Consider the following 115,343-nt stretch of genomic DNA (forward strand, 5'->3'; position numbering starts at 1 on the left):
ACAGCAACGGCGGTGGTGCACCCCTTGCCCGACGGTTCCCGGCTGATCTTGGTTGCCGACACGACGCAGACCACCCAGGTGACCCGTCAGCTGCGTCAGCTGATGATCGCTGCCGGGCTGGCAACCCTGGCGGTGGCGGCAATGCTGCTGGTTGCGGTCAGCCGCACGGCGCTGCGCCCGTTGGACCGGCTCACCGCGCTTGCCAAGGACATCACCACCGGCGATCGCGGCCGTCGACTCCGTCCAGATCGCGCTGATACCGAATTGGGCAGGGCCGCAATTGCTTTCGATGGAATGCTGGACGCATTGGAAGCTTCTGAGCTGCAGGCCCGGCGCGCCGCGGAAGCGGCGCAGCGAGCCGAGAGCGCGACCCGGCAATTCCTCGTTGACGCCGCCCATGAGTTGCGCACCCCGATTGCCGGAATCCAGGCCGCCGCCGAACAACTGGCGACCAGCGCCGGCCAGCACGAGGCCGATTCCGTCGCGCGCGGTCAGTACCGCCGCGCGAGCCTATTGCTCACGGATGCCCGCCGGGCCGGCCGTCTGGTTGCCGACATGCTGGACCTGAGCCGTATCGATGCCGGGCTCTCGCTGGATGCGCACGACACCGACCTGGGTGCCATTGTCGACGCCGAAGTGCAACGGGCCGCCATGCTGGCCCCGAACCTCGCGGTGACCCGGGCGGGCCTGGCCGCAATGACGATTGCGGCGGACCCTACGCGGGTGGCGCAGATACTGTCTAATCTGCTTGACAATGCCCGAAAATATACCCCGGCGGGTGGCTCCATCACCGTCGACCTCAGCGTCGGTGACGGGGCAGCCGAGGTCACCGTCACAGACACCGGCCCCGGTATTCCCGGTGACGAGCGCTACCGGATCTTCGAACGCCTGGTACGGCTGGACGCCGGACGCGCCCGTGACCACGGGGGCGCTGGCCTGGGCTTGCCCATCGCCCGGGCGCTGGCCCGCGCGCACGGCGGTGATCTGGTCTGCCTGCCGCACGACGACGGCGCCCGGTTCCGGCTGACCTTGCCTACGGGATGATCTGCAATTCACAATGCCAATGCCGGCGGGCAAGCTTTCCCAAAATCGCTGCGCCGTACGGGTATCACGTCAGGCGCAAAGGCTGGTGCACCTCCGATCCGGCAGGAGACGGCTAATCGGCGCTGCTTGCCGGGAGCAGTTCGGTGATGAGTGCGTGGACGCGTGCGACGATGTCGTCGCGGATGGTCCGCACGACATCCAGGGACTGGCCGGCGGGATCGTCGAGTTTCCAGTCGCGGTAGGACACTGCGGCAAAGTGTGGACAGGTGTCGCCGCAGCCCATGGTGATGACAACATCGCTGCTATGCACAGCCTGCGGGGTGAGCACCGTGGGGGTTGCCGCGGTCAGGTCGATGCCCACTTCGGCCATCGCGGCGACGGCGACCGGATTGATCCGGTCGGCGGGTTCGGTTCCGGCCGAACGGACTTGGATGCGGCCCTCGGAGAGCTGGGTCAGTAGCGCGGCGGCCATCTGGGAGCGGCCGGCGTTGTGGACGCAAACGAACAGGACGCTAGGCATGGCGCTCATCCGGTCGGGCCGTGCGACGGACAAGTCTGCGGTGACGGGAAGAGGCGCGACCGCAGCGGCAGCGAGACGTAGACCAGGGAAACCAGGACCGGCACCTCAATTAGCGGCCCGACGACGCCAGCCAGCGCTTCACCGGACGTGGCGCCGTACGTGGCGATAGCCACAGCGATGGCAAGTTCGAAGTTGTTGCCGGCGGCGGTGAACGCCAGCGTGGTGGTCCGCGCATACCCGAGCCGCAGCGTCAGGCCCAAGGCGTAGCCGCCGGCCCACATGATGGCGAAGTAGCCCAACAGCGGCAGCGCGATACGCGTGACGTCCCAGGGCCGGCTGATGATCTGATCGCCTTGCAGGGCAAAGAGAATCACGATCGTGAACAGCAGCCCGTTAAGTCCCCACGGGCCGAGCCGTGGCAGCAGCCGGGTTTCGTACCAGCACCGGCCCTTGGCGCGTTCTCCAAGGCGTCGGGTCAGATACCCGGCGGCCAGCGGGATGCCGAGAAAGATCAGGACCGACTTGGCGATCTGCGACGCCGAGACCTCGATGCCCGATGTCGGCACCCCGAGCCAGCCGGGCAGCACCGATAGATAAAACCAGCCCAGGGCGGCGAACATGGCGACCTGGAACATCGAGTTCAGGGCGACGAGAACGGCGGCGGCTTCCCGGTCCCCGTGAGCCAGGTCGTTCCACACGATCACCATGGCGATGCAGCGGGCCAGCCCGACGATGATCAGGCCAGTGCGGTAATGGGGCAGGTCCGGCAGCAGCAGCCAAGCAAGGGCGAACATGATCGCGGGGCCGGCCACCCAGTTGAGCATCAGCGAACTCGTCAGCAGCCGGTGATCGGCCAGTACGGTGTCGAGCCGGTCGTAGCGAATCTTGGCCAGCACCGGATACATCATGATCAGAAGTCCCGCGGCAATGGGCAACGAGATCCCGTCGACCTGCACGGCGCTCAACAGCCCTCCCAGACCAGGGACCAACCGCCCCAGCGTCAGACCCGCGGTCATGGCCAACGCGATCCACACCGGCAAGAACCTGTCCAGCCGGGAAAGCGTGGAACGCCGCGCCACCGCCGGCGCGCCGGTCGTCGTTGCGGTCATCGGGCGGTCCCGGCCAACCCGGCGAGCAGCGTCGAAAGTTCGTCGAGCGCTTCGGGCACCACCGAGTAATAGACCCAGCTGCCGCGGCGGCTCGAGGTCACCAACCCGGATTCCCGCAGCACCTTGAGGTGATGCGAGATGGTTGGCTGACCGACCCCGAGAGCGCCCAGCCCGACGGTGATGTCACACACGCAGGCCTGCCCCCCGGCGTAGCTGGCCACCGCGGAGAGCAGCCGTAGCCGCACCGGGTCGGACAGGGCCTTGAACCGGGCCGCCGTCCCGGCCGCGGCCGGGCCGCTTAGCGGTTGCGACAGGAGCGGCCTTTCCTCGCAGCACCGCTCATCAAGATCGGTATCGAGGTGCTGATTCGACATTCATCGATATTGACAAATATCGAATCAGTGGGCAACACCTGGCGGTCGAATGCTCATCGAGCGGGCCGCAGGCGCGTGGGCCGCCCCAGTTTTGGAGGTGCACATCCGTTGCGGTCACTACAGGCAGGTCAGCAGCATGTTGCCGGCACGGTTGCCGATGACACGTCGGCGTCAGCGGTGGCTTGGGCGCCGCAGCAGGTAGCTTGCCCTTCGGCAGAGTCGGGGTGGACCGGACCGGCGCCGAAGGTATCGGAGTCGGCCAGCACGGTGTAGACCTCCCAGCGCTCACCGTTGGGGCCGGTGACCCAAACCTTGTCCTGGGTGGCGAAACAGCAGGTGGTGCCCATTTCCTCGGCGGTCAACATGCCCGCCTGGGTCAGTCGCGCGATCTCGGCACGCACCGTGTCGGTGGAATCGACCTCGACGCCTAGATGATTGAGACTGCCGGCGGCGCCGGGGTTTTCCAGCAGCACGAGTTTCAGCGGCGGGTCGGCGATCACGAAGTTGGCGTAGCCGGGCTTAACCTTAGCCGGTTGGACTCCAAAAAGCTTGGAATAAAACGTGATTGCGCTCTGCAAGCTATCGACGTTGAGCGCGAGCTGGACACGCGACATGGCAAGACCTCCAACTAGTGAGACATATATCAAAATCGATTTTCAGGATGCCACCTTTTTGATAAATGTCAAGAAATCTGGCACGGTGGGAGTCATGCCCAAAGCATTGCCCGTGATCGACATCTCCAACCCGGTGTGCTGTGCCCCGATTGCTGCCGGGCCGATGAGCGACGCCGACGCCCTGGCCGTCGCGTTGCGACTCAAGGCGCTAGCTGATCCCGCACGGGTCAAGATCATGTCGTATCTGTACAGCTCCGCCGCTGGCGAGGAGACCGGCGGCGAGCTGGCCGCGGTCCTGGACCTCTCGGACGGGACGGTCAGCCATCACCTGACCCAGTTGCGCAAAGCGGGCCTGGTCGTCTCGGATCGCCGCGGCATGCACGTCTTTCATCGCGCTCACCCGCAGGCCTTGCCGGCGTTGTGCGCGGTGCTGGATCCGCGCTGCTGTCAGTAACGGCGACGCGCTGGCGATCCGCTTATTGCTGCGACACCGCGGCCTCAGCGAGGGGCTCGCCGCATACTGGCGCAGCCCGGCGGTGCTGGCGTCGATAGTGGCGGATCTCGAAGATCAGGCCCGCCATGCCGAGCGTGCCCGTGCAGACCCAAACCAACGTCAGCAGAGGGCTGCCATCGCCGGCGAGCGCGTTGCCCAGGATCACCACCGCGGCGGTGCCGGGGAGCAGGCCGGCCAGTGTCGCCCACATGTAGGGCATGACCCGCACGGCTGAAGCGCCGGCGGCATAGTTGATCGCCGCGAAGGGCACCGCGGGAATCAACCGCAACGACAAAATGGACAGCCAACCGCGCTCTCGCAGACGCTCGTCTAGCCGGAAAATCGCGCGGCGGCGTACCAAGCGGTCGAGCCGCCATCCGGTCGCCCGTACCAGCAGCATCGCGATCACCGCACTGGCCGTGCTAGCGATCACCGCGATCAGCGCGCCGACCAGCGGCCCGAACAGCAGACCCGCGGCCACGGTGAACGCGGTACGCGGGAACGGCGGCACCGTGACGACGATGTGCGCCACCAGGAAGGCCAGCGGCAACCAGGGGCCTACCGATGTGGCCCAATCCCGCAGCTGCATCGCGGTGGGCAGCCGGACCAGCAGCGCTACCAGCACCAAGACTGTGATTCCCGCCGCCGTGCCCACCATCCGCGGCAGCGACAGCTGGCGTGCGGCCGCACCGAGCGCGATAGCAATACCGCGCACCGTATCGGTGGTTTTGCACATGGCGGGAGCCGTCACGCCTATCAAGGGTACGGGTCGAAGATGAATATCGGCGTTTCGCCAGCGTGGCGTTTCCTGTCGCTCACGCATGCATGCCGGCCTGGCGGGCCACCTCGCCACCGTTGTGACGGGCGTCATCAATTAGCCTTATTAGTTACGCGGCGGTCTCGGATCAACCACGTCAATTGCTGCGGAAATAGGAGCAGTCGGTGTCCATTGATGTACCCGGGCTCGCCGACCTAGAACAGGTTCGCGAGCGTTGGCGCAGCGCGGTTGCCGGTGTGCTTTCCAAATCCAGCCGCCGTGACGCCGCCGATTTGGCCGATCGTCCCGAGCGGCTACTGGACACCCCGACCTATGACGGGTTCGCAATCCGCGCCCTCTATACCGCGTTCGACGAGCTGCCCGAGCCGTCCCTGCCCGGCCAATGGCCCTATGTGCGCGGCGGCGACGCGCTGCGGGATGTGAATTCCGGCTGGAAGGTCGCCGAGTCCTTTCCGCCCCCACTCGCGACAACGCCCGATGATGCCAACGCCGCCCTCCTGGGTGCGCTCGGCGAGGGGGTGAGCGCGCTGCTGATCAGGGCGGGCGCCGGCGGCGTGGCCCCGCAGGAGCTCGGAAAACTGCTTGCCGGCGTGTACCTGCACCTGGCGCCGGTGATCCTGGATGCGGGGGCCGACTACCCGGCAGCCTGCGACGCCGTGCTTGCGCTGGTCGCCGAGCTGGACGCCGACCAGCGCGCCACGATGGCGATCGACCTGGGCGGCGACCCGCTGACAGCCTCGTTCAGCGGCCGCCCTGCCCCGGCAGTCGAGGATGTCGTTGCGGTCGCCACGCGGGTGGCCGCAACGAAGGGTGTGCGGGCCATCACTGTCGATGGACCAGCGTTTCACAACCGGGGCGCCACCGCGGCCTGGGAACTCGCGGGAACCGTCGCTGCCGCGGTCGCATACCTTCGACTGCTCACCGAATCCGGGCTCCCGGTCGGCAAGGCATTGCGGCAGATCAGCCTGCGGCTGGCCGCCGATGACGACCAGTTCATGACGCTGGCCAAGATGCGGGCCGTCCGTCAGCTGTGGGCCCGCGTCGCCGACGTCGCCGGAGACCCGGACGGCGGTGCGGTGACCGTGCACGCGGAGACGTCGCTGCCGATGATGACTCAGCGAGATCCGTGGGTGAACATGCTGCGCTGCACGCTGGCTGCCTTCGGGGCAGGTGTCGGCGGGGCAGACACGGTGCTGGTGCAGCCGTTCGATGTGGCGATCCCCGGCGGGTTTCCCGGCACCCCGCACAGCTTCGCGCGCCGCATCGCCCGCAATACCCAGCTGCTGCTGCTGGAGGAATCGCATGTGGGCCGGGTGCTGGATCCGGCCGGTGGGTCGTGGTTCGTCGAGGACCTCACCGAACAACTGGCCCAGCGGGCGTGGCAGCATTTCCAGTCCATCGAGGCGCACGGCGGTTTCGTCGCCGCGCATGACTATCTGGCCGGGCGCATCGCCGAGCTTGCCGCACGCCGCACCGACGACATTGCGCATCGCCGCCTGGCGATCACCGGCGTCAACGAATTTCCGAATCTTGAGGAACCCCCACTGCCACAGGGCGATTCGCTATGCGCCGCCGAAACCCTGGTGCGCTATGCGGCGGGGTTCGAAGCGCTGCGCGACCGCTCGGACAGATTTCTGGCCCGCACCGGCTCACGACCGCAGACGCTGTTGCTGCCGTTGGGTCCGCTGGCCGAGCACAACATCCGCACGACCTTCGCGGTCAACCTGCTGGCCTCCGGTGGCATCGAGGCGCTCAACCCCGGTACAGTCGACGCGGCCCGTGTGGCAAACGTGGTGGCAGAGGCGGGATCGCCGACAGTGGCGGTGATCTGCGGTACCGACAATCGCTACCGGGACGAGGCCGTCGAAGTGGCGCGGGCCGCAAGAGGCGCCGGGATAGGGCGCGTCTACCTGGCCGGATCCCAAACAGGGCTGCAAGACTCGCCGGCCGACGGTCCCGATGAGTTCTTGACCGCAAAAATCAATGCGCTGGAAGCGCTTTCGAACCTGCTCACTCGGTTGGGGGCCTAGCGATGACGATCACCGCGCCCGTTGTCGGCAGTTTCGCCGATGTCCCGCTTCACGGCGATCGTGCCGTGTCGCCGGCCACCGACAAGGGCGTCGACGAGCTCGTCGCCGCGGCCGCCGCAGCCCACTCCTATCAGTCCGAGCAGCTGCACTGGCACACCCCGGAAGGCGTTGACGTCAAACCCGTTTACATCGCCGCCGACCGCGGTGCCGCCGCGGCGCATGGCTACCCGTTGCACAGCTTCCCCGGCGAGCCACCCTATGTGCGCGGCCCCTATCCGACGATGTATGTCAACCAGCCGTGGACCATTCGGCAATACGCCGGCTTCTCCACCGCCGCCGACTCCAACGCGTTCTACCGCCGTAACCTGGCTGCCGGCCAGAAGGGTCTCTCGGTGGCCTTCGACCTGGCCACCCACCGCGGCTACGACTCGGACCATCCGCGGGTGCAGGGCGATGTCGGAATGGCCGGTGTGGCAATCGATTCCATTCTCGACATGCGGCAGCTTTTCGATGGAATCGACCTGTCGGCGGTCAGCGTGTCGATGACCATGAACGGGGCGGTGCTGCCGATCCTTGCGCTATTTGTGGTTGCGGCCGAGGAACAGGGGGTGCCGCCGGAAAAACTGGCCGGCACCATCCAGAACGACATCCTCAAAGAGTTTATGGTTCGCAACACCTACATCTATCCGCCCACGCCGTCCATGCGGATCATCTCCGATATTTTCGCCTACACCAGCGCGAAAATGCCGAAGTTCAACTCCATCTCGATTTCCGGCTACCACATCCAAGAAGCCGGTGCCACAGCGGATTTGGAGCTTGCCTACACGCTGGCCGACGGTGTGGACTACATCAAGGCGGGTTTGGACGCGGGCTTGGACATCGACAAGTTCGCCCCCCGGCTGTCCTTCTTCTGGGGCATCGGGATGAACTTCTTCATGGAGGTGGCCAAGCTGCGGGCCGGCCGGCTGCTGTGGAGTGAGCTGGTGGCGCAATTCGGACCCCAAGACCCCAAATCGCTGTCCCTGCGCACCCATTCGCAGACTTCGGGGTGGTCGCTCACAGCCCAGGACGTCTTCAACAACGTCGCCCGCACCTGCATCGAGGCGATGGCCGCGACCCAGGGACATACCCAGTCGTTGCATACCAACGCCCTCGACGAGGCGCTGGCGCTGCCCACCGACTTCTCCGCGCGCATCGCGCGCAACACCCAGTTGCTGCTGCAGCAGGAATCGGGCACCACCCGGCCGATCGACCCCTGGGGCGGTTCCTACTACGTCGAGTGGCTGACCCACCGGCTCGCAAAGCGGGCGCGAGCCCACATCGAGGAGGTCGCCGAGCACGGTGGCATGGCCGCGGCCATCAGCGACGGCATTCCCAAACTGCGCATCGAGGAAGCGGCCGCCCGCACGCAGGCCCGCATCGATTCCGGCCAGCAGCCGGTGATCGGGGTGAACAAGTACCGGGTCGACGAGGAGCAACAGATCGAGGTGCTCAAGGTCGACAACACCCGGGTGCGCGCTGAGCAGCTGGCCAAGCTGCAGGAGTTGCGGGCCGGTCGCAACCAGGCGGCGGTCGAGGGTGCGCTGGGCGAACTGACCCGCGCCGCGGCGGCTCACGGCCGCGCCGGGGTAGACGGGCTGGGTAACAACCTGCTGGCGCTGGCCATCAACGCCGCACGCGCCAAGGCCACCGTCGGCGAGATCTCCGACGCGCTGGAGAAGGTGTACGGGCGTCACCAGGCCGAGATCAGGACCATTGCCGGTGTCTACCGTGACGAAGTCGGAAAGGCCCCTAATATCGCTGCCGCAACGGAGCTAGTAGAGAAATTCGCCGAGGCCGACGGTCGCCGCCCCCGCATCCTGGTGGCAAAGATGGGCCAGGACGGCCACGACCGCGGTCAGAAAGTGATTGCCACCGCATTCGCTGACATCGGGTTCGACGTCGACGTCGGATCGCTGTTCTCCACCCCCGAGGAGGTGGCCCGTCAGGCGGCCGATAACGATGTCCATGTGATCGGTGTGTCCTCGCTGGCCGCCGGGCATCTCACGCTCGTTCCTGCGCTGCGCGACGCGCTGGCTGCGGTGGGCCGGCCCGACATCATGATCGTGGTCGGCGGTGTCATCCCGCCCGGTGACTTCAGCGAGCTGTACTCCGCGGGAGCCACTGCCATCTACCCGCCCGGGACGGTGATCGCCGATGCCGCCATCGGCCTGCTGCAGAAGCTGGCCGAGCGCCTGGGATACCCGCTGGACTAGTGGCCGGCACCATCCTTCCCGCGAGCGTAACGTCATGGCGAAATCGAGCTCGATTTCTCGCCGTGGCGTTACGTTCGGCGCCTGCGACGAGGCGCGCCCGGTGACCCCCGAGCAACTGGCGCAGGCCATCCGTACCGGTGACCGCGCCGCGCTGCCGCGCGCCATCACCCTGCTGGAGTCCACCCGCAAAGATCACCGGGAGCAGGCACAACAGCTGCTGCTGGCCGTGCTGCCGGATTCCGGCAAGGCACACCGCATCGGTATCACCGGCGTCCCCGGGGTAGGTAAGTCCACCGCTATCGAGGCGCTCGGGATGTATCTGATCGAGCAGGGGCACAGGGTGGCGGTGCTGGCCGTCGACCCGTCGTCGACGCGCACCGGCGGCTCGATTCTGGGCGACAAGACGCGGATGGCGCGACTGGCCATGCACCCGGACGCCTACATCCGGCCCTCGCCCACCTCGGGAACCTTGGGGGGAGTAGCAAAGGCCACCCGGGAAACGGTCGTCCTGCTGGAGGCAGCCGGTTTCGACGTGATCATGATCGAAACGGTCGGCGTCGGCCAGTCCGAAGTCGCGGTCGCCAACATGGTCGACACCTTCGTCCTGTTGACGCTGGCGCGTGCCGGCGACCAGTTGCAGGGCATCAAAAAAGGTGTGCTGGAGCTCGCCGACGTCGTGGTGGTCAACAAGGCCGACGGCCAACATCTGCGCGATGCACGGATAGCCGCCCGGGAGCTGTCCGCTGCGATGAGATTGATCCATCCTCGCGAAACACTATGGCTACCACCGGTTCTCACTATGAGCGCAGTCGAGGGCGCCGGATTGACCGCATTGTGGGAAACCATCGAGCGACATCGCCGGGTGCTCACCGAGGCCGGCGAGTTCGAAGCCCGCCGTCGTGAGCAGCAGGTCGACTGGACGTGGCAGCTGGTCCGCGACGCGGTGCTGGACCGGGTGTTGTCGCATCCGGAGGTGCGCAAGATCCGCTGTGATGTGGAGTGCCAGGTCCGGGCCGGCGAGCTGACCCCGGCGTTGGCGGCCCAGCAAATACTCCAGGCGGCATCGTCCTAACGGAACGGTAAATTTCATTGCGGTTTGACATTGGCCTCTGTGAAATCCAAGTAAATTCAAAGGTGTGACGGTAGACATCGGAGTCAATCGACGCGCGGTTCCTTTCCGCGATGACCCTGACGCAGGTCATCGCCTGTCCGGCGCGGCGGACTCCCATTTCGCATGCGTCGTTCGTTTCTTTTCCAGCATGTTTCCTTCCCGCCGGACCGGCGGTGGGGCACTGGCGGTGTATCTGGACGGGCAACCCGTCGTCGACGTCTGGAAAGGGTGGGCCGACCGGCGCGGCGAGGTGCCGTGGTCGGCCGACTCCGCCCCGATGGTCTTCTCGGCAACCAAAGGCATGGCCGGCACGGTTATCCACCGGCTGGCCGATCGAGGTCTGATCGACTACGAAGCTCCGGTGGCCGAGTATTGGCCGGAGTTCGCGGCCAACGGTAAGGCAAAGCTCACCGTCCGCGACGTGATGCGGCACCATGCCGGTTTGTCAGGCCTGCGCGGCGCCACCATGGACGATTTGATGGATCACGTCGTCATGGAAGATCGGCTGGCGGCTGCGGCTCCCGGGCGGCTGCTGGGCAAATCGGCATATCACGCGCTGACCTTTGGCTGGCTGATGTCGGGGCTCGCCAGGGCGGTCACCGGAAAGAGCATGCGCACCCTGTTCCGCGAGGAGCTCGCCGAGCCACTCGACTCGGACGGCTTCCACCTGGGTCGCCCGCCGGCTGGATCACCCACGCGCGCGGCGCAGATCATCATGCCGCAGGATGTCGCCGCCAACCCGGTGCTGACCTACGCGGTGCACAAGATCGCCAATCAGTTCTCCGGCGGATTCCGCTCGATGTACTTCCCCGGAGTGCTGGCCGCGGTCCAGGGCGACATTCCCATGCTCGACGCGGAGATCCCGGCGGCCAATGGGGTGGTGACGGCCCGGGCGCTGGCCAAGATGTACGGTGCGGTCGCCAATGGTGGCGAGATCGACGGCACCAGGTTCCTGTCGCGCGAGCTGGTCGCGGGACTGACCGGTGAGCGGCGGATTCGGCCCGACCGAAACCTGTTCGTGCCGATGGCCTTCCACCTGGGCTACCACAGTTTCCCGATCGGCAATCTGATGCCGGGTTTCGGACATGTCGGCATGGGCGGCTCGGTGGGGTGGACCGATCCGGCGACGGGGGTTGCGTTCGCCCTGGTACACAACCGATTGCTCACCCCGCTGGTAGCGACCGACCACGCCGGGTTCGTCGCTGTCTACGCCCTGATCCGGCAGGCTGCCGAGAGGGCGCGCAAGCACGGCTACCAGCCAGTGACCGGATTCGGAGCGCCGTATTCCCCCGAGCCTGGAGCCGTCGCAGGCTAGCAGCTACGAATCTTCTAGGCGGAAGCCAACTTTCATGGTCACCTGGAAATGGCCGACGGTGCCGTCGACCAAGTGGCCGCGCACCGACTCAACCTCGAACCAATCGAGGCTGCGCATTGTCTGCGCCGCTCGATCGAGGCCGTTGCGAATGGCCGCGTCGATTCCGTCGGGTGAACTTCCAACGATCTCGATAACGCGGTAGGTGTGATTGCTCATCGCGTCCCCTTGTGTTCGGTGGTTGACGGCGCCCCTGAATGCAGTGCAGGCCCGAAACATCATCTTGCTGCACTGCCGGCCGGGCGCGGTGCCGACGCGCCTGCCCGCTGAGGAGAACGGTCGAACTCGGCCGCCGACCGTGAGCAGGCTTGGACAGATGGTGATTACGGGCCGACGCGCATTTCGTAGAAGCGCAGGCGCGCGGTGGGGTTGTGCTGGCCCAATGAACGACTACGGCCAACGCTGATAGTGCGGGAGTGGATCTCGAGGTTGGTGGCATTGACCGAGCCGGGAGTGTTGACCAGAAACGGCTCGGCGGCGTTGCCGGCGATCAGGCGGTAACTGATGCCGTCGAGGGCCACCGTGTAGGCCGTCAGCGGAACGAGCGATCCCATGAAGAGCCGATCGACGATGGTCGGATCCAGATCGATGCCCACCAAGACCGCCATATGCGGACCACTGGGTGCGGGTACCGTAACCGAACTGCCATCGCGCACAACGACGTCCGAGATGGGCAGGAGCGGTCCGCAGCGGGGTTTGATGTGGGACAACAAGACCCAGTGGTTCTCGAGGCCTCTAACGGTGAAGTCGCACAGCAGTGCCCGCGAATACAACGGGTTTTCCTGCACGCCGAGCCGGCCATTGATGCCGGTGGCAGGTGCGGTCGGCGATTGCTGCGAAAGCACGAATTGTGGCCCGTCGGCCAGAGCGTCGCTGTTCAGTTTGTCCAGTGCAGGGGTGTAGGCCGAGTAGGTCTGAAAGACCGGTGCCGGGCGCCAGGCGAAGTCATACGCCCATACGGCCGAGGTCTCGCCGGGGTCGACGTGGACCGTCGCCGACCCGATGGTTTCGACGAACCGCTCGGGAATGCCGTAATGACGGCGCTGGCGCGCCTTGCTGTGCTGGATGTGTGTTGCCGCGCGTCCGGGGAAGGCCAATGTGACCAGGCGATCCAGCGCGCGCACCGGGGCCTGCAGCACCGCAACGGGTCGCTGCTCGATTGCCAGTGTCCCGACGAGGAACACGACGAGCACCACCGCCGCGGCGATCTCGAATCCCCGCCGGACAATTCCGTAGAGGGGGGTGATGGCCACCGTGATCACCATCAGACCCAACAACCCGGAAAAGTGATTGGTGTCGTAGCGCCCGAATGCGCTCTTGGCGATCAGGACTGAGGCGACCGCGACGAGCAGCACGTAGTTGCGCGGAATCACCGGACCGCCCCGCACGAACATTGCGCAGATCACCACGACCCATGCGATGGTCAGCAGAACCGCGCCGACCGCGTCGCGCGGGATGGGCACGGCCTGCCCCTCGATATAGCCGGAAACGATCTGGCCGCTGTATCCAAGCCAGACCGGCAGGTTGCCCAGCCGCTGACCCGCCAGCAGCCACCACATCGGGATGGATGCCGCGAAAACAATCACCGTCACGCAGTGGCGGCCCAGTGCCCGCCAGTCCCGCAAGATCGATGCCGCCAGCGCGATGGCCGCGATGACCGCCCCGGTGTTGAACTTCACCAGCAGCTCGAAGCCGCCGACCGCGGCCACCACGACACACGTGATGAACGCCGTCGACCGCTTCACGTCATCACGCAAGAGCAGTGGTGCGGACCATGCGAACGCGGCCAGAACAACCGTCTCGGGGTACATCGAACCCAACAGGATGGCGGTGATTCCGGTGGTCACGAATGCGCCGAGAAGCGCCGTCGTAGCCGGGTAGCACCGACGCATGGCCGCTGTGACGCCGAGGAACAACGCCGCGATGACGGCTACCTGGTAGAGCGTGGCGAGCACCGCCTGTTGGGTCGAGTAGTAGCCGGTGTTCTGCAGAAATGCCAGCGGTCCGTATGTAAAGACAATTTCGGGACCCCACTCGAGGTGGTGGATCCGGGCCAGCGCGACCGCGGCTTCCCAGGACGGATCGAGCCCACTATCGGCGTCGACTGAGGACTGCGGCCAAAACAGGACGGCAGTCACCAGCGCGGCGAGGCACCGTTGCCAACGAGTCGACCCCCAACCGGCCGTTGAACACCATGTCTTGACGCGACCCGCGCGCGTTGTCACCATGCCTGAAAGCTATCGATTCAGGTGCGGATTTCGCGGAACAGCCATCGATCCAGGATCAGGTAGCGGCCGATCCATACGAGGCCGAAGCCGAGCACTTGAACCAGGAACACCACGCTGCCGTGGACGGGTCTGCTGTAACCGGCCATCGCGTCGTCGACCAGGTAGGTGAAGTATGTGGCAAGTCCGACGGCCAACATCACCACCGTCCAAAACACCAGCACCTGATGATGGAGGTTCTCGCCCGACACCGCCCGCCAGACGAAGCGCTTGTTGGCGAAGAAATTCGGAATCGTGACTATGGCCGCCGCCAGCAGCGATGCGAGGGTGTAATTATCCAGCCACGGGCCCAAGACCTGGATGAGGCCTTGCCCGATGGGCAGAAACACCAGGGCTACGGCGAGATAGCGCAATTTCTTGCGCACTTCGTCGCTGGTGTAGGCCGTCAAGCCCCCCGCGAGCTCCATGGTCAGCCAAGATACTCGGAATCAGGACTTCTCTGGTGGGAACCAAAGAATCCGGGACCTTCAATCTGGGGCTTAGAACTTCGCGATTCAACGGACAAGCTCACCGCATGCGTGAAATGCTGGTGCGAAAGGCTGCCGCCGTCAACGGAGCCGCGGGGGGATCGGCCTTTGGGAATCGCGGGAAATGCCGCATTCGGTGGCGGTGATCTCGTAGGCTCCAACACCATCCGTATTGAGACGACGATCGGCTTGGTTATGGTCCAGCACTCCGGGCCCAACCGGGAACAGGAAGGCGAGGCGGCGGTTCACGTGGCAAGTCAACCCTCTGAACGTATTTGTATCGTCGGTGGCGCCGGACATGTCGGGCTACCGCTGGCATTGGTGTTGGCGGACGAGGGCTATACCGTCGACATCCTGGACACCAACGCCCAGGCGTTGCGGACCATCATGGCCGGCCGGATGCCCTTCATCGAGAGCGGTGCCGAGGATCTGCTCAAGCGGCTGTTGCCGACCGGTCGCATCTGTGCGAGCACCGACGCATGGGTAGTGCGCAATGCCGACATCGTGATCTGTGTCGTCGGCACGCCTGTCGATGAATACCTGACGCCGCAGGCGCACACGTTCTTTCGGATCATCGACGAGATCAGCCCCTACTTCCATGACGATCAGACGCTCGTCCTGCGCAGCACGGTGTATCCGGGACTGAGTCAACGCGTCCACGACATGTTCGCCGAGCGGGGGATCGGCGTTCACGTCACCTTCTGCCCCGAACGGATCGCTCAGGGTCACTCGATCCGCGAGCTGCGCATCATTCCTCAGGTCATCAGCGGCTTCGATACCGAGGGCCGCCGGGTGGTCCGCGAACTCTTCTCGCGAATCACCGGCGAGATCATCGAAGTCGAGCCGCAGGAAGCCGAACTGGCCAAGCTGTTCTGCAACAGCTACCGCTATATCCAGTTCGCTGTTGCCAACCAGTTCTATCTGCTCAGCCGGGAGGCCGGACTCGATTTCGACCGGGTCCACCATGCGGCAACGTACAAGAACTTCCGGGTCGACAGCCTGCCCCGGGCCGGGCTTGCGGCCGGCCCGTGTCTGCTGAAGGACACCATGCAGCTGGCGGCGTTCAGCAACAACAATTTCATGCTGGGACATGCGGCCATGCTCATCAACGAGGGTCAGCCGCAGTTCATCGTCAACATGCTCAAGCGCCGGGTTAACCTGCGCGACAAGACCGTTGGCATCCTCGGTATGACGTTCAAGGCCGATTGCGACGACACCCGCGACTCGCTCAGTTTCAAACTGCGGCACCTGCTGATACTGGAGGCCAAGGAAGTGCTGCTGCACGATCCGTTCTTGGAGGGCAAGGACTACTACCCGCTGGACACCGTGGTGGAGCGTGCCGACGTCATCGTGGTCGGTGTTCCGCACTCGGCTTACCGAGGTCTTTCGGTACCGCCTGGCAAGATCGTTGAGGATGTCTGGGGATGCCTGGATGTGAGCGAGATTGACGACGGCGCCCTCAATGGCGCCCAGCTGGCGACCCTGGGGCCGGAAGCGGTGGCCCGGTGAGGATTCTGGTAACCGGTAGCGCGGGATTCATCAACGGCTATGTCGTCGAGGAGCTGCTGCGCGCCGGCCACGAAGTCGTCGGGATCGACAATTACTCGAAGTACGGCCCCGTCAAGAAAAGCTACGACGACCACCCGCGGTACCACTTCGTCGAGGGTGACGTCAAAGACGTCGACCTGATGTTCCGGCTGGTCGAAGGCTGTGACCAGATGATAGCCAGCGCGGCCCGCATCGGCGGCATCACCTATTTCCACGAGTACGCCTACGACCTGCTGGCCGAGAATGAGCGAATCGCCGCCGCCCACTTCGATACCGCAATCTATGCGTACCGCAAGGGCTGGCTCAAGAAGATCAACGTGATCAGTTCGTCGATGGTATTCGAGAACGCTACCGTCTTCCCGACACCGGAAAAGCACATCACCGAATGCCCGCCTCCGACAAGCACTTACGGGTTCCAGAAGCTGGCCTGTGAGTATTTCGCCCATGGTGCCTACGAGCAGTACGGCCTGCCGTACACCATCATCCGCCCGTTCAACTGCGTTGGCACCGGCGAGCAGCGGGCGCTGGGTGGGCATGAAATCCCAAGTGGCAACGTCAAACTCGCGATGAGTCATGTTGTGCCGGACCTGATTCAAAAGGTGGCCAAGGGTCAGAACCCGCTGCACATCCTTGGAGACGGCACCCAGATCCGTCACTACACCTACGGTGGCGACCTGGCGCGTGGTATCCGCATCTGCATGGAGCACCCGGCCGCGCTCAACGACGACTTCAATTTGTCCACACCGGAGGCCACCACGGTGCTGGAACTGGCCGAGGTGATCTGGCGCAAAATGCGGCCCGACACCCCGTTTCGCTACGAAAGTGATCCACCGTTCCAGCACGATGTCCAGCTGCGGTCACCCGACGTCCACAAGGCTTCACAGACATTGGGCTTCGAGGCGACGACTACGCTGGATGCCATGCTCGACGAGGTCATACCCTGGGTTGCCGATGCCGTTGAGGCCGGGACCATCTGACGTGCGGTCGTACCCACAAGGGCGCCATGCGTATCGCGGGTGAGCCCGATCTTCAACAGCTCTACCGCAACCGGTTCGGCCACGCCCGGGAAGCGCGATCGGCCATTTGGGGCGTGCTGGTCCGCGACTTCTTCCAGGCGTGGATCAGGCGCAGCGACACCGTGGTGGATTTGGGTTGTGGTTACGGCGAATTCCTCAACCAGGTTGGTGCCGCTCGCCGCATCGGCGTCGACCTGAACCCCGACAGTGCCGGGATGCTCGAGCCCGGGGTGGAGTTCCACCACGGTCGTGCCGAGGACTTGGGCTTCCTCGAGGACGAGTCGGTGGACGTGGTGTTCACCAGCAATCTGCTCGAGCATCTGCCGAGCAAGGTTGAAGTCGAACACACCATCGCCGAGGCCCGCCGAGTGCTCAAACCGGGCGGGCACTTCATCGCGATGGGACCTAACATTCGCTTTGTCGGCGGGGATTATTGGGACTTCTGGGACCACACCGTGCCGATCAGCGACCGGTCGTTGATCGAGCTGCTGGAATCCAACCGGCTCAAGATCGTCGATGCTTATGACCGGTTCCTGCCGTATACGTCGAGGTCGCCGTGGCCGCAGGCGCCGCCCTTGGTGCGGCTGTACCTGCACTCCAAAATGGCGTGGCCATTTTTCGGTAAACAGTTTGTGATCCGCGCCCGCAAACCGCGAGCCAACGTTGATCGTCAGCGGTTGGTGAGTGTGGTCATCCCCGTCTACAACGAGGGCGAGAACATTCAAGTCTGTGTCCGCAGACTTGCCGAGGCGCTCGCCGACCAGCCGCATGAGCTGTTGGTCTGCTACGACTTCGACGAAGACACCACGCTGCCGGCGCTGGCGGCCATGCCCGACCAGCCGGCCACCGTCCGGCTGGTCCGCAACTCCATCGGCAAGGGTGTGGCCAACGCACTAATCGCCGGCTTTGCGGCCGCGCAGGGGGATGTCGTGGTGACCAGCATGGCCGACCTGTCGGACCCGCCAGCGGCAATTCCGTTGATGGCAGCAAAGATTCGGGACGAGGGCGCCGACATTGTCAGCGGATCGCGATACATGCCCGGCGGCTCGCAAACCGGCGGACCGCGCTTGAAGACACTAATGTCTCGCACGGCCGGGCTGAGTTTGCATTACGTCGGTGGTATGCCGACGCATGACGCGACCACCAACTTCCGCGCGTACAGCCGCCGGTTCCTCGACGACGTTCCCGTGGAAAGTCTGCGGGGGTTCGAGGTGGGTCTGGAACTTACGACGAAGGCGCATCTGCTCGGCTATCGGGTCGACGAGGTGCCCAGCAGCTGGACGGACCGCACCGCGGGGACCAGCAAGTTCGACCTGGTGGGCTGGTTGCCTTCCTATCTGCACTGGTACGGGCTGGCCATGCGGCGGCCGCTGTTGCGCTGGACGGGCGGCGGGCTGGCCGCGATCGCCGTCGCGGAGGTCGCGCGGCGCCATCGAGTGAGTGGCGCTGACCGAGTTCGGAGCGAAAGGCCCCGTAGCTAAAGCGAATTGGAGCTAACCCCCGAGGGTCTGTCAACGGCCCCGCCTACCGCCATGCCATCCGGACAAAGCCTCGTTTATCGCCAGCCAAATCGTCAACTGTTTTAGTGAAAACTGGCCATCCATCCAGTTGGCTCCGTCTACAATCCATCTGCATGAAGCTCCTTGCAGTGGTTGCTGGTGCACTACTGCTTGCAGCGTGCGGAAGCGGCACACACACCACGGCCTCGACAGTGACCGTCACGCAAACTGTCACCGTGGAGGCCGCCGCCCCGGAAACAGCGGGTGGTCTCAAGCCGCCGCCACCTACGGGTTCCAAGACCGTTATTGACCCCTTCGGCGCATACACCGGTGTGATCGACAGGGACGGCACGTATCTGGTCGGGGTGGATATCACGCCGGGGATGTATCGCACAGCCGGTGGGACGATGTGTAGTTGGGCGCGGCTGCGAAGCCTTGATACCAGCGACGTCATTGATAGCTGGAAGGGCAGCGGTCCGCAACGAATCCAGATCAAGGAGAGCGACACCGCGTTCTTGACGCAAAACTGCGGTACCTGGCAGATGGTGCATGTCCCGAGCGTCACGGGACTCGGGTGACGATCCATTCCAGGGTGAACGCGTCGCGCTGCGCCCCACGCAGCTGGGTATTTGCCGATGGCTGTTGATGCGGCCCGTGAGCCGGGCCGCACACACCCTGGTGAGCAGTGTGCTGATGGGTCGCCGCACAACGCGGAGATGAACCTCCCGAGAGGAAACGACGAACTCCTTGGTGATCGGCGCACCGACCGACCAAAGCCGCGAATTCTGTTGGATTCGTTGTTCGTTGGCCGCAGATGGGTGAGCAGGGCGTCGGGACGAGTTGGCACATGGTTCTCAGCGACAACATGGGGCGCGGCCTGGTGGCAACGAGTTCTGGTGGCTGTCATGGCTGCTGTGATTTTCTGGCCGCAGCCATCGGTCGATCCGAGCGTCGGGCTCGATCCTTCTTGGCAGGCTGGGCTTGCTCTGGCCCGCATTGACCACATTGCATGGGGTCGCGAGTTGGTGTTCACCTACGGGCCCCTTGGCTTCCTTCGGACCAGTGCCTACTACTCATTCGAGCAGTCGCTGCTGGCCACGATCTGCCAGTTGATCATCATCGCCGCACTCTTCCTCGGCATCGTGGCAGCCCTGCGGTTGCGCCACCCGCCGCTGGCATCGCTCGTCGGCGCGTTCGTGCTGACCGGTATCCTCACTGTCCTGCACCTCGGTCATGGTTTGGCTCTGCGGGGTTCTGCCGCCCTGGAAATGATGTACCCCGAGCTGGCCGTTCTCGCGGCGTTCGTGTGGGCAAGCGTGCCCCTCTTGCAGCGCGAGCCCAAGCGGTCGAGGGTGTTCACGACCTGCGTCATGCTCGGCGCGGTTGCGGGCTTTCAGCTGTTAATGAAATTCAACACCGGCCTTGCCATCATGGTCATCGCGTTGGCCACGTCGGTGCTGCTCGGCTGGAAAGCTGTCGGCCGGCATTGCGCAACGATAACCGCATTCGCGGTTTCCACCCTTGTTTGGTGGGTGCTCGCCGGTCAGCGACCGGGCAATCTTCCGGCGTGGCTTCGGGGCAGCGCCGCGATTGCATCGGGTTACACGGACGGAATGGCGACCGCGCCCCTCCCGCAATGGGCCTTACCCTCAGTCGTATTGAGCATCGCCTGGATGGGTTGGCTCTGCGTGGTGTTCGTCCGCGGAAGAGACAACATACCGCGCCGCTACCTGATACTCGTCGGCCTCGCGACCCTGATCGCGGGAAAGGCCGCGTTCGGACGTTTCGAACCGTGGCACTTCGCCATTCTGGTCGGGGTGATGGTCGTTGCGCTGGCCATCACCCCATGGCCCCGAGCACGCCGTCGCACGTTGGTGGTGGCTGCGCTGGCGGTGGCTTTGGTTTTCGTGGTCGACCTCGGGGGGATTCCCGCTCTGTCCGACCGCGGGGTGTTGGCGATGCGCGCACCGGTGCAAGCAGCGGATCGCATAGTCACTTTCGCCTTGCCGGGTCGTGTGCAGCAAAAAATCGAACAAGCCAAGGCACGCCAGCGTGCGCTTTACGGCATCCCGGACCACTTCATCCAGACCATCGGGTCGAGCACGGTCCATGTTGACCCTCACGAGATTTCGGCCGTGTGGGCCTACGATCTCGCGTGGCATCCGACACCGGTCTTCCAGACATATCAAGCTCTGACACCCATGCTCGACGCCCTGAACGGCGAATCACTAGCCAACGGGCCGCAATTCGTGCTGTCCCGGTTATCGCCGGCGTTGCCCGCCGTCGGTATCGACGGCCGGCTTGGCGTGCAAGAATCCCCGCTGTATTCGCGTGCCCTGCTATGCAACTACGCGCTGAGCGGCATCGAAAACCGCTGGGCGCTGTTCAAACACACCGCCCCGCACTGCGGGCCGCTCACCAAACTGTCTGAGGTCTCCGTGCGGGAAGAGCATCCGGTGTCGATTCCCGCCCCCAGCGCACCGGATAGGGCGGTGCTGGTTGCAATCGATCTCGATGAGACCTTTGCCGACCGGTACTTCCACGGAAAGATCGCTCCACTGAGCACCTTCACCCTCGCGGTCGATGGGGTCACCTACCGCCTTATCGCGAAGAACGCGGCCGAGCCATTTCTGGTCAATACCCCCGCGTCGGTAGCAGACACGAATCTGCAGATTCACGCCCACAGCATTGGTGTCGGCAGCACCGTGAACCTAAATGGATCTATGGTTACTGCCCGACTGCGCATCTATGAGATGCGCGTTGGATCCTAAAGCCGCCTTAAGCCGCGGTCCCGGCCTGCCCGCCGTGCAGAGTGGTTGGTTATCGGCACCGGAACGGCTGGGATTTCAGTGGATTGCGGTCGGCCGATGTCCTTTTCCTCGCTTGCGGGACAACGCGGCCACTATATTGTCTCCGGGGTAGGCGCGGCAGCTCGCTTTGCCGCGGTTTCGTCGGAACCGAGGGGAGAACGCGTGAGTCGACTTGTCGAGGTGCTGGGGGGCGCGGTCACTGCGACTCGAGAACAAGTCTCGGCGGTCATTCGCGAGTCCGAACGCACACTCCTGCTCGGCGCGGTTTTGCTGGGGTCGGCGGTGTCAGGCGTAATTGGCTTCGTTCTCGCCCAGTACTACGCCGTCGACGTACTTACCTCACTGTTTATGGCTGCCCAGGACTGCTGGCTTGATTGGGGCAGGCAAGTGGGCACGCACTGCTTCAGCGACTACGGAATGACCTTGGGCTTCGGAATGCGGCCCAATCCATGGGAGCCCTACCCGCTGCGGCTGCCCTGGAACAACTACGAGGCGGGAGGGGGCGCCGGTTACCCACCGGCGGGGCTGCTGCCGCAGATGCTGTTCGGAATTCTGGGCAAATGGATGCACGCCCCACGGCTGGGGTTCTGGGGCTACCAGCTCCTCTTGGCGGGTGCTGTCTTTACCCCCGCGGTCTGGGCAGCGCGCGGTGCTCGCGGCCTGGAGCGCGTGGTCGTCTTTGTGGCGTTGGGAGCCATGGCCATTCCGGTGTGGGGGGTGATCGATCGAGGTAACTCGGTGGGGTTCATAGCGCCGATCGGGCTGGTTTTTCTGGTGGCGCTGCGTCGGCAACGATGGGGACTGGTGGCGATCATGGTGGTTCTGGCCGCGCTGTTGAAACCACAGTTTGTACTACTCGCAGTGGCGTTGTTCGCAGCCCGACAATGGCGGATGGGTGGCATCGCCGCCGTTGGGGTTGTGATCTCGAATCTCGTCCCATATCTGCTGTGGCCACGCGACTTTCCGGAAACAATTGTGCAATCGGCCCGCAGCCTCCTCAATTACAGCAGTTCGGTCGACACGCTTGTGGGGCCGTATAACGTTTCATTCGCAAGAGGAATCTTCTTCATTCCGGATAAGCTCTACGACCCGCGGTGGGGCTATGTGTCGAACAGCTTTCTTGATATGACTCGATCGCTGATCGGTTATGTCCTGCTCTTGTTGGTCGTTGTCACCATGCTGGCTCTGGGGCGACGCATCCCGCCGGTTATGGGGGGCATCGCCCTGCTGACTACCGCTTGTCTGTTTCCCGGTCTGGTATTCAACTACTATCTGGTATTCGCTCTGCCGATCGCGGCGCTGGTGGTTCGTGACCCGGACGGGTCGTCGGAGTCGGGGATTTTCGACGGGTTCGCAAGCCTAGGTGACCGCCGCCGCGCGATCGGCATCTGCGTGAGCCTCGCTGCGGCACTGTCCATCGTCCGCATCCCGCTGCCCGGCCCGCCCATGATGTCGCCGCTCGCCGGCCAGCTGGGCGTTGTCGGCATCGTCGGCTACACACCGATCGTGCACACCACGGCCGAATTGGCGCCGCTCCTGTGGCTTATCGCATGCGCGGTGATTATCGTCTCGTACGCGCGAAGGCCGGCTGACGGTGCCCAGGTGAATATCCCGACTCCCACCTCGGCCGCAGACCAACCCATGCCGTCCGCCGTGTCGCCAGGGGACAGCCAATAAACCGAGCTCTCATGCCGCGCGTCTAGCAATGGCGACTTACTTGGCGCAGCAACGGGTATGGCCGGCGCCGCGAACCGTACGAGGTCGGCGGCGGCTGGAACGGCCGCGCGCTTCACGTGCGCGAAATTTCGTCGTGAGCGTCGATGCTGTGAGCTTCAGCTGCGCCGCGCCGGAAGGAAAAGTACCGGTGGCCGAGGTAGTTGAGCACCAGGATGGGTACAAAGATGATCGCTTGCGCCGGGATACGGTGCAGGCCTAACTCGACCAGCACAGTCAGGGCGATCGCGTTGACGGCAAAGGTGGTGAGGTAGACACTCTCGAACCGTACGAGGTCACGCAGCACGTGGCCGCGAACGCGGAAGACTAACCGACGATGCATTACGAATGCGAACAGCACGCTCAGTACGTGTGAGACGCCGACCGTCACCAGTGATCCGGCGACCGTGCCGAACCGGCCGTCAACCAGGTGGCCTAAGGTCTGCGAGCAGGCCACGAAGATACCGAATCCGACGACGGTGTTGACTCCTCCCACCACCAGGAAAGCCACACGCTGGTCGCGGACAAGCCGGATCAACGGCCCCGGCGGCGCCGATTCGGGCGCCAGGTCGAATTCAGTCATCCGACGCATTCGAATGGCGCGAGCGCTCGCGGCGCAACCTAGGCGCGTCGGCGTCGACATGCATGCGCCATCCCGGTCGATCACTCATGGAACGACATCGCCCGACCGAGCCGCTGTGCCAGCTGTGCACTCCCTAACCGCATCCGGTTCCCGGAGCGCTCTGCACAGACAAGCACGAGGTACGCCATCATCGCGACTTCACCGACCGGTCACCCGGGGACCCGCCCCGCGAAGACGGTCAGGGCACCTGTGCCGTCTCCAGCGACGTCGTACACTTCGGGCTCGAAGCCCGCCTTGCGTACGTATTCGACGATGTCACGACCGAACTCGGTGAACGCCAGCAAATCGGCCCCCACGGGAATGAAACGGTAAGCCCCGCTACCCTTGCCGTGGTAGAGGGGCGGCAGCAGGTGCATGATTTCGCCGTCATCATCTAACCGCGCCCGCGTTTCCGTGGTCGCGCGCGTCCAGACGACCGGCACGGTGAAAACATGGCGCCCCCCGGGCCGCAGCACCCGTCGTGTCTCGGCCAGTGCTGTGCGGAAGTCGGGGACATGCTCCAAAGTGTCAGACGACAAGACGAGGTCGAAGGCAGCATCGGGGTAGGTAAACCGGCACATGTCTTCGTTACGGACGCCGTCAATGATCTCGCCCAGACGCTGCGGCCCTTGATAAGCGGAGAACGAAAGCCGCGGTAGCTGGCGCAAGAAGGCATGCAGCGACCCGAGCGAGCCGATCGTGTTTACTTCGGCAACGTCCAGAGCCAGAAACGTCGGATCCTTGATCAGTTCGGCGAACGACCCACAACCGGATGGACCGTAAAGGGCGACGAGGACTTCGGCGATCCGCCGCACTCTCAGGTTGCTGCAGCAGAACCGGCAGAACATGCTCTCGCGCAGGGTATTAGCGCGCGACACGGTGGGATCGGACCAAAAGACGTGCACGTCGTCGGGGATGGTCCAGGAATTGAAGGCGAATCTCGTATTGGCGCCGCAGACCACGCAGCGGCCCGCCTCGTCGGCGCGGCGGTCACGCGGCGGGCGCAGGTTGAGCAACACTGGTCGCCCCACACGGGCCTTCATCGCGGCCGCCACACTCACAGGGTTCAAAGTGATCATGACTCGCTCTCCGGTGTTAGCAAGCGGTAATTGCGGTGTAGACAGATATTCGTTCTATGTTGGTCCACAATCGTGGGCGTGCCGCGCAATATGTGAGAAGCCTAGCGCCCGAGTAAGTTAGGAACTAAATTGCTGCCCATGACAGCGGTCCCTGCCCCGGCGCTTCCGGTAGTGGAGGATATGCCGCCGGGTTTCATTCCGCTGCCGCAACTGGTCGTCGGCAGGGCGATTTTCAGGTGCAGCTGGTTCACTCGTGGGCTGGGGTTCCGCCGTGCTTCCACAGAACGCCGTCTCGCCGAGCAGTTGGAGTCAACGTCGTGACGCCGTTGGTATCGGTGGTCGTTCCGGTGTACAACGGGATCGCGACAATTGATGCAACCATGCAGTCGCTGTTGGCGCAGACATTCCGCGACTTCGAACTGCTGGTTTCCGACAACATGTCCACCGACGGCACCTGGGAGGCACTGCAGCGTTACACCGTCGACCCCCGCGTCCGCTTGACCCGACACGCTTCCAACGTCGGACCAACGGTGAACTTCAAGACCGTCACCGACCTGGCCAGCGGCGAATTCATCAAGGCAGTCTGTGCCGATGACGTGTTGTATCCGGATAACCTCGAGGTGCAGGTGCAAGAGCTGGCAGCTCACCCGTCAGCGGTAGTGGCTGTCAGTTCCAGAGATGTTATCGATGCCACGGGCAGGATCGTGCTTCGCAATCGTGGATTGGCCGGACTTCGCGGTGAAATCAGTGGCCCTGAGGCTATCCGGCGCAGCGTTCTCGCCGGCACGAACATTTTCGGCGAACCGCCATCAGCCTTGTTCAGGCGCAGGGCCTTTGTTGACGCCGGTGGTTGGGATGTTCGCTTCCCGTTTCTCATGGATCTGGCGACCTACTGCGGGGTGCTACTTCATAGCAATGGCAGTCTCGTCGCAGTACCCCGGCCGCTCTGGGCATTTCGCATCAGCGGTGCTCAGGCGAGTGTCGGAACGCAGATACACTCCCAGGCCGGCGAGGTAATAGGGTTTTTTCGCGCGTTGGCCGCCGAGCACCCCGGGCTACTCGAGCAGCGGTATCTGGCCGTTGGCAGCGCGCGAGCCCGGATGAACGCTCTCGGAAGGCACGTGGTCTACCGCTGGCTAGGGCGGCGGATGCGCCCCGCGCCATCCGCTTCTGATATCCAGGATGACGCCACCAAGCGACGTTAAGGAACCTCGGATGGAGCCGAAAGGGTAGATCCTTCCGCGGTGACCGCCCTGAGATCGTGTCGACGGCTGGCTGCGAATCTAGAAGCGGAACAAGGGATTTCGTTTCTCGTGGGTAGCTCACACAACCTTCTGGCCGTTGTTCATGGGCAACCTGCGCCCGTGGCATGCTTGCAGCCGCCAGACATAGCGCCGGTGCCGCTGCGCGCGGATTATCGGCTGTGAAGCCGTGGGACAGCTATGGACGCGTTGGTCCCGTTCAACAGACGTGTATGGCGGCGTTTGAGTCTGCGGTTCGACTTATCGCCGCGTTCCGCTCGCGCCAGACCCCGCTGACCCCGACGCTCAGCGGTTTGGCTCGTAAGTTTGCCGGTTCGTGCAGCTCGCGGTCTTCGCGTAGTTGCAGCGGAACAACTCCATCGTTTTCGACAAGCGGGGGACCTGCCCCGAGCGAAACGCCGCGGCACCCAAGTCCGTCACGGCGGTCATGGGCACAGATCAACAACGCCGGTACCCTGATTAGGAGCTCATCCGGATTCAGAGTGCATGAATCAGTTGGGGTCGTGTCCGGAATCCGGTGTAAATAGGGAGCACGGGCGTAGGTTCCGCTTCACGACCTGCAAGTCTGCGAAGAAGGAGCAACGCCCGTGCCTGTTCGAGTATCAGCCACCGACCGTATCCGCATCAAGATCGACGCCTTGTTTGCTGAGGATCGGGAGTTGCCGGAAATCCTTGAAGAAGTCGCTCGCCTGGGCGCGCAGCTGTTGATGCAGGCGGCGCTGGAGGCTGAGGTCACCGAGTTCCTCGGCCGCGGCCGCTACCAACGCATCGCCGCCTGTCCCGACGCTAACGAGGGCTCACGCAACGGGTATCGGCCGGTGACGGTCAAAACCACCGCCGGGCCGGTGAAGTTGGAGCGGCCGAAGCTGCGCGGCACCACCGCAGCGTTCGCGTCGCGGTTGTTCGGCAAGCACGTGACGAAAACCAACGCCCTGGAGACGCTGGTGATTGCGGCGTTCGTGCGCGGCCTGTCCGTGCGGGATGTCGAGGCCACCCTTGCCGAAACACTCGGCGATCAGGCCGCGATCTCCAAGTCGACGGTCTCGGAAGTCTGCAAGGCGATCCGAGCCGAGTATCAGGGGTGGGCGCGCCGCCGACTCGACGAGATCGCGCTGGACTACCTGTTTTTGGACGCCTCATTCTTTCGGATGCATCCTGGGTCGCCGGCCGAGCCGGTGCTGGCCGCCTGGGGCATCACCACCGAGGGCAAACCCGTGTTCGTCGGATTGTCACCTGGGACCGGCGAGTCCACCGACGCGTGGGCCGACTTCCTGACCGATCTGCGCGAACGTGGCCTTGCCACTCCGCTGCTGATCGTCTCCGACGGCGCCAAGGGCCTGATCGCCGCCATCGAACAAATCTACCCAAAAGCGTTGCGCCAGAGGTGTCTTATTCATCGACTCCGAAACGTGCTCGCCAAGATTCCCACCGGGATGCAAGCCGAGGTCCGCGACGGCTACTGGGCGATTTTCGACACCACCGACCTGGGCGTCGAACCAGGACCCCAGCTGGTTGAGATCATCGACAACCGGATCGAGGCGTTCGCCGCCAAATACTGCGACCTCTACCCGGCGGCCATGCAGATCCTGCTCACCGACAAAGCAGGGCTGACGGCCTATCTGCGGTTCCCAGTCGAACACCATGGGCGCGTTCGACATTCGAACTTCATTGAACGATCGTTTGGGGAAACCAAGCGACGGACCAAGGTCATCGGCCGATTCCCCGGCGAGACCAGCGCCATCAGCCTGGTGTGGGCCGTGCTTGATCGCGCCTCGGCCGGTTGGCGCGGTCTGACCATGACCCCGGTCGGCACCCGGCTGCTGCAAGACCTACGCCGGTCACTGCTCGACCCACCCCAGCAACTGCGGCCGCCGCCGGCCACCACCAGTGGCGACACCAACCAGGCCGATCCCATCTGCGCCACCGCGTAGCGATCTCGGGTCGCGACGCCGGTACGTCCCCCAGGCAGGACAGTTGTCACCGCTGGTCCTGACGGCTGGCGGTGACGAGGTCGATCGGTGGGATGTAGCCGGTGATGCTGTTGATGCTGCGATGCAGGCCGTGGTGCAGCGCGTCGATGTCGCAGCGGGCCAACCCGCCAGCAGCGGCAATGACGTGTTCGATGGTGAACGCCAAATCGTTCATGGTGCCCAGGATGCGGCGGTCGGCGGTCTTGGCCACGGCAACCTGTTGGGGATCGAGTTCGCCGAGCGTATCGACGGGCAAGTGTTCGGCTTGCAGCGCGGACTGAATCGCCGAGACGACAGGCGGGCCGATCGGGCGCAACCCGGCGGCGGTGACGTTGGGCATGAACACCGAGAACAAGGTGCCGGCGTGGGTCACCAGCAGGCATTTGCGTCGATCGATCCAGACCAAGTGGGCATACCAGTCCTGCTGGCTGGCTGGCTTGGCCGATGGCCGGCCCAGACACCCGCAGCAGCGCCAACACCTTGGCGGTGCATCGCAGCATCACGAGTCATGATCGTAGGCAAAGCCACCGACGATCGGTACGCAAGAACGCCTTGGCTTGGCGCCGGTACAGTGTGGCGACGTGTTGGTCGCTGATCTGGCTCACTTCCTCGACATGCCGCACGACGCTTTGGGTCCCGCACGGCTCCTCGCGCAGCATTTGGGCGACATCGTCCGAGCGGCCACCGCCAGCGAGGTCGGTGATCGGTGGGTGTCGGCATTGCCGTGTCGGCACCGACCGGCCCATCGACGCTGCCCCGGGCGGATGACCATCGCCATCGTAGGGCCCCAGGCGTCCGCGGCCATCCGATGGCGGTGCAGCGTCTGTGACGACCAGGGAGTGATCAGCAACTGGGCAGACTCCCCATACGACCTGCGCCGTCGCCGGCTCAGCGTTGCCTGCGACGTCGACGAGGTCATCGTCAGCGACGAGACCGCCGCCGCGCTACGCGAGCTGATGTTGCTCGACCCCGACTGTGAGCGGCTGGTCTTTGGCATGCGCGCCCACCCCGACGGCGCTGCCTTACTGTCCAGTGCAGACGACCTGGAGGAACTGATCGGGTTCGTGGCCGCCGAAGCCAACCACGAACCCAACCGGCGCCGCCAACACCGCCTCGACGCCGCGTTTAACGCACTGACCGAAGCCGCCCAAACCCTCCACCGCTGAACAACTCTCGGCGTTACAGCAGTGTCGAAGCCGGCGATGAGGCGGCCAAAGCATCTTGAGCCTGCGGAACGGAAACCCGCCGCGTTATCCTCGACACCCATCAGGAGCAACTGTGGGCGGCGGGCCTGCCGCCTGAGTTCCTGAGCCCGTATGCTGACGGCGAAGCCGCGAACCGGCCGGTTGCAATGAGTCAACTTTCGGATGCCACCCGTGGTGGGCAGGAGCCCGATCCTTGCACTGATAGCTTCGTCTTCGTGAAATGCGAGTACAGGAATTTTAACCGGAAGGACATCACTAGCTGTGGGTGTGAGTAGACGATTGGGTAGCCGAAGATATGCGCTCGTGTTGGTTTCGCTGTTGCTGATTTCGGGTTGTGCTCATAATTCAGCAACCAATTCTGCGTCCACCCCTTCTGTAAGCACAAGGCCTGTCGAGCCCGAAGGTAAGCAGCTTGAAGAGCTTGAACACACATTCGATGGAAAGATCGGCGTGTATGCAATCAACACCAGCAATGGTGAGATAATCGCTCATCGCGAGGATGAGCGATTCCCGCTGCAGAGCACGATAAAGTTCATGGGTGTTGCTGCACTGCTGAAGCAGAGCGACACTGACAGTCATCTGTTACAGGAAATTGTGCACTATTCGCAAAATGATTTAATCGAGTGGAGTCCGATCACTCGAAAGAATATCACGGGCGGTATGACGCTTGAGGCGTTGTCGGAAGCGGCGATCAGCTACAGCGACAACGCTGCGATCAACATCATCATGAAGAGGTTGGGTGGACCGCCAGCGGTAGCGCAGTTCGCGCACTCTGTTGGTAACCAGACCTACAACGTCGAGCACTATGACGGGGCACTAAATTCCGATCCTACCAGCGGGGCCGATACGTCCACGCCGAGAGATATGGCGGCCAGCGTACAAAAATTGTCTCTTGGTGACGGGCTGACGCCAGCACAACAAACGCAACTCCTCGGATGGATGCGGAACAATACGGCCGGTTATCGGCGGATACGTGCCGGCGTCCCGGGCGGCTGGGTAGTTGCTGACAAGACAGGGTCTGGCGACTACGGTATCGCAAACGATATCGGCATCCTATGGTCACCGTATTGTAAGCCCATCGTACTAGCTATCTACACAGTGCAAAACCAGCGGGACGCCAAGAGGCGAGAAGATATTGTAGCGTCCGCTACAAGCATTGTGCTCGATCAGTTCGCAAAAAAAGACCACTGTTTCGAGGAATTGTCATCCTCGTGAACAGCTCAAGACATCGCGATTTGTTCGCACTACCGCATCGCGGAAAACGATGACATCACACTTGCCTATCTCGCCCGTACGCGTCACCGTCCGGGTACCTTCGTGCCTTCATTGCGGCAACGAGGATGAGTCGGAAGAAGCCCTGTCATGACCGTAGAGGTTCGCCCCATCACAGCCGATGAGGCCGTGGCGTTCTTGCGGATCGTGCCCGGGTTGGCGGGTACCCCGAGCTGGGAACCGGAGCCGGCTGCCTGGCATTCCGGTATCGGCATTGCCCCTGTGTTTGACAAGCCGGTCAGCGAAGAAGTCTGGGTACCGGCCGTCGCTGAGTGGAACGATGTCGATCGCACGCAGGCGGCGTTCGTGGATGGCCAGTTGGTGGGCACCTCGCAGATGCTGTCCCTGGAGGTCACCGTGCCGGGTAGCGGGCCGGTGCCGATGGGTGGGCTAACCGACGTCGGCGTGTTGCCGACCCACCGCCGGCGGGGGCTGTTGCGGGCCATGATGCGCGCTCTTCTCGACGACTGCCACCAGCGCAGCGAGGCGCTGGCCACGTTGAGTGCTTCCGAGGGCGGCATCTACGGCCGCTACGGCTTCGGCCCAGCCACTACCCAGACCCGCTGGGAACTGGAGAACACACAAGCACGCCGAGCACGCCCGCACCAGCCACAGGGTCGGATCGAGTTAGTTGAGGCGCACACCGCCAAAGAGCAGTGGCCGTTACTGCATGATCGGGTGCGCCGGACGCGGATCGGCGAGGTCAGCGCCCACCAATGGCAGTGGGACCACAAATCCCGAGACGCCTGGCAGTTTCTGCTGCATTATGACGACGCCGGGACCGTGGACGGCGCCGCCAACTACCGCACCCCATGGTCGCCGGACGCCGCGACCGCCGGCATTGTGGAGGTCGATTGGCTAGAAGCCACCACAGTCACGGCCTACAGCGACCTATGGATGTTGCTGACTGGCCTGGACCTAACCAGGCGGGTGATTGCTGCCAAACGACCCGTCGACGAGCCGCTGCGCTGGCAACTGGCTGACCCTCGTGCCCTGCGCATCACACGGCACAGCGACAACCTGTGGGTCCGGCTCGTCGATGTCCCCGCAGCATTGGCCAACCGCACCTACCAAGTCGAAGGATCGCTGGTACTCGACGTTGCTGATTCGTTTTGCCCATGGAACGAGGGCTGTTGGCACCTCGACGGCGGCCCGGATGGGGCCCACTGCCATCGCGCCGTATCAGGTCGTGCTCCCGACCTGACATTGGATGCCGCGACACTGGGCAGCATCTTCCTCGGCGGCACCGCGCTCGGGTCGCTGGCGGCCGCAGGCTTGATCGTCGAACACCGCCCAGGCGCCCTGAACCGGGCCACCGCCATGCTCACCGGGCTGCAAGCCCCGCACAATGCCGTCGGATTCTGACCCCTTGCCCCAACTCGATCCGCCACCACAGCGCATCGCGACGGAACTCATTACGAATGAACGGAGCCCAACACGTGCACCGAAGACGCCACGCAACGAAGGTAGAATCTTTGCTTTGCCGGTGCGACCGGTGCTGCCGCAGACCGCCACGTCCGAAGTAGTCCGGGTGAGTGCCGAGCTGTTTCCCGCGAGCCTGCCGATCGTGGCCACCCTCGGCGGCAGGGTCGACGGACGGGCATGGCTAGAAGAGCTGCCGCGTACTGTTGCCCGGTTGCAGTCCCGCTGGTGTCTGCGGCTGCACGCCCCGTTTCACGGCGGCAGCTGCTCGTGGGTGGCGCCCGCGCACTTGCCTGACGGGCAGTCGGTGGTCCTGAAGGTCAGCTGGCCTCATCGCGAAGCGGTTGGCGAAGCACGGGCGCTGCGGCTCTGGGACGGCAACGCCGCGGTGCGTCTGTTGCGCGAGGACCGCGAGCATCACGCGCTGCTGCTGGAACGCTGCAACCCAGGCCGTCCGCTGGGATCCTCCCACCACCTCAGCGTCACAGAACGACTGCTGGTGGGCGCACGGGTCCTGGGTGAACTGTGGCAAACGCCAGTGCCCGACCAGGCCGGCCTGGAGCTGCTGGGCGATGTCACCGCCGAGTGGGCTGATCTGGTTGAAAACCGCATGGCGCGGCTAGAGCCGGGTTTCGACGCTGGTCTGGTGGCCCACGGAGTACGCATGCTGCGCGAGTTGCCCGCCGGCGCCGCACGCACTGTGGTGATGCACGGCGATTTCAACCCGGGCAACGTGCTCTCATCGCTGCGAGGATGGCTGACTATCGACGCCAAACCGATGATCGGCGACCCCGGCTATGACCCGTGGCCGTTGGTTGAGCAAATCGACGACCCATTCGCGTATACCGACGTTCACTCTGTACTGACCGAGCGGTTCACGCTGATCACCGAGGCGCTGGGCGAGGACACAGCCAGACTTCAGGCGTGGGGCCTGGCCCGCTGCGTGGAAACAGCCCTAGATGCGGCGGCCGGCGGCGACATTGTGGACGCACAGACTGCCCTGAACAAGGCGAGGGCGCTGGCCGAACTGCTCGGGATCTGACCGGCGCTCTAGCAACTCACCTCGGCTGGCTCTTCGACCCCGAACGCAGTTGTTGCGATCATGCACGGTAAATCCCCACCGACACGCTGGGCTCGGTGATGGCCCAGCTCGGATACCCAGTTTGCGGCGCAAGCCGCGACCGATTTCACCGCCTTTCGGCAGTTTAGTAGCGAACAGGAACCGTAGATCCGCGCGCCGTTCATCGATGAGATCGTCGGCGTACAGCGTCGGCCACTCTACGCACCGAGTATGCCCGACGGCGTTCAGGTTGTCCGACCGATCCCGGTCTGCACCCATGGGCTGGTCGGGTATCTCGGCCGACCAGCTCGACCACCGCGACACTTTCCCACCCCACACGACAGGCCGCTTGAGGCGGAGGTGCGTAGCCTCACTCTTGGCGAATGTCAGCGGATTTCCGGTAGGGCGCACTCTGTGATGATCGTCATGCGCCAACCTCTCGGGGGTGAATATGCAGGCGGATCAGATGACCATGGCTAGCGTATGGGCCGTCGCCGTCGAACATGCCGGTGATGCACTCGATTGTGTTCTCGTCGACCTGCCGCACCGCAAACGACGTCTCGGCGACCTGGGCGAGCATTGGGATCGCATCGCGCACCGGTAGACCCTCGGCAGTCGCTTGCTCAGTTGGTGCGACGTCCACCGCGTAGACAGCGTCATTGAGCAGCCGGGCGCCAAGCAGTCGCCAAACGGAATCAGGCCGTTCACACCAACGCCGCAGGTGTGGCAGCAGGTGCTCTTCGGGATCCTCGGTCACCCACCCTTCCCGGGCTAGATGCTCAACCAACTGCTGGACGGCAGGTGCCAGCGCCTGGCCTGTACCGATGCCGCTGAACCGGTCGTCGATATCCCAGCGTCTAGGGTCCACAAACTCCTCGAACAGCTTCTCTGGGCGGTTGATCTTGACTGCCATGGCGTTCTTCCCTTCCAGTTCGATGATGGTGCGCGCCACGGTGTCGGCCATCCGGACCAGCCGGTTGCGCTGCCCGTGTAAACGGATGTGCTGGCGCTTGAGGGCGGCGAGCGTGTCCGGCTCGGAGTCGACCGACTCCCCGATTTCGCCCAGACTTAGGCCGAACTCACGCAGGACGAGGATCTGTTGCAGACGCAGGAGTTGCTCTTCCTCGTAATAGCGGTAGCCGTTGGTACCCACGTAGGCGGGCTTGAGCAGGCCGATGTCGTCGTAATGGCGCAGAGTACGGGCGGTGACGCCCGACATCCTCGCCACATCCGCAATCGACCAACTCATGGCGTTTCCCCATCCTTCCCGGGAGGCCAGTCCATCCGCCCTCCTCATCGACCCTAGAAATTGCCGCTACGTGAAGGTCAAGCGGGAATACACAGACTGGTCCACCAGACCATTCGTCGCGGCGGAAGGTCATCGAGTCGCGAACGGCTCGGCGGCTTGGCGCGCGCAAGCCCGTGCCCCGTCATCGCTGGTCTGGGCCTCGTGAACCCTATAGCGAGTTCGAACTCGATATGATCTCCCGGCTCGGCCTCAGGGTTGCCGTGCTTCATCAGCGCGTTGGTGTGGGGTTAGTTCACCGATTTCTATGTTGTCCCCGCTCATCGCGGCCGCGGTCTGAGGCGCCAGTTTTTGAACGCGCTGCACGCCCATGCCCGCAGCGTCGGGTTTGACACGCTGGTGGTGTGGCCGTCGCAACGCAGTGCACCGCTGTATCAGAGGGAGGGCTTTGCTCCGCCTGCTGAATTGTTGGAACTCTCTTCCCCCAACGGGAGTAGCTGGTGCAACGTTCAGTTCAGTGCTGGCCGGGCAGCAGATCGACGCCGAAGCGCTGCCGAAGCGCTGCCATGTCTGTGCGGTCGTCGTCGTCGAGCGGGTAGCCGGTGTGGCAGCGCACTTGGCCTTGGGGGGTCAAACAGCGCACGGTCTGACCCCTGATGGTTCCGGTGCCGGCGAACCAGGGTGCGGCGTAGACCCAGACCTCGCGGTTTTCCATCGTGTATTCGCCGTTGCCTTGCCGGTCGAACACCACCGGGTGCACGTCCACCGTCTTGCCCGCGTGGTCGCGTAACACGAAACACGACATCAGCTGACCCTCGGCCACCGCGTATCCCAATGCACCCAGGGCAGTGACGAGATCGAGGGCCTGGTCGACGCGAACAATGAGGTCGATGTCCTTATGCGGGCGCGTCTGCTGGCCGAGCAGGGCGTCGATGCCCCAACCGCCGTCGCCGAGCCAGACGTCCACCCCGGCTGCTTCCAGGGCTTTGATCACGGCCAACGCGTCGGCGGCGTTCATCATCACCAGGCCAGTATCGGCGTCGAAAGGATCTGGACCGGGGCGCCAACGGCGCTGGGGTTGCCAATCGAGGACGGCTCGGGCTCGGGCGCAGTCCAGCAATGCCCGGTAGGGGTCGAAATCGTAGGCGTTGCCGCCACGCCAGGCAACATTAGGCAGGAGTTTACTCACCAACTCGCGGCTGGCCAGACGAGCCGAGGAAATGTCGTCGGCGCACAAAAGCAGCCGGTGGTGCCCAGCAAGTGGGTTGGTGTGCACAGCGTGGCCGACGGCGTCGGCGAGGTCACAGACATCAAGGAAGGCGCCGTATTGCCACAGCGGTGACCATTCAATGTCGGGATTATCCACGCGGGCTTGCCCAATGATGCGGTAGGTGTCGGGGGTGAACACGCCGGGCGGGCGCAGGCACACGGTGGTGATGCCGGTGGCGGTGGTGAAGGCCTCGCAGAGATCCTCGGCCAGGAGCTTGGAGACCGCGTACGAGCTAGCCGGGCGGCAAGGGTGGTCGTCGTTGAGCGGCAGGTAGTCCGGGGCACGGCTGCCGTCGAAGACCCCGAGAACCTCCACCGTACTCATCAGCACTACCCGGGCATGCCCGGCCTGGCGGGCAGCCTCCAGCACGTTCGCCGCGCCGAGCACGTTGGTCTGCAAGACCGTCCACGCGTCCGCGGCGTTCGGCGCGGCCAGGCCTGGCAGCGCCTGTGGGTCCGGGTCATCGGCTGCCGCCAGGTGAACGATCACCTCGATGTCGCGGTCGGCCTTCGCCAGCTCAGCTGGATTGCGCACGTCCTGGCCGTCGGCGAGATCGAAACCCACAACGGTGTCACCTCGCTCGCACAACAGACGAGTAACTGCGGCACCGATCATGCCGCGATGACCGGTGACCAGAACATCCATGCCACATCCCCTCGGCTCTACGCTGTTTCAGCGACAAGGTACCGCCGCAGAAATCCGATTGCCTGATGGATTTTCGGTCGCGACAATCTCAGGGTGCGTGATCAGAGTCCGTCCGACGGCGCCCTGACCCTGTCCCCCTTATGCGTCGACGACGCAGAGGCGCATCTGGCAGGGGAGGACGAGCAGCTGATCCGCTGGTACTCAGGCGGGCCCGGAACCCCGGAAGGTGTCGAGGCCTACCTGCACCACTGCCAGCAGCAGTGGGCGACCGGCGGATTGCTGCGAGCCTTTGCCATCCGGGCAGGCACCGAGCAGATATTAGCTGGCACAGTCGATCTGCGGTTTGAGGGTGGGGAGCTTAGCGCCCGGGCAGGTCTTGGGCAGGTCGATGTCGCCTACGGGCTCTATCCGGCCTGGCGCGGGCGGGGGCTGGCGACTCGGGCTGTCGACTTGGTGTGCCACTACGCGGCCGAGCAGGGTGCGAGTACCGCGGTGGTGAAGGTGGAACCGGGCAACGCGGCGTCGGCCCGGGTCGCGCTGCGCACGGGTTTCACCTATGTCGGGCGGATCCAAGAAAGCGACGGCACGGTCTTCGACCGTTACCAACGAGTCCTCGTCAAGGGGCTGGTAGTCAGGACTGCCGAAGCAACTGATATCGATGCCGTCTTCGAGATCCGCACCAGCGTGACGGATAACCATCTGTCCTACCAGCAGCTCACTGAGCTCGGGATCACCAAAGAGACGGTGCGGGACGCACTGGAGGCGTCGCCTTGTGTGTGGATCGCCGAAGTCGAGGGGACGGCCGCCGGCTTCGCGATGGCCGACGCGCAGGCCGGCAGCATCTTCGCTTGTTTCATCCATCCCCAGTACCAGCGGCGCGGGCTGGGACCGCTACTGATGGGGCGCGCGGAAGCGTTCCTGTTCCAATGGCACGCGACGATCTGGCTGACCACCGACGCCGCCAGCCGCGCCCCCAGTTTCTACCGCAAGCTCGGCTGGACGGCGGTGCGCGATCTGCCCGACGGCAGTATCCGCTTCGAAAAGCACCGCGCCACAACCGCTGTCGCCACCAAGATGCACGACGACAAAGCGGACATCGACGAGCACCTGATGCGGCGCCTGCTGGGCGCCCAGTTCCTCAGTGGGCCAACCTGCCCCTGACCCCAGTCCGTTCTGCGGGGACGGACAACGCCATGTACCGCGCTCGGCGAGGACCTTGCCGCGCGACTCCCCAGGATCGGCTGAGCCATCCCCGACAACATCAGCGGCAGCTGCGGGCGGGCCCGTCGCCTGAGTTCCTCAGCCCGTATGCTGACGGCGAAGCCGCGAACCAACCGGTGCTTTTACACCAACTTTCGGACGCGACCCAGTTGAACGTAAGAGTCGATGACACGTATGACGCTTCATCTTCTAGGAACAATTGTTCGTGGGACAAGGCACTCACTCCTTCCTCTTGATGAGGCACCCAACTGCGTTTTTGACGGATCAACCTGCGCATCCGCGCAGCGCCATGCCGTCAACCATGATTGACAGTAATGCGTCAAGAGAAGCTCGTCAAGGTGGTCGAGTTCTGGGTGGCGCACGCTGAGATGACAGGCCAAAGCGATGTCGGCCGGCAAAGCGGTCGGCGACGTTTGCCGAGCACGTGAGCTGTCAGGATGAGTCGGTGGATCGGTTCGACGGCGATGGTCTGCTCGCAGCGGCCGAGCGACTTGGCTCACTGGGCTTTGGTGGCGAGGTCGGAGGCCCCCGATGCTGCTGCTGCTGCGGATGGACACCGGTCCTAAGCCCATTTCCCAAGCATCGCAATCGTTTTGCGCTAGAAAGTGGCCCACGACCTCCTCTGGCGGGGCGCTGGCAGGACGGTTGCATCCGATCCTTCTGCCACTAGACGAACCTGCTTGGAGCCCGCGTGGTATCGACGACTTCGAGCACGAACATGACCACCTACATCGTCACTCGACCCTCAGCTACCTTCCCCGGGCGCGTACGGCAGGCCGATTAAGCCGCACCCATCAAACCGGGTTTGCGAGATGAACTGAAATAACTACGGTTCACAACCGGGCTCGCACCCAGCCGGACCGGCTGTCGGGGCAAGCCGCGAGCCTAATAGCACATTGCTTGTTGCCTTAGCACAGCCTCGTACACGCGTTTGACCGTCACTGGAAAGGGCGTGATTGCCACCCTCTGGAACTCGCCGGGAAAGTTTGTGCAAAGCCTCAGGTCGCGAACGTGATACCGCGAAGACGGGCTGGTCCCGAGTGCGATGCGGACGGAGCGGTGTGCGACCTGTTGTACCGTCCTTACCACGGTACAGATGGACACCGGCCGTTGTGATGAGATGTTGCGCAGCAACGGCTGGGACGGCTGGTCGCGCACTACATTTTTGATCAGGGCGCAGACCATAGCAGCGGCATCATCGACGTACAAGTAGTCGCGGAGTGTCTCCATCGGCACGAACACATTCAATGACTGTCGCATGACTGCGGCACGACATAACTGACTGACCAGACCCTGCTGTTTCGCAAGGTTCTGACCAGGCCCAGCGAGATTTGAGAACCGCCCGACGATAAGTGGGATGCAGCCGTGAAGTCTCATCCGCAGGATCTCCTCCTGCGCGAGCTTCGTCTCGCCGTAGGGGCTCAGCGGCCGTGGCGTCGTCGACTCACTAAACGGTGGATGAGTTGATCCGGCATAGACGCCGCCTGCAGAGGACGAGAGGAAGAATGCGCCCCTACCGGCCGGCCGCATATCTCTCAGCCTCGCGACGAAATGAGACATGATGCGCGTTTCCGCGGCGAGCTTGTCGGCCGTAGAACCGACGACACCGCTGCCGGCGGCCCAGATGATCGACCAATCATCGCTGCCGACCGCTCGGACGAATCGCTCGAGTTCGTCATCGAGCACCTCGACCGCCGCATCGTGGTCCTCCCACGGCACCGAAAGGTGGCTGAATGTCGGGCACATCGCCCGCGACACGGCGCTGCCCAGAAGCCCGCCGCAGCCCACGACCCAGGTAAGCACCCGTCAGTCCGCCGGATTGTCGAAGATGTCACCGGGATCTCGCACGATGACGTATACGGGCTTGCCCATTGCCATGGTGGCTGAAGCGGCGATGTATTCGGCGATGATCCCCAGGGCGAACAAGGTGGCCCCGCCGACGACAAGCACCGCCACGAACACCGATGTCCATCCTTGCACGGTGATATCGCCGACGAGCTTCTGGATCATGCTGTAGATCGCCACACCAAAACCGAGAAGGGCGAACAAAATACCCATCATTGACACAAAGCGCAGCGGCCGGGTACCCGAAGAGATGACGAGCCGCCAAAAATGCGACACCAGCCGACGCAGGGTGTAGGCGCTTGCAGGTCGTCCTTCTTGGCGCATCATCACCGGACAGGTCGACGGGTTGGCGACAACCCACGAAAGAGCGACATCCAAGAACACGCCCGCGCCGGCGTAGGCTGCGACACTTCGTCCTGCCTCGCCCAGGATCAGTCGGTAACTGTTGAATGCGCTGGGTCCGTCAGACGACACCAGGACATGCACAAACAACCACTTCGTTAGCCACGACGCCGCGTTGCGCAAAAGCCCGTGCGGCGGCCGATTCATCGGCGAGGCATACACCAGCTGTGTGCGATCCCGGTATGCCGTATCAAGTAGGTCACCGATATATCCCGGGTCGTGCTGTCCGTCCTCGTCCATCGTGACGATCCAGTCCCCACCCGAAGAGGTCATGCCCGCAAGTGTCGCCGGATGTTGCCCGAAGTTGCGAGACAACCAGACCGGACGTACCCATCCGTCCTGTCCGGCCAACTCGCGAACGACTTCTTCGCTACCGCGAATGCCCCGGTCCCACACCAGGAGCACCTCATCGACGCGGAACTCACGACCGTCGCGGGTTTGTTGGGTCGAACGCTGCTGGGCAAGCTCCTTGACCACACCAGGCAAAGTCGCAGCGCCGTTGTAGACCGGGATCACAATGCTGACCGAATCCACACGGCTCAACTGACGGTCACCAGTCACGCGTTGCCTCCCCAACATACGGCTCCAGTGAAGTGACTGTACCGATGGAAAGCGGGTAGGTGATGCCAATTGTGGTTCTGACTTGCGGTACCGGCCGTCATCGGTGAGATGGCCGGAGTACACGCCGCGCGTCCCTCCCGATTACGGTCCCGGTGGGGGGCAGCAAGAGTAGACTCATGCGCTCGAAGGCGGCCTGGAGTGCGAGGCCGCGAAGTACCAACTGTTGGGGGTCTTTCTTTCCAATTCGTCATGTTACGGAGAAGCATTCAATCGCTCCTGCCGAAATATTGGGGTATATGACTGTCATAGTAGAAGGCAACTCGAGTTGCTCTCGTGGATTAATGTATCGGCCAAGAAGTTGGCTGGTTTGGTACCGTCCCAAACATGAACGAGTACGATGAAAGCCGTGATACTGGCGGGGGGCCTCGGTACTCGCCTGAGTGAGGAAACCACGATTCGCCCTAAGCCGATGGTGGAGATCGGCGGTCGACCGATCTTGTGGCATATCATGAAACTCTACTCGCATCACGGGATTCGTGACTTTGTCGTTTGCTGTGGCTACAAGGGTTACGTTATCAAGGAGTATTTCGCCAATTATTTCCTGCACATGTCGGACGTGACTTTCGATATGTCCCTCAACAAGATGGAAGTCCATCGACACCACGCAGAACCCTGGCGCGTAACGCTGGTTGATACTGGCGACGAAACCATGACGGGCGGACGCCTGAAGCGCGTGGCTACCTATATCCAGGACGAGGAGGCGTTTTGCTTCACCTATGGTGACGGAATCAGCGACGTGGATATCGGCGCGAGCGTTGATTTCCACCGTCAGCACGGCCGTCACGCCACGGTTACGGCGGTGCTTCCGCCGGGGCGCTATGGCGCCATCGAGTGCGAGGGCAACCGAGTCACGGGCTTCGCCGAAAAACCACGTGGCGATGGCGGCCTCATCAACGGCGGATTTTTCGTCCTGTCTCCCGCAGTACTCGATTACATTGACGGCGATCACGTCGCATGGGAAGGGCCACCCTTGGCGCGTCTGGCTGCCGACGGCGAAATGATGGCCTTCGAGCATTCCGGCTTCTGGCAACCGATGGACACCCTTCGAGAGAAGAACCTGCTCGAAGAACTGTGGAGTAGCGGCAAAGCGCCGTGGAAATGCTGGCATTGAACGCATTCGGAACTGCTTATCGCGGGCGCCGGATCCTCGTCACCGGCCACACGGGATTCAAGGGCAGCTGGTTGTGTCTATGGCTGCATGCCCTGGGTGCTGAGGTGACCGGGCTGGCTTTGGACCCATCGTCGAAGCCCAACCATTGGGACCTGTTGAAGCTGTCGATCAACGATCATCGCGTCGACATTCGTGATGAAGCCGCAGTCCGTGGGATTTTCGCTGCGGAAGGGCCGGAAATCGTGTTCCACTTGGCTGCCCAGCCGTTGGTCCGCCGGTCCTACCGCGAGCCTGTCGCCACTTGGGCCACCAACGTGATGGGCACGGTGCATGTACTCGAGGCTGCCCGAGCCACGCCAGATGTGCGTGCCGTGGTGGTCGTGACGACCGACAAGTGTTATGAGAATCGCGAATGGCCGTGGGCCTACCGAGAAAGAGATCGGCTGGGCGGCCACGACCCCTACAGCGCGTCCAAGGCCGGGGCCGAGTTGGCGGCGGCGAGCTACCGGACTGCCTTTCTGCAACACTCGTCGGCCTCGCGGATCGCAACCGCCAGGGGCGGCAACGTGATTGGCGGTGGCGACTGGTCTGAGGACCGGCTGATTCCCGACTTGGTGCGATCCGTCGTCGCCGGCGAGCCACTGGTCATTCGCTCGCCACGCGCCACGCGCCCTTGGCAACACGTACTCGATTGCCTCAGCGGGTACCTACTACTGGGCCAGCGGCTCCTGGCCGGCGACGACAGTTGCGCTGATGCTTGGAATTTCGGCCCTGATGAGAAAGCTAACCGTACGGTAGAGCAGGTGCTCCGAGACCTTGCTCGCACCTGGCCGAAGCTTCGGTGGCAACAGACAACCGATCCGCAGCCGCACGAGGCGGGCTTGCTGCAACTCGACAGTGCCAGGGCGAGAATGCATCTCGGGTGGCGTCCCGTCTGGGATCTTGAAAAAGCGATCCACCACACGGCCCACTGGTATCGCCATTGGCTCGAATTTGGTGAAGTGCGAAGCGCCGACCAACTGGACGCCTACATCGCCGATGCAGTCACTTCAGAGCTGACGTGGGCTACCGCATGAATATCCTCGACACCCCGATCTCCGATCTCAAGGTTGTTCAGTCCCTGCCCCACCGTGATGCCCGCGGGGCGTTCGTCCGCCTCTTTTGCGCCAACGACCTTCAGTCTCTGCTGGGCCACCGCCAGATCGCGCAGATCAACCACTCCAGAACCAGGCATGCAGGGGCCGTGCGGGGGATGCATTTTCAGTATCCGCCGCATGCGGAAATGAAAATGGTCCGCTGCCTTAGTGGCCGGGTTTGGGACGTCGCGGTGGACCTGCGGTCCGGCTCTCCGACGTTTCTTCGGTGGCACGCCCAGGAACTGGCGCCAGACGACGCGCAGATGCTCGTCATCCCCGAGGGCTTCGCCCACGGGTTCCAGGTCTTGGAGCCGGACAGCGAATTGCTGTACCTCCACACGGCTTTCTATCACCCGCCTTCTGAGGGCGGCCTGCGCCATGACGATCCGCGGCTTGCCATCGCGTGGCCATTGCCGCCGCGAGATCTATCGCCTCGTGATCTGGCCCATCGGCTACTGGATGCTGATTTCACCGGGGTCGCGCCATGAAATGCCGGCACTGCGAGGCACCCGTGGAACACAGTTTCGTGGACCTGGGCTTTGCGCCACCGTCCAACGCCTACCTGCATGCCGAGGACCTGCGTCACCCGGAGGTGCACTACCCGCTGCGTGTGCTGGTGTGCCACCGGTGTTGGTTGGTGCAGACCGAGGACTACGCACGCCCTGAGGAACTGTTCAGCGCCGACTACGCCTACTTCTCCAGCACCTCGAGCACGTGGCTTGAGCACGCCGCCAGTTACGCGGACATGATCACCGAACGGCTACAACTGGGGTCCCAGAGCTTTGTCATCGAGGTGGCCTCAAACGATGGTTACCTACTAAAGAACTTCGTGGCAGCGGGGATCCCATGCCTAGGCATCGAGCCGACGACGAGCACGGCGGCTGCCGCCGAAGCACAGGGAATCCCAGTCAGGCGGGAATTCTTCGGGGAATCCTTGGGACATCGACTGGCCAGTGAAGGACGGTCGGCGGATCTGGTCGCGGGTAACAATGTGTACGCTCACGTGCCCGACATCAACGACTTCACCCGTGGACTGGCCGCCGTACTCAAGCCCGAAGGCAGCGTCACGCTGGAATTTCCCCATCTGATGCCGTTGATCGACCGGACTCAGTTCGACACCATCTATCACGAGCACTTCTCGTACCTGTCGCTCACGACTGTGGCGCATATCTTTGCCCAGGCCGGCTTGCGTGTGTGGGACGTGGAAGAATTGCCTACCCACGGCGGCAGCCTGCGAGTTTATGGCTGCCATGCTGGGGCAGCGAACTCCACCACGGACCGCGTGGGTTCGCTGCTGAGGCGGGAGGACGAGTTCGGATTGACCCGGCCCGACACCTACACGGCCTTCCAGTCGCGTGCGGATCGGGTGAAGGATGACCTCTTGGCCTTCCTCATCGAACAAAAGCGTGCCGGCCGGCGCGTGGCGGCCTACGGTGCCGCGGCGAAAGGTAACACCTTGTTGAACTACGCAGGTGTCAGGCCCGACTTACTTCCGTACGTTTGTGATGCCGCGCAGTCCAAGCAGGGAAAATTCATGCCAGGAAGCCACATTCCCATCCGTTCGCCTGCGGTGCTGCGCGAGAATCCTCCAGACGACGTGATCATTTTGCCCTGGAACATCGCCCATGAGGTGCGGACCCAATTGGCCGACCTTGTCCACAGCGGCACACGTTTCGCGACGGCGGTACCCGAATTGAGCTTCCTGTGAAGCCCCGCATCGCTTACACCAAGCCGTCGATCACCGAGCTCGAGGTGCGCTACGCCACCGATGCCGCCGCCAACGGCTGGGGCGAGCGTTGCTACGAATACATCCAGCGCTTCGAAAGCGCCTTCAAGGCACATCTCGGGGTCAAGCACGCGATCGCGACGTCGAGTTGCACCGGTGCGCTGCACATGGGCATGGCTGCGCTCGGAATCGGCCCGGGCGACGAGGTCATCATGGCCGACACCAACTGGATCGCCACGGCCGCGCCCATCGTTCACCTTGGGGCGAAACCCATATTTGTCGACATCATGCCGGAGAGTTGGTGCATCGACCCGGAGCTGGCCGAAGCCGCAATCACTCCGCGCACCAAGGCCATTGTCGCCGTGCACTTGTATGGCAATCTGTGCGAGATGGACCGTCTCCTCGCAGTAGGGCAGAAGCACGGTATCCCGGTAATTGAGGACGCAGCGGAGGCCATTGGTTCGATTTACCACGGAAAGCGTGCCGGTGCCATGGGGCGCTTTGGGACCTTTTCATTTCACGGCACCAAGACGATCACCACCGGTGAGGGCGGCATGTTCGTCACTAATGACGCCAACCTGTACGAGGAAGTTCTTACGCTGAGCAACCACGGCCGCGCGCGCAGCCAGACCAAGCAGTTCTGGCCGGATGTGGTGGGCTTCAAGTACAAAATGTCGAACATCCAGGCAGCCATCGGTTGCGCACAGATGGAGCGTATCGATGACCTGATTTCACGAAAGCGCGAGATATTCCGGGCTTACCAGGGTGGGTTGGTCGGCGTGCCGGGGGTATCGATGAACTCTGAGCCGACGGGGACCCAAAATGGATTCTGGATGCCGACTGTTGTATTCGAAGAGTCGACCGGGGTAACGACCGAGCGTCTTACTACTACATTCGCGGCCGAAAATATTGATGCCCGGGTTTTCTTTCATCCGCTATCCACGACCCCTCCATTTGCAGGATCGCCTGGAGGCAAATGGGCCGGCAATATTTCAGACCGTGCAATCAATGTTCCCAGTTTCCATGACATGACCGAAATCGAGCAGCGCCGAGTCGTGCAAGTTGTCCGGGAGATTTGCGTTGCATGAGAAGAGTTCGCGGGTGCTTATTGCCGGAATCGCGGGCGCCTCGCTTGGGACCGAGATCGCCAAGGCCCTCAACCATGCCGGAGGCTATGACATCCTGGGATGCGACATCTCCCCGCTCGCTTTCGGGCACTATGACCAGCGTTTCGCCTCGACCTTCCTCGTCGATCGCGAGGGCTATGCCCGAAATCTGCTAGACCTTTGCCTCCGCGAGCAGGTCGATTGCATCATCCCGGGCGGCGACGAGCCCGCGATCCTCATCGGCAGAGACCACGAGCTGTTCACCCGCGCCGGGATACGGCTCGGGCAAAACAACCCACAGCTCACCGAGCGCCTTGCCCACAAAGGTCACTGCTTCGAGATCCTTGAGAGTGCCGGTGTCAGAACGCCGCGGACCCGAACGGTGGACCCGGGGACCGACTTCGGTGACTTCCCGATGCCCTGCATCGTCAAGCCTGCGGTGGCGAGCGGCGGCAGCGTATTTGTGTTCTTTGTCAGAAGCCATGAGGAAGCACGTCTGTACTGCACCTACCTGCACAACAATGGCCGCACCCCGGTACTTCAGGAGTATCTGCCCGAGGACAGAGGCGAGTTCACCGTGGGCGTTCTTTCGTTGCCCGACGGCAGCTGTGCCGGCGCGATAGCCCTCAAACGCGCGTTTCACAGCAAACTTTCCGTCTCAATGCGCGGCCCGGACTTCCTCATCTCGAGCGGATATAGCCAGGGTCTGATCGAAGATTGCCCAGCCATCTGCGAGACCGCCGAACTGATCGCCCGGCGCCTCGGCAGCACCGGCCCCTTGAACATCCAGGGGCGCGTCGCCGCCGACGGCACGTTCGTTCCCTTCGAAATCAATGCCCGGTTCTCGGCCAGCACCTACCTGAGGACACTCGCCGGTTTCAACGAGGTCGATTGGTACGTCCGACACCTCCTCGGCCTCGCGCCGCGGGGCGCACTCGGCATCACTCCGGGATGGTATTTGCGAACCCTGAGCGAGGTCGCCGTTCCGCTCTGGCAGGTCGTGAAATGATCCGATGGATCGTCGAAGGCCGACTGGGAACCGCGCCGGGTGACAGCATCGCGCGCGACTGCCCGTTCCACGTGGTCGATACGAGAGCCATGGTCGACAAGCGCGGCAACTCGGCTGACGATCTGCTCGACAAGATCCGCGAGGGCGTGGCGGAACTCGAGAATGGCGGCTCCGTCGTGGTCGTCTGTGATTTCGGCGTTTCTCGCAGCAACACGATCGCAGCCGGCATTTTAGCCGAATGGCGCGGCCTGGAATTCGATGTGGCGGTAGCTCAAGTTATCGCAACGACAGGAGAGCAGGCGGTCAAGCTGGAGATGGTCGACTCACTGCGTACGGCCCTGCGGAATTCTCCCGCGTCGGTCCGCCAGGACGGCATCCTCATCACCGGCAGCAGCGGCTTTCTGGGTGCCGCGCTGCGCGACCGCCTCGCTGATTCGCATCGTGTCGTTGCACCCGACCGCGCCACGCTGGACCTGCTGGGTCCCGTGGTCCACCTTGACCGCTATTGCCGCGACAACGAGATAGGACAGATCATTCATCTCGCCTACCCTCGGATCTACACCAACAACGACGCGATGGGTCACAGCTTGACTATGCTGCGCGGGATTCTCGACGTCTGCAAATCGCTCGGAATTCACCTTGTCCTGCCCTCAGGCGCAGTGGTGTTCTCGGCCTACAGGTCGAGCTCGATGATTGCTGACGTCAACACAACGATGCGTCCTCGGGGGGTATACGGCGAAACAAAATTTCTCGAAGAGGTCCTCGTTCAAAATGCGCGGGCCAACGGTGAAGTCAATTCCACCATCGTTCGAATCTCACCGACTTTCGGTCCGCAAAGCTTGCGGCCGCGCTTGATATGGTTCGCGTATCGGCGCCTGAAAGAAGGGCGGCCGATCGTGACCCACCGCTATCGCAACGGGTTACCTAGTCTGCAGCTTCTCTACATTGATGACGCCATCGAGGGGCTTGCCTGCATCATCGAAAAGAAAGGAAACGCTCCGATCTACCATCTGGGTGGCGATTTCTCCCATGAACCGCGCGAAATCATCAACGAAATGGCCGAGATCCTCGGGTGCCATGCGGCGATCGAGGAGACCAGCATCGATGACGACATCGCGAACGTCTTCCTTGATTGGTCAGCGACGGAGACGGAATTCGGCTGGCGGCCGACGACCACCCTAAGTGACGGGCTGCGCCGCACACTTGCGTGCGCCGCTGCTCCCGAAATTCAGTCCGGAAAAGGTGAGTAATGGATAACCGTTTTTCGATGCTCGACGCGCGCACACAAACTTCCGCGGACGAGCAATACGCTACTAAGGTTCAGGAATTCTTTAGCGCCGGCGAAGGTGACATACTCGCCAAACTGAAGAACTTCGCGAAGTTTGTTCCGCGGCAGACAATGGCGACGTTCCTGGCGAAGAACGAGATTTTCAAGCAAATCGTGGACGTTCACGGCCATATCATCGAGTGTGGCGTCTTCATGGGGGGCGGCTTGATGACGTGGGCGCAGCTCTCGGCGATCTACGAGCCCTACAATCACACACGACGAATCGTGGGGTTCGACACCTTCGCCGGCTTTCCCAGCCTTGCCGATCAGGATGCGACAGCCGCGGACGCAACTCTGTCATTTGCCAAGGTCGGCGGCTTGGCGGTTCAAGGCATCGAGGACGACATTCGGCACGCTGTGTCGCTGTACGATCTCAATCGCCCGCTGGGGCATATCGACCGCGTGGAACTCGTCAAGGGGGACGCCCAACAGACGATCCCTGCCTACTTGGAAGACAATCAGCACACGGTGGTCGCGCTTCTCTACCTCGACTTTGATCTGTTCGAACCGACTTTGGCGGCGATCAGGACCTTCCTGCCCAGAATGCCCAAAGGCGCCGTACTGGCCTTCGATGAGCTCAACCAAAAATACTGGCCCGGCGAGACCCTTGCCGTACTGGAGTCGGCCGGCATCAGGAATCTTCGTATCAGGAGATTTCCTTTTACGCCGCAAATTTCCTACGCGGTGCTGGACTGACCCGCGAACGCGGCACAGCAGGCAGGTTTCGCCTGGAAGTCGGTCTTACACCGCTTGTGGGCCGGCGATATCAACCCCGCCGAACGCCGGTGTAGCCACGCACGCGTACTGCAGAAACACCCCGTCGGCGAAGTACCCCCCGCTCAACAGGATGAACAGTGCTCCAAAGGGCCCCAGGAAAGGGTTGATGCCTTTGATGCGCTGGACGGCGTAGCCTGCGTCCTCGAACATCCGCACGATGCTGCTGCGCGTGAAGAAACGCAAGTGTGTGCGGTCGAAGATGCCAAAGTCCTCTTGGGGGAAGTCTTTTCGGAACACCACCTTGCCCAGCGCGGGTAGATAGCGGATGTTGGGGATCGACGCGACCACGACACCGTCGGGTTTGAGCTTGCCCCGGAGCTGGGCCAGTGTCTCGAGTGGATTGACCAGATGCTCCAAGACGTCGTTACAGACGATCGCGTCGAAGTAGCCGTCAGGCAACTCAGCGATCCGCCGATTCGCGTCTCCGGCCAGGACATGATCGAGGACATCTGCGGCGCGCCGGGCCGCGTTTTCGTTGTATTCGATGCCCCAGACCTCCGCGCCCCTACCTTTCCTGAGTTGGGCGCTGAAAACTCCCTGCCCGCAGCCGAGTTCGAGCACGCGTTGCGCATCGGCCGGGATGAACTTGAGCATCTCCGGCCGTTTGTGGCCGTAGTACTCGGTGACACTCTTGGATTCCGGCAAGATTCGTATCACTCAGCCACCTCGCAGGACGAATTACCCTGGGCCGCAGCTCTTCTCAATGGCGTCACGAAGACGTGGTGACTTCTTCCGGGACCAGCTGCGTGAACAGGTGATCGGCCAGCCCCCGCACCGTGGTGATGTCGGTGGAGCTGATCCGTATCCCCGTTTCCGACTGGACGCGTGTGCGCAGTTCCAGGTTGCCCAGCGAGTCGAGCCCGTACTCAGAGAGTTGACGGTCCGGATCGATGGTGCGCCGCAGGATGAGGCTGACCTGCTCGGAAACCAGACGCCGCAGCAGGCCCGGCCATTCGTCCACCGGCACCGAAGCCAGCTCGTTGCGGAATTTGCTTGAGCCCGAACGTCCTTGCTCGGAGGCCTTGAACGCCTCGGCGAACTTGCTCCGCTCGGCAAAAGCGGCCACCCACGGCACTCCGACGGTGGGAGAGTAGCCGGTGTAGGCACGGTCGTGACGAAGCATCGCCTCGAACGCGTAGGCGCCCTCCTCGGGAGCGATCGCGGCGTCGGTGCTTTCGGCCAGCGCGATGGCCCGTCCAATTTCGGCCCACGCACCCCAGGCGATCGCGATCGTCGGCAGGCCCTGCGACTGTCGCCACTGGGTAAACCCATCCAACCAACTGTTGGCCGCGGCGTAGGCGCCCTGGCCCGGCGAGCCCAGCATGGCCGCCGCCGACGAGAATGAGCAGAACCAGTCCAGCGGCTGATCGGCAGTGGCCTGGTGCAGATGCCAGGCACCGTACACCTTGGGCGCCCAGTCCCGGTCGAGTAGTTCGTCGCTGATGTTGGCCAGGGTGGCGTCCTCGACCACCGCAGCCGCGTGCAGCACACCACGCAACGGGAGGCCGGTAGCGGTCGCATTGGCCACCAACCGCTGCGCGGTGCCGGCCTGGGCGATGTCGGCGCACTCCACCACGACGTCGGAGCCGATGGAACGGATGAGTTCGATTGTCTCCAAGGCTTTTTGGCTGGGTGCGGACCGGGAGCTGAGGACAATCCGGCCCGCGCCGGCGGTGGCCATTTTCTCGGCGAGGAAGAGTCCCAGGCCACCCAAGCCGCCGGTGATGATGTAGGAGCTGTCGCCACGGAATACGGGCACCTGCTCCGGCGGCAACACCACGCTGCTGCGCCCGGCGCGCGGGATATCAAGGATGAGTTTGCCGGTGTGGTCGGCGGCACCCATCACCCGGATCGCGGTGGCCGCATCGGCCAACGGGTAGTGCGTGCTCTCCGGCATCGGTAGCGTGCCGTCGGCGGTGAGCCGGTATACCGTGCTCAACAGCTCGCGGATGTATCGCGGATGAGTGAGCGACATCATCCCCAGGTCGACGCCGTAGAAGGACAGGTTGCGCCGGAACGGGAACAGCCCCATCTTGGTATCGCCGTAGATGTCACGCTTGCCGATCTCGACGAAACGCCCACCCCAGGAAAGCAATTCGAGTCCGGCGCGCTGCGCCGCACCGGTTAGCGAGTTGAGCACGATGTCGACGCCGTAGTCGTCGGTGTCGCGACGGATCTCCTCGGCGAAGTCAATGCTGCGCGAGTCGTAGACATGCTCAATGCCCATGTCCCGCAGCAATTGGCGGCGCTTGGGGCTGCCTGCGGTGGCGTAGATCTCGGCTCCGGCCGCGCGGGCGATCGCGATCGCGGCCTGGCCTACCCCGCCGGTTCCGGAGTGGATGAGCACCTTGTCACCGGCTTTGATCCGGGCCAGGTCATGCAAGCCGTACCAGGCGGTGGCGTGCGCGGTGGTCACGGCCGCGGCTTGGGCGTCGGTCAGTCCCAGCGGAATCGGTGTCGCCAAGCTCGCATCGCAGGTGACGAAAGTTGCCCAGCAGCCGTGGGGTGACATGCCGCCGACGTGATCACCCACCTGGTGCGTCGTGACATCGGGCCCGACAGCAGTTACCACGCCCGCGAAATCGGTTCCTAGCTCCGGCATCCGGCCGTCTGGCGAGTTGTATCGACCGAACGTGACCAGAACATCGGCGAAGTTGATGCTGGAAGCGGTGACGGCGACTTCGATCTCGCCGGGCCCCGGCGTAACCCGGTCGAAGGCGACGAATTCCATGGTCTGCAGATCACCCGGCGTACGGATCTGCAGTCGCATGCCTTCACTGTCGTGGTTCACCACAGTGGTTTTGCGCTCCTCGGGACGCAGCGGCGCCGGAGATAAGCGTGCGGTGTGCCACTCGTTGTGGCGCCATGCGGTCTCGTCTTCTTCTGAGCCGGACAGCAGTTGGCGTGCGATGTGCTCGGCCTGAGTGTGCTCGTCGACATCGATGTGGGTGGTGTGCAGGTGTGGATGTTCGGCACCGATTACCCGCAGCAGGCCTCGCAGCCCGGCCTGCTCGAAGTTGGGGTTGTCCGTGGCGAGCACCGTCTGCGCGTTGCGGGTCACCACATGCAAGCGGGGCGCTTCGCCAGTGATTTCGGGCAGCTCTCGGGTGATGCGCACCAGATGCCGGACGCACTCAAGACCGTGGACCGCGCTCTTCTCGTCGCGTTCGCCGTTGTCCTGCCCGCAGATGATGGCGACATTGTGGAAACTGCCCGCATTGAGCTGGTTTCGCAGCCGCTCGGCGCTGCCGGCATGGTCGGCGTGCTCTGGCCAGCTCAGGGTGGCACACTGCGCGCCGTGTGACTTCAATGTGTCGGTCAACTCGGTCGCCAACATGTCGGCAACCTCGGTGGTGTTGATCAGCAGCCACGTTCCGGCGTCGGTGACGTCTAGTTCGGGCAGGTCGCGCCGTTGCCATTCAATGGTCAGCAGCCGCTCCCCGAGTACGCGCTCACGGTTGCCCTGCTCGGAAACCCCTGTGCCGAGGCGCAACCCGCGTACGACAACCAGCACCGTCCCGTGCTCGTCGAGCACATCGAGGTCCGCGTCGACCCCGGCCGTGTCGACATTGGTTACCCGCGCATAGCAGTAGTGCGCATTGCGGGTGGAGGCGTGGGCACGGATCCGGCCTACGCCCAACGGCAACATCAGACCACCGTTGCCCGCGACCTGGACGTCGGGGTGAGCCCCGACGGCCTGGAAACAGGCATCCAACAGCGCGGGGTGAATCGCATACGCCCGCTGTTGTGATCGCATGGCGCCGGGGAGTGAGACCTCGGCTAGCACGGTGCTGACGGCTCCGTCCGCAATGTGCGCCGCGCCCAGCCCGGTGAAGGCCGGACCGTATTGCACGCCGTGGTCGTCGAACTTTTCGCGCAACTCGGCGCCGTCTTCGGTGCGCGAGTGGGCCGCCAACAAGGCGGGGATGTCGTAGGCCGGCGGCTGGTCCTCATCTTCGGCGACGTGCAGCGTTGCCGCACCGCGCCGGATGGCGCCGCCCTCTTGGAAGGTTTCCACCAGGAAGTCGACAACACCGGGCGATTTCACCGATCCGACCGCCGACAACGGGGTCTCTTCGTCCAGCAGCAGCATCTGTTCGAAGCGCACATCGCGGACTTCGGAAGCTTCGCCGAGAATGGTGCGGGCAGCCGCCAGCGCCATCTCGCAGTATGCGGCTCCGGGAAGTGCTGGGGCACTGTGAATTTGGTGATCAGCCAACCAGGGCAGCGCCTCGGTGCCGACGTCGGTCTGCCACACATGCCGCTCCGGTTCCTCCGGCAGCCGCACATGCGCGCCCAGTAGCGGGTGCACGACCACCGACGATCCGCCCTGGCCCTGGTGGTCGTGTCCGGCGCGGTTCAACAACAGCGATCGATGTGTCCACATCGGCAGCGGCGCTTCCACAAGCCGCCCGGCCGGGTAGACAACGGAGAAGTCCACCGCGGCGCCCGCGCTGTGCAGATCCGCCAGCAGGCCGCGAAGCCCGTGCGGCAGCGGCTGTTCGCGCCGCATGCCGGCCAATGCGGCCACCGGTATGTCGAGGCTCTCGGCCGTCTTTTCGACGGCACGGGTCAGCAGCGGATGCGGTGACAGTTCGGCGAAAACCCGGTAGCCGTCTTCGAGTGCTGCTTGCACGGCCGCGCCGAAGCGCACGGTGTGACGCAGGTTGTCCACCCAGTAGTTGGCATCGCAGTACGGCTCCTCGCGCGGGTCGAACAGCGTCGCGGAGTAGTAGGGCACCTCCGGTGCCAGCGGCTCGAGGTCGGCCAGCATCTCGTACAGGTCGTCGAGGATCGGGTCCACCTGCGGGGAGTGTGATGCGACGTCGACGGCCACTTCCCGAGCCATGACCTCGCGCTGCTCCCATGCCGCCACAAGCTCGCGCACTGCCTCGGTGGCGCCGCCGATCACCGTGGACTGCGGCGAGGCCACGACCGCCACCACGACGTCGTTGACGCCGCGTGCCATGAGTTCCGAAAGCACTTGCTGGGCAGGCAGTTCCACCGATGCCATCGCTCCGGACCCGGAGATCCGGGTCATCAGGCGGGAACGGCGACAAATGACCTTTGCGCCGTCTTCGAGTGACAGCGCGCCCGCCGCGACGGCCGCGGCCGATTCTCCGAGGGAGTGCCCGATCACCGCCCCGGGGCGGACGCCGTAGGACTTCATGGTGGCGGCCAGTGCCACCTGCATGGTGAACAGAGTCGGCTGTACCCGGTCGATCCCGGTCACGGTCTCCGGTGCGGTCATTGCTTCGGTCACCGAGAATCCGGACTCCCGGGCGATCAGCCGCTCCAGTTCCAAGACGGTTGCGGCGAATACGGGTTCGTTGGCGAGCAGGTCGGCGCCCATCGTCGCCCACTGTGAGCCTTGGCCGGAGAACACCCACACCGGGCCCCGGTCGTCCTGCCCGACGGCGGCTTGGTAGGGAGTCTCGTCGTCGGCAATCTCGTGCAACGTCGCGGACAGTTCCGCTGCGCTGCCGGCCAGCACCGACGTCCGGACCGGACGATGACTGCGCCGACGGGCCAGGGTGTAGGCCAGATCGGACACCGACCATTCCGGGGTCTGCGCCTCGACCCAGTCCGCGAGCCTTCCGGCCGTCTGCCGCAACGCGTCGGCCGACGTAGCCGATAGCGGGAAGATCAACTCGCCGCCGGCGGTTGGGTGAGCCGGCACCTCGTCGGGCGCGGTGATTGCGGGCGCCTGCTCGACGATGGCGTGCACGTTGGTCCCGGATATGCCGTAGGAGGACACCGCCGCCCTTCGCACCTGCTCACCGTTCGATGGCCACGGCGTAGTTTCTTGTGGCACAAACAGTTTGGTGCTGATTCGAGCCATATCCTCCGGCAGCCGGGTGAAGTGCAGGTTCCGCGGAATTACACCGTGCTGCAAGGCGAGTATGGCTTTCATCAGCCCGAGCGCCCCGGCGGCTGCTTGAGTGTGTCCGAAGTTGGGCTTTGCGGATGTCAGCGCGCAGGGCCGGTCGATGCCGTATACCTCTGCCAGACTTTCGTATTCGATGGGGTCACCCACCGGGGTGCCGGTGCCGTGCGCCTCGACCAGGCCGACGGTGCCCGGGTCCACGCCGGCGGCGGCCAGCGCCGCACGGTACACCATGGACTGCGCCTGCACCGACGGCGTTGCGATGCTTACCGTGTGGCCGTCCTGGTTTGCGGAGGTTCCACGCAGGACGGCCAGAACTTGGTCGCCGTCGCGCTGGGCGTCCGGCAACCGCTTGAGTAGCAGCACCACCGAACCCTCGCCGGACACGAACCCGTCCGCCGCGGCGTCGAATGCGTGACAATGTCCGGTGGGCGACAACATATTCTGCGCGGACGCGGAGGCGAACCTACGCGGTTCCATCATCACGTAGACGCCCGCGGCGAAGGCCAGATCACTTTCCCCTTCGCTGAGGCTGCGGCAGGCCAAGTGGGTTGCGTACAAGCTGGACGAGCATGCGGTGTCTACCGTGACCGCGGGGCCGTGCAGCCGCAGCGCGTACGAAATCCGCCCCGAGGCAAAGCAGGAGTTGGTTCCGGTGTTGCCGTACGGGCCGTCGAAGGCCTCGGCGTCGATGTGCACGAACTGGTAGTCGCCGTGGTTGAGACCCACGAATACGCCGGTGAGCGATTCGGCCATCTGTTCCGGTGTCAACCCGGCGTGTTCCATGGCCTCCCAGGCGGTTTCCAGAAGCAAGCGGTGTTGCGGGTCGATCGCGGTGGCTTCTTTTTCGGTGATGCCGAAGAACTCCGGATCGAAGTCTCCGACGTTGTCCAGGAAGGAGCCCCACTTGCAGACGGTTCGGCCAGGCACGCCCGGCTCGGGGTCGTAGTACTCGTCGGCATCCCAGCGGTCCGGCGGAACCTCGGTGACCGTGTCGAGTCCCCGTAACAACGCTTCCCACAGCTTCTTCGGGGAGTCCACGCCTCCGGGAAGCCGACATGCCATCCCGATCACCGCCACCGGGATCACACCTGTGTCGTTCACCGCCGTCACCTCTTCTTTTCCCCCTGCCTCAAGGAGACTTCATCGAATGTCGATCCGGGCTGGGGACGCCGCCGCATCACGTACCGCGCCATGATCCCCCTGGTCGCATCCGACCCAACTAGTCAGGTGAACAGCAGCGTAACCCCTTAGCTTCACCAATGTGGGAAAACTGTGCGTACGTACAAAAAAATCTGCTGAAACGGGAAGAAATCGCAGGTTGACGGCTTGAGGGGACGGGTGGATGTCCGCCGAAATCGGACGTCAGAGCCTTTGCCCGGCAGCCCCGCAACGGTGCCCGAGTGCAGACGATATCCCACCACGCGGCGAGCGGGGCGGGCTTTCGTGTGCAAGCCGGCGCCATGGGATTTCGGGGTCTGCGGAGCCCGTGGCTGCAGCCTGCTGGCGGAATTGACCCGCACCGCTGACCCTGCATCGGGCAAACTTCCGTCTGGGCGCTGACGAGCAGATTCGGCACCAGCCAAGCGCATCCGAGGTAGTGTGAGCCCGTGGTTGAGTCCTCGATTCCCGCTGTGTTGCGCGAGCGCGCGAGCCTGCAGCCCAACGACACGGCGATGACATTCATTGATTACGAGCAGGATTGGGAAGGCGTCCCGGAAACCCTCACATGGGCGCAACTGTATCGGCGCATGCTCAATGTGGGTCGGCAGCTCAGGGAGCTCGGTTCACCCGGCGATCGGGCAGTGATCTTGGCACCGCAAAGTCTTGACTATGTCTTCGGGTTTCTCGGGGCGCTGGAAGCCGGGCTGACCGCCGTTCCGCTTTCGGTCCCGTATTCCGGCGTCCATGACGAGCGCACCACATCGGTGTTGGCCGATACGTCGCCGGCGGTCATTCTGACAAGTTCCGCTGTCGTCAACCATGTCTCGGGATACGGCAAGCCGCAGGGCGGACAGCCTGCGCCCGCACTGGTGGAAGTCGATTTGCTGGATCTGGACGCGCGGCAGGGGTCGTCGGCCAGGCCCGGGTCGCGCAACATCGAAGCGCCGGAAGCCCTGTATCTGCAGTACACCTCGGGGTCGACCCGCACACCTGCCGGCGTCGTCATCTCGAACAAGAATTTGTTCGTCAATTTCGGGCAGATCATGGACGGTTACTACGGGAAGTACGGGAAGGTTCCCCCGCCCGGAGCGGCTGTGGTGTCGTGGCTGCCCTTCTACCACGACATGGGTTTCTTTGTGGGAATTATCATCCCCATTCTGTCGGGTATGCCCGTCGTGCTGACGAGCCCGGCCGGGTTCTTGCAGCGACCGGCTCGTTGGATGCAATTGATGGCTAGTAACGGTCGGGTGTTCACAGCGGCGCCGAATTTCGCATTCGATGTGGCCGCGCGCAAAACGACAGATAAGGACTTGGAGGGCTTCGACCTCGGAGAAGTGCTCCACATTCTCAACGGCAGTGAGCGGGTGCAGCCGGTCACGGTGAAGCGCTTCACCGACCGCTTCGCCAAATTCAACCTCGACCCGGCGGCGGTACGGCCGTCCTATGGGATGGCCGAGGCAACCGTCTACATCGCGACCCGTGAACCGGGCGAACCGCCGAAAGTCGTACATTTCGATTCCGCGAAACTGCCCGCGGGTCAGGCGGAGCCGTGTGAACCCGGAACCGGCACCGGCCTGGTGAGCTATGGCATCCCGCGGCAAATGATGGTGCGCATCGTCGACCCCGACACCGGTGTCGAATGCCCGACAGGCTCGGTCGGTGAAATCTGGCTGTACGGGCCCAACGTCGGCGCTGGCTATTGGCAGAAGCCAGCCGAGTCCGAGCGCACGTTCGGTGCCCGCATTGTCAACCCGTCGGAGAACACCCCGGAAGGTCCCTGGCTCAGAACCGGTGATTCGGGCTTCTTCTTCGGCGAGGAGCTGTTCATCATCGGCCGTATCAAAGACCTCTTGATCGTGTACGGCCGCAACCATTCTCCCGACGACATCGAGGCGACGATCCAGGAGGTAACTCCCGGCCGATGTGCGGCGATAGCGGTTCCGGACCAGGGCGCAGAAAAACTGGTCGCCATCATCGAGCTCAAGAAACGGCCCGACGCGGACGAGGATTTGGCCGATATGCAGGTTGTGAAACGCGAAGTGACGTCGGCGATTTCGAAGTCACATGGTCTTAGTGTGGCGGATCTGGTACTGGTGTCTCCCGGCTCGATTCCGATAACCACCAGCGGCAAGATCAGGCGAGCCCAATGCGTGGAGCTCTACCGGCAGGACGAGTTCACCCGCTTAGACACTTAGGTCGCTTCGCGGTCGCCCGTTCGAGTCAGGCGTTCGCCGAGATCGATGTCAGCGTGGCGTCCACTCGAACTTTTGTGCGCTGGTGTTGATTTCGGCGTCGGCCGAGTGACCTTCGGAGTTCGCAGCTGGTATTGGCGGTTGTCGTTGCCACGCTCCGGCTACAACTGGAATATCAGGTGATGGCTGACTTGTCCGGGAGGGCGCCTCCCGTTTCGGCGGGTTGCGTGCCGTTGGTGTGGCCGTTGCCGTTGGTGTGGCCGTTGCCGTTGGTGTGGCCGTTGGTGTAGCCGTTGCCGTTGGTGTGGCCGTTGGTGTGGCCATTCGTGTGGCCATTGCCATTGGTGAGGCCATTGGTGAGGCCATTGGTGAGGCCATTGGTGAGGCCATTGGTGAGGCCATTGGTGTGCCCGTTGCCGTTAGTCATCAGGGCAGGCAGATTGATGGGGCCGAACAGCGGCAAGGCGTGCTGGATACGGTCGCCGTCGCCGTCGGCGATAACCGATTCATGGCCATTCGATTTGGCTGTCTTGGCGTGCAGCGCAACGGAACCGAACAGCGGAAGCGCGTGCTCGCCCAGATCGGCGAATGGGTCTTTGCCGTTGCTCGTGATGGGGAAATCCAACTTCCGCAGCGGCACGGCTTTGTCGGGACGGCGACGTACGACTCGGCGCGCATCGCCAACCGGAGCGGGGCGAACTTTCGACGGTGGACGCGTCGCACCGCCGGTCTTGCGGGCCGGGACGGGTTTCGCCCGGGCGGGTTGAGCCGGGCCGCGCGCCGTGGTGCGTCGCTTGGCCCGCCGCTTCGAATTCTTACTGGACGCGGCGAGCTTCGACGGCCACCAGTTAGCCTGGCCGATAAGCGCAGCCAACGCCGGCACCGTAACGGTACGAACGATGAAGGTGTCGATCAAGATTCCGGCTCCGATGATGAAACCGGCTTCCACCATGGTGGTGATGGTGGCTGCCAGCAGCCCGAACATCGAAGCGGCGAAGATGAGGCCGGCCGACGTGATCACACCGCCGGTTGAACCGACCGTGCGGATGACGCCGACCCGCACACCATGCGGGGATTCGTCACGGATTCGCGAGATCAGCAACATGTTGTAGTCAGCGCCAACCGCAACCAAAAGGATGAAGGACAGGCCGGGAAGGCTCCAATGTAATTCTTTGCCGAGTATCAGCTGGAAAACGATGACACCGAGCCCCAGGGCTGCAAAAAACGAAACGAGTACGGAACCGATGAGGTAAAGGGGTGCAACAACTGCTCGCAGCAGCATTACCAGGATCAAAAAGACGATAATGATCGTGGCCAACACGATGAAATTGATGTCGCTGTTGTAGTAGTCCCGAGTGTCTGCGAGCCCGGTCGGAATGCCGGCCAGCGATATCGTCGCATCCGACAACTCCGTATTCGGTTGTGAGGACCTTGCTGTCGACAGGATCGTGCCCACCTGGTCCATGGCCTGGGTGGTGAACGGGTTGAGCGAGCTCTGGATGAGGTAACGCGCTGCATGTCCGTCGCTGGATATGAAAATCTGCGCGGCCTTCTTGAACTCGTCGGCGGCCAGCACCTGCGGTGGAACGTTGAAGCCGGCCATGGACGGCCGTTCGGCGTCATGCTTGAGGCCCAGCAAGAAGGCCGATGCTTCGTCAAGCCCGGTGCCCATCTTCTTGGTCTGGTCAACCAGCGCTGCGACGCCGTCGGCGATTGCACGGCTGCCTTGTGCCAGCGCACTGGCGCCCTGCTGCATCTGATTCAGCCGGTTCTGCAGACCGTCGATAGAGCGCAACGTACTGACAGCCTGGTTCAGGTTCTGCTGCAGCTTATCGATCGTCTGGCTGACCGTCTGCACCTCTTTCGTTTGCTGCAGACTGCGAGCCAGATCGGTGATGCTGTTGAGCGTTCCGCTGGTCTGTGCTTGGACCAGCGCCTGCAACTGGCTCCGCGAGGCCGCACAGGCCGGGTCCGCATTGCAGGTAGGACTGGAGTTCAGCGCCTTCAGCAGGGGACTGGCCCAGGCGACAGTATTGGCCACATCGACCATGTTTGCGCTGAGGGCATCGCCGAGTGCCCGCATCCGGCCGACAAGCTTGGCTGTGCGGTCCAGGTCGTTGAGCGTCTTGTCGCCGCCCATCAGTTGCTTCATCGTGGTGAGCACGCTGACCAGCGTGCCGGCACTGCCGACGGCTTGACTGACCTGGTCGCGCACCTGAGCCAGGGCGCCGGCCAAATCGTTGGAGCCGTTGACCAGCCGGTCCAAGTCGCTACCGTGGTCCCGGATCGCATCCCCGGCCTCGTCGAGTTTGCCGCCCACCTCGCCGGCCTGGTACGACACCTTCGTCTGCTGCAGCGGTTCGCCGTTGGGCCGGGTCAACCCGCGGACAGCGGTGATGTCGGGTAGTTGGCTGATCCGGTGCGACATCATCTCGAGATCAGCGAGCGCGCTGGGGCTCCTCAAGTCACGTGGTGACTTAATGAACAGAGCCATCGGCGTCATCATGTTCTGCGGGAAATGGCGACTCATGGCCTCGTATCCGGCGACGCTGGTGACGTCGGACGGCAACGCCTTGAGATCGTCATAGTTGAAGCGCACCAGGAAGCTGGATCCCGCCAGGACTGCCAGCACTACGAGACTGGCGACCAAGTGGATCCGGGGCCGGCGCACGATGCGCGTTCCCGTGCGCCGCCAGAAGCGATGGGTAAGATCGCGCCGCGGCTTGATCCAGCCGCGTCGTCCGATCAGCACCAGAATGGCGGGCAGCAGGCTCACCGCAGCCACGAAGCTGACGACGATCGATACCGAAATGGCCGGACCCACCGTGGAGAAGACCGGCAATTTGCAGAAGACCATCACGATGAATGTGACCGCCACAGTCGCCGCCGAGGCAGCGATTACCTTGCCGATCGACATCAAGGCCCTCCGGACCGCGAGGTCCGACGCCAAGCCCTGCCGCACATAGTCGTGATAACGGCTGATCAGAAAGACCGCATAGTCCGTTCCGGCGCCAATCATTACCGCGCTCATGAAAATGATCGTCTGCGTTTGCACGCTCAGGCCCAGTGTCGCCAGCGCGGACAAGGTGCCTTGCGCGGTCCCCATGGAGATACCGATGGTGGCCAGCGGCACCAACATGGTGACGATGTTTCGGTAAATGATCAGCAAGATGATCAGCACGCTCACCGCGGTGCCGATTTCAATCAGATGTGCGTCTTCCTGGCCGATGGCGGTGAGGTCGGACATGGTGACCAGACCGCCGGCATAATTGGCGGTCAGCGTCGAGCCGGCGAGAGTCTGGCTAACGATCTCCCGGACTTGTTTGTACCCCGCAATAGTGGCCGGCTCCTGCGGGTCGGTCTGGAACATCACCGGCAGGTTCCAGGCCTTGTTGTCCTTGCTGGACAACACGTCGTGCAGGGCGGGCGTGGCGATGAAGTCCTGCACCGACAGATTCGCCTGGTGCAGTTTGTCGACCAGCGTGTGGTAGGTCTCCAAATCGGCCGGGCCAAGCCCATTTTCGTCGGTCAGGATCACCAACAGCTGTGAGCCTTTGCCGCTGTCGCCGAAGGCCTTACCCATCTCTTTGCTGGTGACCATCGTCGGGGCGTCAGCGGGCAACGCGTCTCCGCCGGCCTTGCCGGCAACCTCCATCAGCGGCGGGAAAGTCAGCGCGAGCAGTGCCGCCAGCGCGATCCAGAATGCGATGACCAACGCCGGCGCCCGAACGACCAATTGGCCCAGTCGGTCGAAAATGCCTCCGGGACGGGCTGCTTCGGAATCGCTCATCAGGCGCGACGCCTTTCAACGCCATAGCGGTGGTGTGTGAATTCGGCGGCCCGTCCGAGGACTGGCAACGCTATGGAACGCGTCGCCGACAACTGATCGAGTGGACGGGTGAATGTAGCTGGATAGGCAGCGGTGCTATGCAATTCCAGCCACCTCTTTTCGGTGGTGCTCAGGCACCCGGTCCCGGGGGCATCGCATGTCGACTCAGCCCCCCAACATCTCGGTCCGCAACGGCCGGGCATCCTCAATTCTGCTAGTGCACCACAGGGTAGCCCGTTGCTCTTCGGCCCGTGGAAAAATCGTGCCAACGTACAAAAATTTTTTGTCCGAAGTGCAGAAAGTCGACTGTTTTCGGTAATCCGGCAGCGCCCGGACGGGTATTGATGTCAACGACGCGCCACCAGCGCGCGCCGGAAGGCCGCGGCTACGGCACCGCTCGCACCAACGTCCCTCAACCGGGGAACAGGCCGTCATTTCCGTTGCCGCTGAAGCTGAGCGCGGTTGCTCGCCGGTGGTGGATCTCGCTGCGGCCCTCGGCGACACGCACGTACACCGATTTCATGGTGTCGAGGTAGCGCTGTACGGACTCGTGGGCTATCGGACTGTCGGGGAAGGATGCTGTCACCGTGGTCTCTTCGTGGAACCGGTTGACCCACATGCACACCCGAGCCGCGATGCGACCATCGCTGAAGACTCTGGTATTTGCGGCGCGGATTTGAGGCGCGAATACGGCCGAAAGCGGCGGTACCCCGGCGTCGAGGAACGACAGCATAGGGAAGCCGCCTCGCGGTGGTGGCGTCGCGAGCCAGGGCGCCAACTCCAGCACCCGTTCGAAGGGCACTTTGGCCAGGTGGGCGCGAGAGTCGAAAGCCGCTTGGGCGCCGCGCGCGGTTTCAGTGAACGACGCGGCGATCGGCACGGCGAGCGGAAGGTGTCCGATGAACCATCCGCTGGTGACAAATTCCGCCGGTGTGCTTCGGGTGCCGGTGGGTGTGACCGCGTAATAGGTCTCCGCGCCGGCAAGTTCGTATTCGGTGAGGGCGGCGCACGCGAAAACTCCGCCGCTGAACCTGGCACCGGCCTTGGTGCACGCGGCCTCGAAGTCGGCGGTCTGCTGAGCATCCAGCAGCTGCAGCGAAAGCACCTCGCCCGTTGTGACCCGCGACGTGTCGCCGAGCGGCAGCGGGAACGCGGGAAAAGATCCGTCGTTGTTTTCCAGGAATTCGATCCATTGCCGGACCTCCGGCGAATCCAATGTCAATGCGGAGGTGTACGCGTGCTCGCGCAGGCAGTACTCGGCGTAGCTGCCGGCCGCGGGCAAGGGGATGGGCTCGCCGCCGTCCATCAGTGTGTTGTACATCTCGCGAATCTCCAGGAAGATCGTGCCGAGAAATGTCGCATCGAAATGTATGTGGTCAATGCTGATGCAGACGGTGAAGTGACCGTCATGCTGGATCACGCCGAATCTGAAGCAGTCCCAATCCAGGGGACTTGGGGTGCTCAAGATGTAGTTCTGCCATTGATTCGGTGTCATCTCGCCGTACTCGACCGGTTGCATTTCGATAACACCGGGATCGGTGATGGTGTGACGGATTATCTGCCGAGTGACACCTACCGCAAACCTGCTGCGGTAGGTGTCATGGCGACGAAGGTGGGCGTTGATGACGTAGGTCATGGTGCGCATATCGCAATGCCCGAGGATGTCGAAGGCAATGACCAATAGCCGCGACATGTCCAGGCCGCTGGCCGTTTGCTCAGCGAACCGGCGCAGATGCCGGGCCTGTATGTAGCTCGGCGGCGCGGCGCTGGGCGGCGCGTCGCGGGCGTTGTCCCGGGTTGCCGGTGACGGGTGCCACAGCCAGACAACACCGGGCTCCGGCAGCCAATTCCTGACATTATCCAGACCGAGATTGCCCACGACAACCAATTGAACTCCTTTGGTTCAACGCCCGATTCCAGGATATTTCACACCGGCGAATAGGCCGCACATTGTCATCGGATCGTTTCTTTGACTGCCAGCTTTTCACTGAGGCAATCGGCTAAATCGCGAACTGTCGTGACATCCGTGGGGCTGCAACGTATCCCGACCTCGGTTTCTATCCGCGTGCGCAGCTCCAGATTGCCCAGCGAATCCAGCCCGTATTCAGAAAGGGGACGATCCGGGTCAACGCTGCGACGCAAAATCAGCGCGATTTGCTCGGCGATTAGCCGGCGGAGCCGTCCCGGCCACTCGTCTAAGGGTAGTTCCAGCAGGTCGGTTCGAAATGTGCTGTCGCCCGGCCGGTTCCGGGCGGCGGAATGGAATCCCTCGGCAAACCTGCTGCGTGCGGCCAGGGCAGTCAGCCAGGGCGATCCGACGACCGGGAGGTAACCCGTGTACGCGCGGGTGTGCCGAAGCAATGCCTCGAACGCGTAAGCCCCCTCGTCAGGAGCGATCATCGTGGTGTCGCCGGTATCGGCAAGATGGGCGCCCCGGCCAACCTCGGCCCACGGGCCCCACGCGATCGCGGTCGCCGGCAGGCCACGAGCTCGCCGCCACTGTACAAAGCCGTCCAGCCAGCTATTGGCCGCCGCATAGGCGCCTTGGCCGGGTGAGCCCAACAGGGCGGCCGCCGACGAGAACACCGCGAACCAATCCAGTGGCTGGGCGGCGGTCGCCTGGTGCATATGCCAGGCGCCGTGAACCTTTGGCCGCCAGTCCCGCTCGATCAGCTCGTCGGTGACGTTGGCCAGGGTGGCGTCTTCGACAACGGCGGCCGCATGCAGCACGCCGCGCACCGGCAACCCGGTGGCTGTTGCGCTTGCCACCAACCGGCCCGCGGTTGCGGGATGGGAGATGTCGCCACACTCGACTACCACGTCCGACCCGGTAGCTTCGACGAGATCGATTGTCTCGCTGGCTTTTTGATTGGGCTGAGCACGTGAGTTGAGGACAATGCGGCCGGCGCCGGCGGCGGCCATCTTCTCCGCCAGGAACAACCCCAGGCCGCCGAGGCCGCCGGTGATGATGTAGGCGCCGTCGGGCCGGAAGACGGGGATCTGCTCGGGCGGGAGCAGCACGGTGCTGTGTCCGGTGTGCGGGATGTCGAGGACGAGTTTGCCGGTATGCGCTGCGGTGCTCATTGCCCGAATCGCTTCGGCCGCCTGGGTAATCGGGTAATGCCTGGACTGCGGCATGGGCAACGTGCCCTCGGCGACCAGTCGGTAGACGGTGGTCAACAGCTCGCGGATCCGGTTGGGGTGGGTGACCGTCAGCAACGCCAGGTCGACGGCGTGGAAGGTGAGGTTGCGGCGCATCGTGAACAGCGCCAAGCGGCTGTCGTCGTAGATGTCGCGCTTGCCGATCTCGACGAACCTCCCGCCGAAAGACAACAGGCCAATGCCGGCGCGCTGGGCGGTACCGGTCAGTGAGTTGAGGACGACGTCGACGCCGTAACCGTCGGTGTCCCGGCGAATCTGGTCGGCGAATACGCTGCTGCGTGAGTCGTAGACGTGTTCGATCCCCATGTCGCGCAATAGCTCTCGACGCTTCGGGCTGCCGGCGGTGGCGAAGATCTGGGCACCTGCGGCCCGGGCGACCGCAATGGCGGCCTGTCCTACCCCGCCGGTGGCGGAGTGGATGAGCACCTTGTCGCCGGTCTGGATCCGGGCCTGATCGACGAGGCTGTACCAGGCGGTGGCGTGCGCGGTGGTCACCGCGGCAGCCTGCCCGGCTGTTAGCCCCGCCGGCAGTGTCGTGGCCAGGCGTGCATCGCAGGTGACGAACGAGCCCCAACACCCCGCCGATGACATGCCACCCACCCGGTCGCCGATCCGGTGGTCGGTGACATCGGTGCCCACCGCGGTCACCACACCCGCGAAATCCGCGCCGAACTGCGGCGACAGGCCGTCGAAAGCGGGGTATCTGCCGAAGGCGATCAGGACGTCGGCGAAGTTGAGGCTGGATGCGGTCACGGCGACTTCGATCTGCCCGGGACCGGGCGTTACCCGCTCGGCCGCCACCAGTTCGATCGTCCGCAGGTCCCCGGGCGTCCGGATCCCCAGCCGCACACCGTGGCGGTCGAGTTCGGCGACCGTGGTGTCGCGCTCGTCGGGCCGCAACGGTGCCGGGCACAACCGCGCGGTTAACCAGCGGCCCTCTCGCCAGGCTGTCTCGTCTTCGTCGGAGCCGCTCAACAGTTGGCGCGCCACCTGTTCGGCATCGGTGTGGTCGTCGACATCGATATGGGTGGTCCGCAGGTACGGGTGCTCGGCGCCGACGACGCGCAGCAGACCACGCAAGCCGGCCTGTTCCAGATCGGGGCAGTCGTCGGATCGGACCCGCTGCCCGTTCCTGGTCACCACATACAGGCGGGGGGCCGAGCCAGCGACTTCCGGCAGCCGGCGTGCGATGTGCACCAGCTGTTTGACGTTATCGCTGCCGCGGCGCAGACTTCGCGCGCCTTCACCACCCAGACGCTCGGGTGCCAGTACGACCACCCCGCTAACTCCACCGGAGTCGAGCTGCCCGCTCAACCGGTCGACGTTGGGCGCCGGGTTCGCTTGCCGAGGCCAGCACAGCGTCGCGCATTGGGCACCGAAGCCCTTCAACGCATCGATGAGTTCGGTTGCCAACATGTCGGCTGTATCGGACATGCTGACCAGCAGCCACTTCCCGGCGTCGGCGTTCACGACGTCGGGGCCAGCCGGTTGGCGCTCGTGCCACTCGATGGTCAGCAATCGCTCGGCCAGCAGGCGATCGCGGTCGGCGCTCTCCGAGAGCCCCGTGCCCATCTGCAGTCCGCGCAGCACCAGCAGCACGGCCCCGTGTTCGTCCATCACGTCGATGTCGGCCTCGACATTGGTGCCGCATGCAGTCACGGTCGTGTAGCAGTAGCGGGCGTTGCGGGTCGACGCGTAGCCGCGCAGCCGGCGGATACCGAGCGGCAACAGCAGGCCGCCGTTGCCCACCTGCCGCACGGCGGGGTGGGCCGCAACCGACTGGAAACACGCGTCCAGCAATGCGGGGTGCACTCCGTAGCTGCCCTGCTGCCGGCGGATGGAACTCGGTAGGGCGACTTCGGCGAGCACGGCACTGACCGTCTGCTGTGCCACGTGTGCGGCAGCCAGGCCGGCAAAGGCCGATCCCAACCGAATACCACGCTCGTGGAACCGCTTTCGCACCTCGCCTCCGTCGTGGCGGCACGGATAGGTCAGCAGCAGCGCGGCCACGTCATGGGCGGGCGGCCGCTCCTCGGCGGAGACGGCGCGCAGCGTCGCGCTGGCCCGCCGCACCTTCTGGTTTTGCTGCTCGGTCTGGACGACGAAGCTGGCGGCTCCGGGTTCCTCGACCGACGCGATCGCGCTGATCGGGGTCTGGTCGTCCAGCAGCAGCATCTCCTCGAACCGGATGTCGCACACGTGCGACTGTTCGCCGAATATCGTGCGGGCTGCTGCCAATGCCATTTCGCAATAGGCGGCGCCCGGCAGGGCGGCCACATCGTGGATCTGGTGGTCTTGCAGCCACGGTAGCGCCGCCACGCCGACCTCGCCGTGCCAGACATGGCGCGGCGGCTCCTCCATCAGTCGTACGTGTGCGCCCAATAATGGGTGCGCCGCAACGGTATTCACGCACGAACCGGGGCCCGCCCGGTCAGGGCGCAGCAGCATCCGGCGATGTGTCCACACGGCAAGCGGCGCGTCGATCAGCTGTCCGCCGGGATGAAGCACCGCGAAGTCCACCGCGGCGCCGGCACTGTACAGATCGATCACCACCGGACGCAGTCCCCATGGCATGGGCTGCTCACGTCGCATGGCGGCCACCGCGGCCACGGCAATGTCGAGGCTGCCGGCGCTCTGCTCGACGGCCCGTGTCAGCAGCGGGTGCGGTGAAAGCTCCGCGAACACCCGGTATCCGTCCTCCAGCGCCGCTCGCATCGCGGCGGCGAACCGCACCATATGACGCAGGTTGTCGACCCAGTAGCGCGCGTCGCAAGCCGGCTGTTCGCGCGGATCGAACGACGTTGCCGAATAATACGGAATCGCCGGTTCCATCGGGGTCAGGCCGACCAGAGCCTGGGACAGCTCGGCCAGGATCGGGTCGACTTGCGGGGTGTGCGATGCCACGTCGACGGCTACCTCGCGGGCCAGCACTCCACGCTCTTGCCACCGCGCGACCAGGTCGCGAACGGTCTGGGCCGCACCGCCGATCACGGTGGATTGCGGTGAGGCGACCACGGCGACGACGACGTCGCGAGCCGTGGCGCCGCGCCGGGCCAGCTCCTCGCGTACCCGTTGCGCGGGCAACTCCACCGAGGCCATCGCGCCGTTACCGGCGACCCGCAGACACAGCCGCGACCGCCGACAGATCACGCGTGCCCCGTCGTCCAATGACAGGGCTCCCGCGACCACGGCTGCCGCCACTTCACCTAGCGAATGCCCCACGACCGCGCCCGGACGGACTCCGTAGGACGACAAGGTAGTCGCGAGCGCGACCTGAAGGGCGAACAGCGTCGGCTGCACCCGGTCGATACCGGTAACGGTGTGCGGAGCGGACATCGCATCGGTGACCGAAAAGCCCGACTCCCGAGCGATCACCGGCTCGACCGCGGCGACGGTCGAGGCGAACACCGGTTCGCGGGTCAAGAGCTCGGCGCCCATCGCGCGCCACTGCGAACCCTGGCCCGAGAATACCCACACCGGGCCGCGATCGTCGTGGCCGACGGCGACGGGGTAGGGACGTTGGTCGTCGGCGACCTCCCGCAGGCGCTCGATCAAGTCGTCGGGGCTTTGGGCGACCACCCCGGTACGGACCGACCGGTGGCCCCGGCGCCGGGCCAAGGTGTAGGCCAGATTCGGCAATGTCGCCGGATCGTGGTCCTCGAGTTCGGACATCCATGCCGCCAGCCGGCGCGAACTGGCGCGCAACGCCTCGGCCGAAGTGGCCGAGAGCGTAAACACCAGCGGCGCCGGGGCGGCTGAGTCCCCTGTGTCATGGCATGTCGCGGTGGCCGGTGCCTGTTCGAGAATGGCGTGCACGTTGGTGCCCGACATTCCATATGACGACACCGCCGCCCGCCGCGGCAGCGCGGCATCTTGTTCGGGCCAGGTTGTAACGTCCTGCGGCACAAAAAGTTTGGTGTCAATCCCCGCCAAGTCATCGGACAGCCGGGTGAAGTGCAGCACCGGCGGAACCGCCCCGTGCTGCAGCGACAGGATCGCCTTGATGAGCCCCACCACGCCGGAAGCGGCCTCGGTGTGGCCCAGGTTGCTCTTGGCCGAACCGATTGCGCAGGCGCGTTCTACACCGTAAACCTCTGCCAGGCTTGTGAATTCGACAGGGTCGCCGACGGGGGTGCCGGTGCCGTGCGCCTCCACCATCCCGACGGTGGCGGGGTCCACGCCGGCCGCCCGCAAAGCCGCTCGATATGCCTGGGCCTGGGCCTGCGGGGAGGGGGTTGCGATGTTCTCGGTGCGGCCGTCCTGGTTGGTAGCGGTGCCGCGCACCACGGCGAGGATTCGGTCGCCGTCGCGCAGGGCGTCCGGGAGCCGTTTGAGCAGCACCATGGCGCAGCCCTCGGAGCGGACGAAACCGTCTGCCGAGGCGTCGAATGCGCGGCAGCGGCCGGTCGGCGACAGCATGCCCAACGCCGATGCCGAAGCGCCGATCCTGGGCTCCAGCATCACCATGCAGCCACCCGCCAGGGCCAGGTCGCTCTCGCCGCCGTTCAGGCTGCGGCAAGCCGTATGCACCGCAAACAAACTCGACGAACATGCGGTGTCAAGGCTGACTGCCGGCCCGCGCAGCCCCAGGCCGTATGAGATTCGTCCGGAGGCCATACTGAACGGAATTCCGGTGAACCCGTAAGCGTCTTCCAGCGCGCCCGCATCCGCGGTGACATGCGCGTAGTCGCTGTGAGCGATTCCGATGAACACACCGGTCTGCGTGCCGGTCAGCGATTTCGGTGCCAAACCAGCGTGTTCCACCGCCTCCCACGAGGTTTCCAGCAGCAGCCGCTGCTGCGGATCCATCGCGGTCGCTTCGCGCTCGCTGATCCCAAAGAGGTCGGCATCAAAGCCGGCGACGTCGTCCAGGAAGCCCCCCCATCGCGACACCGATCGCCCCGGCACGCCAGGTTCCGGGTCGTAGTATTCATCGGCATCCCAACGGTCGGCGGGAACTTCGGAAATCAAGTCGTGGCCCCGCAGCAGCGCTGTCCACAGCGCCCCGGGTGAATCGATGCCGCCCGGTAGCCGGCACGCCATACCAATTACCGCAACGGGGTCCACACGCGTGTCGTCCACCGTCAGCCACCTCCCCAGCGCGACCCCCGATCGCCATCTCTTCAGGTGACCGCAGCGTATCCGGTTGCTGGGCCTTCGAAGACCTGCCACACCGCGTCCGGTTTGACGTTTTTGCGAATTCGCTGGCGTTGATCGCCGGCGAACGTCGCGGTTTGCTCAGACAGTGCTTTTCGGGGTATCCGGATTGGGTCGTGGCGCCGGCCCGATGGCCGGTCTGCGTTGCGCTGCTGTTCCTGGCCGCGAACTTCAGCGTTGTGCCACAACGAGTTCCCCCGATCCCGGTAGTTGCCCGGGACACGCGCTGGCTCGCTATTGACCGGTTAGTCAGCCGTCCATAGTGTGCTGGTATGTCGGACGGCGCGGTTGCGCGGGCACTGGTGTTGAAACCGCCGCGCGGCCGCGTCATCGGTGGGTATCGGCGTCCAGGCGTCGGCGCGGCGGCTTCGCGGTGCGCATCCGACGACGGCGCGTGGGCCCCGGTCAACCGGCTGAAAACTGGAATACCTTGGGCGATAGCAGCTTCGATGGCAAGGTGGCGGTCGTCGCCGCGGTATGGGATGCGAGCGCAGGCCGGCGAACCTGCCATGGCGTGTCGCCGTCCTTGCCGGTACCAAGGGACGCCGCGCCGTTGCGTGTGGGTCCACGACGTCGAGGAACTGCTGGCTACCATGGCCGGCGAAAGCGATGGTATCCCTGCAGGACACGGAGTGCTCACACCATGACCCCACCCTTGAAGCCAGCCCGGGTACCCCAGTTGGCGGTCGACGAGGCCAAGGCGGCTGCCGATGAAGCCGGCGTGCCCGACTACATGGCCGAGCTCAGCATCTTTCAGGTGCTGCTGAACCACCCGCGACTCGCGCGCGCCTTCAACGACTTTCTCGCAACCATGCTCTGGCACGGCGCCCTCGATCCGAGACTGCGTGAGTTGGCGATCATGCGGATCGGCTGGCTGACCGCCTGCGACTACGAGTGGACTCAGCATTGGCGCGTCGCCTCGGGCCTGGGGGTGTCGGCTGACGATCTGCTTGGCGTACGGGACTGGCAGAGCTACGAAGGGTTCGGGCCGGCCGAGCGGGCGGTGCTGGCGGCCACCGACGATGTGGTGCGCAAGGGCGCGGTAAGTGCGGACAGCTGGGCCGCCTGTGAGCGCGAATTGCATGGGGACACAACGGTTCTCATCGAACTCATCACGGCCATTGGGGCGTGGCGGATGGTTGCTTCGATGCTGCGCAGCCTCGAAGTCCCGTTGGAAGAGGGCGTGTCGAGCTGGCCGCCCGACGGCGTCTCGCCGTAGGCGAACCGTAATCGAGATAGTCGCGGATCAGACGATCCGGTAGGTCTGGATCGCGTGGGCGACGACATTGCCGTCGGCATCGGTCGCGGTGATCTCGGTGAAGGTGAGTTCCTTGCGGCGCCGGGTGGTGCGGGCATGGCACAGCAGGTCGCTGCGCTTGGCGGCGCCGGTGTACTGGATGCTCAACGCGACCGTCGCCGCCCGCATGCCCTTGTCGAAGTCGTGGTTGGACCAGGCGGCCGCCGCGCCGGCGGTATCGATCACCGACGCGATCACCCCGCCGTGAAAGTAGGTGCCGTCATTGGTGAGGTCGTCTCGGAACGGCAGCCGAAGGATGACGTCGTCGGGCTCGTAGCGTTCGAACACGATGCCCAGCCCGCCCATGAACGGAGTGCTGGTCATCAGGTCACGCACCGCCTGGCGGCGCTGGTGTTGCTGTTCAGCGGTCAACGGCTCGGCCATGGCGGCTACGCTACCGCATTAGATTGACATATCAATCAATAGCTCATAGCGTCACCCAGATGCGGACCAGAGTCGCCGAAATGCTCGGTGTCGAATTTCCCATCTGCGCATTCAGCCATTGCCGCGATGTCGTTGCCGCGGTGACCAACGCCGGCGGGTTCGGGGTTCTCGGCGCCGTTGCACACAGCCCCAAGCGGCTCGACAGCGAGTTGACCTGGATCGAGGAGCAGACCGGCGGCAAGCCGTATGGAGTGGACCTGCTGTTGCCGCCGAAGTATGTCGGCGCCGAGCAGGGTGGGATCGACCGGCAGCAGGTGGCCGAGTTGCTGCCGGCTGAGCACCGCGCTTTCGTCGACGATTTGCTGCTGCGCTACGGCGTCGCCCAGCCCGCCGAACCGCAACGCCGGACATCCGGGGGAGGCCTCAACATCTCACCCAAGGGTTACGAGCCGCTCCTGGATGTGGCTTTCGCCCACGACATCCGGCTGATCGCCAGTGCGCTGGGGCCACCGCCGGCTGACCTTGTCGAACGCGCTCACGGCCATGAGGTCCTGGTGGCGGCGTTGGCCGGCACGACGCAACACGCTCGCCGGCACGCCGCGGCGGGTGTCGATCTGATCGTGGCTCAGGGTACCGAGGCCGGCGGTCACACCGGCGAGGTGGCAACGATGGTGCTGGTCCCCGAGATCGTCGATGCCGTCGATCCGCTTCCGGTATTGGCTGCCGGTGGGATCGCGCGGGGCTGCCAGATTGCTGCGGCCCTGGCCTTGGGCGCCGAGGGCGTGTGGTGCGGGTCGGTGTGGCTGACCACCGAGGAAGCCGAGACACCTCCGGTGGTCAAGGAGAAGTTCCTGGCCGCCGGCTCCACGGACACCGTGCGGTCCAGGTCGATGACCGGCAAACCGGCACGCATGTTGCGCACCGCATGGACCGACGAGTGGGCCCGGCCGGAAAACCCCGACCCCCTCGGTATGCCGCTGCAGACGGCGCTGATCGGTGACGCACAGCTGCGAATCAGCCAGGCGGCCGCGCAGCCGGGCACCAAGGCCCGAGAGTTGGCGACCTACTTTGTCGGTCAGGTCGTCGGCTCCCTCAACCGCGTGCGGCCGACCCGCTCGGTGGTGCTCGAGATGGTCGAGGAATTCATCGACACTGTCGGGCGGCTCGAGCGGCTGGTCGACAAGTGAGCACCACCCGGCGGCGCCGGGCAGTCAGTGACGAGGACAAGTCGCAACGGCGTGACCAGATCATGGCCGCAGCCAAAGAAGTCTTTGCACGCAAGGGTTTTCACGCCACCACGATCGCGGACATCGCCAGGCAGGCCGGCCTGGCGTACGGCTTGATCTACTGGTATTTCGACTCCAAGGACGTCCTGTTCCACTCCTTGATGGCGGCTGAAGAGGATGCGTTGCGCGCGCATCTCGCCGATGCGCTGGTCGCGGCGGGCGGTTCGGCCGCCAGCATCGGGGGAGAGGTGTCGTTTCGGGCCGGCGTGCAGGCCACGTTCGAGTTCTTCGAAGCCGACAAGGCCACCGTCAAACTCTTGTTCCGGGACGCTCATGCGCTCGGCGACCGGTTCGAAAGGCACATCGGCGGGATCTACGAACGGTTCATCGACGACATCGAAGCCTTCATCGTCGCTGCTCAGGCCCGAGGTGAAGTGGTGGCGGCCCCGCCCCGGATGGTCGCCTACACACTGGCCGCGTTGGTGGGCCAATTGGCGCACCGGCGCCTGAGCACCGACGACGGGGTCACTGCTGCTCAAGCGGCGGACTTCGTCGTGTCGCTGGTACTCGACGGGCTGCGCCCGCGCCCGGAGGCGGACGGACGGGTCGCGCCGATCGATTCATACACAAGTCACAGGCGCCGACTCTGAGGGTGTTCTGAGAGTATAAGGCCAGTTCAGAGCGGGTAAACCTGCTGAATTGCTGTCAACGCCCCTAGTGAATACGTAAAGATTCGGACACGGGCGCGAGGTTCGTTTGACCGACTCGCATCGGTGGTGCATCATCTCTCGGGTAAGCACCTCGTTAGGTGAGGCGGCTACACGAACACAGGCCACTGACCCCGAACGTCGAAAGACGCCCCGGGTCAGGACAGCTCCTCCCGGCTTAAGGGTTGAGCCCAGGTGGCTTCCGGATTACCGGACACGTCGTGTGGTGCCAAAGCTCTGACGAGAGGGGTGCGGGCTCCGACGATCGTCGGCATTCCGTTACTCCTTTGTGCACGTAGAACGTGCGGATTACCGCGCGTACCGCGACCGCGAGGAGGTGAGGGACTCATGAGTTCCGGTGACAGTCCGGACCGACATCCGGGCTCTGTTTCGTCCCGATCCGATCGCCGGCGCGACGTGCTCTGCTGAGTCGTCACACCTAGATCAGCCCCCGCTGGATCGGATCGCTACGGGACGGGACTACAGCTCTAGCCAGTCCAATCAGTCCATAGCTTGATCTCCCCTCTAGGAGCCGATCATGACCGCTGTTCTGTTCGACGAAGTAGTAACCGCAACCCCCGCTCCCCGGCTGCACGTGGTGCGCGAGGGAGCCCCCATCGAGATGCCCGCGCCCGCCAAGGTGCAGGTGGCGCGGCGTACCGCCAACCCGCCGTTCGGCGGTGGCGGGGACCCGCTCGTGGACGGGGCCGCCCGCTTGCTGACCATTCCGATTCGCCATGTCTACGCTGCGCTGTGGCGCATCGGTGTGCTCGAAGTCCGGGTCTAGTCCGATGGATAGCGAGCATTCAACCTGCCGCATGCGTCGGCGGACGTCCGGTTGACGGCTCCGAAGGGCGGCCCGGCTGCAGAAGTGGTTCTGCGGCCCGGCCACCCTTCGGGGCTGTCGCGGCGCCGGACTAGTGCGCGTCATCAGCCGCCGGCGATAGACCACGAGCAGCGCGCCTGCGTACTACTGTTGCTGAAGTGTTGCGCAAGCCACGACTTCGCCCGCAGAGGTACAGTTGCCTATGACCAAAGACCGCTATTTGCTGCACCCGAATCTCATTGGTTTGATTCCATTAGGTCATTCGCTTACCACCAGGTTACTTAATCGGCGAATTGATGAAACTCTGACGGATGATCCGGCTAAAGATCCGCGGCTTAGTGTGGTCATCCGCGTGTTCAACGAGGCGGCCAAATTAGAAAAACTCTTCGAAGATATCGATGAGCAGCAATACGCTAGCGAAATCGAGGTCATCGTCGTCGACAATGGGTCAAGCGACCGGAGCCCCGAGGTGGCCAAACATTACGGCGCCGAGTTGGTGCGACTGGCCCAGAGCGACTTTACGTATCCGAAGTCGTTGAACCTGGGTGTTGAGGCCGCCAGCCATGCCGTGGTGTTCGTCACCGTTGCCCACGTGCGGCTGAGCAGCGGCTACAACCTGCATGCCGGCGCCCGGCATTTCGGCAAGAGCAAGGATGTGGCCGGCGCCTACGGAGTGGTGTTACCGAACGAGGGCGCATCATTCGTGGAGCGGTGGGGTGCGCTGACGGGAATGAATCAGTGGCTGGCGCGAGCGGCTCGACCGGCAAGGCGGACCGGACCGGGATTGCTCAGCGCGACCGGCGCCATGATTTCCAAGGCGGCGTGGCAGGAGCTGGGCGGTTTCGATAACCGCTACCAGGCCGGCGGGGAGGATACGGCTTTGGGAAAGTTGATGCTGAAAAGCGGCTACCGCATTATTCAAGAACCTGCATTGACGGTTCATCACTCGCACGGGTTGGGACTAAAGGACTCTGTCAAACAGGGCATACATCAGCTGCAAATTCTCGGAGAACCCAAGGAATTCGACAAGAAGAAATTGTTGGCGCGCAGACCGGATCTGCGGGCCGGTGAGCCTGTCCCCGACTCTTAATCAGCCATTTCCTGCTAGTGGAGAATCGCTTTTTCTCGGTTTGCTGAGAGTGCCGGGTAGCGTGGTGAGCCGCGATGTGTCGTTACTTGTCGCGGCCGGCTGAGCGGTGCCGGTTCAACCGTCGGTGCGCACTTGGCACCGTTGTTTCCGGAGTGCCTTTGCCGACGTCGACGGCGGTGTACCGTCAGCTCATGTCCGACATGTCCGTACTGATCACGGTCCCGGTCTTCGGCCAGCATGAGTACACGCATGAACTCGTCAGCGATCTGGACCGCGAGGGCGCCGACTATCTGATCGTCGACAACCGGGGTGACTATCCCAGGATCAGCAATGAACGTGTCATCACGCCCGGTGAGAACCTTGGCTGGGCCGGGGGCAGCGAGCTTGGATTCCGGATTGCCTTCTGCGAAGGCTATTCCCATGCGATGACACTCAACAACGACACCCGCATCTCCAAGGGCTTCGTCGAAGGGCTGCTTGACCCGCGGCTACCCGCTGACGCCGGAATCGTTGGGCCGATGTTCGATCACGGCTTCCCGTGTGCAGAAGACGACGAGAAGCCGGACGCGGCCGACTACGTACCCCGGCCGTGGTATCGGTCCGTAAACGTAGTGGAAGGAACCGCGTTGATGCTGTCCCGCGAATGCTGGAGAGATGTCGGCGGGATGGATCTGCGCACCTTTGGTCGCTACGGGTGGGGAGTCGACTTCGATCTCGAGCTTCGGGCTCGCAAGGCCGGATACGGCTTGTACACAACGGAAATGGCATACATCAATCACTTCGGACGCAGGACCGCCAATACCCACTTCGGCAGTTGGCGGTATTTGCTGGGTGCAAATCTGACCATGGAGCTGGCGATGCGGAAAACGCACGGCAGCGCCTGGCGCAAGCAATTTCCTCCGGGGACGTTGTCGCGGCCGCTGTGGGGCAAGCCCCCGGTGGCGTACACGGCGCACTTGCTCGAGGGCTGACGCGCCTTTCCGAAGCGGTGCAACCCGCCTCACGAAGCTTGGCGGGCGCCCCTTGTGAACATGCCTAAGAACCCCGAATTCGGGGCAGCAGGGCACCCGACGCAGACATAGTGGACATAACGCCCGTCGGCGAAGAGGCCGGCACTGACCACGGCGATCGCCATGCCAAGAGGGCTGGGCCACGGGTTGATTCCCTCGACCCGCTGCACTTTCAAGCCCGCCTTCTTGAAGATTCGCACAATGCTCCGGCGGGTGAAGAAGCGAATGTAGGTGCGGTCGAACGTGCCAAAGTCCTCTTGCGGGAAGTCTTTTCGGAACAGCACCTGGCCCAGCGCGGGAAGAAACCGAAAGTTGGGAACCGTGGCAACCACGACGCCGTCGGACTTGAGCTTGGTTCGAAGCTTCCGCAGCGTCGCGCCCGGTTCCACCAGGCGTTCCAATACGTCGACGCAGATCACCGCGTCGAAGTAGCTGTCGGGTAGCTGGGCGATTTGCGTCTCCACGTCTCCGGCATGCTGGGCGGCGTGCCCATCGGAGTCGATGCCCCAAAGTTCGGCGCCGGTTCGGTCTTTGACTTCGGCTCCGAACGATCCGTCTGCACTGCCCACAACGAGGACCCGTTCAAGGTCGGTGGGTATGAGCCGCAACGTCTCTGCCGTTGCTTGGCGGTAATACCGGGTGAGGCGGCTCGGTTCTTGTGTCATCGGCATGGCTATCGATCCTGGGTCCGGCGGCGAATTGGCCGCAATGGTGCAAAGCGACGCTCGGGGATGGTCGCGTTTGCTAAGCGCGCCCCGCACGCGGCGTTCAGTTCATGCCACTTGCCACCAAGGCGACACCTGCGACGGCGAAGGCAACGGAGAGGATCTGCCGCCGATGCGTCCGTAGCCAGTTGCGCAGCCGCAGCATGGTGGCTTCGGTCTTGTCGGGGTTGATCAGATGGCTGACGAGCGGGATCTCGACGATCGCGAGCATCACCAGTAGGTAGGCGACGGTCGCGCTGACCTGAGTGCCGAATGCCGCACCCGAAGCGCCGATAGCGGTCAGCACCACCAGGTACTCCACCGGCGGCGGTCCCGCAGAGCTCAGGCCGGCCACAAACGCCACCCAGGGAAACCCGCCCTCGAGTGCACCCTGCGCGTTCGCCATCAGCCGCGAGAATCGAGAGGGCTGCTCCTGCACCAGCACCGCCGAGGGTTCGCCGGTCGACACCAGCGCCGGTGAACGGATCGAGAGTCCGGCAGCGGTCAGCGCGGCAACCACCAACGCGATGACACCAAGGGCGACTTGAATGTGCCCGACTGTGGAACTTGCCGCCAGGGAACTCACATTGTCGACGAGGGCATGCGCGAAGTCACGCAGCAGCAGCAAAACACCCAGCGCGACGGCTGCGCCCGTTGCCATCCCGCCGAACCAGAAGGCGAGCAGGTTGACCATTGGCCGCGGCTTGGAGATCAAGAAGAGGGCCACGCCCAGACGCACCGGCTCAGTCGCTGTTATCAGCGCGAGGATCAGCACTGTGGTCCACATCTGCCCCCTCCTCCCGTTCGCCGTCTTTCAGCTGATCGGCACTGCGTCAACGCATAGGAAGCGGTGACCGCTCAGGGCTCTGTCGTTGAAAAAGCGTTCCGCGGTCATGTCGTCCTGTTCGAGTGGGCAGTAGCGCACCGGAGTCAGTTGCGAAATTGCTTGCTGGGCTGATTCCGGCTCACCTCATTTTCCAGAAGATCGGCTGCCCTCGTGGCGCTTTCGCCAGGTTTGGTCATCTGATTTGCGATCTCGCGGGCCCGGTTGACGTACTCGGGAGCCAGAATTGACCGGAGGTCGCTGACCAACGTCTCCTTCGTGGTGGCCGCGAGCCGGCGCCCAGAGCCGACCCTGAGCCGTTTGATCTGGGCTAACCAAATGGGTTGTTCTATCCAGATCCAGAGGATCAGGGTAGGGATGCCGGCTCGCATGCCTGCGGCGGTCGTTCCGGCGCCGCCGTGGTGTACCACCGCACGGCAGGCCGGAAACACGGCCGCATGGCTGATGCCGGGCACCAACTTGACGTGGTTCGCGCACTCGACCTTGCTGATGTCATTCTGGCCGGTGCAGATCAATGCGCGTTCACCCAATTCCGCACAGGCGGCGCTGATCATGGCGATGGTGTCGGCGGGCGAATCCACCGGCATGCTACCGAATCCGAAGTAGATCGGCGGTGTGCCTGTCGCAATCCACGACAACACCTCGTCGTCGTAATCCGTTGGCAATTCCAGGGTCAGAGCCCCGACGAACGGCCGGCGGTCAGCCCATTGCGCCCATTCGCTGGCCAGACCGGGAAAGCACAGTTGGTCATAGGCCTGGATCTCGAGAGCCTCGCTGTCCAGAATGCGTGACGAGGAGGACGCGGTTGCCTTCGGCAGGCCCAGTTCGCGACGCTGCACATCTTCAGGGTTCTTGGTGAGGTGCCACTGCACCCACCACAGTGCTGAAACCAGTGAGCGATTCAACCGCGCCGGCAAGATCGGCAAGAGCTGGCTATTGACCCGCGCGGGCATGAAGTGCATTGTCGCCAGCCGAATGTCGTAATACTCCGCGATATTGGCGGCGATGCCCTGATGGATCATCCCGGTCAACACCAGATCCACGCCGTCGGCCAACGATCGCAGCGTCGCCGCCATATCGGCCCAGGCCTGGCGCAGGTCCGCGATGCCCTCACGAACCAACTTGATCGAAGTCTGCGGCTTCCAAAACTCGTGGTAGTTATCTTCGTTGTCGAGCAGCGCCTGGGTGTCCGGCCCGTAGCTGACCGCATCCAATCCGGCCGATTCGGCCAAACCGATCAGGTTGGGTGGCACCGCGACGCGGACCTGGTGCCCACGGCGCAACAGTTCACGACCGAGCGCGCTGCAGGGCTCGACATCGCCGCGCGTGCCGTTGATCGCCAGTGCGAACTTCATCAGCCCCTACCTGGTGCTTCCCGCCCCCCAACGTCCGTTGGCTTGGAGCTATCCGAATACCTCTGCGGTCAGCCGATAGTCTGCGAGCGTTTGTTCGATCAATTCACGCAGATACCGGTTCGAATTCTCCACGCCCAGCTGATAGGACGACACACTAATGAAGACGTGTTCATTCAGACGCCCGCAGAAAAGGTAAAGCTGGCCGTTTTCCCGCTCGATGTTTTGTTTGGTTGCACCTTGATTGAACAGCCGGGCCGAGAAGTAGTCGGCGTCGCTGCCGTCAATACGGTTGAGGTCTTGACTGAGATTGCTGACGTTCGAACAGCAAACCGGCAAATCCGAACTTCCCAGAGCCAGTGCTGCCATCTTCCTGGCCAGCCACCGCGGCGTATACGGAACCAACGGCAGCGGTTCGAGCAGCTCGTTCGGGGTGTCGTGGAGCGCGGCCAGGCTCTGTTTCATCTCGTTGCGGATGAGCTGCAAATCCGTCACCACATGGTCCGGATCGACCCGGAAGGTAATGGCTGTGAGTGCATTCGCCCGGAAATCGCCTTCGGTACGTTCGTTGACCGGCATTGTTATGGTGACAGCGCCATCGGCCGGGCTCAGCCGTCCCATTAGCTGCGCGAGCCTGGTCGCGAAGGCAACGAACAGCGAATTACTGGACCCGCCGAGTTCGAGTACCCGGGCATCCCATGACGCCAAATCACACGAAAACGTGAGGGCTGGCACAACGATTGATTCGTTGCTGCGGTTCGGGGCGGCCGGTGATGTGTTTGGTTGTGCCGTCGCCGAGTCGCGCTTGAGTACGAGCGTGATGCAGGCGATAAGTGCCCGAAAAACCTCGGGCAACCCGCGAACGGCGTCCCACGTGTCGATCAGCAATGCTCGGCCACGACTGCGCGACCGCGGCGGTGGGTAGCCCAAATCCCGGGTGATGCCGTTGACGGCCTCGTGGACTGCGAGATGCAGTGCGACGCCATCCACCACCGAGTGGGACGTGATCAGGGTTACCACCGTTCCGCCGTCCTCGAGCGGAAGGACCCCGAGATGCCAGCACGGTCCGTATTCGGGGTCGACCCGAATCTGCGCGCGCTCGTCGAGCCAGCCCATGATTTCAGCGCGGGACCGGGGTGAGGCAGCCACATCAATGTCGAGCGCATCGTGGTATGCGACCCAACGGGGACGGCCAAACGGCAACGGGGAACGCTCGATCCGGCGCCCGAGCCAGCCACGGCCGAGGTTGCGGTTGAAGCGGTGCAACCCTTCCATGTCAACCGCACGATCGTAGATCCACGTAACCTGGCCGACGGTGTCAACGCCGGTTGCGCGCAGCCGAAGAAAAGACGCGTGGTCGAGAAAAGCGATCCGGTTATCCGTCATGGCCTACGAGCTCGCCAATTCGAAACTCATTGGAAAACCTGGATTTACGCCTAGCCGGTGCGCCACGTGGTCAAGGGGGGGACCGCCGTCGCGGGTTCGTAAGCGCGCCGGCTGTACGCAAGGTGCAGTTGACTGCCGTTGCGGCGCCGGGCGGGCAGCACCTCGCGTCCCTCGGCTACCCGGACATACGCGGCCTTCAGCGTCTCGGCGTAGCGGGTGACCGATTCGCGGGCGACCGGGTTGTTCGGGAACAACACCGTCAACTGGGTTTCTTTCTCGAACCGGTTCACCCGGATGTCGATTTGCCCCATCATGCCGCCGTCGTGGCAGAGCCGGGCGTGCAGGCCCTCCACGTGACAGTTGGCCAGAGCCGACAGCGGAGGAATGCCGGCGTCGAGGTAGAAGAGCAACGGTGCTCCCCATTGTCCTTTGCGCAGCCACGGAACTAGTTCCAGCACGCGGTCCAACGGCACTTCGGCGAGGTCCCGGCCGGAATCAAAGCATTCCTGAGCGGCCTTGACGATTTCACCGAACGACGATCCGATGGTGGGGACGGTGATTGGCACGAAGCCGGTGAACCAACCCGTCGTCATGAAATCCGTCTGGGTGCGCCGGATGTCGATGGGGACGATGGCGTGATACTCGTCGGCTCCGGTCAATTCGTGCTCGGCGACCGCCGACATGGCGAGTACGCCGCCGCAGAACCGGGCACCTGCCGACAAGCACGCGGACTCGAAGGCGAGGGTCTGCCGCTCGTCCATCAGCCGGACGCCCATCATCTCGCACGGCGCGGACGTGTCGCCCAGCGGCAGTGGGAATTTGGGCAGCGACCCGTCATTGCTGTCGAAGAACTCGGCCCATTTGCGGATGAGCGGGGACTCCAGGGTGAGCCCGGCCAGGTGCTCCTGCTGCCGGGTGCAGTAGTCGTGGTAGCTACCCGTTTCCGCAAGCCGCAGCGGCGCCCCGCCCCCGACCAGTGCGACGTACATGAGATGGATCTCGGCGAACGCGACACCGACGAACATCGCGTCGCAGTGCAGATGGTCAATGGCCACACAGAAAGTGAAATGGTCTGCGCGCTGAATGATTGAGAAGCGAAAGCAATCCCACTCCAGTGGGCTCGGGGTGGCCAGCAGGTGGTCGCGCCATTGACTTTGGGCTGTCAGTTCACCGTGCTGCGTCGCGACGAACTGAATGTCGTTGGCTTTGTTCATGGTCCGTCGCACGAAGCGATCACCTTCGGTGTGCTCGAACCAGCTTCGGTAGGTGTCGTGGCGACGCAGGTGCGCATTGATGACATGCGTCATGGTGCGGATGTCGCATCGACCGGGAATATCCCAGGCGGATATGAGAAGTCGTGACATCTCCAGGCCACGGCTGGCGTAGGACCGGAAGTTGCGCAGGTGATGGGCTTGCATGTAGCTGGGCGGTACCGCGCTGATAGGCGCTTGCTTCGCCTTGGCGAGCGACGCGGGCGACGGTTGCCATGACACCAACATGCCGGCCTCGGGAGCCCAATCGCGGATTGTGCCGGCCTCTACTTTCCCTACTCTGACCATTCTTCCTCCCAGTCGGTCAGCAGGTTGCGATGCACCGGAGAGCCAAAGGTGGTCCACGGAACCTGGCGCGTTGTTGACATGTGTAGGGATCCCGGTGAACCGGGTTCGAAGTGTTGACCGTAGCGATTTCGGCGTGTGCCACCAGTGCCGGTCCACTGCACGTCACGGGGCCCGTGGGACTGGCCGGCACGGCTGGCCGGCCAACGGACCGCGGTCGTGACCGCACTGGGTAGGCCGGGTATCGTGGTGTTCACATGCCCCCTCATTAAGTTTGACGTGCCTCCCCGAAGGCACGTCTATATTGCCGTCGGTGTGGGTTGTTGCCCATGCCCGACGTTGTGACGACCGTTCATCCGGGTATTTAGTTTGTAGCGTTGGTGAGCTGAGCCTAGTTGATTGTTGGTACTTAAATTTCGGTTTTCGCTGCATTGGGTCTAAACCCGTGGTCGAAGGGCCGCAGTTGGTTGGCTGGGCGGGGCTCCTACGGTTGCGGCGGGGTAGGATCTGGTGCAACGGCGTTGATCCGGCTATCACCGGTGAGCCTTCGGAAGAACAGCCTAAAAGCCCAGTAGAACCGAACGGGTGGGCCCGTCACAGCCCCAACGAGCGGCCGTGCGCAGCCACGGCAAGCGGGGTGGTACCGCGGTGTATGCGCTGCCGGCGCGTCGTCGTCCCCGTGTCTTGTGACCGATGACACAGGAGACGGCATGACCGAAAGCGCCTACCCGCGCAGCGAAGTGGGTGCCGACCAACGCGGTGGCTCTCCGGACTTCCCCGCGATGGAAGCCCAGGTCCTTGATTATTGGGCCGGCGACGGCACCTTCCGGGCCAGCATCGCCCGTCGCGACGGCGCCCCGGAATACGTGTTCTATGACGGGCCGCCGTTCGCTAACGGTCTGCCGCATTACGGGCATCTGCTGACCGGCTATGTGAAGGACATCGTGCCGCGGTATCGAACCATGCGCGGCTACAAGGTGGAACGCCGCTTCGGCTGGGACACCCACGGGTTGCCCGCCGAACTAGAGGTTGAGCGCCAACTGGGCATCACCGACAAATCACAGATCGACGCCATGGGGATCGCCGCGTTCAACGATGCCTGCCGGGCTTCGGTGTTGCGCTACACCGACGAATGGCAGGACTATGTGACCCGCCAGGCTCGCTGGGTCGATTTCGACAATGACTACAAGACACTTGATCTGCCGTACATGGAATCGGTGATCTGGGCATTCAAACAGCTTTGGAACAAAGGCCTGGCATACGAGGGCTACCGGGTGCTGCCTTACTGCTGGCGTGACGAAACCCCGCTGTCCAACCACGAATTGCGGATGGACGACGACGTTTACCAGAGCCGCCAGGATCCCGCGATCACGGTCGGCTTCGAGCTGGTGAGCACCCAACCACATACCGAGCTAACCGGCGCATTCCTGCTGGTGTGGACGACGACACCGTGGACGCTACCGTCGAATCTGGCCGTGGCCGTTCATCCTGATGTGACGTATGTGCAGGTCAGGGCCGGTGATCGGCGCTTCGTGCTGGCGGAGGCGCGGCTGACCGCCTACACCCGCGAACTCGGCGCCGACCCGGACGCCGAACCCGGGGGTGCGCCCGAGGTACTCGGCACCTACCGCGGGACCGATCTACTCGGTATGCGGTATTTGCCGCCATTTACATACTTTATGGACTCTCCCAACGCCTTTCGTGTACTTGAAGGTGATTTCGTGACCACCGAAGAGGGCACCGGAATTGTGCATATGGCGCCGGCCTACGGAGAAGACGACATGGTGGTCGCCGAGGCGAACGGCATCGCGCCCGTCACGCCGGTCGATGCCAAGGGCCGTTTCGACGCCACCGTGCCCGAATACCGGGGGCAGCATGTGTTTGACGCCAACGCTCAGATCATCCGCGACCTCAAGAGGCACGATGGCCCGGCGGCTGCGAACGGGGCAGTGCTGATCCGCCACGAAACCTACGAGCACCCGTACCCGCATTGCTGGCGCTGCCGTAACCCGTTGATCTACCGAGCCGTGTCGTCCTGGTTCGTCACAGTGACGGAATTCCGGGACCGCATGGTCGAACTCAACCAACGGATCACCTGGTATCCCGAGCACGTCAAGGACGGCCAGTTCGGAAAGTGGCTGCAGGGCGCCCGCGACTGGTCCATCTCACGAAACCGGTACTGGGGCACCCCGATCCCGGTGTGGAAGTCGGATGATCCCGCATACCCCAGAATCGATGTGTACGGGAGCCTGGACGAGCTGGAGCGTGATTTCGGGATCCGGCCGGACAACCTGCACCGGCCCTACATCGACGAGCTCACCCGGCCCAACCCCGACGATCCCACCGGGGAAAGCACGATGCGGCGCATCCCTGATGTGCTCGACGTGTGGTTCGACTCGGGCTCCATGCCTTACGCACAGGTGCACTACCCATTCGAAAACCGTGACTGGTTCGACGGGGTCGATTGCGCCGATCCTGACCAACGGGTCGATGCCCACTATCCCGGGGATTTCATCGTCGAGTACATCGGGCAGACCCGTGGCTGGTTCTACACCCTGCACGTGCTGGCGACCGCGCTGTTCGACCGGCCCGCGTTCAAAACCTGTGTGGCGCACGGGATCGTACTTGGCTCCGACGGCCAGAAAATGAGCAAGTCGCTGCGAAACTATCCCGACGTCAACGAGGTGTTTCACCGGGACGGCTCCGACGCCATGCGCTGGTTCTTGATGGCCTCGCCGATTCTGCGCGGCGGCAACCTAATTGTCACCGAGCAGGGGATCCGTGACGGGGTGCGGCAGGTCTTACGGCCGTTGTGGAATGCCTACAGCTTCTTGGCCTTATATGCTCCGAAAGTTGGTACCTGGCGCACCGATTCGCCGCATGTGCTGGACCGTTACATCCTGGCCAAGCTGGCGGTGCTGCGCGACGACCTCACCCGGTCGATGGAGGTGTGCGACCTCTCCGGCGCCTGCGAACAGCTGCGGCAGTTCACCGAGGCGCTGACGAATTGGTATGTGCGGCGGTCACGGTTGCGATTCTGGGAAGAAGACGACGATGCCATCGACACCCTGCACACGGTTCTGGAGGTCACCGCCAGACTGGCTGCGCCGTTGCTCCCGTTGATTGCCGAGGTGATCTGGCGTGCTGTGACCGGTGAGCGTTCTGTTCATCTGACGGACTGGCCGCAGGCCGATGCGGTGCCTGCCGACGCCGACCTGGTGGCCGCGATGGATCAGGTGCGCGAAGTATGCTCGGCCGCGTCATCACTGCGCAAGGCCAAGAAACTGAGGGTCCGCTTGCCGTTGTCGAAACTAACTGTGGCAGTGGCTGATCCGCAACGGCTCAAGCCATTCTCCGAGCTGATCGCCGACGAGCTCAACGTCAAACAGGTCGAGCTCACCGACGACATCGACACCTACGGGCGGTTCGAGCTGACCGTCAACGCCAGGGTGGCCGGGCCACGGCTGGGCAAGGACGTGCAAGCCGCGATCAAGGCGGTCAAGGCCGGCGGCGGCGTCGTCAATCCCGACGGCACGTTGACCGCGGGGCCCGCGGTCCTGCAACCGGAGGAATACAGCTCGCGGCTGGTGGCCGCCGACCCGGACTCGACCGCAGCCCTGCCCGGCGGTGCCGGATTGGTGGTGCTGGACGGCACGGTGACCCCGGAATTGGAGGCCGAGGGCTGGGCCAAAGACCGTATCAGGGAACTGCAAGAGCTGCGCAAGTCGACCGGGCTAGAGGTATCCGACCGGATCAGCGTGGTGATATCGGTGCCCGCCGAGCGTCAAGACTGGGCATACACCCATCGTGAACTCATTGCCGGCGAAATCCTGGCAACTAGCTTCGAATTCGGCGAGCCGGCCGGCGGTGTCGAGATCGGTGACGGGGTGCGGGTGGCGATTACGAAAGCTGGTTGCGTCCGGCGGGCCGCGCCTTAGAGCAGCCGGATCGTCACCTCCTTGATGGTGCCGTTGAACGGGAAGGTGCCCTCATAGGTGTCAGCGGCGGGGGTGCCGCCATCGAGTCCGATATCCAGCCCCTCGTCGGCGCTGAAGCCCAGCGGGACGGTCCGCTCGATGCGCGATTCGCCTGCCTGGCACTCGTTCACCAGCAGTCGCGCGACGCCGCCTTTGCCCAAACCTCCACCGTCATAGTCGAATTCGATCGCGACCGTCGCATTGCCTGCGGGCAGGGGTGTGGCAGCGGCGACGGTCGTGTATTTCGACCCGAAATAGTTGTAGGTGAACTTGGCCAGGCCGTTCTGCACGTAGAGAGCCAGTCCGGCGAAGTAGCCGCCGGCGGCCAGAAGAACGCCCTCGACCGTCTCCCCACCGGGAGTGTCGATGACCGCGGTAATCGAGTAGGACCGGTTAAAGGCGCACCGAATAATGTCTTCAGGCATTCGGATTGATCCGTGCCCCAACGAAATCGAAGTTCGCTGGCCCAGAACCGTCGGCCGCGCACCGATCGCCCGTGCGGGGCCGCGGTCATCGAGCGGAAAGACATGGTTTTTCTCGCCTTCCGCGTCGAATAGTGCCTTCAACTCGGCAAGCCGGTCGGGATGCTGCGCGGAAAGATCAACGGCTTGACTGTAGTCTTGCGACAGGTCGTAGAGCTCCCAGCGGTCATCGGAGAAGGCGGGCATCTTCGAACCCGGTTGCCACTGAATCTTGCCGTGATAGGTGCAGGCCATCCAGTCATCGTGATAGATCCCGCGGATGCCCTTGATCTCGAAATACTGGGTGCGACGCCGGTCCGGGGCGGCCGCGTCGTCAAATGTGTACGCCAGGCTGATGCCGTCGTAGGGCTGCTGCGGCACGCCGTTGACAACAACCGGTGCGGGGATGCCGGCGGCTTCCAAGATGGTTGGGGCGATATCGATGACATGGTGAAACTGCGAACGCAGCCCGCCGCAGTCATTGATGCGTCGTGGCCAGGTCACAACCATCGGATTGCGGGTGCCGCCGAAGTGACTGGCGAACTGCTTGGTGAACTGGAACGGGGTGCACATCGACCAGGCGAAGCCGACCGGATATTCGTTGCTGGCCTTCGGCCCGCCGAAATCGTCGATCCTCGACAGAACGATCTCGGGGTCTTCTTGGAGGCCGTTCAACGTCACCATCTCATTGAAGACACCGGTTATCCCGCCGGCGGCTGCTGCGCCGTTGTCACCGATGATGTAGACGAACATCGTATTTTCCCAGACGCTCATGTCCTTCAGCGCGGTGACGATCCGGCCGATCTCGTGATCGGTGTGGGCCAGGAATCCGGCGTAGACCTCCATGAGACGCGATGCGATGCGCTGCTGCTCGGCAGACATCGTGTCCCAGGCGGGTATCGATTCATGGCGCGGCGTCAACGCGGCATCTGCCGGGATCACGCCCAATTCCTGCTGCCGCGCATAGATTTCTTCACGCAGCTTGTCCCAGCCGCCGTCGAACCGGCCACGAAAAGGTTCGCTCCATTCCGGTGCCACGTGGTGCGGCGCATGGGTGGCGCCGGGCGCCCAGTAGACGAAAAACGGTCGGTCGGGCGACATGGCCTGCTGCCGATGTACCCATTCGATCATCCGATCCGCGAGGTCGGTCGTAAGGTGGTAGTTCTCAACGCCTTCGGGACGTTCGATCGGAGTCGTACCGTGATACAAGCCGGGATTGTACTGGTGGGCTTCACCGCCCATGAATCCGTAGAACTCTTCGAAACCCATTCCGGTTGGCCACCTGTCGAACGGGCCGGCCGGACTCACCTCCCATACCGGGGTGTTGTGCCACTTACCGAATGCTGCTGTGCTGTAGCCATTTTGGCGAAGCGTTTCGGCAATGGTAGCGGCAGACTTGGGGATGATACTGTTGTAGCCGTCATACCCGGTGGCCCACTCGGTGATGTTGCCCGTGTTGACCGCGTGATGGTTCCTGCCGGTCAACAGCGCGGCGCGCGTCGGAGAGCACAGGGCCGTGGTGTGAAACCGGTTGTACCGCAGGCCTTCCTGTGCCAATGCATCGCCGGTAGGAGTGGGGACCGGGCCGCCGAATGTCGCGGTGGCCCCGAATCCGACATCGTCGAGCAAAACGATCACCACGTTCGGCGCGTTCTGCGGTGGGCGGATTGGAGTGATGGTGGGCATCGTCGACTCGGAAACCGTACGCCCGGCTTTCCCGCCGGTCGGAGTGTCCGGCAACGGTAGCCGGGTCCGGTCGACGGTGTCGGTCATGTCCTGGGTCACTGCTTTCTCCGCTCTGGTCGGTTGGGGATTGACGGTTGCTGTGGGGCGGGTCGGCAAGGGCCGACGATGTACCTACCGGGTGCCGCCAATCGCCAACTGCTCCACCGGCGGGGCGAACCGGGCCTTCCGCAGCAGTTGGGCCGGATGCGTACACCGCTCGCTGACCTGTCGACAGATTTTAGCGGGGATGTCGTCGCCGAACCGATGGACGGAGCCGGACCCGGCGTGGCTTGGACACACGTTGCGTTTCCTTGGCCTTTCTGATGTCGCTTCGCAGCGACACGGTTGGTCAGTGGGGGGTCATGCCGCGGGTTTGATCGCCCGCCAGCGCTGCCTGCGGTCGCGAACTTCAACGTCGACGTCGCGAAAACCCGCTGCGCGCAAGCGGTCCGGCAAGGTTGCCGGCGGGATCGGGTTGCAGGTGTCGCGAAGGTGCAACATGGTGAACATCAGAGACGGCACGCCGTCGCTGCCGGCGAATACGCCGCCCGGGCGCAGTACCCGGAAGGCCTCGCCCAACAGCCGGTTCTGCAGGTTCGCAGTCGGTACATGGTGCAGCATGGTGAACGACACCACCGAGCTGAACTCGTCGGCGGGCAGTCTGGTAGCCGTGCCGTCGCCGATGATGATGCGTGCCCGGTCTCCGTAGAGTTCCTGCAGCCGCTGCGCCATCGGGGCGTCGATTTCGACAGCGGTCAGGTTCGCCGTCATGTCGGCCAGTAGCCGCAGAAATGCGCCGTATCCGGGTCCGATCTCGAGGGTGTTGTCACCCAGCTCGACGTCGGCGAGCACCCATGGCAAGAGCCGGCTTTCAACTTCCCTGGCCCAGCGGTCGGAGTTGCAGCACAGCCGGTGAACCAGATTCATTGCCATACCGACCGACGTTAGCCCACGGACGCGTCCCGTAGCCGCGAATAGCATTGCCCGTTGTGGAGTCCCGTTGGGTGCTGCACCTGGACATGGACGCGTTCTTCGCCTCGGTCGAACAACTCACCCGTCCTACCCTGAAGGGCCGGCCGGTGTTGGTGGGAGGTCTGGGCGGACGCGGTGTGGTCGCCGGCGCCAGCTACGAGGCGCGCGTCTTCGGTGCCCGCTCGGCCATGCCGATGCACCAGGCGCGCCGGCTGATCGGTGTTACGGCGGTGGTGTTGCCGCCGCGCGGTGTGGTGTACGGGTTGGCCAGCCGCCGGGTTTTCGACGCCGTGCGCAGCCTCGTCCCGGTGGTCGAGCAGCTGTCTTTCGACGAGGCCTTCGCAGAACCGCCCCATCTGCGCGCCGCAGCGGCCGAAGACGTCGAGAAGTTCTGCGAATCGTTGCGACGACGGGTGCGTGAGGACACCGGCCTGGTGGCCTCCGTCGGGGCCGGCTCGGGCAAGCAGATGGCCAAGATCGCCTCCGGACTGGCCAAGCCCGACGGCATTCGAGTGGTCCGCCGAGAGGAAGAACAGGGGCTTCTGCGCGGCTTGCCAGTGCGCCGGCTGTGGGGCATCGGCCCGGTCGCCGAGGAAAAGCTGCATCGACTCGGCATCGAGACGGTGGGACAGCTGGCCGCGTTGACCGACGTCGAGGTGGCCAACATCCTGGGCGCGACTGTCGGGCCCGCACTGCACCGGCTGGCCCGCGGTATCGACGACCGGCCCATTGCCGAGCGAGCCGAAGCCAAGCAGATCAGCGCCGAGTCCACCTTCGCCGCCGACCTGACCACCGTTGACCAGCTGCGTGAGGCGATCGAACCGATCGCCGAACACGCCTATCAACGCCTGCTGCGCGACGGCCGCGGAGCTCGCACCGTCACTGTGAAGCTGAAGAAGGCCGACATGAGCACCCTGACCCGTTCGGCGACGATGCCCTACGCGACCACCGAGGCGGGGGCGCTGATCGCGGTGGCCCGGCGACTGCTGCTGGACCCCGTTGAGATCGGGCCGATTCGCCTTCTCGGCGTTGGTTTTTCGGGGCTCAGCGAGGTGCAGCAGGAGTCGCTGTTCCCGGACTTGGACTTGTCATCGGATCCGGCGGAGGACGCCCAGCACGACTTGCTCACGCTACGGGCCGCGCAATTTGGTGGAGCCGGCAACGCCGGATGGCGCATCGGCGACGACGTCGCGCACCCGGAACTCGGGCACGGCTGGGTACAGGGCGCCGGGCACGGCGTGGTCACCGTCCGGTTCGAGACTCGTAGTTCGGGCCCGGGTCCGGCGCGGACGTTTCCCATAGACACCGCCGAGCTCGTCGCGGCCAACCCGGTCGACAGCCTGGACTGGCCGGATTATGTCGGCCGGCTGCGGGCCGACGAACCGACCGGCGTCTCAGCCCCAGCGGCCGATGACCTCGGCGGCCGGTAGCCCGGCCGCCAGCGCGCCCATCAGCAACACCCGGGCCTGCGACGGCGGCAGCCGCGGCACCATCACCGCGCCGGCGTCGACCAGATCGTGACCCGGACCATAGCCGGCGCCCACCCGCGCGCCGGCGACCCGGGTCGAGACCGCGACCACCACCCCGTCATCGCAGTGGCGGCGCACCGCGTCGATTACCGCGAGCCCAGCATTTCCTGAGCCCAACGCTTCGAGCACGATTGCCCGGGCGCCGGCGGCCACACAGGCGTCCAGCGCGACGGCGTCACTTCCCGGATACGCCGCGACGATATCGACGCGCGGCGCCTCGGCGGCCCGCAGTTCGCCGAGGTACGGGCGTGCCTTGTGCCGCGTCATGGTCACCGTGCCGGTGACGGTGCCGAGCAGCTCGCCGGCGAATCCGCTCAGGCCGTCGCCGCCGCCCACCTTGCGCAGGCCCAGTGGTTGCAATACGCGACCGGCGAAACACACCAGCACGCCGTGGTCCTGAGCCGCCGGGTCGGCCGCCAGCGTCAGCGCGTCGCTCAGGTTGGCCGGGCCGTCCGGGTCGGCGGCGTCTGCGCTACGCATGGCGCCGGTGACGACCACCGGAGCGGTACCGCAGTAGGTGAGGTCCAGCCAGAGTGCGGTTTCTTCGAGGGTGTCGGTGCCGTGGGTGACGACGACACCGACTGCACCGCCATCCACGCCGGTCTGCACCGCGACGCGGATGCGATCCCAATCTGTCGGTGTCAACTGCGAACTGTCGAGTGCCATCAGGTCCACGGCGTCGACGTCGAGATCTGCGCCGAGGGCCGCGGTCAGTTGTGTCCCGCTGCGCGATGGACGGCGCACTCCGTCGGCGCCGGTGCTGGTGGCGATCGTGCCGCCGGTGGCGATGACAGTGAGGCGGCCCATGCTGCGATCATCTCGCATGCCGGGTATCGCCATCCGCATGTGGGGTCGGTCACGGGACTGGGGGATGATGGTGGGGTGCCTGACGAACCAACGGGATCAGCCGATCCGCCGACCACGGCGGGGGATGGCAGGGTAGCCGGGAAGGCCGAGGCTTCCGCGTCGCAGTCGCCGCCCAGGCGGCTGCGCTTGCTGCTGTCGGTTGCGGCGATCGTGTTGGCGCTGGACATCGTCACCAAGGTGCTGGCCGTCAAGCTGTTGCCGCCAGGACAGCCGGTGCCGATCATCGGCGACACCGTGACGTGGACTTTGGTGCGCAATTCCGGTGCCGCTTTCTCCATGGCGACCGGCTACACCTGGGTATTGACGCTGATCGCGTCGGGCGTGGTCGTTGGTATCTTCTGGATGGGACGACGGCTGGTGTCCCCCTGGTGGGCGCTAGGGCTGGGGATGATTCTGGGTGGCGCCATGGGCAATCTGGTTGACCGGTTCTTCCGGGCGCCGGGGCCGCTTCGGGGACATGTCGTCGACTTCTTGTCGGTCGGCTGGTGGCCGGTGTTCAACGTCGCCGATCCGTCGGTGGTCGGCGGTGCGATCCTGCTGGTGGTCCTGTCGATCCTGGGCTTCGATTTCGACACCGTAGGCCGGCGTAAAGCCGACCGCGCCGCACCGACTCGGCGCAAGGCCGACGGAGACACTGGCCGGCGTAAGGCTGATCAACACTGATGGCCGACCGCTCGATGCCCGTCCCGGAGGGCTTGGCGGGCCTGCGCGTGGATGCCGGGCTGGCGCGTCTGCTCGGACTTTCCCGCAGTGCGGTGGCGTCCATCGCCGAAGACGGCGGCGTTCAACTGGACGGCGTGCCGGCGGGCAAATCCGACCGGCTGACATCGGGGGCGTGGCTGGAGGTTCGGCTGCCCGAGGCGCCGCCACCGCTGGAAAACATACCCGTCGACATCGAGGGCATGACGATTCTGTATTCCGACGACGACATCGTCGCGGTGGACAAGCCGGCCGCGGTCGCCGCGCACGCATCGGTGGGCTGGACCGGTCCCACGGTGCTCGGCGGTCTTGCCGCTGCGGGTTATCGCATCACCACATCCGGCGTGCACGAACGGCAAGGCATTGTGCATCGCCTCGACGTCGGCACCTCCGGGGTGATGGTGGTGGCATTGTCGGAACGGGCGTACACCGTGCTGAAGCGCGCATTCAAGCACCGCACCGTCGAGAAGCGGTATCACGCTCTGGTGCAAGGACACCCCGATCCGTCCAGCGGCACGATCGACGCACCGATCGGCCGCCACCCCGGCCCCGAATGGAAATTCGCGGTCACCACGAACGGCCGGCACAGCGTGACCCACTACGACACCATCGAGGCTTTCGTCGCCGCCAGCCTGCTCGACGTAGAGCTCGAGACCGGACGCACTCACCAGATCCGGGTGCATTTCGCCGCGCTGCGCCATCCCTGCTGCGGTGACCTGGTTTACGGAGCCGACCCCAAGCTGGCGAAAAAGCTTGGCCTGGAACGGCAGTGGCTGCACGCGCAGTCGCTGGCCTTTGCTCATCCCGCCGATGGCCGGCGGGTGGAGATCGTCAGCCCCTACCCGGCGGACCTGCAGCACGCGCTGGAGGTGCTACGAGCCGAGGGATGATGGCGGGCTCAGTCGACTGGCTTCCGGACCTCCGTCCCGCGTCGATCTGGTGCCACCACGATCGTCATAGCGGTGACACCATCGAGTCGGAAGGGGAGATCAACATGCAGTACTGCCTACTCATGCACTACCAGGAGGGCGGTCAGATCGGGCTGAGTGACGAAGACATGGCCCCCGCACGGGCGGCGTTCGCCACGTATGCCGACGATCTCGACGCGGCGGGGGTGCTGATCGGGACCCAGGTGCTGCAGCCGGCGGTCGCATCCACCACCTTGACTGCCCACCACGGTGTCCCGCAGATTCAGGACGGACCGTTCGCCGACACCAAAGAACGGCTCGGCGGGGTGTTCGTCATCGAGGTGCCCGACCTGGATGCGGCCCTGTCATGGGCGCGACGGTGCCCCGCGGCCGCATGGGGGACGGTCGAAATACGGCCCGTTGCAGTCACTTACGCTCGCGGTAAGGGGTGGTATCGCCCTGGGTGAGGTGCGTGCTCGGGTCGCTGAATTGGCTCGCGGATCATACGGTCGGTTGTTGGCGCTGCTGGCCGCGCCAACCGGCGACATACCCGCGGCCGAAGACGCCCTCGCCGACGCGCTGGAGCGCGCGCTCATCCGCTGGCCCGTCCAGGGAATACCGGCCAATCCGGACGGCTGGCTGCTCACCGTTGCCCGCAACCGGCTGCGCGACCGATGGAAGTCGCATGCCTACCGAATGACCGATATGCTCGATGAAACAACTTCCGCCGCATACGAATTCAACGATGATCCGGATGCGATTCTGGACCGCCGCCTCGAGCTGATGCTGGTGTGCGCGCATCCGGCAATCGCCGAGAACTGCCGCGCACCCTTGATGCTGCAGACCGTGCTCGGTATCGACGCGGCCGCGATCGGCCGGGCGTTCTCGATTCCGGCCGCCACGATGGCGCAGCGACTGGTCCGTGCCAAGCGCCGAATCCGTGACACGCGCATACCCTTCGTGGTGCCGGCTCGCGCCGAACTCGACGAGCGGCTGCCTGCGGTTCTGGAGGCCGTATACGGAGCGTTTGCGATCGACTGGCAGGCAGCGCCGTGCGCTGAACCGACGGAATCGTTGTCGGCTGAGGCGCTGCATCTGGGATTGCTGCTGGCCGAATTACTGCCCGACCAGCCCGAAGCACTCGGCTTGGCGGCGCTGCTGTGTCTGTCGGAGTCGCGTCGGGCTGCGCGGCGCACCAGCCGGGGCGAGTTCGTGCCGCTGGACGAACAAGACGCCCGGCTCTGGGATTCGGTGATGATTGCGCGGGGGGAGGTACTGCTGCGTCGCGCACACCGCATCGGCTGTCCTGGGAGATATCAATACGAGGCGGCGATCCAGTCGGCGCATTGTGTCCGCGCGCACGGCGGTCACGTCGACTGGTTATCGCTGCGCAAGCTGCACCGCGCGCTGTTGCGTGTCGCGCCGTCGCTGGGTGCGTCGGTGTCGCTGGCGGCAGTTGACGCTGAGCTCGACGGGCCGCAGGCCGGGCTCAGCGCGCTTGATGCGATTGCCGACCCTGCGGTTGCGCGGTTCCAGCCGGCCTGGGCCGTCCGGGCGCATCTGCTGGTCGCATTCGGGCGTCCCGCGGCCGCCGCGCAGGCCTACCGCACGGCCATCGACCTGAGTACAGACGCCGGCGTCGTCACATACCTGCGGCGCCGGCTTGCCGCAGTGGGCGAGCGCTGACTCATCGTGGGTTGCCGACCGGTTCGGCCCGGCTCAGACCCTGGCCCTGGAGCTCTCGTCGGATGCGATGTCGGCGGCCAACGGTGAGATGACCTTGAGGATTTCGGTGACCGTTGCGGGTGGCACGCCGGCGGCGGTCAGCGCGTCGCCCAGGTGTCCGGCCACCAGGGCGAAGTGGTGCATGGTGATGCCGCGGCCCTGATGTACCTGCTTCATGGGCGCGCCGGTGTAGGGCTGCGGTCCGCCCAGGGCTGCGGCAAAAAATTCCGTCTGTCTGCCCTTGAGCCGGCTCATGTTCGTGCCGGCGAAGAAGCCAGCGAGTTGGTCATCGGCGAGCACCCGAACGTAGAAGTCGTCGACGACGCCCTCGATCGCCTGGTAGCCACCGACCTGGTCGTAGATGCTGGCCGGTTCGCGTCTGCGGAAGCGTGACAGTAGTTCCATCCGGTCAGGGGAACAGCTCGGCGTTGCTTGGCCGTTAGGGCGCGATCACCCCCGGATTATCTGCTGTAACAAGTCGATTGCGTAGCAACGCGGGTGGCGGCCCCGTTTTTTGGAGGTGTGGGCCGGCCCGGTTTGGCGACGGGTTCGCCCCAGTCGTTGACCGATGCCCTAGGTTTGCTTCATGACCAACGTCACATCCACCACACCGCCATCAGGAGCGACAACCGATGAATCTTGGTGACTTAGCGAACCTCGTCGAAAAGCCGTTCGCGACGGTGTCCAATATCGTCAACACGCCGAACTCTGCCGGGCGATATCGGCCCTTCTATCTGAGGAATCTGCTCGATGCGGTGCAGGGCCGGACGCTGGGCGACGCGGTTGAGGGCAAGATCGTCCTCATCACCGGCGGATCGTCGGGTATCGGCGAGGCGGCCGCGAAGAAGATCGCCGAGGCCGGCGGCACGGTTGTGCTGGTCGCGCGCACCAGGGAGAACCTGGAAAAGGTGGCCGAGGATATCCGCGGCAATGGCGGGGCCGCGCACGTCTACCCGTGCGATCTGTCTGACATGGATGCCATCGCGGCGATGGCCGACCAGGTACTGGCGGATCTGGGCCGGGTCGACATCCTGATCAACAACGCGGGCAGATCAATTCGGCGCTCACTGGAGTTGTCGTATGACCGGATTCACGACTACCAGCGGACCATGCAACTGAACTATCTCGGCGCGGTCCAGCTCATCCTCAAGTTCATTCCGGGTATGCGGGAACGCGGATTCGGCCAGATCATCAATGTCTCGTCGGTCGGCGTGCAAACTCGCGCTCCGCGTTTCGGCGCTTACATCGCCAGCAAGGCCGCGTTGGACAGCCTGTGTGACGCGCTGCAAGCCGAGACGGTCAACGACAACGTGCGGTTCACCACCGTGCACATGGCGCTGGTGCGAACGCCGATGATCAGCCCGACCGCGATCTACGACAAATTCCCCACGCTGACCCCGGACCAGGCGGCCGGTGTGATCACCGACGCGATCGTGCACCGGCCCCGGCGGGCGAGTTCGCCCTTCGGGCAATTCGCGGCGGTGGCCGACGCTGTCAACCCGGCCGTCATGGACCGGGTCCGCAACCGGGCGTTCAGCATGTTCAGGGATTCCGCCGCGGCCAAAGGAGGCGAATCACTAACGGACACATCGGATTTGGACAAGAGAAGCGAAACATTCGTGCAGGCGACCCGAGGGATACATTGGTGACATCATGAGTCTTCCCAAACCGAACAAGCAGGCCACCGTCGTCATCACCGGCGCCTCATCAGGTATTGGAGTCGAACTGGCTCGCGGTCTGGCCCGCCGCGGCTTTCCGCTGGTGCTGGTCGCCCGGCGCCGCGAGCGTCTCGAGGAACTCGCCGAACAATTGCGCGGGGAGTTCTCGGTGGGCGTTGAAGTCTTGCCACTCGATCTGGCCGATGCGCAAGCCAGGGTACAGCTGGCCGATCGGCTGGGTAGCGACGAGATCGCCGGTCTATGCAACAGCGCGGGCTTCGGCACCAGCGGCCGTTTCTACGAGATGTCACCCGAGCGCGAAAGTGAGCAGGTCACCCTCAACGCGCTGGCTCTCATGGAACTCACCCGCGCAGCACTGCCCGGCATGGTGGAGCGGGGCGCGGGCGCGGTGCTCAACATCGCGTCGATCGCCGGCTTCCAGCCGATTCCGTTCATGGCGGTGTACTCCGCCTCGAAGGCCTTTGTGCTGACCTTCTCCGAAGCCGTCCAAGAGGAGCTGCACGGAACCGGCGTGTCCGTCACGGCATTGTGCCCGGGCCCGGTGCCCACGGAGTGGGCCGAGATCGCCAGCGCCGAGCGCTTCAGCATTCCGATCGCGCAGGTATCGCCGCGCGACGTCGCCGAAGCCGCGATCGCGGGGATGCTCGCCGGTAAACGCACCGTGGTCCCCGGAGCAGTGCCCAAATTGGTCAGCACCGGTGGCAGATTCGCGCCGCGGACCCTGTTGCTGCCCGCGATCCGGATCGGCAACCGGCTGCGTGGGGGACCCGGTCGCTAGAGCGTGTCAGCTCACGTGGCATCTGTCTCAGCAGTCTCGGTAGGCGTCGTCCGGCGCCGGGCGGACGGCGATTGGCCCAGTTCAACTTGAGCATCCCAGCTGAGATTGGTCGGTGGCTGCGATGGATGGGTGTTGGGTCGTTAGTTCCGCCGGAGATGGATGGGGTGCGGGCGTTGAAGCAGGTGTCGGGCTAGGCGATGCTGACGGGGCGGTGCTTCGAGGTTGGTTGCCGGGCTGAGGTGATCCCGCGGGCTACCGCGGGCTTTCTGCATGCTGCTACGAAGCTGTATCGACTTGATCAGCGCGTCGACGGGCACAGCCTTGGAGCCCACGCTTGCTTTGGCGGTTGTAGTCGGCGGTGATATGCGGCTTTCGCTTGAACCTCTTGCAAAGGCCCGGTATTCGGTGCAGGCGCAGAAGCTTCATGCGTCATCAGGCGCAGAAGCTTCATACGTCATCAGGTCGGCTTCCGCGTATCGAGTGTGCGATGACGGCTTTGGAGTGTGCGGTGACGGCTTTGAGCGTGCGCGCAGGGCGGTACATCCGCGCGCGGCCCACCCTGACGGCACGCTCGACGCCATCAGCGCACACTCGGCGCCATCAGCGCACCGTCGAGGCCATCAGCGCACACTCAGCGGGCCATGCGGCCCGCATCGTCGCCACGGCTAGGTGTGATTGCCGTGCTCCTCAGCGGGCCATGCGGCCCGCATCGTCACCACGGCTAGGTGTGATTGCCGTGCTCCTCAGCGGGCCATGCGGCCCGCATCGTCACCACGGCTAGGCTCGTGCGATGGCTTCCGTTGCGATGACCGCCGACGTTCCGATGACCCCACACGACACGTGGGCGCACGTTTCCAATCTGTCGGAGTTGGGTGATTGGCTGGTGATCCACGAGGGATGGCGCAGCGAGCTCCCGGACGAGTTGAGCGAAGGCGTCGAAATCGTGGGTGTGGCCCGGGCCAAGGGCATGCGCAACCGAGTCACCTGGACGGTCACCAAATGGAATCCGCCCCACGAGGTTGCACTGTCGGGCTCCGGCAAAGGCGGCGCCAAGTACGGTGTCACCCTCACGGTGATACCGGCAGAAGACGGATGCAGCCTTGGCTTGCGCCTTGAACTGGGCGGTCGCGCGCTGTTCGGGCCGGTGGGTTCGGCAGCTGCCCGAGCCGTCAAGGGCGACGTGGAAAAGTCGCTGCAGCAGTTCGTCGAGCTGTATGCATAGCGACCACGCGACACACTTCGCGACACGCGCGAAAGCCGTCGGTGCTCAGTCATAGACTGGCGTCCCTATGAGCGGTTCTTCGTCGCGGAGCTTCGTGCACCTGCATAACCACACCGAGTACTCGATGCTGGACGGTGCCGCGAAGATCAACCCCATGCTGGCCGAGGTCGAGCGGCTGCAGATGCCGGCGATCGGCATGACCGATCACGGAAACATGTTCGGCGCCAGCGAGTTCTACAACTCGGCGACTCAGGCGGGGATCAAACCGATCATCGGCGTCGAGGCGTATATCGCGCCCGCGTCTCGTTTTGATACCCGGCGCATCTTCTGGGGCGACCCGAGCCAGAAGGCCGACGACATCTCGGGAAGTGGCTCATACACCCACTTGACGATGATGGCCGAGAATGCCACCGGCCTGCGCAACCTGTTCAAGCTGTCGTCGCTGGCATCCTTCGAGGGCCAGCTGAGCAAGTGGTCGCGCATGGATGCTGAGCTCATCGCCGAGCACGCCGAGGGAATCATCATCACCACCGGCTGCCCCTCGGGTGAGGTGCAGACCCGCCTTCGCCTCGGTCAGGAGCGTGAGGCGCTGGAAGCGGCGGCCAGATGGCGCGAGATCGTGGGGCCGGACAACTACTTCCTCGAGCTGATGGATCACGGGCTGACCATCGAACGGCGGGTCCGTGAGGGGCTGCTGCACGTCGGCCGCACCCTCAACATTCCACCGCTGGCCACCAACGACTGCCACTACGTGACCCGCGACGCGGCCCACAACCACGAAGCGCTGCTGTGCGTCCAAACCGGCAAGACCCTGTCGGACCCCAATCGCTTCAAGTTCGACGGCGACGGCTACTACCTCAAGTCGGCCGCTGAAATGCGCCAGATCTGGGACGACGAGGTCCCCGGCGCCTGCGACTCCACGCTGTTGATCGCCGAACGCGTGCAGCCATACGCCGACGTGTGGACACCGCGTGACCGGATGCCGGTCTTCCCGGTTCCCGACGGCCACGACCCCGCGTCCTGGTTGCACCATGAGGTGGCCGCGGGACTGCGCCGAAGGTTCCCCGACGGACCGCCCGAGAGCTACATCACCCGCGCGGACTACGAGATCGATGTGATCTGCGCCAAGGGTTTTCCGTCCTACTTCTTGATCGTCGCCGACTTGATCGGCTACGCGAAGTCGGTCGGCATCCGCGTCGGACCGGGCCGCGGCTCGGCCGCCGGCTCCCTGGTCGCTTACGCCCTCGGCATCACCGACATCGACCCGATTCCGCACGGTCTGCTATTCGAGCGCTTCCTCAACCCCGAGCGCACGTCGATGCCCGACATCGACATCGACTTCGACGACCGCCGCCGCGGCGAGATGGTGCGCTACGCCGCCGACAAATGGGGCCACGACCGGGTAGCCCAGGTCATCACCTTCGGCACCATCAAAACCAAAGCGGCACTGAAGGACTCGGCGCGAATCCACTATGGGCAACCCGGCTTCGCGATTGCCGACCGGATCACCAAGGCATTGCCGCCAGCCATCATGGCCAAGGACATTCCGCTGTCGGGCATCACCGATCCCGCTCACGAGCGATACAAGGAAGCCGCTGAGGTTCGCGGCCTGATCGAAACCGATCCGGACGTGCGCACCATCTACCAGACCGCACTCGGGCTGGAAGGCCTGATCCGCAACGCTGGCGTGCACGCCTGTGCGGTCATCATGAGCAGCGAGCCGCTCACCGAGGCCATCCCGTTGTGGAAGCGACCGCAGGACGGGGCCATCATCACCGGCTGGGACTACCCGTCGTGTGAGGCGATCGGCCTGCTGAAGATGGACTTCCTGGGCCTGCGCAACCTGACGATCATCGGCGACGCGATCGATAACATCAAGGCCAACAAGGGAATTGACCTCGACCTGGAATCGGTGCCGCTGGACGACAAGCCCACCTATGAACTGCTGGGCCGCGGCGACACCCTGGGTGTGTTCCAGCTCGACGGCGGCCCGATGCGCGACCTGCTGCGCCGCATGCAACCGACCGGCTTCGAAGACATCGTCGCGGTGCTGGCGCTGTACCGGCCTGGCCCGATGGGCATGAACGCCCACAACGACTACGCCGACCGCAAGAACGGCCGGCAGGCGATCAAACCGATCCATCCCGAGCTCGCCGAACCGCTCCGCGAGATCCTGGCCGAAACCTACGGCCTCATCGTCTACCAAGAGCAGATCATGCGCATCGCGCAGAAAGTGGCCAGCTACTCGCTGGCCCGAGCCGACATTCTGCGCAAGGCGATGGGCAAGAAGAAGCGCGAAGTGCTCGACAAGGAGTACGAAGGCTTCTCACAGGGCATGCAGGCCAACGGATTCTCCTCCGGTGCCATCAAGGCGCTGTGGGACACCATCCTGCCGTTCGCTGACTACGCGTTCAACAAATCGCACGCCGCCGGCTACGGGCTGGTCTCCTACTGGACGGCCTACCTCAAGGCCAACTACCCGGCCGAATACATGGCCGGCCTGCTGACTTCGGTGGGCGACGACAAAGACAAGGCAGCCGTCTATCTGGCCGACTGCCGCAAGCTGGGCATCACCGTCTTGCCGCCGGACGTCAACGAGTCCGGGCTGAACTTCGCGTCGGTGGGCGAGGACATCCGCTACGGCCTGGGCGCGGTACGCAACGTTGGCGCCAACGTCGTTGGCTCGCTGATCCAAACCCGCAACGACAAGGGCAAATTCACCGACTTCTCGGACTATCTGAACAAGATTGACATCTCGGCGTGCAACAAGAAGGTCACCGAGTCGTTGATCAAAGCAGGGGCGTTCGACTCGCTGGGCCATGCTCGCAAAGGTCTGTTCCTGGTCCACACCGACGCGGTGGACTCGGTGCTGGGCACCAAGAAGGCCGAGGCGATGGGGCAGTTCGACCTGTTCGGCGGCAATGACGACGGGACCGGCGCAGCGGACCCCGTGTTCACCATCAAGGTCCCCGACGACGAGTGGGAGGACAAGCACAAGCTGGCCCTGGAACGAGAGATGCTGGGCCTGTACGTGTCCGGGCATCCGCTCAACGGGGTGGCACACCTGCTCGCCGGCCAGGTCGATACCGCAATTCCGGCGATCCTTGACGGCGATGTGCCCAACGACGCCCAGGTGCGGGTGGGCGGCATTCTGGCATCGGTCAACAGACGGGTCAACAAGAACGGAATGCCTTGGGCTTCAGCGCAACTGGAAGACCTTACCGGTGGAATCGAGGTGATGTTCTTCCCGCACACCTATTCCAGCTACGGCGCCGAAATCGCCGACGACGCCGTGGTGCTGGTCAACGCCAAGGTCGCGATCCGTGATGACCGGGTTTCGTTGATCGCCAATGAGCTTGTGGTGCCAGACTTTTCCAACGCACAGGCGCAGCGGCCGCTGGCCGTCAGTCTGCCTACCCGGCAGTGCACCTTCGACAAGGTGACCGCCCTCAAGCAGGTGCTGGCGCGTCATCCCGGCACCTCGCAGGTGCACTTGCGGCTGATCAGCGGGGACCGGATCACCACGCTGGAGCTGGATCAGTCGCTGCGGGTGACGCCTTCGCCGGCATTGATGGGGGACCTCAAGGAGCTGCTCGGTCCGGGGTGCCTGGGCAGTTAGGCTAAAGCGGAACGCGATTTGAGAACCGTTGACCTGCCGCAGGATTCGCGATTGGGTCAGTTTTTTCCGGTTACTCGTTTCCCGGCCTCGGGTTGTGTTACTTTCGCTTACCAATGAGTCAGGGCCGGTTTGCTTCCACGTGTTTGGCTGATTCGGAGGAGAGCTGATGTCGTACGTGATGGTAACGCCGGAGATGGTGAGCGCGGCCAGCTGGAGAATTGACCACTATGGGGTCGTCCATCGATGTCGCGCGGGCTGCGGCGGCGGCTCAGACAAGCGGGATCATGGCCGCGGGTACCGATGAGGTGTCGGCGGCCATCGCCACGTTATTTAGTGCGCATGGACAGGCATTTCAGACAGTAAGCGCGCAGGCGGCGGCATTTCACAACCAGTTCGTGCAGGCCCTGAACTCGGGCGCAGGAGCGTATGCGGCTGCCGATGCCGCTAGTGTTTCACCCCTGCAGACCATTGAGGAACAGATCCTCAATGCCATCAATGCGCCGACCGAGTATTTGTTGGGGCGGCCGTTGATCGGCACCGGCACCAGTGGGACGGCCGCACATCCCGACGGCGGCAATGGCGGCCTGTTGTTGGGCAATGGCGGGGCGGGCTATAGCCAACCAGGTGACTCCGGTTTGGCAGGGGGCAATGGCGGAAACGCCGGTTTGTTCGGCAGCGGCGGGGCCGGCGGCCACGGTGGCTACGGTGCGGCTGGCGGCCATGGCGGCGGCGGCGGGTTACTGTATGGCAACGGCGGTGTCGGTGGGCAGGGCGGTGCTGCGGTTTCAGGCTTTAATGGCGGGGCTCCCGGCATGGGAGGCAAGGGTGGCAGCGCTGTGATGTTCGGCAGCGGCGGCGCCGGTGGGCAGGGCGGCACCGGGCTGGCCGGAGCCGGCGTGACCACTCCCGACGGCGGCACCGCGACCACCGGTGGGGGTGGCATCAGCCAAATTAGCACCAATGGCTCGACCCAGGGCGGCGCCGGAAATCCGGGGCCTCAAGGAACCGTTGGGCAGGTCGGCGGGACGGGCGGTGCCGGCGGCACCGCAAGTACCGTGAACAACGGCTTCAATGCCCTGGATGCCAAGGGCGGTTTTGGCGGTAATGGCGGCTTGGGGGGGCCTGGCAGTGTTGCCGGTGCTGTCAACGCGGGCGGCGTCGGCGGTCATGGCGGTGCCGGCGGGAATGGTGGGCTGTTCTTCGGCGACGGCGGGGCCGGCGGGCAAGGCGGCACGGGCGGCGTTGGCGGATCGGCGGGCACCGGCGCGGCGGGCGGCACTGGTGGTGCCGGCGGTCCAGCCAGTATGACCGTCAACAACAACGGGGTGAGTGGTCAGGCGGTTGGCGGTGGTGGTGGCACCGGAGGCACCGGAGGCACCGGAGGTACCGGAGGCACCGGAGGCACCGGAGGCACCGGGGGTGACGGCGGTCGGGGCGGCTTGCTGGTCGGCATTGGGGGCCACGCCGGCACCGGCGGCACCGGAGGCGTCGGCGGCGTCGGCGGGGCAGGCGGTATCGGCGGCGTCGGCGGCGCTGGCGGTAGCGCCAATGGAAGTGGCATTGGGATTGTTTCCGCTACCGGCGGGGACGGCGGGGACGGTGGTAGCGGCGGTACCGGTGGTACCGGCGGTACCGGCGGGACCGGTGGTGCCGCCGGTACCGCAGGCTCTGGAGGGTTGCTCGGTTTTGCGGGCTCCAGCGGTGCTGCCGGCCAGGGCGGCGTCGGTGGCCAAGGCGGCGCCGCTGGTGCCGGCGGAGCGGCTGGAAGTGGCGGCACGGCTACCGGAGGCAACAACCCCACGGCGGGCCTGCCCGGCACGGATGGCGGTATCGGCGCCGAGGGCAAGCAGGGCGCATTTGGGGCCAACGGTTAACCGGGCCGAGGCCGGTACACCCGGCTGCCGCCGCTACGGGGACTCCCGGCTTCTCGGATGATCTCGAATCGGGCGGTCAACTGGAGGTTTAAGGTTCGGACGGGAGATGCTGCAGGTCCACGATCTGCGAGCCCAACAGTTAGGTCGGTCAGAACCAGTGGCGGCGTTGACGGCCGCGAACAGGTGACCGGCGGTGATGCTGACGGGTCATCATCGCGGCGCGGCCGGCTTTCATCGGCAGGGCTGGCGGGGTGCGGTCCACGCTTGACAGTCGGTCTTTCGTCGAAGAAGAACACCGCCGCGCGCGCCGGCGGACCCAACCACCGTGTCGCCGTCGCCGTCGTCGTGGCTGGAAGGAACTGCGAAACTGGCCCTGGCTCCGCGACTCGGATGATGAAATTCGTTGGACCACGGCATAATTAGAAGAGCTTCCCGGCGGGCTTGAGGTGATGTTCTTGTCGCAGGTGCACGTGCGGCTTGTCAGCGGGGACCGGATCACCACGCGGGAGCTGGATCAGTCGCTGCGGGTGACGCCTTCGCCGGCATTGATGGGGGACCTCAAGAGTTGCTCGGTCCGGGGTGCCTGGGCGGTTAGCGCCTGGTCACCCGCCACCACGCAGTGCGAAAAGTTCCGGATGGACCATGTCCAACGGCCCGGTCATGTCGGGCCATCCGTGCCCATGGGCGACGTCGTCGGTGGCGTAGACGAGCACGTTCTGCCGGTACCACCACTCGCATCGGGTGTCCCACCACAGCCGACCGCGGAGGAGGTCGTAGGGCCGGTAGCCGTGGGCGGCAAACAGCGCCGCCCAGAAGCTCGGCCACCTCTCGTTGATATGCCCCGTTCCGCCCTGGCCGGGGATCGCCGCCGAGAAGACGATCACGTCGCCGTGTCGGCAGAGGCTGTCGACGAGCGTCTCGGCGGCCTCCGGTGGCAGGTGTTCAGCCACTTCAAGGCAGATAACCAGGTCGAATCGACGACCTAGGTCCAACCGGGTGGTCAGGTCATAGTCGATGAACCGGTCGGCGGGGATGCATAGCTGAGCGCGCGGGACGTGATCGCCGTCCACTCCGATGGCGTCGGCGCCGCTGTCCAGCCAGCTGGCGACCCAACCGCCGACCCCACAACCAACGTCGAGCACGGAATTGGGCCGGGTCAGCTCGGCCAGCATCGGCACCATCACTGCGGCGGAGGCGGACGATCCCGCGGCCTGCCCGTCGTAGAACGCCGGTGTGTAGAGAGCGGCATCGCTACTGTCGCCGGCGATGCAGAGCACCTCGTCGAGGCTGGCGGTGCTACCGCCGGGCCGGTCCAGTCGTTCGGTATCGAACATCGCCGGGCCGGTGGCGATCTCGTCGGTGAGCAGGTATCGGCCGCCCTCCGGTGTTCGGCGCACCGCCTGCTCGGGCGCGCTGACGCCGGTCAGCTTGACCGCATCGCCGAGGTTGATGCCCACCTGATACACCTGCGGTTCGGCTTCGAGGACGGCCGTGAGGCGGGTGATCAGGTTTTCGGGTGCGAAGAATCGCCAGCCTTGGCCCAGATGTAGCCAGAACCGTGCGTGGATCTGGGCGCGGATTTGCCCGAGCTGAGCGCCGATGTGAACAACGTCGAGGAATTCGTAACGCTGGCATAGTATTTCGCGATCCGGGCCGGATAGGCCGGCATCGACGACCAGGAAGCGTCCGGCCCGCGAGACGTCGTTGCAGCAGCGCAAGAATGAGTCCAGCGTCTGCTGGGTGGCAGCGAGATCCGGCCCGGCGACCAGGCTGACGACCACCCCGGAGTTGTGTCGGCCATGACGCGGCACGGAAGCCAGCAGCTCCGGGTCGGGATACGCGGACGCCGCCTCGATCATCGTCGGCGCGCAGACGTCGCGGTTTTCCGCGATCCGTTGGCGCTCGTTCTCCGGGAGGTCGGATCGGGTCAGCAGCCGCCGCCACAGCGTGAACGCCTCGGCGTGCTTGCCGATCCAGGAGGCGCACACCGCTTGTTCGTCGGCTATGCGCCAGTTGTAGATGTCGGTGCGGACAAACAACATGTCCTGTTCGGGGAACGGGATATCTGCGGCGCGCTTGGCGAACTCGTAGCCGAGTTGGTAGCACCCGTCGGCGCGGTACCGGGCTGCGATGGCAAACAGCGGTTCGGCTCGGGTCGGCCGAAACTTCCAGGCCCGCAAATAGGCATTGCGCACGTCGGGCCACGGCTCGTTGAGCTGGCCCATCGACACCGCGACCCGCCACATCGCGTAGTAGGTCTCCTCCTCCCAGCCGCCCATCTCGGCACGCCGCGCATACCACTTGCGCGCGTTGGCGAAATCGCCAAGGTCGTAATAGCTCTGGGCCAGATAGAAGATCGACCGCGCGTTCGCGGGGTTGCGCTCAACCTCGGCCAGCAACAGATCGCGGTCGCGCGCATACTTCTGCCCAGACAAGTTGCGGGCACCGCGTTGACGATCCTCGATGTGGTAATCGCCCTCCAGGCGCGCCTCCACGCAGCAGGCGAAATCCCACATCGGGGCCTCATGAGTGACGCCCACCCACTGCACCCGCACGCCGTCGCGGAACAACTGCGAGCGATAGTAGCCGTGGGCGTTGCACACGTAACGCACCCAGTAGACGTCGGCGCCCAGGCCCGCGAAATCGGGTTTGCCCACCAGCAAGTCGTCGGCGTCGACCACCCAAACGTAGTCGCCCTGACCCTGGGCCAGGGTCAGCGCCTCGGTGCGGTTGTCACCGAAGTTGCGCCACGGGCGTTCGTAGAGCTCACCCGGAACGCCGAGCCTGTCCATGTGGTCGCGAATGAGAGCCTGAGTCCCGTCGTCGGAGCCGGTGTCCACGATCACCCACGAGCTGATGTAGGGCGCCACCGAGTCGAGCGCCTCGGCGACGATGTGTGCCTCGTTTCGCACGATCATGTTGAGGCAGATTGCCGGCCGCTTCGCGCGCTCTGCCCGTGGGTCGGACACGGCCAAATCGTACCCAGCAATCGCGCGTCGGGTTGCGGATATGTGCGGCCGGGGCAGACCCCAAGCAGCAGCTCCGTCCACGGCGCTGAAGCGCTCGATCCGGGGATGGCCAATCGAACTCGCCTTCTAGGTTCCAGATGACTTGGGGGCCAACGGAATTTGGCTTGCGAAAGCTCAATATCGGGTGCGGGCGCCAGGCGCGGTCTTCCATGCCCGGCGATCGCCGACGTACGCTCACCGATGTGAGCGGGCAGCGCTGATTCGCACACGATGCAGCCGCGAAGAGAGGGACAGATGACCACGACCGAACGCCCGGCCACCATGTGCCAGGCATTTCAGCGAACCGCGGCCATCGACCCGGATGCGGTGGCACTGCGGACCCCGGGTGGCGCCCAGACGCTGGCCTGGCGCGAATATGCAGACCAGGTGCGCCACGTTGCTGCCGGCCTTGCGGGTCTGGGGGTCGGGCGCGGCGACACGGTATCGCTGATGATGGCCAACCGCATCGAGTTCTATCCGCTGGAAGTGGGCGCCCAACACGTTGGCGCCACGTCGTTTTCGGTCTACAACACGTTGCCCGCCGAGCAGCTGACCTACGTGTTCGACAACGCCGGCACCAAGGTGGTGCTCTGCGAGGAGCAATACGTCGACCGCATCCGTGCCAGCGGTGCCCCCATCGACCACATCGTCTGCATTGACGGCGCGCCGCAGGGCACCATCTCGATCGCCGAGCTCTATGCGGCAGCGCCCGCTGATTTCGACTTCGAGGCGGCCTGGCGCGCGGTCCGGCCCGACGACGTCGTCACCCTCATCTACACATCCGGAACCACCGGGAACCCCAAGGGTGTGGAGATGACTCACACCAACCTGCTGTTCGAGGGCTATGCCATTGATGAGGTGCTCGGAATCGAGTTCGGGGATCGGGTCACGTCGTTTCTGCCGTCGGCGCATATCGCCGACCGGATGACCGGTCTGTACTTCCAGGAGATGTTCGGCACCCAGGTCACGGTGGTTTCCGACGGTCGCGCCATCGCGGCGGCGTTGCCCGACGTGCGGCCCACCGTGTGGGGCGCGGTACCCCGGGTATGGGAAAAGCTCAAAGCCGGAATCGAATTCACGGTCAGCCACGAGGCCGATGAGATGAAGCGGCAGGCACTGCAGTGGGCGATGTCGGTGGCTGCCAGACGCGCCGAAGCGGTGCTCGCCGGCATGCCGATCCCCGATGAGGTCGCGGCCGAATGGGCCAGGGCCGACGAGCTGGTGTTGTCGAAGCTTCGCGAGCGGCTCGGCTTTGGGGAGCTTCGGTGGGCGATCTCGGGAGCTGCGCCCATCCCGAAGGAGACGCTGGGTTTCTTTGCGGGCATCGGCATTCCGATTGCCGAGATATGGGGAATGTCCGAGCTGAGTTGCGCGGCTACCGCGTGCCACCCCTGTGACGTGCGGCTGGGCAGCGTCGGCAAGCTGCTGCCCGGGCTGGAAGGCAGGATCGCCGACGACGGTGAATATCTGGTCCGCGGCCCGCTGGTGATGAAGGGTTACCGCAAGGAACCGGAGAAGACCGCGGCGGCCATTGATGCCGACGGCTGGCTGCACACCGGCGACATTTTCGACGTCGACGAACGCGGCTACCTGCGGGTGGTCGACCGCAAGAAGGAGTTGATCATTAACGCGGCCGGAAAGAACATGTCGCCGGCCAACATTGAGAACAGCATCCTGGCCAGCTGCCCGATGGTCGGCGTGATGATGGCGATCGGTGACGGGCGTCCCTATAACACTGCGCTGCTGGTTTTCGACGCCGATTCGGTCGGGCCGTACGCCGCCCAGCATGGGCTGTCCGACGCCTCGCCCGCGGCCCTGGCCGCCGACCCCGAGGTGATCGCCCGGATCGCCGCCGGCGTGGCCGAGGGCAACGCCAAACTTTCCCGGGTGGAGCAGATCAAGCGCTTCCGGGTATTGCCCACCGTGTGGGAGCCCGGCGGTGACGAGATCACGCTGACCATGAAGCTCAGGCGGCGCCCGATTCTTGCCAAGTACGCCGCCGAGATCGAGGAACTCTATGCGGTCGAGCCGGGGCCCGATGTCCATGAACCGGCCGTCGCGGCGTCCGCACATCCGGCATCGCTGGGGGTGCGGCGGTGACGGCGCGCGAAGCGGGTCGGGTTGCGGTGCGAAAGCTGCTGCAGCGCACCGGAATTATCGACGAATCGATCACACCGTTGTCGACCGACCCGGCCGAGGTCGTCCAGTTACTGGGCACCCCGTGGTACGACGACCGGCTGGCCAGGCTGGCCAACGAACTCGAGCGTGATCCGGACAGCGTGCGCGCCGAGGCCGCGAGCTACCTGCGGGAGATGGCGGCCTCGCTCGACGAGCGCGCCGTCGAGGCATGGCGAGGTTTCAGTCGTTGGCTCATGCGGGCCTACGACGTTCTCGTCGACGAGGACCAGATCGCCTCACTGCGCAAGCTGGATCGCCGGGCGACCCTGGCCTTCGCCTTCTCGCATCGGTCGTATCTGGACGGCCTGCTGCTACCCGAGGTCATCCTGGCCAATCGGCTGTCACCGGCGCTGACCTTCGGCGGCGCGAACTTGAACTTCTTCCCGATGGGTGCGTGGGCCAAACGCACCGGGGCCATCTTCATCCGGCGCCAGACCAAAGACATCCCCGTTTACCGGTTCGTGCTGCGCGCCTACGCCGCGCAGCTGGTGCAAAACCACGCCAACCTGACCTGGTCGATCGAAGGGGGCCGGACCCGGACCGGCAAGCTGCGCCCTCCGGTGTTCGGGATCCTGCGCTACATCGCCGACGCGGTCGACGAAATCGACGGTCCGGAGGTGTATTTGGTGCCGACATCCATCGTGTACGACCAGCTGCACGAGGTGGAAGCCATGACCACCGAGGCCTACGGTGCGGTGAAACCACCGGAGGACCTGCGCTTCCTGATCCGGCTCGCGCGCCAGCAGGGCGAACGGCTCGGCCGCGCCTACCTGGACTTCGGCGAGCCGCTGCCGCTGCGCAAACGCCTCGAGGAGTTGCGGGCCGACGAATCGGGCAGCGGAACCGAGATCGAACGCATTGCCCTGGACGTGGAGCACCGCATCAACCGCGCCACGCCGGTGACGCCCACGGCGGTGGTCAGCCTGGCGCTGCTGGGTGCGGACCGCTCGCTGTCCATCAGCGAGGTGCTGGCCACGGTGCAACCGCTGGCCAGCTACATCGCGGCGCGTCATTGGGCGGTGGCCGGCGCGGCGGATCTGACCAATCGCTCCACCATCCGGTGGGCACTGCACCAAATGGTCGCGTCGGGAGTGGTACGCGTCTACGAGGCCGGCACCGAAGCGGTGTGGGGCATCGGCGAGGACCAGCATCTCGTCGCCGCGTTCTATCGCAACACCGCAATCCACATCTTCGTCGACCGTGCCATCGCCGAGCTGGCCTTGCTGGCGGCCGCGGAAATCGCCGAAGGTTCCGCTGAAGGTTCAGTGCTGCCCGCGACCGTGCGCGACGAGGCGCTACGCCTTCGCGAGCTGCTCAAGTTCGAATTCCTGTTCTCGGCGCGCGCGCAGTTCGAGAAGGACCTCGCCGACGAAGTACGGCTGATCGGGCCGGTGGAAGACACCACCAAGGCCGCCACCGCCGAGCAGGTACGGCAGCTGCTAGAGTCGGCCGATCTGCTGCTGGCGCATCTGGTGTTACGGCCGTTCCTGGACGCTTACCACATCGTCGCCGACCGGTTGGCTGCCTGCGAAGACGTCGTGTTCGACGAGCAGGCATTCCTTGCCGAGTGTCTGCAGGTGGGCAAGCAGTGGGAATTGCAGCGCAGAATTGCCAACGCCGAGTCGCGGTCGATGGAGCTTTTCAAGACCGCACTTCGACTGGTTCGCCATCGTGAGCTCGTGGACGGAGTCCCCGACTCCGACGACTCTCACGACATTGCCCAACGGCGGCGTGAATTCGCCGACGAGATCGCGACGGCCATACGGCGGGTCAACGCGATCGCCGAACTGGCCAGAACGCGGTGACGGCCCTCAGCGCTGCGCCGGTGTGAGGATCTTCAACACCAGGCCGATGACGATTCCGACCGCGGTGGCGCCCAGCACCGCCGCGGCTGCACTCGTGGTCACTGCCCCGAGCAGCATCAGCGCGGCGAACCCGGCGATCACGGCGAACAACTTGTGCCGCGGCCAGGGCACACCCGCGACCAGCACGTCCGCATTATTCGGGGCGGCGAACGAGCGCAATCGTTCGGCTGTGGTCATAAATTCAGCATACCGGCGACTTTGGTTTCGGGTACCCGAAGTTTGGCCGGCGGTGTCGGCAGCGTGAGCATGCCTCTCTACAGTGTGGTTATGCCGCTAGAAGGTGAATACGCGCCCAGCCCCCTCGATTGGTCGCGCGAACAGGCCGACAAGTACTCGGAATCCGGTGGGACCGAAGGCACGGAAATGAAGGGCAAACCCGTCGTTTTGCTGACCACCGTCGGGGCCAAATCCGGCAAACTCCGCAAGACGCCGCTGATGCGCGTGGAGCATAACGGCGAGTACGCAATCGTCGCCTCGCTGGGCGGTGCCCCGCAAAACCCGGTGTGGTACTACAACGTCAAGAAGAATCCGCGGGTCGAGCTTCGAGACGGCACCGTCACGCGGGACTACGAGGCCCGCGAGGTATTCGGCGATGAGAAGGCCACGTGGTGGGATAGGGCCGTGCAGGCCTGGCCGGACTACGCCGAATACCAGAAAAATACCGACCGCCAGATCCCGGTGTTCGTGCTGACGCCGACGAGCTGAGTCGCCCGGCGGCTGGCATGGCACCATTGATCGGTGTCCGCTGAACTGAGCCAGTGCCCGAGCAGCCCGCCGCTGCTGTCGGCGGCTGACATCGACAGTGCGGCGACGCGGATTGCCCCGGTCATCACGCCGACGCCGTTGCAGCTCAGTGACCGGTTGTCGGCGATCACCGGCGCGACCGTCTATCTGAAACGCGAAGACCTGCAGGTGGTGCGCTCCTACAAGCTGCGGGGGGCCTACAACCTGCTGGTGCAACTGACCGACGAGGAGCTGGCCACCGGCGTGGTGTGCTGCTCGGCGGGTAACCACGCGCAGGGCTTCGCTTTCGCCTGCCGGGCACTGCGGGTGCACGGCCGCGTCTATGTCCCGGCCAAAACACCCAAACAAAAGCGAGACCGAATCCGCTATCACGGCGGGGAGTTCATCGAGTTGATCGTGGGCGGGGCGACCTATGACCTGGCCGCCGAGGCGGCGCTGGAAGACGTCCGGCGCACCGGCGCCACGCTGGTACATCCCTACGACGACCTGCGGACCATTGCCGGCCAGGGCACCATCGCCGTCGAAATCCTTGCCGAGCTCGGCCCGATCGTCCGAGAGCCCGATCTGGTGGTGGTGCCGGTCGGCGGCGGGGGCTGCATCGCCGGGATTAGCACTTACCTGGCGGAGCGAACGACAACCACCGCGGTACTGGGTATCGAGCCGGCCGGGGCCGCCGCGATGATGGCCGCGCTGGCCGCGGGCGAGCCGGTGACCTTGGACTACGTGGACCAGTTCGTCGACGGCGCGGCGGTCAGCCGGGCCGGGGCGCTGACGTATTCGGCGCTGGCAGCCGCCGGGGACATGGTGTCGATCACCACCGTCGACGAGGGCGCGGTGTGTACCGCGATGCTCGATCTCTATCAGAACGAGGGCATCATCGCCGAGCCGGCGGGCGCCCTGTCGGTGGCCGGCTTGCTGGAAGCCGACATCGAGCCCGGGTCCGCCGTGGTGTGCCTGATCTCGGGCGGCAACAACGACGTGTCACGCTATGGCGAGGTGCTCGAGCGCTCGTTGGTCCACCTGGGCCTCAAGCACTATTTCCTGGTGGACTTCCCGCAGGAGCCCGGTGCGCTACGCCGGTTCCTTGACGGGGTGCTCGGCCCCACCGACGACATCACGTTGTTCGAATACGTCAAGCGCAACAACCGCGAGACCGGCGAAGCCCTGGTAGGTGTCGAGCTCGGGTCGGCCGCGGACTTGGACGGGCTGTTGGCCCGGATGCGGGCGACCGACCTTCACATCGAAGCCCTCGAGCCGGGTTCGCCTGCCTACCGCTACTTGCTGTAACCGGCGTCCTTGGTCACATCTGCACGGGCTGACGGCTTGATAACCTGGTCGACGCCCGCACCCCCGCCGCATTGCCCTGCACGTTGGGTGAGAACATGAACCAGCCATCTGGACCCGGTACACCCGGTTTCGGTCTGGTGAGCGCAGCCACCGTGGGCTTTCTGCTGGTACTGGGCGCGTTGGCGATGTGGATCGCTCGAAACGAGACGCCGATGCGCAGCCGGTGGGCGCGTGCACGCAACCTCGCCGTGATCGGCCGCGTGGTGGCCTGGCTACGCGCGCGGGCCGGCGCCAGAGGAGGGGCGCTGCCTCGACGACTGGCGGTGTCCGAGGTCGCCGGTGCCGCGTTGCTCATTGGCGCTGCGGCGGTCACGGCATTGGCGGTCTGCTTCACCGAAGTGCTCGATGACGTCCTCGAGGGTGACGGTATAGCGGGGATCGACCAACCGGCTGCCGAATGGCTTGCGGCCCACCGTGACCTGTGGTTGACCACGACGCTGGGGATCGTTACAGCGGCCGGCGGTCCGGCCGCTATGGCGGTGCTCACCGCGCTGACCTGCGCCCCTGTGGTCTGGCGGGGCAGATCCTGGCTGCCGGTGGTGCTTGCTCTGGTCGCCGGCGGCGGAATGGCGCTGGTGGTTATGGTCGCGAAAGCACTGGTACTCCGGGATCGTCCGGGTCTGCCGTTCGCCGCGATCGACGAAGGCGGATACTCCTTTCCCTCCGGTCACGCGGCGGGCACCGCCGCTGTCACAGTGCTCTCCGCGTGGCTGTTGAGCCGCTGGTTGATCACCTCGTGGACCGGGCAGGTCATGGTATGGACTGTGGCGATGGGATGGTCCGCCCTGGTCGGATTTTCGCGCATCTATCTGGGGGTGCACTACATCAGCGATGTGCTGGCCGGCTGGTTGGTAGGCATGGCCTGGGGTGGTGTCGTCGTGCTGGTCGGAACGTGGTGGGACAGCACCCGGGGAGCGCACGCCGCGTAACCGGGCGCGGTGAGTGCTCCGATAGGTCATGGTCTGCGCTCGCCCGTCAGATACTGCGGCAGTGGGGTAGCGGGGTCGAGATCGTCGGCGGGCTGCGGTGTACCGGCCGCCAGGCTCATCGGGATGACTCCGGCCCAGTGCGGCAGCAGGCGGTCTTCGGGGTCGTCTACCGGACCGCCCTGGCGCACCTTGGCCGAAACCTCGACAAGCCCGAGCGCAAGCACCGCGGTGGCGGCCAGTTCACGGGTGTTGGGGGTCCGGCAGTCAGCGGCGCGGCCCGGCCGGATGTGATCGAGCAGCGCGTGCAAGGCACACAACTTCTCGGCGTCCTCGTCAACCACACGCGCAGTGCCCATCACGACCACCGAGCGATAGTTCAGGGAATGGTGCATCGCCGAGCGAGCCAGCACCAACCCGTCGACGACGGTGGCGGTAACGCAGACCGGCAGGCCGGCCGGCCTAGCGCCAAGCATGGGTCCACTGCCGGTGGAGCCGTGAATGTACAGCGTCTCGCCGCAGCGGACATGCATGGTCGGCAAGACCACCGGCCCGCCGTCGCGGACATAGCCGAGATGACAGAACAACGCCTCGTCCAGGATGCGGTGGACGGTATAGCTGTCGTAATGTGCACGCTCGCGGTAGCGAGAGGGGGTGGTGCGCGGCGTTGTTTGGTATGCAGGGGACATATGATGCCACGGCTTCCGTACTAGTACATAATTATTACTGTGCCAGCACAATATAGGATAACCGGGACGGGTGCCGAATCCATAGCCACCAGCGTCGAACAAGCCATCTCCCAAGGCAGTCTCGCGCCCGGCGACTTGCTGCCCCCGATCCGCGACGTCGCGGGGCGACTCGGCGTGAATCCCAATACGGTGGCCGCCGCCTACCGCATCCTTCGTGAGCGCGGGGCCGTCGAGACCGCGGGGCGACGAGGTACCCGGGTGCGGAACCGCCCGGCCACGACACCTCGCTCCGCACTCGGCCTCGATGTCCCCGAAGGCGCCCGAGACTTGTCTACCGGAAACCCGGACCCCGCTTTGCTGCCGATCGGAGCCTCGCGACTGTGGATCCGTCCCGGACCGCCCGTTG

At 64.4% G+C, this 115,343-nt stretch carries 80 protein-coding genes, 5 pseudogenes and 1 riboswitch (1 of these 86 running past the window's edge); of the genes and pseudogenes, 53 read left to right on the forward strand and 32 right to left on the reverse strand.

Annotated features, from left to right (window positions below; genetic code table 11):
- Positions 1 to 1,044, forward strand: a 1,044-nt coding sequence (locus EET13_RS12285) for a HAMP domain-containing sensor histidine kinase (RefSeq protein ID WP_136623154.1), incomplete at its 5' end; no start/stop codon positions are given.
- Positions 1,045 to 1,156: 112 nt separating this feature from the next.
- Here EET13_RS12285 and arsB read toward each other — a convergent pair.
- The 3 genes and pseudogenes from arsB to EET13_RS12305 form a co-directional block, all read right to left on the reverse strand.
- A pseudogene (gene arsB / locus EET13_RS12295) lies at positions 1,157 to 2,673 on the reverse strand (ACR3 family arsenite efflux transporter).
- Complete coding sequence (locus EET13_RS12300; RefSeq protein WP_122442556.1) at positions 2,670 to 3,047, reverse strand: ArsR/SmtB family transcription factor; 378 nt, start codon at positions 3,045 to 3,047, stop codon at positions 2,670 to 2,672. Before EET13_RS12300 ends, arsB begins: the two are co-directional and overlap by 4 nt.
- A gap of 128 nt (positions 3,048 to 3,175) precedes the next feature.
- The gene (locus EET13_RS12305; protein WP_122442557.1) at positions 3,176 to 3,661 is read right to left on the reverse strand and encodes an ArsI/CadI family heavy metal resistance metalloenzyme; all 486 of its coding nucleotides are present in this window, start codon (positions 3,659 to 3,661) and stop codon (positions 3,176 to 3,178) included.
- Between the two features lie 94 nt (positions 3,662 to 3,755).
- Between EET13_RS12305 and EET13_RS12310 the strand changes: the two genes are divergently transcribed.
- Entirely contained in the window at positions 3,756 to 4,115 is a 360-nt protein-coding gene (locus EET13_RS12310; protein ID WP_122442558.1) for an Rv2640c family ArsR-like transcriptional regulator, read from the forward strand.
- 22 nt (positions 4,116 to 4,137) lie between these two features.
- Here the strand turns inward: EET13_RS12310 and EET13_RS12315 are convergent, their stop codons facing one another.
- Positions 4,138 to 4,905 carry a TVP38/TMEM64 family protein gene (locus tag EET13_RS12315; protein WP_122442559.1) on the reverse strand — a complete coding sequence of 256 codons (768 nt, stop codon included), beginning with the start codon at positions 4,903 to 4,905 and terminating at the stop codon, positions 4,138 to 4,140.
- Positions 4,906 to 5,096: 191 nt separating this feature from the next.
- Here EET13_RS12315 and mutA point away from each other — a divergent pair, with 191 nt between their 5' ends.
- The 4 genes from mutA to lipL all read left to right on the forward strand — a co-directional run bounded on the left by mutA (position 5,097) and on the right by lipL (position 11,643).
- Positions 5,097 to 6,962 (forward strand): methylmalonyl-CoA mutase small subunit, encoded by a 1,866-nt coding sequence (gene mutA / locus EET13_RS12320; protein ID WP_122442560.1) that lies wholly within the window; start codon positions 5,097 to 5,099, stop codon positions 6,960 to 6,962.
- 2 nt (positions 6,963 to 6,964) lie between these two features.
- On the forward strand, positions 6,965 to 9,217 hold the full coding sequence (scpA, locus tag EET13_RS12325) for a methylmalonyl-CoA mutase (protein WP_122442561.1): 2,253 nt from the start codon (positions 6,965 to 6,967) through the stop codon (positions 9,215 to 9,217).
- A 100-nt stretch (positions 9,218 to 9,317) separates the two neighbouring features.
- On the forward strand, positions 9,318 to 10,289 hold the full coding sequence (gene meaB / locus EET13_RS12330) for a methylmalonyl Co-A mutase-associated GTPase MeaB (protein WP_244603897.1): 972 nt from the start codon (positions 9,318 to 9,320) through the stop codon (positions 10,287 to 10,289).
- 64 nt (positions 10,290 to 10,353) lie between these two features.
- Positions 10,354 to 11,643, forward strand: a complete 1,290-nt coding sequence (gene lipL / locus EET13_RS12335) for an esterase/beta-lactamase LipL (protein ID WP_122442563.1) — start codon at positions 10,354 to 10,356, stop codon at positions 11,641 to 11,643.
- Between the two features lie 3 nt (positions 11,644 to 11,646).
- Here the strand turns inward: lipL and EET13_RS12340 are convergent, their stop codons facing one another.
- The 3 genes from EET13_RS12340 to EET13_RS12350 form a co-directional block, all read right to left on the reverse strand.
- Positions 11,647 to 11,859, reverse strand: coding sequence for a dodecin (locus EET13_RS12340; protein ID WP_122442688.1), 213 nt, complete (start codon positions 11,857 to 11,859; stop codon positions 11,647 to 11,649).
- A gap of 164 nt (positions 11,860 to 12,023) precedes the next feature.
- A complete protein-coding gene (locus EET13_RS12345; RefSeq protein ID WP_244603876.1) occupies positions 12,024 to 13,838 on the reverse strand; it encodes a hypothetical protein in 1,815 nt (604 codons plus the stop codon).
- 107 nt (positions 13,839 to 13,945) lie between these two features.
- Positions 13,946 to 14,392, reverse strand: a complete 447-nt coding sequence (locus tag EET13_RS12350) for a GtrA family protein (protein WP_122442565.1) — start codon at positions 14,390 to 14,392, stop codon at positions 13,946 to 13,948.
- A 168-nt stretch (positions 14,393 to 14,560) separates the two neighbouring features.
- On the opposite strand from EET13_RS12350, the gene EET13_RS12355 reads away from it, so the two are divergent.
- The 6 genes from EET13_RS12355 to EET13_RS12380 all read left to right on the forward strand — a co-directional run bounded on the left by EET13_RS12355 (position 14,561) and on the right by EET13_RS12380 (position 23,002).
- On the forward strand, positions 14,561 to 15,961 hold the full coding sequence (locus EET13_RS12355) for a nucleotide sugar dehydrogenase (protein ID WP_244603877.1): 1,401 nt from the start codon (positions 14,561 to 14,563) through the stop codon (positions 15,959 to 15,961).
- On the forward strand, positions 15,958 to 16,977 hold the full coding sequence (locus EET13_RS12360; protein ID WP_122442566.1) for an NAD-dependent epimerase/dehydratase family protein: 1,020 nt from the start codon (positions 15,958 to 15,960) through the stop codon (positions 16,975 to 16,977). The genes EET13_RS12355 and EET13_RS12360 overlap by 4 nt, the downstream gene beginning before the upstream one ends.
- Positions 16,978 to 17,003: 26 nt before the next feature.
- On the forward strand, positions 17,004 to 18,497 hold the full coding sequence (locus EET13_RS12365) for a glycosyltransferase (RefSeq protein WP_122442567.1): 1,494 nt from the start codon (positions 17,004 to 17,006) through the stop codon (positions 18,495 to 18,497).
- A gap of 152 nt (positions 18,498 to 18,649) precedes the next feature.
- Complete coding sequence (locus EET13_RS12370; RefSeq protein ID WP_122442568.1) at positions 18,650 to 19,093, forward strand: Rv1352/Rv1906c domain-containing protein; 444 nt, start codon at positions 18,650 to 18,652, stop codon at positions 19,091 to 19,093.
- 327 nt (positions 19,094 to 19,420) lie between these two features.
- On the forward strand, positions 19,421 to 21,286 hold the full coding sequence (locus EET13_RS12375; protein WP_244603878.1) for a hypothetical protein: 1,866 nt from the start codon (positions 19,421 to 19,423) through the stop codon (positions 21,284 to 21,286).
- A 201-nt stretch (positions 21,287 to 21,487) separates the two neighbouring features.
- Positions 21,488 to 23,002, forward strand: coding sequence for a glycosyltransferase family 87 protein (locus EET13_RS12380; RefSeq protein ID WP_211189061.1), 1,515 nt, complete (start codon positions 21,488 to 21,490; stop codon positions 23,000 to 23,002).
- Positions 23,003 to 23,114: 112 nt separating this feature from the next.
- On the opposite strand, the gene EET13_RS12385 is transcribed toward EET13_RS12380, so the two are convergent.
- Entirely contained in the window at positions 23,115 to 23,621 is a 507-nt protein-coding gene (locus tag EET13_RS12385; protein WP_122442570.1) for a GtrA family protein, read from the reverse strand.
- Positions 23,622 to 23,830: 209 nt separating this feature from the next.
- A complete protein-coding gene (locus EET13_RS31405) occupies positions 23,831 to 24,715 on the reverse strand; it encodes a class I SAM-dependent methyltransferase (RefSeq protein WP_244603879.1) in 885 nt (294 codons plus the stop codon).
- Positions 24,716 to 25,056: 341 nt separating this feature from the next.
- Between EET13_RS31405 and EET13_RS12395 the strand changes: the two genes are divergently transcribed.
- On the forward strand, positions 25,057 to 25,944 hold the full coding sequence (locus tag EET13_RS12395) for a glycosyltransferase family 2 protein (RefSeq protein ID WP_168990756.1): 888 nt from the start codon (positions 25,057 to 25,059) through the stop codon (positions 25,942 to 25,944).
- 644 nt (positions 25,945 to 26,588) lie between these two features.
- The gene (locus tag EET13_RS12400) at positions 26,589 to 27,932 is read left to right on the forward strand and encodes an IS256 family transposase (protein WP_122442573.1); all 1,344 of its coding nucleotides are present in this window, start codon (positions 26,589 to 26,591) and stop codon (positions 27,930 to 27,932) included.
- A gap of 46 nt (positions 27,933 to 27,978) precedes the next feature.
- Here the strand turns inward: EET13_RS12400 and EET13_RS12405 are convergent, their stop codons facing one another.
- Positions 27,979 to 28,377, reverse strand: a complete 399-nt coding sequence (locus EET13_RS12405) for a DUF6933 domain-containing protein (RefSeq protein WP_244603880.1) — start codon at positions 28,375 to 28,377, stop codon at positions 27,979 to 27,981.
- A gap of 175 nt (positions 28,378 to 28,552) precedes the next feature.
- On the opposite strand from EET13_RS12405, the gene EET13_RS12410 reads away from it, so the two are divergent.
- From EET13_RS12410 to EET13_RS12425, 4 genes are all read left to right on the forward strand, one after another.
- Complete coding sequence (locus EET13_RS12410) at positions 28,553 to 29,137, forward strand: hypothetical protein (protein ID WP_122442691.1); 585 nt, start codon at positions 28,553 to 28,555, stop codon at positions 29,135 to 29,137.
- 342 nt (positions 29,138 to 29,479) lie between these two features.
- Positions 29,480 to 30,391, forward strand: a complete 912-nt coding sequence (gene bla / locus EET13_RS12415) for a class A beta-lactamase (protein WP_168991274.1) — start codon at positions 29,480 to 29,482, stop codon at positions 30,389 to 30,391.
- Positions 30,392 to 30,538: 147 nt separating this feature from the next.
- A complete protein-coding gene (locus EET13_RS12420) occupies positions 30,539 to 31,813 on the forward strand; it encodes a GNAT family N-acetyltransferase (RefSeq protein ID WP_122442575.1) in 1,275 nt (424 codons plus the stop codon).
- Positions 31,814 to 31,934: 121 nt separating this feature from the next.
- Positions 31,935 to 32,912, forward strand: coding sequence for an aminoglycoside phosphotransferase family protein (locus EET13_RS12425; RefSeq protein ID WP_244603898.1), 978 nt, complete (start codon positions 31,935 to 31,937; stop codon positions 32,910 to 32,912).
- A gap of 442 nt (positions 32,913 to 33,354) precedes the next feature.
- Here EET13_RS12425 and EET13_RS12430 read toward each other — a convergent pair whose 3' ends face one another.
- Positions 33,355 to 34,179: a MerR family transcriptional regulator gene (locus EET13_RS12430; protein WP_122442576.1), complete on the reverse strand. Its 825-nt coding sequence runs from the start codon at positions 34,177 to 34,179 to the stop codon at positions 33,355 to 33,357.
- A gap of 309 nt (positions 34,180 to 34,488) precedes the next feature.
- On the opposite strand from EET13_RS12430, the pseudogene EET13_RS32770 reads away from it, so the two are divergent.
- Positions 34,489 to 34,614 (forward strand): annotated as a pseudogene (locus tag EET13_RS32770) (hypothetical protein); the annotation flags it as partial.
- Positions 34,615 to 34,690: 76 nt separating this feature from the next.
- Here EET13_RS32770 and EET13_RS12440 read toward each other — a convergent pair.
- Positions 34,691 to 36,091 carry a nucleotidyltransferase domain-containing protein gene (locus tag EET13_RS12440; protein WP_122442578.1) on the reverse strand — a complete coding sequence of 467 codons (1,401 nt, stop codon included), beginning with the start codon at positions 36,089 to 36,091 and terminating at the stop codon, positions 34,691 to 34,693.
- Between the two features lie 93 nt (positions 36,092 to 36,184).
- Between EET13_RS12440 and EET13_RS30895 the strand changes: the two are divergent.
- Positions 36,185 to 37,333 (forward strand): annotated as a pseudogene (locus EET13_RS30895) (GNAT family N-acetyltransferase); the annotation flags it as partial.
- A gap of 864 nt (positions 37,334 to 38,197) precedes the next feature.
- Here EET13_RS30895 and EET13_RS12455 read toward each other — a convergent pair.
- Complete coding sequence (locus tag EET13_RS12455) at positions 38,198 to 39,115, reverse strand: NAD-dependent epimerase/dehydratase family protein (protein ID WP_122442579.1); 918 nt, start codon at positions 39,113 to 39,115, stop codon at positions 38,198 to 38,200.
- A gap of 3 nt (positions 39,116 to 39,118) precedes the next feature.
- Positions 39,119 to 40,120, reverse strand: coding sequence for a glycosyltransferase (locus EET13_RS12460; protein WP_244603882.1), 1,002 nt, complete (start codon positions 40,118 to 40,120; stop codon positions 39,119 to 39,121).
- 397 nt (positions 40,121 to 40,517) lie between these two features.
- Here EET13_RS12460 and rfbF point away from each other — a divergent pair, with 397 nt between their 5' ends.
- The 8 genes from rfbF to EET13_RS12500 are packed head-to-tail and all read left to right on the forward strand — an operon-like array spanning position 40,518 to position 48,291.
- Positions 40,518 to 41,291 (forward strand): glucose-1-phosphate cytidylyltransferase, encoded by a 774-nt coding sequence (gene rfbF / locus EET13_RS12465; protein ID WP_122442581.1) that lies wholly within the window; start codon positions 40,518 to 40,520, stop codon positions 41,289 to 41,291.
- Entirely contained in the window at positions 41,279 to 42,367 is a 1,089-nt protein-coding gene (gene rfbG / locus EET13_RS12470) for a CDP-glucose 4,6-dehydratase (protein ID WP_244603883.1), read from the forward strand. Before rfbF ends, rfbG begins: the two co-directional genes overlap by 13 nt.
- Positions 42,364 to 42,915: a dTDP-4-dehydrorhamnose 3,5-epimerase family protein gene (locus EET13_RS12475; RefSeq protein WP_122442694.1), complete on the forward strand. Its 552-nt coding sequence runs from the start codon at positions 42,364 to 42,366 to the stop codon at positions 42,913 to 42,915. The genes rfbG and EET13_RS12475 overlap by 4 nt, the downstream gene beginning before the upstream one ends.
- Entirely contained in the window at positions 42,912 to 44,135 is a 1,224-nt protein-coding gene (locus EET13_RS12480) for a class I SAM-dependent methyltransferase (RefSeq protein WP_122442583.1), read from the forward strand. Before EET13_RS12475 ends, EET13_RS12480 begins: the two co-directional genes overlap by 4 nt.
- On the forward strand, positions 44,132 to 45,241 hold the full coding sequence (locus tag EET13_RS12485; RefSeq protein ID WP_122442584.1) for a DegT/DnrJ/EryC1/StrS family aminotransferase: 1,110 nt from the start codon (positions 44,132 to 44,134) through the stop codon (positions 45,239 to 45,241). Before EET13_RS12480 ends, EET13_RS12485 begins: the two co-directional genes overlap by 4 nt.
- Entirely contained in the window at positions 45,234 to 46,268 is a 1,035-nt protein-coding gene (locus EET13_RS12490) for an ATP-grasp domain-containing protein (protein WP_168991276.1), read from the forward strand. Before EET13_RS12485 ends, EET13_RS12490 begins: the two co-directional genes overlap by 8 nt.
- Positions 46,265 to 47,518, forward strand: coding sequence for an NAD-dependent epimerase/dehydratase family protein (locus tag EET13_RS12495; protein ID WP_168991277.1), 1,254 nt, complete (start codon positions 46,265 to 46,267; stop codon positions 47,516 to 47,518). The genes EET13_RS12490 and EET13_RS12495 overlap by 4 nt, the downstream gene beginning before the upstream one ends.
- A complete protein-coding gene (locus EET13_RS12500) occupies positions 47,518 to 48,291 on the forward strand; it encodes a TylF/MycF/NovP-related O-methyltransferase (RefSeq protein ID WP_023373466.1) in 774 nt (257 codons plus the stop codon). Before EET13_RS12495 ends, EET13_RS12500 begins: the two co-directional genes overlap by 1 nt.
- Positions 48,292 to 48,336: 45 nt before the next feature.
- On the opposite strand, the gene EET13_RS12505 is transcribed toward EET13_RS12500, so the two are convergent.
- Positions 48,337 to 49,029 carry a class I SAM-dependent methyltransferase gene (locus tag EET13_RS12505; protein ID WP_244603885.1) on the reverse strand — a complete coding sequence of 231 codons (693 nt, stop codon included), beginning with the start codon at positions 49,027 to 49,029 and terminating at the stop codon, positions 48,337 to 48,339.
- A gap of 52 nt (positions 49,030 to 49,081) precedes the next feature.
- Positions 49,082 to 55,363, reverse strand: a complete 6,282-nt coding sequence (pks2, locus tag EET13_RS12510) for a sulfolipid-1 biosynthesis phthioceranic/hydroxyphthioceranic acid synthase (RefSeq protein WP_122442696.1) — start codon at positions 55,361 to 55,363, stop codon at positions 49,082 to 49,084.
- Positions 55,364 to 55,869: 506 nt separating this feature from the next.
- On the opposite strand from pks2 (EET13_RS12510), the gene EET13_RS12515 reads away from it, so the two are divergent.
- Positions 55,870 to 57,618 (forward strand): AMP-binding protein, encoded by a 1,749-nt coding sequence (locus tag EET13_RS12515; RefSeq protein ID WP_122442587.1) that lies wholly within the window; start codon positions 55,870 to 55,872, stop codon positions 57,616 to 57,618.
- A 172-nt stretch (positions 57,619 to 57,790) separates the two neighbouring features.
- On the opposite strand, the gene EET13_RS12520 is transcribed toward EET13_RS12515, so the two are convergent.
- The 3 genes from EET13_RS12520 to pks2 (EET13_RS12530) form a co-directional block, all read right to left on the reverse strand.
- On the reverse strand, positions 57,791 to 61,405 hold the full coding sequence (locus EET13_RS12520; RefSeq protein WP_122442588.1) for an MMPL/RND family transporter: 3,615 nt from the start codon (positions 61,403 to 61,405) through the stop codon (positions 57,791 to 57,793).
- A 451-nt stretch (positions 61,406 to 61,856) separates the two neighbouring features.
- On the reverse strand, positions 61,857 to 63,323 hold the full coding sequence (locus EET13_RS12525; RefSeq protein WP_244606162.1) for a condensation domain-containing protein: 1,467 nt from the start codon (positions 63,321 to 63,323) through the stop codon (positions 61,857 to 61,859).
- A 74-nt stretch (positions 63,324 to 63,397) separates the two neighbouring features.
- Complete coding sequence (gene pks2, locus EET13_RS12530) at positions 63,398 to 69,688, reverse strand: sulfolipid-1 biosynthesis phthioceranic/hydroxyphthioceranic acid synthase (RefSeq protein ID WP_211189064.1); 6,291 nt, start codon at positions 69,686 to 69,688, stop codon at positions 63,398 to 63,400.
- Between the two features lie 730 nt (positions 69,689 to 70,418).
- Between pks2 (EET13_RS12530) and EET13_RS12540 the strand changes: the two genes are divergently transcribed.
- Entirely contained in the window at positions 70,419 to 70,982 is a 564-nt protein-coding gene (locus tag EET13_RS12540; RefSeq protein ID WP_122442698.1) for a carboxymuconolactone decarboxylase family protein, read from the forward strand.
- Positions 70,983 to 71,009: 27 nt separating this feature from the next.
- Here EET13_RS12540 and EET13_RS12545 read toward each other — a convergent pair whose 3' ends face one another.
- A complete protein-coding gene (locus EET13_RS12545; protein ID WP_122442591.1) occupies positions 71,010 to 71,444 on the reverse strand; it encodes a PaaI family thioesterase in 435 nt (144 codons plus the stop codon).
- A 59-nt stretch (positions 71,445 to 71,503) separates the two neighbouring features.
- Here EET13_RS12545 and EET13_RS12550 point away from each other — a divergent pair, with 59 nt between their 5' ends.
- The 5 genes from EET13_RS12550 (at position 71,504) to EET13_RS12570 (ending at position 76,264) form a co-directional block, all read left to right on the forward strand.
- A complete protein-coding gene (locus EET13_RS12550) occupies positions 71,504 to 72,631 on the forward strand; it encodes an NAD(P)H-dependent flavin oxidoreductase (RefSeq protein ID WP_122442592.1) in 1,128 nt (375 codons plus the stop codon).
- Positions 72,628 to 73,320, forward strand: a complete 693-nt coding sequence (locus EET13_RS12555; protein WP_122442593.1) for a TetR/AcrR family transcriptional regulator — start codon at positions 72,628 to 72,630, stop codon at positions 73,318 to 73,320. Before EET13_RS12550 ends, EET13_RS12555 begins: the two co-directional genes overlap by 4 nt.
- A 143-nt stretch (positions 73,321 to 73,463) precedes the next feature.
- Positions 73,464 to 73,633: riboswitch (M-box (ykoK) riboswitch) on the forward strand.
- 282 nt (positions 73,634 to 73,915) lie between these two features.
- Positions 73,916 to 74,164: an Rv1535 family protein gene (locus EET13_RS12560; protein WP_122442594.1), complete on the forward strand. Its 249-nt coding sequence runs from the start codon at positions 73,916 to 73,918 to the stop codon at positions 74,162 to 74,164.
- 241 nt (positions 74,165 to 74,405) lie between these two features.
- Positions 74,406 to 75,293 carry a glycosyltransferase family 2 protein gene (locus EET13_RS12565; protein ID WP_122442595.1) on the forward strand — a complete coding sequence of 296 codons (888 nt, stop codon included), beginning with the start codon at positions 74,406 to 74,408 and terminating at the stop codon, positions 75,291 to 75,293.
- Positions 75,294 to 75,493: 200 nt separating this feature from the next.
- On the forward strand, positions 75,494 to 76,264 hold the full coding sequence (locus tag EET13_RS12570; protein ID WP_122442699.1) for a glycosyltransferase family protein: 771 nt from the start codon (positions 75,494 to 75,496) through the stop codon (positions 76,262 to 76,264).
- Between the two features lie 29 nt (positions 76,265 to 76,293).
- On the opposite strand, the gene EET13_RS12575 is transcribed toward EET13_RS12570, so the two are convergent.
- The 5 genes from EET13_RS12575 to EET13_RS12595 all read right to left on the reverse strand — a co-directional run bounded on the left by EET13_RS12575 (position 76,294) and on the right by EET13_RS12595 (position 82,148).
- Positions 76,294 to 76,968, reverse strand: coding sequence for a class I SAM-dependent methyltransferase (locus EET13_RS12575; protein WP_244603887.1), 675 nt, complete (start codon positions 76,966 to 76,968; stop codon positions 76,294 to 76,296).
- A 103-nt stretch (positions 76,969 to 77,071) separates the two neighbouring features.
- Positions 77,072 to 77,794: a GAP family protein gene (locus EET13_RS12580; protein WP_122442597.1), complete on the reverse strand. Its 723-nt coding sequence runs from the start codon at positions 77,792 to 77,794 to the stop codon at positions 77,072 to 77,074.
- A gap of 143 nt (positions 77,795 to 77,937) precedes the next feature.
- Positions 77,938 to 79,206 (reverse strand): glycosyltransferase, encoded by a 1,269-nt coding sequence (locus tag EET13_RS12585; RefSeq protein ID WP_122442598.1) that lies wholly within the window; start codon positions 79,204 to 79,206, stop codon positions 77,938 to 77,940.
- Positions 79,207 to 79,254: 48 nt separating this feature from the next.
- On the reverse strand, positions 79,255 to 80,223 hold the full coding sequence (locus EET13_RS12590; protein WP_244603888.1) for a hypothetical protein: 969 nt from the start codon (positions 80,221 to 80,223) through the stop codon (positions 79,255 to 79,257).
- A gap of 416 nt (positions 80,224 to 80,639) precedes the next feature.
- Positions 80,640 to 82,148, reverse strand: coding sequence for a condensation domain-containing protein (locus tag EET13_RS12595; RefSeq protein ID WP_122442599.1), 1,509 nt, complete (start codon positions 82,146 to 82,148; stop codon positions 80,640 to 80,642).
- A gap of 707 nt (positions 82,149 to 82,855) precedes the next feature.
- Between EET13_RS12595 and ileS the strand changes: the two genes are divergently transcribed.
- On the forward strand, positions 82,856 to 86,083 hold the full coding sequence (ileS, locus tag EET13_RS12605; RefSeq protein ID WP_122442601.1) for an isoleucine--tRNA ligase: 3,228 nt from the start codon (positions 82,856 to 82,858) through the stop codon (positions 86,081 to 86,083).
- Here the strand turns inward: ileS and EET13_RS12610 are convergent.
- On the reverse strand, positions 86,080 to 88,368 hold the full coding sequence (locus EET13_RS12610) for an arylsulfatase (RefSeq protein ID WP_244603889.1): 2,289 nt from the start codon (positions 88,366 to 88,368) through the stop codon (positions 86,080 to 86,082). The two genes, ileS and EET13_RS12610, sit on opposite strands and share 4 nt — an antisense overlap.
- Before the next feature lie 300 nt (positions 88,369 to 88,668).
- A complete protein-coding gene (locus EET13_RS12620) occupies positions 88,669 to 89,241 on the reverse strand; it encodes a class I SAM-dependent methyltransferase (RefSeq protein ID WP_122442603.1) in 573 nt (190 codons plus the stop codon).
- Between the two features lie 56 nt (positions 89,242 to 89,297).
- Here EET13_RS12620 and EET13_RS12625 point away from each other — a divergent pair, with 56 nt between their 5' ends.
- The gene (locus EET13_RS12625) at positions 89,298 to 90,710 is read left to right on the forward strand and encodes a DNA polymerase IV (protein ID WP_483237962.1); all 1,413 of its coding nucleotides are present in this window, start codon (positions 89,298 to 89,300) and stop codon (positions 90,708 to 90,710) included.
- Here the strand turns inward: EET13_RS12625 and EET13_RS12630 are convergent.
- A complete protein-coding gene (locus EET13_RS12630) occupies positions 90,675 to 91,634 on the reverse strand; it encodes an asparaginase (protein ID WP_244603890.1) in 960 nt (319 codons plus the stop codon). The genes EET13_RS12625 and EET13_RS12630 overlap by 36 nt on opposite strands.
- Positions 91,635 to 91,691: 57 nt before the next feature.
- Here EET13_RS12630 and lspA point away from each other — a divergent pair, with 57 nt between their 5' ends.
- The 4 genes from lspA to EET13_RS12650 are packed head-to-tail and all read left to right on the forward strand — an operon-like array spanning position 91,692 to position 94,969.
- A complete protein-coding gene (gene lspA, locus EET13_RS12635; RefSeq protein ID WP_122442605.1) occupies positions 91,692 to 92,339 on the forward strand; it encodes a signal peptidase II in 648 nt (215 codons plus the stop codon).
- On the forward strand, positions 92,339 to 93,265 hold the full coding sequence (locus tag EET13_RS12640; protein WP_122442606.1) for an RluA family pseudouridine synthase: 927 nt from the start codon (positions 92,339 to 92,341) through the stop codon (positions 93,263 to 93,265). The genes lspA and EET13_RS12640 overlap by 1 nt, the downstream gene beginning before the upstream one ends.
- Positions 93,262 to 93,750 carry a YciI family protein gene (locus EET13_RS12645; RefSeq protein WP_342212283.1) on the forward strand — a complete coding sequence of 163 codons (489 nt, stop codon included), beginning with the start codon at positions 93,262 to 93,264 and terminating at the stop codon, positions 93,748 to 93,750. Before EET13_RS12640 ends, EET13_RS12645 begins: the two co-directional genes overlap by 4 nt.
- Before the next feature lie 46 nt (positions 93,751 to 93,796).
- Positions 93,797 to 94,969 (forward strand): RNA polymerase sigma factor, encoded by a 1,173-nt coding sequence (locus EET13_RS12650; protein WP_122442703.1) that lies wholly within the window; start codon positions 93,797 to 93,799, stop codon positions 94,967 to 94,969.
- 33 nt (positions 94,970 to 95,002) lie between these two features.
- On the opposite strand, the gene EET13_RS12655 is transcribed toward EET13_RS12650, so the two are convergent.
- The gene (locus EET13_RS12655) at positions 95,003 to 95,413 is read right to left on the reverse strand and encodes a group I truncated hemoglobin (protein ID WP_122442607.1); all 411 of its coding nucleotides are present in this window, start codon (positions 95,411 to 95,413) and stop codon (positions 95,003 to 95,005) included.
- 227 nt (positions 95,414 to 95,640) lie between these two features.
- Here EET13_RS12655 and EET13_RS12660 point away from each other — a divergent pair, with 227 nt between their 5' ends.
- The 6 genes and pseudogenes from EET13_RS12660 to EET13_RS32775 all read left to right on the forward strand — a co-directional run.
- Complete coding sequence (locus EET13_RS12660; RefSeq protein WP_122442608.1) at positions 95,641 to 96,657, forward strand: SDR family NAD(P)-dependent oxidoreductase; 1,017 nt, start codon at positions 95,641 to 95,643, stop codon at positions 96,655 to 96,657.
- 4 nt (positions 96,658 to 96,661) lie between these two features.
- A complete protein-coding gene (locus EET13_RS12665; protein WP_122442609.1) occupies positions 96,662 to 97,465 on the forward strand; it encodes an SDR family NAD(P)-dependent oxidoreductase in 804 nt (267 codons plus the stop codon).
- A gap of 790 nt (positions 97,466 to 98,255) precedes the next feature.
- Entirely contained in the window at positions 98,256 to 98,687 is a 432-nt protein-coding gene (locus EET13_RS12670) for a type II toxin-antitoxin system Rv0910 family toxin (protein ID WP_122442610.1), read from the forward strand.
- Between the two features lie 67 nt (positions 98,688 to 98,754).
- Positions 98,755 to 102,306 carry a DNA polymerase III subunit alpha gene (gene dnaE / locus EET13_RS12675; protein ID WP_122442611.1) on the forward strand — a complete coding sequence of 1,184 codons (3,552 nt, stop codon included), beginning with the start codon at positions 98,755 to 98,757 and terminating at the stop codon, positions 102,304 to 102,306.
- Positions 102,307 to 102,472: 166 nt separating this feature from the next.
- Positions 102,473 to 104,180: pseudogene (locus EET13_RS32280) on the forward strand (PE family protein).
- A 458-nt stretch (positions 104,181 to 104,638) separates the two neighbouring features.
- Positions 104,639 to 104,775 (forward strand): annotated as a pseudogene (locus tag EET13_RS32775) (hypothetical protein); the annotation flags it as partial.
- Positions 104,776 to 104,782: 7 nt separating this feature from the next.
- Here the strand turns inward: EET13_RS32775 and EET13_RS12685 are convergent.
- Positions 104,783 to 107,149, reverse strand: a complete 2,367-nt coding sequence (locus EET13_RS12685) for a glycosyltransferase (protein WP_122442612.1) — start codon at positions 107,147 to 107,149, stop codon at positions 104,783 to 104,785.
- 294 nt (positions 107,150 to 107,443) lie between these two features.
- On the opposite strand from EET13_RS12685, the gene fadD11 reads away from it, so the two are divergent.
- Positions 107,444 to 109,288, forward strand: coding sequence for a fatty acid--CoA ligase FadD11 (gene fadD11, locus EET13_RS12690; protein ID WP_122442613.1), 1,845 nt, complete (start codon positions 107,444 to 107,446; stop codon positions 109,286 to 109,288).
- The gene (locus EET13_RS12695) at positions 109,285 to 111,171 is read left to right on the forward strand and encodes a lysophospholipid acyltransferase (protein WP_122442614.1); all 1,887 of its coding nucleotides are present in this window, start codon (positions 109,285 to 109,287) and stop codon (positions 111,169 to 111,171) included. The genes fadD11 and EET13_RS12695 overlap by 4 nt, the downstream gene beginning before the upstream one ends.
- A 6-nt stretch (positions 111,172 to 111,177) precedes the next feature.
- On the opposite strand, the gene EET13_RS12700 is transcribed toward EET13_RS12695, so the two are convergent.
- Entirely contained in the window at positions 111,178 to 111,408 is a 231-nt protein-coding gene (locus tag EET13_RS12700; protein ID WP_122442615.1) for a hypothetical protein, read from the reverse strand.
- Between the two features lie 90 nt (positions 111,409 to 111,498).
- On the opposite strand from EET13_RS12700, the gene EET13_RS12705 reads away from it, so the two are divergent.
- The 3 genes from EET13_RS12705 to EET13_RS12715 all read left to right on the forward strand — a co-directional run bounded on the left by EET13_RS12705 (position 111,499) and on the right by EET13_RS12715 (position 114,251).
- Positions 111,499 to 111,936: a nitroreductase family deazaflavin-dependent oxidoreductase gene (locus EET13_RS12705; protein ID WP_122442616.1), complete on the forward strand. Its 438-nt coding sequence runs from the start codon at positions 111,499 to 111,501 to the stop codon at positions 111,934 to 111,936.
- Between the two features lie 33 nt (positions 111,937 to 111,969).
- Positions 111,970 to 113,262, forward strand: coding sequence for a threonine ammonia-lyase (ilvA, locus tag EET13_RS12710; protein WP_122442617.1), 1,293 nt, complete (start codon positions 111,970 to 111,972; stop codon positions 113,260 to 113,262).
- Positions 113,263 to 113,357: 95 nt separating this feature from the next.
- Positions 113,358 to 114,251: a phosphatase PAP2 family protein gene (locus EET13_RS12715; protein ID WP_122442618.1), complete on the forward strand. Its 894-nt coding sequence runs from the start codon at positions 113,358 to 113,360 to the stop codon at positions 114,249 to 114,251.
- Between the two features lie 26 nt (positions 114,252 to 114,277).
- Here EET13_RS12715 and EET13_RS12720 read toward each other — a convergent pair whose 3' ends face one another.
- Positions 114,278 to 114,937, reverse strand: a complete 660-nt coding sequence (locus tag EET13_RS12720; RefSeq protein WP_122442619.1) for a pyridoxamine 5'-phosphate oxidase family protein — start codon at positions 114,935 to 114,937, stop codon at positions 114,278 to 114,280.
- Positions 114,938 to 114,976: 39 nt separating this feature from the next.
- On the opposite strand from EET13_RS12720, the gene EET13_RS12725 reads away from it, so the two are divergent.
- On the forward strand, positions 114,977 to 115,343 hold the beginning of the coding sequence (locus tag EET13_RS12725) for an aminotransferase class I/II-fold pyridoxal phosphate-dependent enzyme (RefSeq protein ID WP_122442620.1). The gene runs 959 nt beyond the window's last position; 367 of the gene's 1,326 nt are visible here — the first part of the coding sequence; the start codon lies at positions 114,977 to 114,979; its stop codon lies off the right edge, out of view.

It is taken from the genome of Mycobacterium attenuatum (genome assembly GCF_900566085.1).
GTDB classification, from domain to species: Bacteria; Actinomycetota; Actinomycetes; order Mycobacteriales; family Mycobacteriaceae; genus Mycobacterium; species Mycobacterium attenuatum.

What these genes read in the sequence shown, in the direction of transcription:
- EET13_RS12300 (WP_122442556.1), bottom strand. Translation starts at nt 3,047, where the DNA reads ATGTCGAATCAGCACCTCGATACCGATCTTGATGAGCGGTGCTGCGAG.
- EET13_RS12305 (WP_122442557.1), bottom strand. Translation starts at nt 3,661, where the DNA reads ATGTCGCGTGTCCAGCTCGCGCTCAACGTCGATAGCTTGCAGAGCGCA.
- EET13_RS12310 (WP_122442558.1), top strand. Translation starts at nt 3,756, where the DNA reads ATGCCCAAAGCATTGCCCGTGATCGACATCTCCAACCCGGTGTGCTGT.
- scpA (WP_122442561.1), top strand. Translation starts at nt 6,965, where the DNA reads ATGACGATCACCGCGCCCGTTGTCGGCAGTTTCGCCGATGTCCCGCTT.
- EET13_RS12340 (WP_122442688.1), bottom strand. Translation starts at nt 11,859, where the DNA reads ATGAGCAATCACACCTACCGCGTTATCGAGATCGTTGGAAGTTCACCC.
- EET13_RS12350 (WP_122442565.1), bottom strand. Translation starts at nt 14,392, where the DNA reads ATGGAGCTCGCGGGGGGCTTGACGGCCTACACCAGCGACGAAGTGCGC.
- EET13_RS12365 (WP_122442567.1), top strand. Translation starts at nt 17,004, where the DNA reads ATGCGTATCGCGGGTGAGCCCGATCTTCAACAGCTCTACCGCAACCGG.
- EET13_RS12370 (WP_122442568.1), top strand. Translation starts at nt 18,650, where the DNA reads ATGAAGCTCCTTGCAGTGGTTGCTGGTGCACTACTGCTTGCAGCGTGC.
- EET13_RS12375 (WP_244603878.1), top strand. Translation starts at nt 19,421, where the DNA reads ATGGCTGCTGTGATTTTCTGGCCGCAGCCATCGGTCGATCCGAGCGTC.
- EET13_RS12385 (WP_122442570.1), bottom strand. Translation starts at nt 23,621, where the DNA reads ATGACTGAATTCGACCTGGCGCCCGAATCGGCGCCGCCGGGGCCGTTG.
- EET13_RS12420 (WP_122442575.1), top strand. Translation starts at nt 30,539, where the DNA reads ATGACCGTAGAGGTTCGCCCCATCACAGCCGATGAGGCCGTGGCGTTC.
- EET13_RS12430 (WP_122442576.1), bottom strand. Translation starts at nt 34,179, where the DNA reads ATGAGTTGGTCGATTGCGGATGTGGCGAGGATGTCGGGCGTCACCGCC.
- EET13_RS12440 (WP_122442578.1), bottom strand. Translation starts at nt 36,091, where the DNA reads ATGGATGTTCTGGTCACCGGTCATCGCGGCATGATCGGTGCCGCAGTT.
- rfbF (WP_122442581.1), top strand. Translation starts at nt 40,518, where the DNA reads ATGAAAGCCGTGATACTGGCGGGGGGCCTCGGTACTCGCCTGAGTGAG.
- rfbG (WP_244603883.1), top strand. Translation starts at nt 41,279, where the DNA reads ATGCTGGCATTGAACGCATTCGGAACTGCTTATCGCGGGCGCCGGATC.
- EET13_RS12475 (WP_122442694.1), top strand. Translation starts at nt 42,364, where the DNA reads ATGAATATCCTCGACACCCCGATCTCCGATCTCAAGGTTGTTCAGTCC.
- EET13_RS12480 (WP_122442583.1), top strand. Translation starts at nt 42,912, where the DNA reads ATGAAATGCCGGCACTGCGAGGCACCCGTGGAACACAGTTTCGTGGAC.
- EET13_RS12495 (WP_168991277.1), top strand. Translation starts at nt 46,265, where the DNA reads ATGATCCGATGGATCGTCGAAGGCCGACTGGGAACCGCGCCGGGTGAC.
- EET13_RS12500 (WP_023373466.1), top strand. Translation starts at nt 47,518, where the DNA reads ATGGATAACCGTTTTTCGATGCTCGACGCGCGCACACAAACTTCCGCG.
- EET13_RS12520 (WP_122442588.1), bottom strand. Translation starts at nt 61,405, where the DNA reads ATGAGCGATTCCGAAGCAGCCCGTCCCGGAGGCATTTTCGACCGACTG.
- EET13_RS12545 (WP_122442591.1), bottom strand. Translation starts at nt 71,444, where the DNA reads ATGGCCGAGCCGTTGACCGCTGAACAGCAACACCAGCGCCGCCAGGCG.
- EET13_RS12550 (WP_122442592.1), top strand. Translation starts at nt 71,504, where the DNA reads ATGCGGACCAGAGTCGCCGAAATGCTCGGTGTCGAATTTCCCATCTGC.
- EET13_RS12560 (WP_122442594.1), top strand. Translation starts at nt 73,916, where the DNA reads ATGACCGCTGTTCTGTTCGACGAAGTAGTAACCGCAACCCCCGCTCCC.
- EET13_RS12565 (WP_122442595.1), top strand. Translation starts at nt 74,406, where the DNA reads ATGACCAAAGACCGCTATTTGCTGCACCCGAATCTCATTGGTTTGATT.
- EET13_RS12570 (WP_122442699.1), top strand. Translation starts at nt 75,494, where the DNA reads ATGTCCGTACTGATCACGGTCCCGGTCTTCGGCCAGCATGAGTACACG.
- EET13_RS12575 (WP_244603887.1), bottom strand. Translation starts at nt 76,968, where the DNA reads ATGACACAAGAACCGAGCCGCCTCACCCGGTATTACCGCCAAGCAACG.
- EET13_RS12580 (WP_122442597.1), bottom strand. Translation starts at nt 77,794, where the DNA reads ATGTGGACCACAGTGCTGATCCTCGCGCTGATAACAGCGACTGAGCCG.
- EET13_RS12585 (WP_122442598.1), bottom strand. Translation starts at nt 79,206, where the DNA reads ATGAAGTTCGCACTGGCGATCAACGGCACGCGCGGCGATGTCGAGCCC.
- EET13_RS12595 (WP_122442599.1), bottom strand. Translation starts at nt 82,148, where the DNA reads ATGGTCAGAGTAGGGAAAGTAGAGGCCGGCACAATCCGCGATTGGGCT.
- ileS (WP_122442601.1), top strand. Translation starts at nt 82,856, where the DNA reads ATGACCGAAAGCGCCTACCCGCGCAGCGAAGTGGGTGCCGACCAACGC.
- EET13_RS12620 (WP_122442603.1), bottom strand. Translation starts at nt 89,241, where the DNA reads ATGGCAATGAATCTGGTTCACCGGCTGTGCTGCAACTCCGACCGCTGG.
- EET13_RS12630 (WP_244603890.1), bottom strand. Translation starts at nt 91,634, where the DNA reads ATGCGAGATGATCGCAGCATGGGCCGCCTCACTGTCATCGCCACCGGC.
- EET13_RS12640 (WP_122442606.1), top strand. Translation starts at nt 92,339, where the DNA reads ATGGCCGACCGCTCGATGCCCGTCCCGGAGGGCTTGGCGGGCCTGCGC.
- EET13_RS12645 (WP_342212283.1), top strand. Translation starts at nt 93,262, where the DNA reads ATGATGGCGGGCTCAGTCGACTGGCTTCCGGACCTCCGTCCCGCGTCG.
- EET13_RS12655 (WP_122442607.1), bottom strand. Translation starts at nt 95,413, where the DNA reads ATGGAACTACTGTCACGCTTCCGCAGACGCGAACCGGCCAGCATCTAC.
- EET13_RS12660 (WP_122442608.1), top strand. Translation starts at nt 95,641, where the DNA reads ATGAATCTTGGTGACTTAGCGAACCTCGTCGAAAAGCCGTTCGCGACG.
- EET13_RS12665 (WP_122442609.1), top strand. Translation starts at nt 96,662, where the DNA reads ATGAGTCTTCCCAAACCGAACAAGCAGGCCACCGTCGTCATCACCGGC.
- EET13_RS12670 (WP_122442610.1), top strand. Translation starts at nt 98,256, where the DNA reads ATGGCTTCCGTTGCGATGACCGCCGACGTTCCGATGACCCCACACGAC.
- dnaE (WP_122442611.1), top strand. Translation starts at nt 98,755, where the DNA reads ATGAGCGGTTCTTCGTCGCGGAGCTTCGTGCACCTGCATAACCACACC.
- fadD11 (WP_122442613.1), top strand. Translation starts at nt 107,444, where the DNA reads ATGACCACGACCGAACGCCCGGCCACCATGTGCCAGGCATTTCAGCGA.
- EET13_RS12700 (WP_122442615.1), bottom strand. Translation starts at nt 111,408, where the DNA reads ATGACCACAGCCGAACGATTGCGCTCGTTCGCCGCCCCGAATAATGCG.
- EET13_RS12705 (WP_122442616.1), top strand. Translation starts at nt 111,499, where the DNA reads ATGCCGCTAGAAGGTGAATACGCGCCCAGCCCCCTCGATTGGTCGCGC.
- EET13_RS12715 (WP_122442618.1), top strand. Translation starts at nt 113,358, where the DNA reads ATGAACCAGCCATCTGGACCCGGTACACCCGGTTTCGGTCTGGTGAGC.
- EET13_RS12720 (WP_122442619.1), bottom strand. Translation starts at nt 114,937, where the DNA reads ATGTCCCCTGCATACCAAACAACGCCGCGCACCACCCCCTCTCGCTAC.